Below are 114,537 nucleotides of genomic sequence, written 5' to 3' on the forward strand. Positions count from 1 at the left end.
CCGCGGTTGAACGTCGGGGAGGCTTCGGACGGCGGCATCGGCTTCAACTGCATGTCGATGCCGACCTCGGCGAGCTGTTGCTGCACGATCTGGGCCACCTGCACGTTCTCGGGCAGGTTGAGCAGGATCGCAGTGAAGGAGAACCCGTTCGGCAGTCCCGCCTGTGCCAGGAGCTCCCGCGCCCTGTCGGGGTCGTACGGGTAGGCTCCGGCCAGGTCGGGCTCGTAGGCGAAGTAGTCCTTCGGGAAGTTCTGCGTCGCGGCCTCGGCGTGGCCCTCCATCGCGGTGTCGGCGATGGACTGCCGGTCGATCGCGTACGCCAGCGCCTGCCGCACCTCCGGCTTGCCGAACTCCCCACGCGACCGGTTGAGGTTGATGGCCATGTGGTCGAGCCGCAGCGCCGTCTCGACCCGAAGGCCCTGCTGCTCGGCGGCATCGATGGTCAGTGGCGTGGTGATGGCGGCGTCCAGGTCTCCGGAGGACACGGCGTTGAGCCGGGCCTGCGGATCGGTCATCACGGTCCACACCACGCTGTCGGTGCGGACCGCGTCGGGATCCCAGTAGCCGGGCCGCGCGGCGAACTCGTACTCGGCGCCCGGCTGCGCGCGGGTGACCGTGTAGCGGCCGGCACCGGCCGGGGTGAGCGCCAGCGCGGCGTTCTTCTCCGGGGTTCCGAATGCGTCGGGGTCGACGATCATCCCGGCCAGGTCGGACAGCGCGAGGACGAGCTGGGCGCCGGGCCGGTCCAGCGCGAGCACGACGGTGCGATCGTCGGGGGTCGTGATGCCGGTGACCCCGGCGAGCATCGGTGCGGTCACCGAGTCCGGTTCGAGGGCGCGGTTCAGGTTGGCCCGGACGGCGGCCGCGTCCACGGGGGAACCGTCGGCGAAGCTCACCCCCTCGCGCAGATGCAGGGTGAGGGACTCGTCCGTCAGCTCCCACGATTCGGCCAGGCCGGGGACGGGTTGCGCGTCGACGTCGCGGTGCACGAGCCGGTCGTAGACCAGGTTGAGCATCGTGGCGTCACTGGTGATCTTGGTCTTGTGCGGGTCGAAGGAGGACGCGCCGAAGACCGTCGCGTAGCGCAGGGGGATCGTCGGGTCGGTGACACCCGAGTGCTCGGACACCTCGGAGCCGCACGCGGCCACCAGCACCGCGCACGTCCCGAGGGCGGCCGTCCACCGCCGGATGGAAAACCTGCCCGTTGCGACCGGCATCTCGCCCCTTCCTCGAAGCGCTCGCGCGCACAGTCGATTTCAGGACGGACGTCGATGCGCACGGCCTGTTACCGACCGAACGTAGGGGCTTGTGACATGCCGCACATCGCCGTTCCCACTGAACGAGACCGTGCGGGAACAGGTGGTCAGCCGAGCGCGCCGAGAAGGGTGGAATTCACCTCCGCGGCCGGGACCATGGGCATCGTGTGGTGCGTTGCTCCCTCGACGATCACCGGCCGCAGCCGCGAGCTCGTCGCCGCGACCGCGGCCGCCACCCGCGCGCTGTCGTGGATCTTGCTGCCGGCCGCGAGAATCACCGTCGTGTCGACCGCGAGCCCGGCGAGGGTGGGACGTGCGGGGCGTTTCGGGACGACCAGCTTCGCCGTCGGGAAGTGCTCGGCGCCCTGGGCGGCGAGGTTCAGCCAGTCCGCGTCGAGGGGCCGGCCGCCGGTCTCCCACGCGAGGAAGCTGCGCTGGCGGTGGTCGCTCGGCCGGAGCAGCAGGGGGATCGCGCGGGCGAGGTACTGTGCGCGCATCCCGGCGAAGCACGAATTCGGATCGAGCAACACCATGTTCGAGATCCGCTCGGGGCGTTCGAGCGCGTAGGCGAGCGCGATCATCGCCCCGTACGAGTGGCCGGCCAGCCGGAACGAGGACAGGCCGAGCGTCGCCGCGATGCCGTCGAGCCACGACAGCAGATCGTCCACGCTGCGCATCGGCTTTCCGTGCGCGACACTCCGTCCCACGTCACCGATCGGATCCACCGCCAGGACCCGGTACCGGGTGGCGAGCGCGGCGGCGTTGGCGAACCACACCGTCGACGTCGCTCCCCCTCCGGGCAGCAGGAGGACCGGCGGCGCGTCCTCGCGGCCGCAGACGTTGATATGCGTTGTGCCGAATTCCGATTCGACCGTCACTGCGCCGACGTCCGCCGGCCACTTCGCGAGCACGGCATCGTAGGCGCGGAGGAACTGCTTCCCCGCAGTGGAGGCTGCGAATTCTGTTGTCGACGCACGCGGCATCGCCTTCCCCCCCTTCGTCCGGATCAGCCGGTCGGTCCGGCCATCCCGTAGAACCGTTCGACCCGCATCGTCAGCACGAGCCGGCGGTCGGCGACCATCGCGTCCCGGAACTCGTCCCAGTCCGGGTGTTCGCCCTGCACCGCCCGATACAGGGCGACGAGTTCCTCGACGGTGTCGTCGTGCGGGTCCTTCGCGACGGGCGACAGTTCGGCGGTGCCCTCCGCGACCGCGTACGCCCAGCCGTCGGCGGCGCTGACATACAGGCTCACGCGCGGGTCGCGGCGCATGTTCGCGGTCTTGGCCCGCCCGTCGGTGATGGAGACCGAGAACGTCCGGGCGCCGGGGTCGTAGTGGTACACGATGTTGGAGAGCTGCGGCCGCCCGTCCCGCTTCAGCGTGACGAGGGCGCCGATCTTCGTTGCAGCGAAGAGTGATTCGATCCTGTCTGCGGGCGCCGTCATGGGATCACCATCTCTTTCCGTGGGAACGGTAGCGCTTGACGTACTCCACCCAGTTCCAGGTCGACAGGAACCCCTGCGCCGCCTCGTACCCCTTGGCGAACTGTGCCTCGATCTCGGACTTGTCGAGGTGGAAGTCGAGGACCCCCACCTCGGTCGAGTCGACCCGGATCGTGCGGGCGCTGACCCACGGCTGGTTGAGGTGGGCCTGGTCGCGGCCGACGAGCACGGTGGTGACGATGCCCTCGATCAGCTCCGGGGAGTCGCCGAGGGCCGAGAACGGACGCAGCAGCCGCAGCGGTGGGAGGACCTTGTCGTTGTCGGCGGGCAGGTTCGGCAGCACGGTGACGCCGAAGGTGGGCCAGCGGGGTTGCTCGGTGTCGATCCGGTCGAGCGAGTCGATCGGGAAGTTCGACAGCAGCCCGCCGTCGACCAGTGTCGACGTCAACCCGGACGTGGCGGTGAGCGTCGCGGGCCGGAAATAGAACGGGATCGACATGGACGCGCGCACCGCGTCGGCCACCGACTGCTCGTCGGGATCGAGGCCGTAGACCGACCGGTAGTCCCACGGCAGCCGGACCAGCAGGCCCCGCGTGATGTCCGTGACGGTGACCACCAGCCGGTACCGTCGCTCCTCCGGGATGTCGTCGTCCTCCATCCGCAGATCCCCGAAGGTGCTGACGCCCAGGTCCTTCAGCGTGTCCCGGATCCAGGCGTGCGCGTAGTCGCCCTGGTAGATCCCCGACCCCCGGAGCACCCCGAATGCGGGACCCAGCAGGGGAATCCGTTCGACGGGACCCGGGTCGAGGAACTTGCGGTACTTGATCCCGAAGACGGCGTCGCGCATCTGCTCGCCCGTCCATCCGGCCTTCGATCCGGCCGCGACGATGGCGCCGACCACCGCCCCCGCGGACGTGCCCGACACCCGGTTGAGCCGGTATCCGGCGTCGGCCAGAGCCACGACGGCACCGGCGAGGCCGATGCCCTTCACCCCGCCGCCGGCGAGGACGAGGTCGGCGACGTCCGGATGCGGGGCTGCGGTCATCGCACACCCCCGAGGCCGCGTCCGCCGCCCGGGACGATCCGTTCGCACCCGTACATGGCCGCCTCCTCCTGCACCGCAGTGCCGCATCGACGAACTGTTCGCGGGACGGACGCACCCGGCTCCCCTGTCCCGTTCACACTATGCCGGGCACCGTGCGAACGCTGGCAGGAAATCGCGGTCCGGACTGTGAAGTGGCGGCTGGACGGGAGGATCTCGTGTCGAGGGGGCGCCTGTTGCGGCGAACGCCGAGAGGCCGGCGCAGCAACCGCCCCTTCGACGCGACAACCGCCCGGTCAGCTCGGGCGGGCGTCGGGGTGTTCGCGCACGAAGTTGAGATACGCCTTCGACGGCGTCGGGCCGCGCTGGCCCTGGTACTTCGACCCGACGGCGGCGCTGCCGTAGGGGTGCTCGGCCGGGCTGGTCAGCCGGAACAGGCACAACTGCCCGATCTTCATCCCCGGCCACAGCGTGATCGGCAGGTTGGCGACGTTGGAGAGCTCGAGGGTGATGTGCCCGCTGAAGCCCGGGTCGATGAACCCCGCCGTGGAGTGGGTCAGCAGCCCGAGGCGGCCGAGCGACGACTTGCCCTCGAGCCGGCCGGCGAGGTCGTCGGGCAGGCTGCACGTCTCCATCGTCGAGCCGAGTACGAACTCGCCCGGGTGCAGCACGAACGGCTCCCCGGGCGGGGCCTGCACCAGCGAGGTGAGCTCGTCCTGGCGCTGCGCGGGGTCGATGTGCGTGTAGCGGGTGTTGTTGAAGACGCGGAACAGGCTGTCGAGCCGTACGTCCACGCTCGACGGCTGCACCATCGCCGCATCGAAGGGGTCGATGCCGAGACGCCCGGAGGCGACCTCGGCGCGGATGTCGCGATCGGAGAGCAGCACGAGGTAGAGGCTAACAACTCGCACAGGGCGACTCCGAGAGCGCTCGAGGTTGTCAGCCGCGCCGGATGTCCGTCGCCGCCGGTCGCGTCAGCGGGCCTGCGACGACATCGTGAGCAGAAAATCGGTGCAGGCCTCGATCACCTCGTCCTGGCTCAGCGGGCTGTCGCCCTCGAGCCACGCCGTGAGCACCTGTGCGAGGCCGCCGACGACGAAGTGCGCCGCGAGGTCGAGCCGGGGCGTCGAGCTCACCTCGAAGAAGTCCACCGCCTGCGCCGTCACCAGCCCGGCGAACATGCGCGACGACTCGAGTCGCCGGCTCACCAGCTGGGGGTTGGCCTGGCTGACGGAGAAGATCAGCCGGCCCATGCGCGGGTCCTCGGCGACCTCGCGGACGATGTTCTCCACGCCGGCCCGGACCACCGACCGTTCGTCGCGCGGTGCCTCCGTGACCGCGCGCAGGGTGCTCTCGGCGATCCGCTGGATCACGTGGTCGTACACGGCGACGGTGAGTTCGTCGCGGTCGGGGAAGTTTTCGTAGAAGTAGCGTGAGGCCAGGCCGGTGCGCTTGCACACGCCGCGGACGGACAGGGTGTGATCGCCGTCGGGTCCGCCGAGGATGTCGAGCCCGGCCTCGATGAGCTGCGCCCGCCGTTCCGCCTGCCGCTGTTCTCCCCCGCGTCCCCCGTAGAGCCGTCCTGTCACCATCCGTCCATCTTCTCAGGAGAGCTCTTTACCCCGATCATATATGTGACTACAGTCGTGTTCACATATAGGACGGACGAAGGGATCGACCTCGTGACCACCCTCGAGAAGCCTGCCGAGTTCGACGACGTCATGGACGGCCTCGGCCTCATGGCCGGCGCGGCGAACGTCATCATGCAGCTGTCCCACCCCGGCGTCGGCTACGGCGTCGTCGAGAGCCGTGTCGCCTCCGGCCGGCTGTTCGACCATCCGATCAAACGCACCCGCACCACCCTCACCTACCTGGCGGTCGCGGCCACCGGCACCGACGAGGAGAAGCAACTCTTCCGGCGCGCCGTCAACACCGCCCACCGCCACGTCCGCTCCACCGAGGCGAGCCCGGTCGAATACAACGCCTTCGACCCCGAACTGCAGCTGTGGGTGGCCGCGTGCATCTACCGCGGCTTCGAGGACGTGCACCACGCGCTCTACGGACCGATCCCGGCCGAGGCCGTCGAGTGGTACTACCGCAAGGGCGCCACCTTCGGCACCACCCTGCAGGTCGAGCCCGACATGTGGCCGATCGACCGCGAGGCGTTCGAGGAGTACTGGAACGAAGCGCTCGCCAAGGTCGACATCGACGACGTCGTGCGCGACCATCTCTACGCCATCGCCGCCATGCGGTTCCTGCCCCGCCCGATGTCGCTGCTGTTCGGCCGGCTCAACCTGTTCCTCACCGCCGGCTTCCTGCCGCCGATGTTCCGCGACCGGATGCGGCTGCCGTGGAGCCCGCGCGACCAGCGCCGCTTCGACCGGCTCATGCGCACCCTCGGGGCGGTCAACTCGCGGCTCCCGGTGGCGCTGCGCGAAGCCCCCTACCGGCTGCTCATGGCCGATCTGCGCCGGCGGATCCGGACGGGCCGTCCGCTGGTCTAGCCCCTCCGGGGCCGGTACGCAGCCACATCAGCAGCTGCCGGTAGACCTCGTCGTCGTTGAGCAGCGTCAGATGGTGCGCCGGCGCCCGGTGCATGCCGTCCTCCATGCGGAAGCCGATGCGCCGGGTCCGGCCGTGCCCCGACGCGCTCGGCACCAGGACGAGTCCGTCCCCGAGCAACCGCCCCAGCGGATGAGCCGGGCTGCGCGTCAGGGTCGCCGACACGAAGCAGTGCATCGCCCCGTCGAGCAGGGGCACCTCCCGGCACACGGCGCGGCGCAGGTCGTCGATGCCGCGACCGGACCAGTCCTCGTCCACCACGGCGCCCTGGTTCAGGTCGCGGATGCCGGCGCTGCGCCGTCGCAGCAGCGTCCCGAACGGCCGCAGCTCCGGGACTGCGACGAGCGCGGCGCTCGCGTAGTGCACCGCCTGCTCGAGCGGCGCCCCCAGATGCGGGGATCCGAGCGAAACGACATGGCGCACACGATGAGTCCACGCCGCATCGGTCTCGGTGCCGTAGAAGCAGGCGCTGCGCGCGACGAGCCCACCCATGGAATGGCCGATCAACGCGAGCTGCTCGACCTTGCGCGGCCACGCCCGCACGAGCGCGTCGAGCAGCGCCGACAGCTCCCGACCGTTCGCGGAGATGCGCCGGCCCGTGTTGTAGCGGACGAACACGGACGTGCAGCCGAGATCGTCGACGAGTCGTTCGCCGTAGGTGCGGCGGCCGCCGAACCGCCACGTCGTCTCGGTCTCCATCAGACCGTGGACGAACACCACCACGCGGCCCGTCGCGTGCGGGAACGCGCGGGCGAGGCCCTCGGTCGTGAGTGGCACGGCCCGGCTGTCCACCCGCACCGACATCGGCAGCGCCAGCGGTGAGCCCTCGGCCTCGAGGACGTCGCCGATGAGGCCCTCGACCGCGGCGATCGTCATCGCCCCGCGGACGCTCTCCGACGGCAACCGGTCGCCGGTGGACTCCGCGAGCCCGAGCGCGGCCAGCTTCCCCGTCGCCGCGGCGGCACCCCTGATCGCGGAATAGACCCCGTCGGCGATCGCGTCGTGCGCGGCCTTCACCGCGAGCGCCGGCGTCCCGACGCCCAGTGCGACCGCCCCGAACACCCGGTCGGAGATGCTGCGGTGCATCGCCTGCACGCCCCCGGTCGCCGCGCCCACCTCGTCCAGCAGCAGCCGAGCCAGCTCGGACGCCTCGGACCGCTCCCCCGTGGCCTTCATGCTCCCAGTGTGCGGGTGCGACGCGCCGCTGTCGCGGCGGGTGCGAGCGGGAGGTTCCGGCGACGAGGGGGTGGTTCCGGAGGCCTCCACTCGGCGTTTGCCGCAACAACCTCCCCCTCGAAACGGAACGCTCCGGGGTGGATGTGACGTCGTCCGTGCGGAGTCTGCTACAGTGTGCGACGAGCGTGGACGGAGCCGAGAAATCGGCAAAAGCCCAGCGTGCCGATGTAGTTCAATGGTAGAACATCAGCTTCCCAAGCTGAATACGCGGGTTCGATTCCCGTCATCGGCTCTCCCGAAGGCCCCGGCCCGCGCATCGCGCAGCCGGGGCCTTCGTCGTCGGCGGGTCGGCGCCCACATACCGGCTAGCCGACCAGCAGCACCCCGGTGAGCGCGGTCGCGGCGACGATGATCGTCGAGGCGGCGGCGAGAGCGAAGGGCCGCCACCCGACACCGCGCAACACGGACAGCCGGACCCCGGTGCCGAGCGCGAACATCGCGGCGGTGAGCAGCGCGGTCTGGGTCAGTCGCGCGGCGTCGAGCCACCCCGGTCCGAGAACACCGGTGGCCCGCAGCGCCACGCAGGCGAGGAATCCGACCAGGAACAGCGGCACCAAGGGCGGTCGCCGCGTCTGCGTGGGCGTGGCGGTGCGGCGTCGTGACGCCACCCCGATCCACGCGACCACCGGCGCCAGCAGCGCCACCCGGGCCAGCTTGACCGTCACTGCAATGGCCAGGGCACCGCCGCCCACCGCCGCGGCCGACGACCCCGCGTCGAGCGCGCCGCCGGCCGCGACCACCTGCGCCACCTCGTGAATCGCCGCGCCGGCCCACATTCCCGCCTGTGTCGAGTCCAGACCCAGGGCGGCCGCAGCCGCGGGAAGAGCCGGAATCATCACGGTGCCGAAGACGACGACCAGCGCGATGGTGGTCACCAGTTCCCGCTTACGTGCGTTCACCACGCCGTCGACCGCAGCCGCGGCCGCGGCACCGCAGATCGAGAAACTGCACGCGATCAGGAGCCGTTGCGTCCAGCCGATCCCGAGCAACTTTCCGAGCGCCATCGACCCGGCGATGCCCAGCCCGACCACGGCAGTGACCACCGCGAGCGTCCCCCACCCCAGTGCCAGCACGTTCGGCAGCAGCAGTTGCAGACCCAGCAGCGCGACTCCGATACGGAGCAGCCGCCGCGAGGCGACGGTCACACCCGGTTCGAAGACCGCCGGCAGCGTTCCCAGATTCGCGACCACCGCGCCGAGCAGGATCGCGATCAGCAGAGGGCTGATCCCACCCAGCACGCGTGCCGCGACAACTGCCACCGCCGCCGCGGCGGCAGACAACACCAATCCGGGCAGCGATGCACGCGCCCGTTCGAGCGCGACCTTCCCGTTGAGCCGGGTGCCGCGGCCGCCGCTGCGCCCGTCTCCGCCTCGGCCGCCCGACTCGGCCTGGCCGGTCCCCACCCCCGCAGCCGGCCGCGTATCCGCTCCGCCCGACGTGTCGTGGTCGGGATCCCTGCGGTCGGACTCCGCGGCCGCGGTAGCATCCAGCACGCTGCACACTCTCCTTCTTCGTCATGTCGGCCCGGCATCCCGGCCCGGTCGAGGTATTCGACGTGGGGTCGGGTCCGTCAGGCTCGGTGGGTGACCGAGATCTGTTCCACGTCGGTGCATTACGGACACTTCGCGGTGACCGGCTCGCCGGGATCAACGTCGCCGCGATCGAACGGGCCACGGTCACCGACCCGGCTGGGGACCTCCCCGCAGGGCCTGAATTGCGACGCACCTCACGGTATCCGGATTCGGCAGGGCATACTGTCCCTATCGGGACACGGTGTATTCGATATGGGACACCGCGTTCGCGCGGATGCCGGTGTCATACCAGCGCGTTCCCGGCCTGCACGGCGGTGTCCGTCCGGTGTTGGGCGCGCCATTGCCTTGGGCTGCAGTCGAATTCGTTGCTGAACCAGCGGGAGAAGTTGCTTGCCGAGGAGAAGCCGAGCAGATCGGCGACCTCGGTGAGCGAGTAGCGGCGGCCGGCGACGAGGTGTTCGGCCAGGTCCACGCGGGTGGCGGTGAGCACCGCGGTGTAGTTCTGCCCCGCCTCGGCGAGATGGCGGTGTACGGTGCGCCGGTCGACCCCGAGGCTGCGGGCGACCTGCTCGACCGAGCATCGCCCGGTGGGCAGCAGCAGTTCGATCAGCTCGCGGACCCGGGTGACGGGCGTCGCCTCGGGCCGGGTGTCGATGGTGTCGAGGAATTGGCGCGCATACGGGCCGATCGAGGGACCCGACATGGCGTTGGGAGCGTCGAGATCGCTTGTGTAGAGGACAATTCCGGAGAACTCCTGGTCGAACTTGACCATCGGGCCGAACGCCTCGAGGTGGGCGCTGGTGTCCTCGGGGGCGAAATGGGTGAAGCAGACCGCCAGGGGCTGCCAGCGGCCGCCGCGGAAATCGCGTAACAGCCCGTGCAGTACCCCCATCGCCAGTTCCGTGGCCTGCCGGGTGTCGGCGGGTTCGCCCAGCTCGAGCCCCACCCGGATCGTCGCCACGTCCTCTGCCTCGACCAACCGCAGCCGCAAAGCCTCGTTGTACATGTGCTGATAGCGCATCAGGAACTTCAGCGCACTGCGGACGTCGGGTTCCTCCCGGATGACCAGGCTCACCGGGCCGAGGCTGGCAAAGCGCCGACGCTCGACGAGCCGCAGCGCGAAGTCGGGGCAGCGGGTCGCGGCGGCCGAGCGTTCCAGCAGGCGAGCGATCGCGACGGCGGGGATCCACCGGTCCGGCAGCCCCAACCCGGCGGGATCGAGCCCGACGCTGCGCAGCAGTGGCGTCGGATCCGTGCCCAGCGACGCGCACAGGTCGGCGTACCCTGTGATCGCGGCGTAGCGGGCCAACGGCTTCATGTCCGGCCCCACCTCTCGCCCCGGAGAGAACACCTATGTCACCTCAAGATACGCTCGATCGGGCGGTGAGACACGCCCCGGATGGCGCCGATCGAAATCGCCGCCGGGGGACACCGATGATCACGTACGCCGTGTCGCACCGACGGCTGTTCGGCAGCGCGGGGACGGTCCCCCGCGCGGGCGGCGGCCGCGAGTGCGTGCGTCGGCGGTCGTGGGTGATCGTCATCGTCGTTGTTCGGGTTCGTGGAGGAAGGCGTCGATCACGGGGGCGAGTCTGCCGGCGTTGGTGATCGGTTCGATATGTCCGCCGTTGTGCAGGTACAGGGTGGCGTGGGGTAGGAGTCGGTGCAGGATGTGGGCGTTGACGATCGGAACGATGGGGTCGTCGGTGCCGGCGACGATCAGGGTGGGTTGGCGGATGAGGGGAAGCATCGGCAGGCTGGTCCACACGGCGCCGGCGAGCAGCTGGTGCAGGTAACCGATCGTCGATCCGGCGTGGGTCTGGGTGTCGAAGAGGGCGGCGATGTCGCTGCCCTGGTTTCTCGCGGTGCCGCCGTAGATCTGGCCGGCGATCGCTGCGGTGTGATCGGGGTCGGTGAACCGGCGACCGGTGAGCATCTTGGCGAGCACCCGGGGATGTCCGGGCACCATGAGCGCGCCGGTGGCGGTGGCGACGAGCACGAGTCGCCGGCACCGGCGCGGGTTCTGGAAGGCGAACTGCTGGGCCAGCGCGCCGCCCCACGACAGGCCGAGTACGTCCACCATGCCGATACCGAGCCGGTCGAGGACCCGTCCCAGCAGCCGCGCGAGGTAGCCGAACCCGTAGGGCGCGAACGAGGTCCGCGACCCGCCGGCGCCGGGGACGTCGAACCGGACGATCGTGGTGGCCGGGTCGAGGGCGGCGACGAACGGGTCGAGCACCTCGAGCCCGGCGCCGATCCCGTTGCACAGCACCAGCGGCACCCCCGACCCGCGCCGGATGTGGACCCGGATGCGTTGCCGGCCCACGGTGAGGGTGCGCTGCGTGGTGCGAGCGTCTCCGGTCATCGGTAGACGACGACGACCTCGGCGACGCACACCGGCCGCGTCCCGCCCCGGATCTCGTAGGTGAGGGTGAACACGGCCTCGATGCCGGCGGGTTTCTCCACTGCGGCGGTGAGGGTGACGGTGGCGCGCAGTTCGGCTCCGACCGGGACCGGCGCGGGGAATCGGACCTTGTTCACCCCGTAGTTCACTGCCATCCCGAGGTGGTCGATGGCGAGTACCTCGGCGAGCACGATCGGCGTCAGCGACAGGGTGAGGTAGCCGTGCGCGATGGTGGTGCCGAACGGTCCGGCCACCGCCCGGTCGGGGTCGGTGTGGATCCACTGGTGGTCGCCGGTGGCGTCGGCGAACCGGTTCACCTGCTCCTGGGTGATCTCGCGCCAGTCGGTGCGGCCGAGTTCGTGCCCGACCAGGTCGAGCAGTGCTTTCGGGTTGTCGAGTGTGGTGGTCATGATGTCGCTTCCTGAGGTCGTGGTGGGTCAGATGTGGTGTACGTAGGTGCCGGGTGCGGGGTCGAGCGGGGAGTGGCCGGCGCCGCCGAGCGTGGTGGGTGCGGCGACGGTGGCGCCGCTGCGCGCGGCGAGCCAGGTGGTGTAGTCCGGCCACCAGGAGTCGCGGGTGACCGTCGCGCGGTCGAACCATTGCTCCGGGGTGTCCTCGTCGACGGGCCCGACCCGGAAGGACGCCTTGGGGTTTCCGGGTGGGTTGACCAGCGCGGCGACGTGCCCGCTGGTGGAGAGCACGAACCGGGTGTCGGCGCCGCCGAGCAGGGCGGCGCTGCGGTGGCAGGACTGCCATGGCGAGATGTGGTCGGCGATGCCGCCGATCACGTACGCGTCGGCGGTGACCGCTCCGAGGTCGATCGGGGTGCCCAACAGGTCGATCGTGCCGGGGGTGGCCAGCGCGTTGGTAGCGCCGATACGGACCAGGTCGCGGTGCAGGCCGGCGGTCATGCGAGTGGTGTCGGCGTTCCAATGCAGCACGTCGAACGGCGCGGGCGGGCGGCCCTGCAGGTAGTTGTTGACCCAGTAGCGCCACACCAGGTCGGTCGGGCGCAGCCAGGCGAACACCTCGGCCAGCTCGTCCCCGTCCAGGAAGCCCCTGGACTGCGAGCGTTCGATCGCGGTCTCGGCGGTGCGTGCGTCGAGGGCGGCGGCGGCGAACCCGGCCTGGGCCTGGTCGAGCACGGTCACCGCCAGGGTGAGCCCGGCAACCCGGTCGCCGTGGCCGGTGGCAGCCAGGTACGCGGCGGTCGTCGCGGCCAGGATCCCGCCCGAGCAGCTGCCCTGCAGATGCGTGCGGTCGGTGCCGGTGATCCCCTGGACGGCGTCCATCGCCTCGAGGATCGCGCCGCCGTAGGTGTCGAGGTCCCAGTCCCGATGCTCGGCGTGGGGGTTTCGCCAGGAGATGGCGAACACCTGCTGGCCCTGGGCGACGAAGTACTCGATCATGCTGCGACCGGGGGCGATGTCGGTGATGTAGTACTTGTTGATCACCGGCGGCACCATCAGCAGCGGCACCTCGCGCACGGTCGCGGATTGCGGAGCGTACTGGATCAGCTCGAACACCGGGGTGCGCAACACCACTGCCCCGGGTGTGACCGCGACGGTCTCGCCGAGGGTGTAGGCGCCGTCTTCGATCATCGCCGGCACCCGCGGCTTGGTGGCCATGTCGCGGGCGAACGCGCGCGCCCCGCGCAGCACGGACAGGCCGCCGGTGTCGATGAGCGCCTTCCACCCGAGCGGGTTGAGCAGCGGATTGTTGCTCGGCGCGAGGCCCTCGACGAGGTTGTCGAGCACGAACCGCATCCGTTCGGTGTCGCGCCAGTCCAAGCCCGCGTCCGCGAGCAGGGCATAGGCGGTGTCGGCGGTGGCGAGGTAGGCCTGCATGCTGCGGTGCAACCAGGGGTTGTTCTGCCACGCCGGGTCGGCGAATCGTTTGTCGCCCTTGCCGGGTGCGCGGTCGGCGCGGCCGGCGGCGACCGCAGCGAGTTCCTTGGCCAGGTTTCCGCCGCGGTGCGCGAGCGTGCCCGGGCGGGTGGCCAGCCCGCCCGCGAGCCGGGCCCAGGATCGGTTGGGCAGCATCCGGCCGGCCACGCCGCGGGCCGAGCCGGCCAGCAGCAGGTCCAGCGGCGCGGCGAGCTCGTCGGGGCGGTGTGCCGGCTTGGTGGTGGTGGTGGTGGTCATGATCGGTTGCTGCTTTCGAAGGTCGGGATGGTGATGTCGCGGCGCAGGATCTTGCCGGTCGGCCCCTGCGGCAGGGTGTCGAGGATCCAGATGTGGCGCGGATACTTGTAGGCGGCGACCCGCTGTTTGACGAATGCGACGATCTCGGCGGGATCGGCGCTCGCGCCGGGCTTGAGCGTGACCGCGGCGCCGATCTCCTCGCCGAGGCTGGCGTGCGGGATGCCGACCACCGCGGCCTCCGCCACGGCAGGGTGCTCGTAGACGACCTCCTCGACCTCGCGGGGGTAGACGTTGAACCCGCCGCGGATGATCAGGTCCTTCTTGCGGTCCACGATGTAGAAGTAGCCGTCGGTGTCGATGCGGCCGATGTCGCCGGTGGCGAACCAGCCGGCCGCGTCGATCGCAGCCGCGGTCGACTCGGGCAGGTTCCAGTAGCCCTTCATCACGTTCGGTCCCGCGATCTGGATCTCGCCGGGCTGGTCGGCCGGAACCTCGGCACCGGTGCCGTCCACGACACGCATCCGCACGCCCTCGATCGGGGTGCCGATCGAGCCGGTCTTACGGACGCGGTTCGGGTGGTTGAACGAGGCGACCGGGGAGGTTTCCGACAGCCCGTAGCCTTCCAGGATCACCGCGTCGAAGGTCCGCTCGAAGTCGGTGAGCACTGCCACCGGCAGCGACGCGCCGCCCGAGACGCACACTCGCAGGCTCGCCGTCGCCGCCGCGTCGAGTTCCCCGGCGACACCGAGCATCGCGGCGTACATGGTCGGCACGCCCTCGAACACGGTGACCCGGTCGCGGGCGATCACCTCGAGCGCGACTCGCGGGTCGAACCGCGGCACCAGTGTCAGCGTGGCACCCACGAGGACCGAGGCGTTGAGCCCACAGGTGAGCCCGAAGACGTGGAACAGCGGCAGTGCGCCCATCACGACGTCGTCGGGTCCGATCTGGATCAGGGTGCGAGCGGTCACCTCTGCGTTGCCGGCCAGGCCGGCGTGGGTGAGTTCGGCGCCCTTGGGCTTGCCGGTGGTGCCCGAAGTGTGCAGGATCACCGCGGTGTCCTCACCCGCCCGCGCCACCGGCGCGGCCTGCGTCGGCAGGTCGGCGGTCAGCCGGGCGAGGTCGTCGTCGTCGACCAGCCACAACCGGGCGTCGGCCGCGTCGGACGCGGCGCGGGCCTGCTCGGCGAACACCGGGGTCGCGAACAGCGCCGACGCGGCGGTGTTGGTCAGGAAGAACTCGATCTCGCGGGCCTTCAGCAGCGGGTTCATCGGCACCGCGATCGCGCCGCGCCGCAGGATGCCGTAGAACACGATCGCGAACGCCGCGGTGTTGGGCAGCATCACCGCGACCCGGTCACCGGGTGCGATCCCGGCCCGCTCGAGCAGGGTTGCCACCCGCGCCGCGGCCGCGTCGAACTCGGCGAACGAGAGCGTGTCCTCGCCGCACCGCAACGCGGTCTTGCCGGGGTAGTTGCGCGCTGACACAACGAGATTGGTACTGAGATTGGTCATGCTGTGGTTCTCCGGTGTGGTTCGAGAAAGGGGTCGTGGTCGGTGGTCGTCTCCGAACCGGCGTGGGGCCGAAGGGGCACGCACAGCGCCGGAGCCCAGCGAATGGAGCCGAGCACCCCGGTCAGCCACGCGATGCGGGCGGCGGCGTCGGACCGGGTGCGCGTCAGCCGGGCGAGCCACTCGGTGGGTTCGCTCGCGTGGGTGGCCGGCGCGGTGATGCTCACAGTCCGAGGTCCCGTCCGATGATCTCCTTCATGATCTCGTTGGACCCGGCCCAGATCTTGGTCACCCGTGCGTCCTTCCACGCCCGCGCGACCCGGTATTCGTTCATGAACCCGTAGCCGCCGTGCAGCTGGACGCAACTGTCGAGGATCTGGTTCTGCACCTGCGAGCTCCACCACTTGGCCTTCGCGGCGTCCACCGCGGTGAGCCGCCCCTCGGTGTGTGCCTGCACGCACCGATCGACGAACGCCTGCGCCACCTCGAGCGTGGTGACCAGTTCGGCGAAGAGGAACTTGTTGTACTGGAACGAGCCGATCGCCTGGCCGAACGCCTTGCGCGCCCGGGCATAGTCGAGGGTCTCGGCCAGGATCGCCTCGGCGTGCGCGAGATTCGACACCGCCGCGCAGATCCGTTCCTGCGGCAGCATTCGCATCATGTGCGCGAACCCGCCGTCGACCTCGCCGATCACGTTCGCCGCCGGGACCCGGACGTCGGTGAAGAACAACTCGGCGGTGTCGGACTCGGGTTGGCCGACCTTGTCCAGCTTGCGGCCCCGTTCGAAGCCCGCCGTGCCGGTCTCGACCGCGAACAGGGTGATGCCCTTGGCCTTCTTCTCCGGACTGGTCTTCGCCGCCACGATCACCAGGTCGGCGTGGTAACCGTTGGTGATGAACGTCTTGGACCCGTTGAGGATCCAGTCCTCCCCGTCGCGTCGGGCGGTGGTCTTCAATCCGGCCAGGTCCGAGCCCGCGGCCGGTTCGGTCATCGCGATCGCGGCGACCAGTTCACCGGTGCAGAACCCCGGCAGCCACCGCTGCTTCTGCTCCTCGGTGGTCAGCTCCACCAGATACGGCGCCACGATGTCGTAGTGGATGCCGAAACTCGACGCGATCGCGGCACTCACCCGCGAGAGTTCCTCCCCCACAACCGCGTTGAACCGGTAGTCTCCCGCCGCGCTGCCACCGTACTGTTCGGGTACCTCCAGACCGAGCAGGCCGAGCTTGCCCGCCTCGATCCAGATCTCGCGGTCGATGAACCGCTGCTCGATGATCCGCTCGTGCTCCGGAATCAGGTGGCGCTGCGTGAAGTCACGCACCGTGTCACGAAAGGCGAGGTGGTCGGCGGTATAGATGGTCCTGGTCATCGATCTTCCTGAGGGGTGGCGACGGGTGTTTTCGAGCACGTCGGGCAGGTGGCCGCCTCGGCCGGCTGCATCGACGATCCCGGTGCTGGGGACGTGGCCCGCGGAGTGCGGGACTCGATCGAGAACCCATGCGGGTCTTCGGCTTGCCACTCCACGGTAGCCGAACCGCACCCACCGTACTTATCTCATCGGGTCAGCAGACTATTCGTATCGGGACAGGGTTGATGGCGCACAGACCACACCGCCTGCAGTCCACGCGAATCCGATGAGCACCGTTGTCGCACACCGACGCCGCCCCGGTCGGCTCGATCGACCGACACCGTCCCACACCATCACGCCCTCGCATCCGGGATGCAGCCGGCTCGAACCCGGCGGGATGCACCTCCCGGGCCGGCGAGACCGCTGGATCGCCGCAGCGTCCCGAAGCGAATATTTGGAGTCCCGCCAGGATAAGTATCCATGGGATGGTCCGACTAGAGTTGGGTTCATCACAGCACGGGCCACTCGGTGACCGCCCTCACAAGCCGAACCGGCGCACCCGAGTGAATCCAAAAGCTGTTCCACAGCACAACGTTTCGGATCTCCGAGTCGTCACGACGCGAGCACCCGGGACCGAGAAGGAGAATACCGTGGCGAAGGCCGTTCGTTTCTACGAGACCGGTGGACCGGAGGTCCTGCGGTGGGAGAACGCCGAGGTCGGGGAACCCGGCCCGGGCGAGGTCCGGATCCGCCACGGTGCGGTCGGCCTCAACTTCGCCGACACCTACTTCCGGACCGGGCTCTACCCGGCCGCGTTGCCCGCCGGCATGGGCGTCGAGGCGGCGGGTGTGGTCGAGGCCGTCGGCACCGGCGTGTCGCACGTGCGGGAGGGTGACCGCGTCACCTACACCGGCAGCCCGCTGGGCGCCTACAGCACCGAGCGGGTGATGCCGGCCGAGCACCTGATCACGCTCCCGGGCGGGATCGCGTTCGAGACCGCGGCGTCGATGACCATGCGCGGGCTCACCAGTGCGTATCTACTGCGGCGCATCGTCGCGCTGGACGCCGGGGACACGGTGCTGCTGCACGCCGCCGCAGGCGGGGTCGGCTCCATCGTCACTCAATGGGCGAATCTGCTGGGCATCAACGTGATCGGCACCGTGTCCAGCGACGCGAAGGCCGAGATCGCCCGCGCCAACGGCTGTGCACACGTGATCGTCTACACCCGCGAGAACGTCCCCGCCCGGGTCCGCGAGATCACCGACGGGGTCGGAGTGCCGGTGGTGTTCGACAGCATCGGCGCCTCCACCTTCGCGACCTCGCTCGACTCGCTGGCCCGCCGCGGCCTGCTGGTGTGCTTCGGCACCGCGTCCGGACCGATCCCGCCGATCGACGCGATGTCGCTGGCGGTGAAGGGCTCGCTGTTCGTGACCCGTCCCGCGCTGGCGGACTACATCGCCGACCCGGCCGAGCGGGCCGAACTGGCCGGCGAGGTGTTCGGCCACGTCGCCGCCGGCCGGATCCGCATCGACATCAACCAGCGCTACGAGCTGGCCGACGCGGTGACCGCACACCGCGATCTCGAGGCCGGCGCCAGCATCGGCACCTCGGTGTTCACCCTCTGAACCCGGCGAATACCCGACACCGTCACCGAACCCCAATTCTTCTAGGAGACAACGCAATGTCTGTCACGATCGAGATGCCCCGGCGGACACGGACGGTGACCCCGTTCCGGGTCGAGCCGTTGACCGCCACGATCGGTGCGGAGCTGTTCGACGTGGACCTGGGCGAGGTGTCGCGCGACGACGCCCTGTTCGCCGAGCTGCGTGCGCTGCTGCTGCGTCACAAGGTGCTGTTCCTGCGCGGGCAGGACTTCACCCGCGCCGAGCACGTCGCGCTGGCGGAACGGTTCGGCCCGCTCGAGGATCACCCGGTGGCCGGCAGCGACCCCGACCATCCCGGGCTGGTGCGGATCTACAAGGACCTCGACAGCGCGCCGGAGCACTACGAAAACGCCTACCACTGCGACGCCACGTGGCGGCAGAACCCTCCGATGGGTTCGGTGCTGCGCGCCGTGGAGATCCCACCGGTCGGCGGCGACACCGTCTGGGTGAACATGGCGCAGGCCTACACGCGGCTGCCGCAATCGGTGAAGGACCGGATCGACGGGCTGCGCGCCCGGCACAGCATCGAGGCCAGCTTCGGTGCGAACATGCCCCTCGAGGCCCGGCACGCGCTGCACGAGCGGTTCCCCGACGCCGAGCACCCGGTGGTGCGCACCCATCCGGAAACCGGGGAGAAGATCCTGTTCGTCAACGCCTTCGCCACCCATTTCGTCAACTACCACACCCCCGACAACGTCCGCTTCGGCATCGACTACGCCCCCGGCGCCGGGGATCTGCTGCGCTACCTGATCAGCCAGGCCGCGATCCCGGAATACCAGGTGCGGTGGCGCTGGACCCCCAACAGCGTCGCCATCTGGGACAACCGATCCACACAACACTATGCGGTGCAGGACTATTGGCCCGCAGTACGCAAGATGGAACGCGCCGGCATCGTCGGCGACGCCACCTTCTGACCCCTCCCCCGTCCCGTTCACCCTCACCAACCCCACCACAACTCTGATCGGAGCACCACCATGCACTTCCACGACGACGCCCTGTTCCCGGAGAACCAGGAGAAGCTGGTCATCACCGTCGCCCCCTACGGCCCGGAGTGGGACATCGACGACTTCGCCGAGGACCTGCCACTGACCATGGACGAGCACGTGCAGAAGGCGGTGGACTGCTACGAGGCCGGCGCGACCGTGCTGCACATCCACGTGCGGGAACTCGACGGCAAGGGCTCCAAGCGGCTCTCGAAGTTCAACGAGCTGCTGGCACGGCTGCGCGAGGCGGTACCCGAGATGATCCTGCAGGTCGGCGGCTCGATCTCGTTCGCACCCGAAGGCGAGGGCGCGGACGCGAAGTGGCTCTCCGACGACACCCGCCACATGCTTGCCGAACTCGACCCCAAGCCCGACCAGGTCACCATCGCGATCAACACCAATCAGATGAACATCGTCGAGCTGATGACCGCCGACGACATCGCCGGCACCTCCTTCGAGCGCCCCGAGGTCTACGACGCCTACCGCGAGATGACCGTCCCGGCCGGGCCGGGCTGGGTCGAGGAGCACCTGCGCCGGCTGCAGGCCAACGGTATCCAGCCGCACTTCCAGCTCGCCAACATCGCCCAGCTCGAGACCGTGGAGCGGTTGATCCGTCGCGGCGTCTACACCGGCCCGCTGATGGTGACCTGGGTCGGCATCGGCGGCGGCTTCGACGGTCCCAACCCGTACAACATGATGGAGTTCATCCGCCGCACCCCCGACGGGGCGGTGCTCACCCTGGAAACCCTGATGCGCAGCGTGCTGCCGGTCAACACCATGGCCATCGCGATGGGCCTGCACGCCCGCTGCGGCACCGAGGACACCCTGTGGGGCCGCAAGGGCGAGAAGATGACTTCCGTGGCGCAGGTCGAACAGCTCGTCCGCATCGCGAACGAACTCGGTCGCGAGGTCGCCACCGGCAAGGAGGCCCGCGAGATCTACAAGCTCGACGAGCACTACACCAGCGCCGAGGAGACCCTCGCCAAGATCGGCTTCGCGCCCAACCGCCGCCCCGGCCAGCGCGGCTTCACCCAGCACGCCTGACGCAGCATCCGCGTGACCCGCGGGGCGTGACACCACGCCCCGTGCCGCGCCCCCGGGGCACGCGGAACCCTTTCTCCCACCGGCCGTCAGCACCACAAACTTCACCCCCAGCCATCGCGCTCCTCCCCACCCCACCCGAGGTTTAGGAAGATCATGTCCTCTCTCACCCCCACCGCGCCGGAGCGGACCGCGACCGTGTCGGCGCCGTCTCGCCGCAGCGGGCGATCCCGGTTCTACCCGTGGCTCGTGTTCGCACTCACCTTCGGGCTGCTGCTGTCGGACTACATGTCCCGGCAGGTCCTCAGTGCGGTATTCCCGTTCCTGAAAGCCGAATGGTCGCTGTCGGATTCGCACCTCGCATCGCTGAACAGCGTGGTCGCGTTGATGGTCGGGTTGCTCACCCTGCCGCTGTCGATGCTCGCCGACCGGTGGGGCCGGGTGCGCAGCCTCGTCGTGATGGCCGCGTTGTGGAGCGTGGCGACCCTGCTGTGCGCGGTGGCGGGCTCCTACGAGCAGATGCTCGGCGCCCGGTTCCTGGTCGGGGTCGGTGAGGCCGCCTACGGCAGCGTCGGTATCGCGGTCGTGCTCAGCGTGTTCGCGCCGCGGCTGCGGGCCTCGCTCTCGGGTGCGTTCATGGCCGGCGGCTCGTTCGGGTCGGTGATCGGCGTCGCATTCGGCGGGGTCATCGCCGTGCAGCTGTCCTGGCGCTGGTCCTTCGCGTCGATGGCGATCTTCGGGCTGATCCTGGTCGCGCTGTTCTGGGCCCTGGTCAGCGAGCGCAAGCTCGCCCGCCACGCCATCGACGACGACACGAACACCACCCACACCGAGGCGCCGGGCCCGGTTGCACGTGCCCCGATCTCGAGCCTGTTCACCAACCCCGCGGTGCTGTGCGCCTACATCGGCGGCGGGCTGCAGATGTTCACCGCCGCCGCGCTGATGGCGTGGCTGCCCAGCTTCTTCGGCCGCTCCTACGGGCTGGCCGCGGACAAGGCCGCCGCGATGGCCGCGGTCTTCGTGCTGCTCATCGGCGCCGGCATGATCGTGTGCGGCATCGTCGCCGACCGGGCCGCCCGCATCGACCCGGCCCGCAAGTGGACGGTCGCGATCGCGATCAGCCTCGCCGCCGGGGTACTGCTGATCGTCGGGTTCCGGCTGCCGGTCGGCACCGCCCAGCTGGTGCTGCTCGGACTGGGCGCGTTCTTCTCCGCCGGCTCCACCGGCGCGGTCACCGCGATGGTCGCCAACCTGACCCACCCCACCGTGCGGGCGTCGGCGTTCGGCACCACCACCCTGGCCAACAGCCTGCTCGGGCTGGCCGCGGGCCCGTTCGTCGTCGGTGTCCTCGCGGACAGGATCAGCCTCGCCAATGCTCTGCAACTTGCGCCGCTCGTCTACCTGGGCGCGGTCGCGGTGCTGCTGGCCGGCAAGCGCGTCTACCCCGCCGGCGTCCGCAAGCTCGCCACCCTGTCCGCCACCCCCGCGCAGCAGACCGGAGCCGACAAGTGAGCACCCTCGATACCACGACCGTGGTGATCGTGCCGGGCCTGCGCGGCCACGTCGCCGAGCACTGGCAGACCCTGCTCGCCGCGCGGCTGCCGAAGGTGACCACGGTCGAGCCGCTGCAGCGCGACAAGTTCGGTCTCGCCGCCCGCGTCGCCGCCCTCGACGAGGTCGTCGCCGGCACGACCGGCCCGGTGCTGCTGGTCGCGCACAGCGCCGGTGTGATGATCACCGTGGCGTGGGCCCAGCGCCACGACCACCCCGTCGTGGGCGCGTTGTTGGCCACCCCACCCGACCTCACCGTCGCGCTGCCCGCCGGCTACCCCACCCCCGAGCAGCTACGCGACAACGGCTGGTATCCCACCCCGCGCACACCGCTGCGGTTTCCCAGCATCGTCGCCGCCAGCAGCAACGACCCGCTCTGTGGGTTCGACCGGGCCGCCGCTCTCGCGCGGCACTGGGGCAGCAGACTCGTCGACGCCGGACCGGTCGGGCACCTCAACCCCGCCGCCGGCTACGGCCACTGGCCCGCCGCCGAGGACCTCGTCCGTGAACTTGCCGAGGCACCGCCGCCCCGACCGGTCCCCGTCCGGGCCTGAGCCCCGGACCGTGGCGGCGAACCCTGCGATACCGACGTCGAGGTTCGCCGCCACGCTCCACAGTCTCTCGTCGATCCTGCTGACACGGGTGAGGACCTCCGTGCGTCCGGATACCGTGGATCCGACACGGACAGGTCAGGAGAGCGCCGAATGATCACACGGACCAGGTTCTTCTCCGTTCACCACTCACGGTCGGCGCGATCGGGGCCTCCCCCGGACCCGCCGCCCCCGCCGGCGCCGTCCTCGGGCCTGTGGTGGCAGCTGGTCGCGGTCGCCGTCCTGCTCGGCGGCCTGGTGGTCGCCCTGGCCCTGCAGACCCCGACCTCGAGCACCCTGACCTACAGCGACTTCGTGGACCGGGTCGATGCGGGCACCGTGGAAGAGGTGACGATCGACGACAAGGGATCGGTCTACGGAACACTTTCCGATGGAACCGAATTCGTCACCCAGCTACCCACCGCGCTGGACCTCGCCGGGCTCGACAACAAGCTGCAGGCGAAGCAGGTCCGGGTCAGCGCGGAACAGACCGACGACAGCCCGTGGGGGGCGATTCTGTTCAGCATGCTGCCCTTCGTGGTGTTCGCGGGACTGCTGCTGTGGCTCGGCCGCCGGGCGCAGCGCGCATTCAGCGGCGGCGCCGGCGGTATCGGGGGCATCGGAACGTTCGGCCGCTCGAAGGCCCGGGTGATCGAGGCGAACCGGCCGACCACCCGCTTCGCCGACGTCGCCGGATACGACGGCGTCAAGCAGGAGATCAGCGAGGTCGTCGACTTCCTGCGGGATCCGGAGAAGTACGCGGCCGCCGGCGCGAAGGGTCCCCGCGGCGTGCTGATGATCGGCCCGCCGGGCACCGGCAAGACGCTGCTGGCCCGCGCGGTGGCGGGTGAAGCAGAGGTGCGCTTCCTGTCCGTCACGGGCTCGGAGTTCGTGGAGATGTTCGTCGGCGTCGGCGCCTCCCGCGTGCGGGACCTGTTCGAGCAGGCCCGCAAGAGCCCCCCGTCGATCATCTTCATCGACGAGATCGACGCCATCGGCAGCAAACGCGGCGTCGGGACCTACGCCGGAAACGACGAGCGGGAGCAGACGCTCAACCAGTTGCTGGCCGAGATGGACGGCTTCGATCAGAGCGTCGGCATCGTGGTGCTGGCAGCGACGAACCGCCCGGAGGCGCTCGATCCGGCACTGCTGCGGCCGGGCCGGTTCGACCGCACGGTGGTCATCCCCCTGCCTACCCAGTCGGAACGGGCCGCGATCCTCTCGGTGCACCTACAGGGCAAACACCTCGGGCCCGACGTCGATCTGAGTGTGCTCGCGCGGGCCACCCCGGGGTTCTCGGGTGCGGATCTGGCGAACCTGGTCAACGAGGCCGCGATCAACGCCGTCCGCGACGACCGCACCGTCATCTGCGCCGACGACTTGTCGTCCGCGCGCGACCGCCTGCTGCTCGGCCGCCGCGAGAGCGCCAACGCCCTGCTCCCCGAGGAACGGACCTCGGTGGCGGTGCACGAATCGGGTCACGCGCTGCTCGCGGCCCTGTGCCCGCACGCCGACCCGGTGGCGAAGGTGACGATCCTGCCCGCGGGCATGGCGCTGGGATCGACCCAGCAGCTCCCCGAGGTCGAACGCCACCTCTACAGCGAGGGATATCTCAACGATCTGCTCACCGTGCGGGTGGGTGGGCGGGCCGCGGAGATCGTCGTGTTCGGGGAGGGCTCGACCGGCGCCGCCGACGATCTGAGCGGCGCGACCCGGATCGCCGTGCGCATGGTGCGGGAATTCGGGCTGTCCGAAGCGTTCGGCCCGGTGGGGTACGGCTCCGGCGATCCCAACTACCTCCATGCCGACACCAGCGACCGGAGCCTCGTGCGGCCCTACTCGGAACACACCCAGCAGCTCGTGGACCGCGAGGTCGCCCGGCTGCTGCGGGCCGCCGAGGAACGGGCGGTCGCGCTCCTGACGCAGCATCGGACGGCGCTGGACCGGCTGGCCGCGATCCTCGTCGAGGAGGAGACCGTCGACGGCGACGTCGTCCTCGATGTGCTTCGGGCGGAAGCGGACACGGCCCGGCCGCAGCGCCTCGGCAGCACCTGAGGAATGCGCCCGACATGATTCGCCGCGCCGCGGGGAACCCGGTCCCCATGGCACCTCTCCCCGACCCCACGACGGCACGGCACTACCGCATCCACGAGACTCCCGACGGTCACCGTTGGGTGATCTGCACCCACGACCCGTCGCTGGGCATCGATTTCGGCCCGGGACCGGAGGCCGAGTCCTGGGCGCGGGAAGCCTGGGCCGACCTGGAATCCCCGCCGCCGCAGAACCAGTACAACTGGCGGCCGGCGCCGCCGGGCCTCGCGGGCTCGCGGTTCGGCCCCGACAGGCGGATCCCCGGACCGAGAAGGTGACGGCCGGCGGGCGCCTACCGTGGGGGTGTGGACGCACGCGCTCTCGTCACCGCCGCCCGCGTCGCACGGCTCGCCACCGCCGGGCCCGACGGGCGCCCGCACCTCGTCCCGATCGTGTTCGCGCTCGCCGGCGACGTCCTCTACACCTGCGTCGACGACAAACCGAAGACGACGCGCCGGCTGCGGCGCCTGCGCAACATCGAGGGCAACCCGCACGTCACCGTGCTCGTCGACCACTACGAGGAGGACTGGACACACCTGTGGTGGGTACGCCTCGACGGCACCGCCACCGTCCACGACCCGCGCTCCGCGGTCGGCACGGCCGGTCTCGATGCGCTCGCCGTCAAGTACGCGCAGTACCGGGCCGCCCGCCCGACCGGGCCGGTGCTCCGGATCGCCGATCTGCGCTGGCGGTCCTGGTCCGCCTGACACGCACGGCCCGCGGCGCCGCGCGGGCCGTGCGATCAGTTGATCGGACGACGCCACGGCCCGGTGATGGCAAGGACCAGCCCGGGCGACTGGATGTTGACGAACAGGGTCTTGCCGTCGGCACTGAACGCCGGTCCGCAGAACTCGCTGTCGTTGAGTTCGTTGCGGGCGATGGCGAACGGCTGTCCCTCGGCGGTGACGCCGATGAGGTGGCTGATGCCGTCGCCGTCCTCGGCGAGGATCACGCCGCCGTACGGCGAGACGGTGATGTTGTCGGGACCGTCGTAGTTGCCGGTGTCGACGGACGGGTCGGGGTTGACCCCGAACAGCGTCTTCAGCGTGACCGTCTGCGAGGCCGGATCGTAGAACCACACCTGGCCGTCGTGCTCGGCGACGCTGCCGTCGCCGGTGCGGGCGTAGCTGGCGACGAAGTAGGCGCCGCCGTCGCCCCACCACTGGCCCTCGAGCTTGCGACTGCGGGTGACCTCGTCGGCGGCGAACTGTGCGCGCACCGGCGTGGTGGCGGCGTCGCGGTCGGGGACGTCGACCCACTCCACCGCGTAGCGCACGCCCGGCTCGGTGGCCTGCGACAGGTCGGGCACGTGCGTGCCGCCGTCGAGGCATTTCATCGCCTGCAGGCTGCCCGCCGTGTCGCCGCCCGGCGACACGGCGAGTTCACGCAGGGCGCCCGGCCCGCCGCGGAAACCCTGCGGCGGCGTCCACCGGAAGAACAGGCCGTTGGGCTCGTCGGCGTCCTCGGTGAGGTAGATCGCGCTCGATGCCGGGTCCACGGCGACGGCCTCGTGCGCGTACCGGCCGAGGAACTTCAGCGGCACCGGGCTCTTGCCGCGGTTGGCTTCCTGGCTCGCGGGGTCGACCTCGAAGACATATCCGTGGTCGAGCGTGAATCCCTTGGAGCCGGCGCGTGCCTCGGTTTCCTCGCACGTCAGCCACGTGCCCCACGGGGTGATTCCGCCGGCGCAGTTGTTCACGGTGCCGGCCAGGCTGACGTACTGGCCCGTGCGCTGCCCGTTCGGCCCCACCGTGACGGTGGTGGTGCCGCCTCGGGCGCCGGGGTCGTAGGTCAGGCCGTCGACGACGGGCACGCCGAACGGCTCGTCCTTGCCGATCTCGTGGTTGGTCACGATCGTGGAACCGTTGCCGTGCGCGAACACGCCGTTGGCGTCGGGATCGCTGGGGACGGGCGTGCCGTCGTCGAGGGTCGTCTCCCCGGAGCGCGACACCACGGTGTACGAAAAGCCCACGGGCAGGGCGAGAATGCGGTTGGGATCCGGAACGAGCGGGCCGTAGCCGATCGCCGTGCCGGGCACGGCGGACGCAAGTCCGGGGCGGACGATCGCCTCGACGCTGCCGGCGAGGGCCACGCCGAGTCCGGCCAGCGCGGTGCGTCCGAGGAACCCGCGGCGATTCAGTGGTGCCGTTGTCACTGTTTCGATACCTCCATCGATCCGGTCGAGTCCTTCGGACCGTAGGTTCCGGAAAGCCCGGTTCGGTGGCCGGCGCGTGACCCGGAACTGAACCGGACGCGAACGTCGCGGAGGCGGTCAGGCGACGTCGGAGTCGACGGGCAGGCCGGCGAGTCGCCACTCGAGCACACCGTCGGCGGCTCGCCGGGCGGGCACGCCGTGGGTGCGCAGCAGCCGGACGGCGTCGTGGGCGAGCACGCAGTACCGGCCGCGGCAGTAGGCGACGATCTCGCGGCCCGCCGGCAGGTCCGCGAGCCGCTCGGTCAGCTCGTCGAGTGGCACGTGCAGCGCGCCGGGCAGGTGCCCGGCGGCGTATTCGGCCTCGGGGCGCACGTCGAGCAGGACCACCTCGCCGGTCTCGAGGCGGTGCAGGAGTTCCTCGGTGCCGACGGCCGTGGTGTCGTCCGGGCCGAGATACGCGCGACGGGCGAGCTCGGTGTGCGGGCGGTGCCGCTGGGCGACGCGGCGCAGGGTGTCCCACAGGACGGCCACGTCGTCCCCGGCGAGCGAGTAGAAGATCCGCTTGCCGTCGCGGCGGGACTGCACCAGCCCGGCCGCGCGCAGCGTCTGCAGGTGCGCCGAGCAGGTGCTCACCCCGAGCCCGGCGGCGGCGGCGAGCTCGTCCACGCTGCGCGGGCCCTGCGCGAGCAGGTCGAGCAGTTCCAGGCGCGCGGGGTTGCCGAGCACCTTGCCGACGGCGGCGAACTCCCCGAAGAGGGCATCCTTGGCGGCTCGGTCAGCCATGGGCGGGGTCCTCCTGTGCGACGCGGGCAGGTCGGGGGTGGGTCTCGTACATGCGCACCGCGACGATCAGCCCGGACAGGGCGGTCAGCGCGGCCACGACCCACACGGCGGCGTGGACGCCGAACGCGTCGGCGACGATACCGGCCAGCAGGGCGCCGGCGGCGAATCCGCCGTCGCGCCAGAGCCGGTACACGCCCACGGACCGTGCCCGCCAGGCGGGGTGGGCGACGTCGCCGATCGAGGCGAGCAGGGTCGGGTAGACCAGCGCGGTGCCGGCGCCGAGCGCCACCGCGGCGATCGCCCACGGCAGGAACGCATCCGAGACGGCGATCACGGCCAGGGCGAGGGCCTGCAGCCACATGCCGGCGACGATCATCCACTTGCGGCCCCACCGGTCCGACAGCGCGCCGGTGACCAGCTGGCCCACTCCCCACACGGCCGGGTACAGCGCGGCGAGGACGCCGATCCGGCCGACCGAGAGGCCGGCCGCGGCGAACAGGATCGGGAACAGGCCCCAGGCGAGGCCGTCGTTGAGGTTGTTGGTCAGGCCGGCCTGGCTGGCGGACGACAGTGCCGGTTCCTTGAAGCTGGTCTGGACGAACACCTGCCGGTCGGTGAGCTTGTCGTGCAGGTGGTCGTGGCGTCCGTCGGCGCGGGCCACGTGGCCGACGGCTTCGAGGCGCGCGTGTTCGCGGGTCTCCTTCACTGCGAGGGTGGACAGTCCCAGGCCGAGCGCCGCGAAGGCGATGCCGAGCAGGAACGGCGCCGGCCGCAGACCGTAGGACTCGGCCAGGTAGCCGGTGGCGAGCGCGGTCGCGGCGACGGCGGCATACCCCGCGGCCTCGTTCAGTCCCATCGCGAGCCCCCGGCGGGCCGGGCCGACCAGGTCGATCTTCATCACCACCGTGGTGGACCAGGTCAGTCCCTGGCTGATGCCGAGCAGCACGTTGGCGAAGATCACCCAGCCCCACGACGGAGCCCAGATGAGCAGCAGCGGTACCGGGACCGCGACCAGCCAGCCGGCCACGAGCACCGGTTTGCGCCCGTACCGGTCGGAGAAGGTGCCCGCGAAGTAGTTGGTGATCGCCTTCGACAGGCCGAAGACGAGGATGAACGACAGGCCGGCGGTGTAGGCGCGGATGCCGAATTCCTCCTCGGCGAGCAGCGGCAGCACGGTGCGTTCCTGGCCGAGCATGCCGCCGACGAGGGCGTTGACCACCACCAGCAGCGTGAACTGGGCGGCGTTGCGGCGCAGGCCGAGTCCGATCCGTTCGCCGGACGGGGTGGTGGGGCGCGTGGGGCTGTTCATGAGCCGCCCTCCGGGGACGTGTGGGATCAGGGTCGCCGCGCGCCGGGCCTTCCCGGCGGGAGACGCGGCAACGTCACTACGACATTCTATGGAATTATGGAATGAACTGCCACCGACGTCGGAGCGGGTGTGCCCTCGCGGCGATCAGTGCAGGTTCTCGGCGTGCCGGACCGCCGTCTCCAGATGTTTGTCGACGCTGCGCAGATCCAGGCGCGCGTCGGCGAGGAGGTCGAGGATCTCGAGGAGCGCGGCCTCGGCGGAGTCTCCGTGGGAATGGCGATCGATCCGCCCGAACTCTTCGCTCAGTTCCTTGATACGTCGATCGAACACGTGCAGATCGGCCCGCAACCGCGAGGCGTGCCGGGCCAGCTCGGGGGTGCTCATTGCGGGACCGTCCTTCGATTCGACGTGCGGGGTGTGAAGTCATCGTGGCCGACGGGGTGCTCCGGCGCCACGCCCGGCACCCGGCCGGTCCGCTCGGCGGATACGCCGCAACCGGCCTTCTCGTCCGGCCGCACAGGTGGAAGAATCACCGGAGAGCTCCCGCACCGGACTCGACGCCCGAAGCGAAGGGTCCGGGGATGTGCCGCGGGGAGGCGGTGACGCGATGGATCCTGTTCGGCTGAACAGCGGTGTGCACCGGTGGTCCACCGAGCATCTCGTGCGGCTCGTGGACCAGAGCACGACGCACGATGCCGCCGTGGGGTGCGGGCCTGTCGAGGCGGCCCGGATCGAATTGGCCCGCAGACGCGCCGGTGGAACGTTCGATTGGATGTGCCTGGTCGAGGATCCCGCCGACCCGGACCACCGCACGGAGAGCTTGATCCTGTCCCTGCCCACGGGAGTGACCGAGGAGCAGGTGCGGTCGGAGGCACTGGCCCGTGCGCGCGCACGGTACGGTCCGCGGGTGGTCGTCCGCCACGTCCGCGCGTACGACTGACGAGGTGCCAGCGGACGATCACGGTCCGGCGTCTCCGCTGAATCCCACCTCGGACAGCGACGTCCGGAAGCGGCCGGGCCCGACCGACGCCAGCTCCGTGATCCAGACGAGCACCTCCGACATCGGTGCCGCCGTCGCCGCCACCGGTATGCGGGTCACGCCGGAGACGAGGACAGCGCCGCCGATCGTCTGCGCCGCGGGGTGCGGGCCGCCACCGCGGGGCGCGGTTCGGATCTCGACACGCGAACCGGCACTGAGGCTGTCGATCCGGACCTCGCCGAGCCGGACCGGCCGCGGGAAGGCGATCGTCAGGCCCACGCCGCTCCGGCCGGCCGGGACCGGCCGGGGATACAGGTCGGTGCTCCAGGCCGTGTTCGGGTTGGCGTCCGCCGCAAGGTCCGCCGTCACCGCATTGTCGGTAGTCCCGTCCCGCGACTGGGCGCGCACGGACAGCGGAACGAGGGGGGCGCTGATCGGCGCCGCCCCGGCACCGATCGTCGGCGCCACGACGGCGACTGCGGGCAGCGTCGGTGCCGTCACCACGGAATCGCCACCCGGGCCACTCAGGGCGGTGCCGGCGACCCAGCCGACCGCGGCGAGGCACGCCACCAGAACCATTGCAGCCGAGGCAGGCACGACCGCGATGCGCCGGGGAGGGGTCGCGGGCGGCCGATGCGCCGGGAACCGTTCCGGTGCCGGCGAAGGGGTTTGGCGGCGTACGGCTTCGGCCGTGCGTTCCGCGCCCCGGAACCGCACGTCGCCACGCGGGAGCATCCGATCCAGCCGGTCGACGAAATCGGTTGCGGTACAAACATGTCCGCCCAAAGCCTCGTCGACGAGCTGCCGCATCGGCTCTGCGCCGGGGCGCGCCTCGCCGGCGCCGAGCAGGCAGCGCAGCACCGCGCCGAGCCCGGCGACGTCGGTCGTCTCGTCCGCACCGGACAGGATCGCGGGGAAGGCGAGGACGGCGGTACCGCACTCGCCGACCCGGACGCGGACCGGATCGTCCAGGCACAGGACCGTGGACTGCCGGTGCGCGGCGCGCACCGTCTCGGCCAGGCGAAGCGTCATCCGTGCGGCCGCGGCCGGGTCCGGACGGTCGGCGGCGACGTCGCGCAGCGACCGGCCCCGCGTCCACTCGGCCACCACCACGCAGTGGTCGGTGTCGCCGACCACGTCGAAGACCCGGGCCGCGGCCCCTACCCGCTCGAAGGCCGCCGAGGCGGTCCGCACGCACAGGCCCGGGAAGAAGCCGGCATCCGGGGCGGGGCGAGGCACAAGGGTCAGCGCGACGGTCCGGTTCATGGCCGTGTCGCGCCCCCGCCAGCACTGCAGGCCGCCCACGGTGCCGTGCCGCTCCACCAGCCGGTAGCGGCCGCCGCCGACGTGCGCTCCGGCCTCCGGAAGCACCCGTCGATACGTCCCGTCCGGAGCCGAGCCGTCGTTCCCGGTCATCGACGTCGCCTCCCCCTGAGCCGGATCCTCGCGCCTCATTGTCCGCCGGAGCGCAGGCGGCCGGGCCCGGATCCGCACTCCGAAAATCCACCTGCGTGATTGACGCGGGCCATTTCGGGTTACCCCCGGGTAGCGGACAACCCCGCACAGACAGTCCCTACCACCGAGGAGCAGGACGTCATGGACGAAGAGGGCACGTCCGCGGAAGCCCGCGAGGGCTTGCTGGATTCCATCAAGGGCAAGGCGAAGGAAGTCGCGGGCGCGGTGACCGGCAACGACTCGCTCACCGCCGAGGGCCAGCTCCAGCAGGCCGAGGCCCACGCACGCAAGGAGGCGAACACCGCCGAAGCCGTCGCGCGGGCGGAGACCGAGGAGGCTGCGGACGAACTCGGGTCGATCCACGAGCGGGGCGCGCAGGAACGAGCGACGGTCCGGCAGGAGGCCGCGGCCGCGGAGCAGGACGTGCGCCGCCGGCAGCAGAGCGAGCATCTGGTCGCCGAGCAGCAGGCGCAGCACCGGGCCGCGGCCGGGCGGCTCGAAGCCGAACGCGACGCCCGCGTCGAGACGGCGCGCGCGCAGTCCGCCGAGCGCGCCCGGGTGGCCGAGGCCACCGCCGACGCGATCGATGCCACCGAGGAACACCGGGAGGCGATGGACGAGGCCGCCGAGGCGCGCGCCGAGGCCGCGCGGGCCCGGCAGAAGGCCGAGAGTCTCGGCGACGACGCCGAAACGCCCTGACCTCTCATACCCGACGAAGCGGAGACGACATGAACATCACCACCGTGCCCCTGGCCGTGTTGCGCCTTCAGTACCAGATCTTCCGATTCCCGCTGCAGATGATCGAGCAGCAGGTGTTCTCGCGGTTCCCGCCCGACGCACCCCCACGACTGATGTACGAGCGGGGCCTCGGCCTGCTCGACGGGACCGTGGGAACCGTGCTCGGCGCCCGCGACGTGCAGCAGCGCGGCGCCGCGATGACCGAGCGCACCGACGCGTTCGCCCGGGCGAGCGCCCTCGAGGAGGAGGCCGCCCGCAAGGAGCAGGAGGCCGACGCCGCGCTGCGCGCCGAGCGCGAGCAGGCGCGGGCGCAGCAGTCGGAGGCCCACGAGGCGCGGCAGCGTGAGGTGGCGCAGGCCCGGGCCCGTGAGGAGGAGCGCAAGCGCACCGCCGCACGGGAGGCCGAGCAACGCGCCGAGGCGGCGAAACGGCAGGCCGACGCCGAGGCGGCACAGCGCACGCAGGCGGTCGAATCGGCCCGGCGGAAGGAACAGGAGCAGATCAGGGCCGCCGAGCAGGCCGCCGCCGCCCCGGCCGAGGCGCAGCTGAAGGACGCCGCCGACAAACAGGGCGAGGCAGCCGACAAGCGTGCCCGCGCCGAGCGGTTGGAGGATCTGTCCGAGGCGGAGAAGGTCGGGCGTCGTGCCGAGCGCAACGGCGAGGCCGCAGGCGGACCGGCCTGACGAGGCGACCCGTCGGGCGCCGCGGTCCTCACCGCACCGGCCGCACCGGGATCGCCCGGATGCGGTCGAGCAGGGCCGCGAATTCGTCGTCGTCGGCCGGGTCCTCGGGCGGGTCGATCGACAACCCGTCGCACGTGCCGCCGTACCAGGATTCGAGGACGGCCGGCAGCTGGGCGTAGGTGCCGTGCGGGACGAGGATGCGCAGGACGTCGTCGCTCACCGTCTCCGTCATCTCGTTCCAACGCTGTTCCCGCGCCAGCCTGGTCAGCCGCTCACCGAATTCGGTGAGACCGAGCGCCGCCAGCGTTCCGCGGTAGGCGGGTGTCGAGTACAGGAACGCGAATTCGGAGCGGGCCGCCTCGCGCGCGGCCGCGACGACGCGGTCGTCGCGGCCGGTGATCGCCTTGGGAACCACCACGACGCGGGGGCCGCCGTCGCGCCGGCCACGGCGTTCGGCGCCCTCGCGCAGTGCGGGCAGGATGTGTTCGCGCAGGAACGTGGGGTGCGAGTTCGTCGGGTGCGTGACGAATCCGTCGGAGCACTCACCGGCGAGCACACACATCCGCCGGTTGACGCCACCGGTCCACAGTTGCGGCGCCGGGACATGGACGGGGCCGGGTCGGAAGTACGGCTGCAACCGGTCGAATGTGTAGTGCGTGCCGCTGTGGGACAGAGGCTCTCCGGTGGCGAACGAGCCGAAGATCGCCCGCAGGGAGTCGAGGTAGTCGCGCAGCTGGGCGGCGGGATTGCTCCACGGCATCGAGAACCGGCCGACGATGTTGCCGCGGACCTGCGTCGCGAGACCGAGCTGGAAGCGGCCCCCGGAGAAGCGGGCGAGCTCCCACGCGGAATACGCGGTCACCATCGGGCTCCGGGCGAAGGCCACGACCATGCTGGTGCGCACCGTCAGCCGCGACGTGTGTTCCAGCGCCAGCGCGCACACGGTGAACGGGTCCCGCACCGTTTCCGACACGTGCACCGTGTCGTACCCGAGCGCCTCGATCCGGCGTACCCGCTCGGCCACCCGGCCCAGTTGCGTGTCCGCCGGCAACGACGCCACCCTCTCCATGGCGAGACCTCTCGTCGCGGTCAGAAGACGACGATTCCGCGCGGGTTCCTGCCCTCGTGCCTGCCGGTGAAGCCCTGGGCGGTGGCGCCGAGCCGGTCGTACGGGGAGAACACCGAGCGTTCCTCGGGTCGCATCCACTCCTCGAGGTGGTCACGCGAGTACTGCTGCCGGCGTTCGAGCAGCGCGTGCACGTCGGAGGCGGCGACGGTGGTTGCGGTCATGACGCGGATGCTAGGAGCGCACCTGCGACGCCCTCGCCGGAGTCCCGCTCAGCGAGACTCGAACGCGCGGCCTCTCCCCCGGATCACCCGGTCACGACGTAGCCGCCCTCCTCCCCCGATGTCGTGCCCGTCGCGCGACGGTCGCGGCGGGACCACAGCACGCCGCCGCCGGGAGTCGGGCCCTGTTGCACCAGTTCGCGTTTGAGGATCTTGTTCGTAGCGGTACCGGGCAGGTCGGCAGCGATGCGCACGTAGCGGGGCCACGCCTTCGGCGACAGGTCCGGCTGGGCGGCGAGGAACTCCTCGAACATCTCGGGGGTCAGTTCGGCAGCGTCCTGCAGAACCATCGCGGCCATCACCTGGTCGCCGACGTGATCGTCCGGCACCGCGTAGACGGCAACGCGGTTCAGGGCGGGCAGGCGCTGCAGGATCCGTTCGATGGGAGCGGTGGCGAGGTTCTCGCCGTCGACGCGCATCCAGTCCGCGGTGCGGCCCGCCAGGTAGATCCACCCGTCGGCGTCCTTGTACGCGAGGTCGCCGGACCAGAACATGCCGTGGCGGAGTCGCTCGTCGGTGGCCTCCTGGTCGTTGTAGTACCCGGAGAAGAACCCGGCGCCGTGGGTGTTGACCAGTTCGCCGATCGCCTCGTCCGCGTTGATCAGGGCACCGGCGGCGTCGAACTCCGCGGCGGGGCACTCGGTGACGGTGGCGGAGTTGTAGACGGCGACGCCGTCGAGGCCCTTGCCGATCGATCCGCGCGGCGTGCCGGGCTCGCGGGTGACGATGACGGCGTTCTCGGTGGAGCCGAAGCCGTCCCAGACCGTGCAGTCGAACCGGCGTGCGAACTCCTCGATGTCGCGATCGGTGGCCTCGTTGCCGAATGCCACGCGCAGCGGGTTGTCCCGGTCGTCGGGCCGCTCGGGGGTCGCGAGCACGTAGGCGAGGGGCTTGCCGACGTAGTTCATGTAGGTCGCGCCGCAGCGGCGGATGTCGTCGAGGAACCGGGACGCCGAGAAGGCGGCCGGGGCCATGGCGGCGCCGCTGCCGATGCCCACGCTCCAGCCGGCGAGGACGGCGTTGGAATGGAACAGCGGCATCGACAAGTAGCAGACGTCGGTGTCGGCGATACCGAACCGACCGATGAGGTTCTGACCCGCGAACAGCACCATCAGGTGGGCGACGCGGACCGGTTTGGGATCGCCGCTCGTGCCCGACGTGAAGATCATCATGAAGGTGTCCATGGCCTCGACCTCGCGGTGCGGGTGCAGGACACCGGCCCCGGCGAGCAGGTCGGCCCACTCCCGCGACGACGTGTCGAGGATCCGCACCCCCGGCAGGTCGAGCCCGGCCAGCAGGGGCCGGTGTTCCGGGTCGGTGACGACGATCTGGCAGTCGGCGCGCCGGATGTCGCGGGCCAGGCCGTCGCCGCGGCGGGTGGTGTTGATGCCGCACAGGACGTAGCCGCCGAGTCCGGCCGCCGCCATGGCCTCGAGCATGTCGGGAGTGTTGCCGAGCAGGGTGCCCACGTGCATCGGGCGGTCCGGGTCCGCCACGCCCAGCAGGGCCGCGGCCTGGGCGGATGCGCGGCCGAGGTGCTCGCGCCACGTCCATGTCCTGTCGCCGTACACGACTGCGGTGGTGTCCTGGTCGCATCGCTCACGGAGGGCTTGCTGGACGGTCTCTGCCATCGGTCTACCTCGTCGTCGTGGGGGCGGCGTCGTCGTGCCGGGGACTCCCGGCGGTGTCGTCGTGCCGGGGACTCCCGGCGGTGTCGTCGTGCCGGGGACTCCCGGCGGTGTCGTCGTGCCGGGGACTCCCGGCGGTGTCGTCGTGCCGGGGACTCCCGGCGGTGCCGTCGTGCCGGGGACTCCCGGCGGTGCCGTCGTGCCGGGGACTCCCGGCGGTGCCGTCGTGCCGGGGACTCCCGGCGGGCGGGCTCCCGGCACCGAGGTGCCGGGACAGGAACGAGATCTGATGGGCGACCGCGGCATCGAACCAGTCGCGCCCCGGCCAGACGTCGAAGTGGTCGCACGGGTAGTGGCGGACCTCGGCCCGTCCCCGGGCGGCGGCGACCGCGGCGGCGTGCGGGGGTGCACTGCGGTCGAAGTCGGCGATCTGGACGAGCAGCGGGCACCGCAGTCCGGCGGCGTCCTTGCCCGGCCGGTAGGTACCGAGTTCGAGCGCGACGCCTGCGTCGATCTCGTTGCGCCACGTCGGGCCGGCGAGTGCCGTGTAGTCCTCGAAATATCCGTCCAGGGTCAGTGCCGCGGTCTCGCCGGGGCGGCCCACGATCGGAATCGTTACGGGCGGAAGGTCTCTCAGCGCCGCGACTCGGCTGCGGGTCCCGATCGCGGTGGACCGCAGCATCGACGGCATCGAATGGTGCCGCGCCGCCAGCAGACCTGCGGCGGGGCCGTCGACCAGCGGTGTGAGGGCGACGACGGCCGCGACGTCCCGGCGGTGTGCCCCCACCGAGAGCACATGTCCACCCGCCAGCGACACACCCCACAGGATCAGGCGATTCGGGTCGGCCCCGTCGAGGCGGGCGGCGGCGCACAGGGCGGCCCGATAGTCGTCCGCCTGGCCGCGCAGGTCGACCCGTTGACGCGGCGCACCACCGGACGCGCCGAATCCCCGGTAGTCGAAGGCGAGGACGTCGAGACCTGCCGCGGCGAGCCGCTCCGCGAACGCCTGGAGGCCGGAATCCTTGGTGCCGCCGAGCCCGTGCGCCATCACGACGACCGGGCGGCCGCCGTCACCGGCGAACGCCTCGCCCTGCCCGGGGAAGTGCCAGGCGTCGCAGAGCGCGTCACCGGATCGGAAGGTCTTGTGTCGGTGTGTCATTCGGATACCTTCTCGGGGAGGTCGGTCGGGTGGACGCGACTACCGGTGCGCAAGCGCCCGTTTCCTGCCGGCGGGTAGTTCGTGTACCCGCAAGTCGTGTTCGTAGAGGAAGTAGTCGACCTGCTGGGTGTGCCGGGGCCGGTCGAGCATGTGCCCGGTGTACTTGCGCTGATCTGCTTCGATCACCCGCTCCATCTCGTCCACCGACGGCAGCCGGTACCGCCCGATCACGTGGGCCGCGACGAGCCGGGCCTGGCATTCGACGAACGGAAACAGGGTAGGCGTGGCCTGTGCGAACCCGACGAAGGCGAGGTTGTCGATGCCGGGCTTGAAGATCCGCTTGTAGAGCGGGATGTGGTTACCGGGCGCGCTGACGAAATCCTCGTCGAAGAACGGGAAGGTGATGTTGTAGCCGGTGGCGTAGACGACGACGTCGAAGTCCGACGAGGTGCCGTCCTCGAAGTGCACGGTCGCGCCGTCGGGTAGGCGGATGTTCGGCTTGGCGACGACGTCGCCGGAACCGAGGCGCAGCGGCAGTTCCACCGATTGGGTGGGGTGGGCCTCGAAGAACTTGTGGTTGGGCGTGGGCAGGCCGTACCGCTCGGGACGCCCGGCGATGACGGGCTGCCCGAGCTGGGCGAGCTTGCGCTGCCAGGAGAGCGGAAGGTGGGGGCTGGTCCGGTAGTACTTGTCGGCCGGACGGCCCGCGATGTACTTCGGCACGATCCAGGCGCTCGAGCGGGTGGACAGGGTGACCTCGTTGCCGAGCGCCTTCGACGACAGTTCCACCGCGATGTCGGCGGCACTGTTGCCGATCCCGACGACGAGAATGTGCTTGTCCGAGAAGTCGATCGGCGTGCGCGGATCGACGTACCGGTGCGAGTGGAGGGACATGCCCGTGAACTCGCCCGGAAAGTCCGGGATCCGTGGATCCCAGTGGTGACCGTTCGCCACGACGAGGAAGTCGAAGTACCGGGTACGCCCGTCCTCGGTGTCGAGTTCCCACCGGCCGTCCGCGTTCCGGCGGGCATGCACGACACCGTTGCGGAACTCGATCCGCGACTCGAGGTCGAACGCCGCGGCGTATCCGTCGAGGTACTGCTTGATCTGGGTGTGATGCGGGAAGTCGGGGAAGGACTCCGGCATCGGGAAGTCCTTGAACGAGAGCTGATGCTTGGACGTGTCGATGTGCAGCGAGCGGTAGGCGCTGCTGTGCCCGTTGGGATTGCCGAACGCCCAGTTGCCGCCGATCCGGTCCGACGACTCGAAGCACGTGTAGGGCACTCCGTAGTCCCCGAGCATCTTGCCCGCGGTCAGACCGCTGATTCCCGCGCCGATGACGGCGGTGGTCGGTGCCGGCATGTCGCAGCTCCTCGTGTGCAGGTTCCGGCCATCCGGTGGGCCGGTCCGATCTCCGGCGCGAGCGCGTCCGGTGACGACGACCACAATGTAGAACATGTTCATGGCGGGTGTACACACATTCCGGAAAGTGTCTACTGCGCGTAGGGTCGGCTCGCGGGCCGCGCGGTCCGCCGGCCGAGAGGAACAGCGCGTGCCCATCGAGACGAAACCCGGAAGCGTCCGCGAGCGACTGCTCGCCGCGACGGAGGACTCGCTGCGCGCCAAGGGAATCCGGGCGACCACGATGGCCGAGGTGGCCGAGGCGGCCGGCGTGTCCCGGGCCTGGCTGTACCGGCACTTCCCGGACAAGGCGAGCCTGGTCGGCAGCGTGATCGTCCGGCTCGACGAGGCGTACTGGGCCGACGCCCGAGCGGCGCTCGCCGGGTACGGCTCCTTCGACGAACAGCTCGCGGCCGGCGTCCGGATCGGCCGGGCCACCTACGACGACCCGGGCGCGCTGCCGCTCCGGCTGCGCGCCACCGAGCCGGAGGAGTTCGAGGCGTGCGCCGGCGCGGGGGTGCGCGAACTGGTTCCCGATCTCGCGGCGTTCTGGCTCGAGTTCGTCGTCGCGGCGATCGAACGCGGGGAGGTCCGTGACGACGCCGATCCCGTCGAGGCCGCCGAGTGGGTGGCGCGCTCGCTCATCAGCCTCGCCACCGTGCCGGGCAACACCCTCGACCCCGACGACGCCGCCGCCGTGCTGCGCTACGTGCGGCGGTACGTACTCGCCGGCCTGTCGCCCGCCGCGCCGCGCTGATCGGCGACCGTCAGGATCCGGCCCCGGGCGGCGGTCCGTCGAAGCCGTTCGCCCAGTACCGGCCGCGCAGGGACAGTTCCAGCAGCATTTCCGTGACGTCCTCGAGGGGAAGCACGGGCGGGTCCGACTCGATCCACCAGCGCAGCACGGAGATCTGCTCGCCGACCCAGGCCCGGGCGAGAACGTCGACGTCGATGCGCGGGGTCACCCCGTGGGCGTCCGCGCGCTTGCGGAAGATCCGGGCGACGACCTCGCTGCGGTCGTCCATGAACTCCCGCAGCGCACGGCCGTCGCCCTCCCCGCGCAGGATCACCCGGTACACGTCGCGTTCCTCGGCGGCGTGGCGGAACATCTCCAGGACCGGCTTGCCGGTGAACCCGGCCGACGAGTCCGTGACGAGCGGGCGCAGGCGTTCGTTCAACTCCGCGATCAGATCCGCGACGATCCGCCCGAACAGGTCGTCCTTGTCGGTGTAGTGCCCGTAGAAGGTGGCGCGGCTGAGGTCGGCCCGTTCGGCGATGTCCTCGACGGTGACGGCGCCGTAGCCGCGCTCGAGCACGAGCGTCACGAGCGCATCGCGCAGCAGTCGCTTGGTGCGACGCACCCGGCGGTCTTCCGTTGCCATTGCCGGCTCCCTTCCCGGTACCAGGACGCCCATGCTAGCGCAAGTCTTGACACGGACACCAGTTCAATACATCGTGTCCAATAACAGTCACTCTGTCCGCGAAGGAGCGGAAATGAACCTCGGCATCTATCTGAGCCGCAGCAGTACGTACTGGCCCGACCACGAAGCCGTGGTGTGCGGCGACGAGCGCTGGACGTACCGCCGCCTGGAGGACTCCACCAACCGGCTCGCCTCGGCACTGCTCGGGCGCGGACTCGAACCGGCGCAGGCGGTCGCCACCTTCGCCGGTAACCGCCCGCAGCTGGTGGAGACCGAGATGGCCCTGTGCAAGGCCGGACTGCTCCGCGTGCCGATCAACGCGCGACTCGGCGCCGCCGAGGTCGCCCACGTCCTACGGGACGCGGCCGTGCGCATGCTGTTCGTCGACGCCGAGCACGCCGAGGCCGCGCTGAAGATCGTCGCCGACACGGGGGCGGACTGCACGGTCGTCGACTACGACGACAGCTGCGACGGCGCGGTGCGCTACAGCGACCTGCTGGCCGAGGGCGACGATCGCCCGGTGGCGATCGAGGTCGACCCCGAGGTTCCCGCGGTCCTGAACTTCACCTCCGGCTCGACCGGAAAACTCAAGGCCGCGGTGCAGACTCACGGCAACCGCCTGGCCAACATGCGCAAGCGCCTGATGACTCCGGACAGCTCGCTCGGTGTCGGCGAGCGCTACCTCGCACCCGGCCCGATCACCCACGCCTCGGGCATGGGCCTGCTCGCCTCCCTCTCCCGCGGATCGACCGTCGTGATCCTGCCGCACTGGGACACCGGGCGGTTCCTGCGCACCCTCGAGTCCGAGCGCATCACCTCGACGTTCATGGTGCCCACCATGCTCAACCTGGTGCTCGACCACCCGGAGGCCACCACCACCGACTACTCGAGCCTCAGATGCGTGCGGATCGGTGGCGCGCCCGTCTCCCCGCAACGCCTGCGTGACGCCGTCGACCTGTTCGGACCGGTCGTCGCCCAGGGTTACGGACAGGCTGAAACCACAAGTGGGGTAACAGTTCTCACTCCGGATGACGTGGAGCGAGGAATCGACTCCGACCCCGAGCTCCTGCTGTCGTGCGGACGCGCGGTGTTCGACACCGAAGTCCGGGTGGTCGACGACGAAGGCCGGCCCGTGCCGGCAGGCGAACTCGGCGAGATCGTCGTGCGCGGGCCGGACTGCGTGCGCGAGTACTGGCACGAACCGGAATTGTCGGCGGAGACCTTCCGCGACGGGTGGGTCCACACGGGCGACATCGGGCGCCTGCGGGAGGACGGGTATCTGTTCATCGTCGACCGCAAGAAGGACATGATCATCTCCGGCGGGTTCAACATCTACTGCAGCGAGGTCGAGGCTGCCCTGTACGAGCACCCCGACGTGTCCGAGGTCTGCGTCGTCGGCGTCCCCGACGAGCGGTGGGGCGAGGCCGTGAAGGCCGTCGTCGTGCCGCGCCCCGGCACCGGGCCGACGGAAGCCGCACTGATCGACCACTGCGCCCAGCGGCTCGCCGGGATGAAGAAGCCGCGCTCGGTGGACTTCGTCGAGTCCCTTCCGATCAACCGCAACGGCAAGGTCGACCGCCGCGCCGTGCGCGACTCCTACTGGTCCGGCGCCGAGCGCCGCGTTCACTGACAAGGACCCCCATGTCGTTCACCCTCACCCCGTCCTACGACGACCACCCGCGGCTCGCGACGCTGGTTCCGCGCCTGCGGGACTACCTCGACGGCGAACTCGCCGAGTACGAACAACGACTCGGCCTGGGACCGGAAACCCGCTATACCCGAGAGCAACTCGAACCGGTGTGGCGGCGCAGCCGTGAACTCGGGTTCTACGGAATCCATCTGCCGCCGGCCCTCGGCGGTCAGGGCCTGTCCTACACCGAACTCGCCGTCCTCAAGGAGGAAGTGGGGGCCAGCGGCCGGATCCTCGCCCACTCGGTCCTCGGTGACATGGGCGGGCCGCTCCGCGTCGGGTCGATCTTCGGCGTGGCCACGGACCACCAGCTCGAGAAGTACCTGATGCCGGTGCTGCGCGGCGAGCGGGCGTGCTGCTTCTCGCTCACCGAGGAGGACGCGGGATCCGACGTACGACGGATGCGCACCATCGCCACCCCCGACGGGGACGGCTGGCGGCTGACCGGCCGCAAGGTGTTCTCCTCGGCCGGCCCGTTCGCCGACTTCTCCGTGCTCGTCGCGCGAATGGCCCCCGCCGGTGACACCGACCCGGAGGTCTATTCGGCCTTCCTCGTCGATCTCGACTCCCCCGGCTGCACCGTCGTCGACGGTGACCTGCCGATGTCGGGCCAGCACGTGGAGAGCGACATCATCCTCGACGACTGCTACGTCGGGCCCGAGCAGCTGCTCGGCTCCGTCGGCGACGGTCTGCGAATCGGGCTGGGGCGCGTGACCGTCAACCGGCTGCTGCACTGCCCGACGGTGCTGGGCAGCGCGCGACGCGCGCTGCACCTGACCGTCGACTTCGCGAAGACGCGGCACGTGCAGGGCGCACCCCTGGCGGCGTTGCAGTCGATCCAGCACAAGATCGCCGACATGGCCACCGACTACTACGCGGCCCGGAGCATGACCTACGACGCCCTCGCCGCGCTCGACGCCGGCACACCGCCGCGGGTCGAGGCGTTCATGTGCAAGCTGTTCGTCGCCGAGCACGCCTTCCGCATCGCCGACGAGGCCGTGCAGATCCACGGCAAGGCGGGCATGGTCCGCGGCGCCGAGGTCGAATGGCTGTTCCGGCGGCTGCGCATGTTCCGCGTCCTCACCGGGTCGTCCGAGATCCAGAAGAACGGGATCGCCAAGCAGTTGCTCGCACAGCCGGCGCGCGGAAAGGAAGCGGCATGACCAGCCCACTGTCGAGGCCGAAGGCGGCCACCCCCGCCACCGCGGCGGCCAACCGGGCCGTGCTGAGCACACTGGACTTCGCCGACCGGCGTTCCTTCGACGACGCCCGCCGCGGATTCGTCGCCACGATCGACCCGCCGGTGATCCGCGCCGAGAACGGCCGGGTGGTGTGGGATCTGACCCGGTACGACTTCCTCGGCGGCGACTGCCCCGACACCGTCAACCCCAGCCTGTGGCGGCAGGCGCAACTCACCGTGCGGCACGGCCTGTTCCGGGTCACCGATCGCATCCACCAGATCCGGGGTTTCGACATCGCGAACATGACGATCGTCGAGGGAGACACCGGATACCTGGTGATCGATCCGCTGCTCACCCCGGAGACCGCCGCCGCCGGTATGCGACTCGTGCGAGAACACCTCGGGGACAAGCCGATCCGCGCGATCGTCTACACCCACAGCCACACCGACCATTTCGGTGGCGTCAAGGGCGTCGTGTCCGGCCACGAGGTGGCGCGCGGTGCGGTGCGGATCGTCGCGCCGTCGGGCTTCATGGAACACACCGTCAGCGAGAACGTCCACGCCGGCAACGCGATGAAGCGGCGCGCACAGTACATGTACGGCTCGCTCCTGCCGGCGGACGACCGGGGTGTCGTCTCGGTCGGGCTCGGAGCCGCACTCGCCAACGGCGCACCGACGCTGCTCGCTCCCACCGACCTGGTCGCCGAGACCGGTACCGAGATGGTGCTCGACGGGGTGCGGATCGTCTTCCAGTACACCCCGGACAGCGAGGCTCCGGCGGAGATGAACTTCTTCCTTCCCGACCTGCGGGCGTTGTGCATGGCAGAGAACGTCTCGCACAACATGCACAACCTCTACACCCTGCGCGGCGCTCAGGTGCGCGACGCCGCAGCGTGGAGCAACTACATCCGGGACGCCCTCGACCTCTTCGGCGACCGGGCCGATGTGCTGTTCATCAGCCATCACTGGCCGGTATGGGGGCGCGAGGCGATCCGCGAATTCATGGAGAAGCAGCGCGACCTGTACCGCTTCATCCACGACGAGACGCTGCGGTGGGCGGCGCGCGGGCTGAACGCGGCCGAGATCGCGGAGAGACTCGAGCTTCCGCCCGCCCTGGCGACCTACTGGTCCAACCGCGGCTACTACGGAACCCTCGAACACAACGTCAAGGCGGTCTACCAGAAGTATCTGGGCTGGTTCGACGCCAACCCGGCGAACCTGCACCCCCACCCGCCCGCCGCGGCGGCGGCGCGGTACGTGGAGTTCATGGGCGGTGCGGACGAGGTCCTCCGCAAGGCACGGGCGTCGTTCGACGCCGGCGACTACCGGTGGGTCGCCGAGGTGGTCGGCCGGGTCGTCTTCACCGACCCGGGGAACGAGGACGCGCGGGCCCTGCAGGCCGACGCCTTCGAGCAGCTCGGATATCAGGCGGAGGCGGCCTCGTGGCGGAACTTCTACCTGACGGGCGCCCAGGAACTGCGCTCGGGCGTCACCTACGCCGGGGGCGGTGGGGCGCGGGGCGACATGCTCAACGGCGATGACCACCGAGATGCTGCTCGATCACCTGGCGGTCCGGCTCGACGGAGCCGCGGCCGCCGGATGCGACGCCCATGTGGCGCTCGATGTGGACGGCGACGGGCGGATCTTCGTCCTGGTCCGCCACGGTGTGCTCGTCCACAGCCGTCGTCCGCAGCGCGGCGACGTGGATGCCACCGTCGCACTGTCGCGGCCGGTGCTGGCGCGACTGGTGCTCGGGGCACTCACCGCGGCCGACGCCGAGGCCGCCGGGCACGTCACGATCTCGGGTGACGCTGCCGCGTGGCGGGTGCCGTTCGACCTGCGCGGCAGGTTCGACCCGGCATTTCCGATCGTCACCCCGCGAGCTACAGCGCAGTCGAATTATGTTGTCCTCTAACATATTTCACTGACACAGCCCTTGCGTTATGGCGTCCGTCACAGTAGGCTGAGTGCAACACGGGACGGGGTACGACTTCGACTTCTCGTGACGATCGACCGGAATGCGCCGCCCTTCCGTCGGGCCACCGACGACGAACGCGGGCCCGGTGCCGATCGGATTCCCAGACGACGTGGCCACCGATCGAGGATCGGGACGAGCCGAGGAGGATGCATGGCGACAATTCGAACCCCCAGCCCGGCGACCACGGCGCCGGAGGTGAACCCACCCGGGTACAGCCGTCGACGTGCCCTCGCCGTCCTCGTGATGATCGTCTTCTTCATGATCATCAACTTCGGCGACAAGGCCGTGCTCGGTCTCGCGGCGGTACCGATCATGAACGAGTTCCGGATCGACCGCAGCATGTTCGGACTGATCGCCAGCTCGTTCTACCTGCTCTACAGCATCGCGGGCATCGTCGTCGGCTTCGTCTCCGCCCGGGTCTCCAGCCGGCTCCTGCTGTTCTCGATGGCCATGATGTGGACGGTCGCGCAGATTCCGGTGCTGCTGGTCGCCACGGTCCCGGCCCTGGTGGCGGGACGCGTGCTCCTCGGCGCCGCCGAGGGCCCGGCCACGCCGATGTCGATGCACGCCCTGTACAAGTGGTTCCCGGCGCACAAGCGCGGGTTGCCGTCGGCCCTGCAGATCAGCGGTGCCGCCCTGGGAGTCCTCATCGCCGCCCCCGTCCTGACGTGGCTCATCAGCGATCACGGATGGCGGGCCGCGTTCATCGCACTGGCCGTCGTGAGCGGGCTGTGGGGCATCGCCTGGCTCGCGATCGGCAAAGACGGCCCGTTCGACCGCGACACCCGGCACGGGCACGGCGCCGCGGCCGGCCCGTCGGGCGCGGCCGGCAATCCGAAGATCTGGAAGATCCTGGTGAGCGGCACGTTCCTCGGCAGCGCAGCGAGCGCATTCGGCGGCCACTGGGCGATGGCGGTCAACTCGGCATGGCTCCCCGAATACCTGCACTCCACAATGCAATTCGGTCCTGCGGACGTCGCCGGCGTGATCAGCGCGATCTCCGGCACGAGCCTCGTCCTGCTGCTCACCATCTCCCCGCTGTCCGACCTGCTCCTGCGCAGGGGACTGTCGGTGCGCTGGGCGCACGGGGCCTTGCAGGGCGTCGCCGTGACGATCGCGGGCCTCGCGATGGTGCTCGTCCCGCTCGCGGACGCGTCCGCAATCCGCCTCGTGCTCATCGTGATCGCGTTCAGCGGCTCGGCCGTCGCGTTCCCGCTCCACTACATGACGGCGGCTGCGGTCGTGCCGCCGGCCAAGCGCGGCGCCGTCTTCGGCATCCTCGCCGCCACCGGCACCCTGCCCGGGCTCGTCGCCCCGTACCTGACCGGCCGGATAGTCGACGGCGGCGCCACGGTCGTGGCCGGATACGGCACCGCGTTCACCCTCGCCGCCGTCGTCATGATCGCGTGCGGCGTGTATGCCATCGCAGCCATCCGTCCCGCCCACGATGCGCGTCGTCTGACCCGGGTCGGGACGACCGGCACCACGGACGACGCCACGGCCGGTGCGGTGTGACCGCGCACCGCGGAATGGAAGCGGCCCCGTCGATGCGCACCGGTCCGGATCTCACGTGGGCTCGTGGCCTGACCGATCCCGCCGACGTGCGCCGGTACCTGACGTCCCGCCGCGAGACGATGCCCACCCGGCGCGTGTGGCGCGGCCGCGACGGCGTGTGGGAGCTGCCCGCCGCACCGACCGACCTGTCCGGCCTTCCCATCGAACGGCTCCGAGGACGGCCGGAGACCTTCAAGCGGATGCTGGAGACGTCCGACACCGACGGCATCGCGGTGGTGCATCGAGGCCACGTCGTCCACGAGTACCACCGGCCGGGCTTCGCGGCACACGATCCGCACCTGACCACCTCGATGACGAAGTCCGTCGTCGGCCTGGCAGCCGCGATTCTCGTGCACGACGGCGTCGTCGATCGGCGGCACCCGGCGTCACGCTACGTACCCGAAGCGGCAGGCACCGCGTTCGGTGACGCACGCGTCGACGACCTGCTGCACATGAGCACCCGGGTGTCGTACAGCGGCCGGATCTACCACCGTCGCGCCGAGGCGCAGCGCCTGCTCGCCGCGGTGAGCCCGTCCGCGCGCCCCTTCGGATACACGGGGCCGGGCTCGATCCGCGAGCACCTGGCGACGGCCCGGGCGACCGGTCCGGCCGGCGCGGAATTCCGTTACGAGAACGGGAATGTCGAAATGGTCGCGGAGGTGCTCCGCCGGGCCACCGGAACCACGCTCGCCGACCTCGTCGGCGAGCTGGTGTGGTCCCGCATCGGCGCCGAGGAGGACGGCTACTTCGTCCTCGATTCCGACGGCACCGAGATGGCGAGCGGCGGGTTCTGCGCCACGTTGCGCGACGTCGCCCGGCTCGGCGAGGTGCTGCGTTGCGGCGGTGCGCTGGGTGGCCGGCAGGCGCTGCCGGCCGCGGTGGTCACAGGCCTCGGGGCCCGCGTACCCACCGGTCCCGGCGCGCGTGTGCGGCCACCGAATGCGTCACCGGACTCACGGTCGACGCTGTCGTACCGCGACTACTGGTGGGTGCTCGACGACCCGTTCGGCTCCTACACGGCCACCGGAATCCACGGCCAGATGCTGTTCGTTTCACCGGGACTCGAGCTGGTGGTCGCCCTCTACGGGTCGCGCGTCGAATCCCCGTCCGTTCCCGCACCCGCCTTCGTCCTGGCGTGCTATCAGATCGGAGCGCACCTCGGAGCGTTCGAACCCGTGCCCCCGCCGTGACTGTTCCCCCACGGCCCACCTCGGATCGCTTCGTGCCGTGCGTTCGCCGCTGTCTTCACAGGGGGATAGTGCGCCTCGGAGTTCAACCGTTGCGCGTCGTCTCGGACAGCTCGTCGAGGGGGACGGAGTGCGGGGAGGCGAACGCGGCGTACTGGGCTCGTCGGCGGAGCCGAGCCGCCTCGTAACGATCTCGCGTGATGTCCGTATTCGGTGTGAAGGGGGGCACGGCAACGGGTTCACCGGTGTCGTCCACGGCGACCATGGTGAAGTACGAGCTGTTGGTGTGGCGACGCGTTCCGCTTCGGATGTTCTCGGTGTCGACCCGGATCCCGATTTCCATCGAGGTCCGTCCGGTGTAGTTGACCGACGCCGAGAAGGTGACCAGTTCTCCGACGTGAATTGCGTCGCGGAAGAGAACCCGGTCGACGGAGAGGGTGACGACGTAGGTACCGGCGTAGCGGCTGGCGCAGGCGTAGGCGACCTGGTCGAGTCGTTCGAGGAGACTGCCGCCGTGGACGTTGCCGGAGAAGTTGGCCATGTCGGGGGTCATGAGCACCGTCATGCGCAGTGATGCGTTGCCGGAAGTCACAGCGATCCTCCAGGGTGGCCGGGCGAGCCGGAGGCCGAGCGCCGTTGCGCCCATCGCGGGGGACGGCCGACGGTACTCGGGTCGACATGCCAGCCGGCCGGGATGCGGCACCAGACGAAAGCCCGGCACTGCGGGACCGGATGCAGAATCCAACGCCGATGCATGCTCACCCCCCACCCGAGGATGTCCTCGGATGGGGGCGAGGCGGCTCCGGATGGGGGCGGGGTCGACGCGAGCAGGGCGCGTGGGTGGAGGGGGAGCGGCACGGACCTGTCGGTGACGACGGCGGCTGCGCCCACTGCGACTGCGAGGTCTCCGATGCCGGGCCGGTCGGGTGCGACGAGCGGGACGAGGACTGCGTGCCCGGCCGAGTTGGCGTTGTCGATGACCGCCTCGCGGGTCCGGCGGTCCCCGATACAGACGAGAACGGCATCTCCGCAACCGACACCGGCCGCGGCGAGATGGTCGACGATGTGGTGCGGCGCGATGCCGTGCCGGGTGGATTCGGTCATGACCAGCTCCTGATCGGGCGTCGAGTGGGGGATGCGACGAGACACCGAGCGGCGTAGGAGGAGGGTCCACTACGCCGCTCGGCGGTCCGGTCCCGTGGCCGGCGCGCGGTCTATGCGGTGGTGGCAGCGACCGGCGCAGGTGTGGCCGGGTGGGTGTGCAGGTAGTCGAACAGCTGGCGCAGCCCGAAGGACCATGCGGGCAGGGATTCTGTGGCCCCCACCTCGTTGATCAGCGCACCGAGATGTGCGCTACGGATGGTGACGACATCGCCGATCTTGTGGGTGAAGCCCTGCCCGGGCTCCTCGCGATCGGCGACAGGGGCGAAGAGCGTTCCGGTGAAGAGGGCGAAGCCGTCGGGGTACTGGTGGTGATCGCCCATTGTTGCGGCGACCAGTTCCTCGAACGGCCGGCTGATGCGGGCGAGGTTGTTGACGCCCTCCATCCTGAATCCGTCGGGACCGTCCACGCGAAGCCGGATCTCCTCGTTGCGGACCGTCTCGAGACCGAAGTCCCCGTCGAACAACCGGATGAAGGGACCGAGCGCACTCGAGGCGTTGTTGTCCTTCGCCTTTCCGAGCAGCAGGGCGCTGCGGCCCTCGACGTCGCGCAGGTTCACATCGTTGCCGAGCGTGGCGCCGGCCACGGTGCCGACCGAGTTCACGATCAGCACCAGTTCGGGCTCGGGATTGTTCCACGACGAGAACGACGGGATGCCGATCTTCGCTCCGACCCCGACCGAGGACAGCACCGGAGCCTTCGTGAAGACCTCGGGATCGGGACCGATCCCCACCTCCAGATACTGGGACCACAAACCCTCGTCGAGCAGGATCCGCTTGGTCGCGGCGGCCTCGGGTGAGCCCGGCGGCAAGGCGGCGATGCCGCCGCCGAGGGTTCGTCCGATCGAGGCCCGCACCTCGGCGGCGCGATCCGGGTTCCCGGCCGTGCGTTCTTCGATGATGCGCTCGATCATGCTCTCGACGAAGGTCACCCCACAGGCCTTCACGACCTGCAGGTCGATCGGGGCCAGGAGGTGCGGACGGGCCGGATCCTGCACGAGGGAGGCATCAACGAGATCGGAGACCTGCCAGCGGGGTGGCGACTGCGCCGTCACGCTGTCGACGTCGGCGAGGACGGTGGACGACTCGAGCAGTTCGGACACGGTTCCGGCGACTGCATGGAGATCGAAGACACCCCCGTCCCGCACGGCGACGACGCGGGGGCCGCCCGTCTCGACGTCCCACACGCGCCCGATCAGCCGCGCCCGGTCGGCGTCCTCGGGCAGGACGTGAGCGTGTGTCATCGCTGCGCTCCCGGCCTTGCCGGACGGTGCCACTCGCCGTCGATCCGCTGTGCGATCCCCCACGGGTTCTCGTCCTGCAACGCCTCGGGCAGACGCGATGTGGGAAAGGACTGGTACGCGACCGGTCGGAGGAACCGGGAGATGGCGGCGGTGCCCACGGAGGTGGTCGTCGATGTCGTCGCGGGGTACGGTCCGCCGTGGTGCTGGGCGTAGCTGACGGTCACGCCTGTGGGCCAGCCGTTCCAGAGCACCCGACCGCTGATGTCGACGAGCACGGCGGCCAGTTCGGTGACGTCGTCGGCGGCTTCGGCCTGCACAGTCGTCGTGAGCTGGCCTTCCAGGAGGCGTGCCAGACCGACCAGTTCCGATTCACCGGCGTACTCGACGATCAGGCTCGCCGGCCCGAACATCTCCTGTCGCAGGAGTTCCGGATGTGCGCGTACGTTCGCGGCCGTGGTGCGCAGCACCATCGGCGACGGCATCGCCGCGAAGTCGCCTTCGACGAGTACCTCGACGCCGGCGGCGGCCCGGACCCGCGTCACCGCCTCGCGGTATCCGTCGTGGAGGCGATCGTTGAGGAGCACGGTCGGCTCGAAGCGGTCGAGGGCGTGCGCCAGCACAGCCGCAACGGATCCGGTGTCACCCGCCGGCACGAACAGCAGTCCCGGCTTGGTGCAGAACTGCCCCATGCCGAGAGTGAAGGACTGCGCGTAGCCGGTGAGAATGTCTTCGCGGCGGCTGTTCCACGCGTTCTCGGTGACGAACACCGCGTTGATTCCACCGAGTTCGCCGTAGAAGGGGATGGGCTCGGGGCGTGCCGCCGCGCGGTCGAACAGGGCGCGGCCGCCACCGGTCGAACCCGTGAAGCCGACAGCCTTGACCAGCGGGTGATCCACCAGCGCCTCTGCTGCGGGTCTGCCGGTCACGAGCCCGAAGAGACCGGCAGGGGCTCCGGCGGCTTCGAGTGCGGCGACCACGACGTCCGCGGTGCGTGCGGCGAGCTCGAGGTGCCCGTCGTGGGCCTTGTGGACGACAGCGCATCCGGCGGCCAGCGCCGAGGCGCTGTCGCCGCCCATCACGCTGAACGCGAAGGGGAAGTTCGACGCACCGAAGACACCGACGACGCCCAGCGGCACGTTGACACGGCGGATGTCCGGCCGCGGCCCCATCCCCCACGAGTCGTCGGCATGGTCGATGACGGCGTCGAGATGCTCGCCGCGGCGGACCTCGTCGGCGAACAACCGGAGCTGGAAAGTACTGCGCCGTAGTTCGCCCTGAAGCCGGTCGAGCCCCAGACCGGTTTCCCGCGCAGCGATGTCGACCAGGGCCGGAGCGTCGCCCTCCAGCCCCTCGGCGACGGCCTCGAGCCAGCCGGCGCGGGTGTCCGGGGGGACCGTCCGGGCCTTCTGAAATGCCGCGTGGGCCGCTTCGACCTTCCGGTTCAGTTCCTCGACGGTCGTGTTCACGGCGCCACCTCCACTCCGGTCTTCGTGGTCGCCGCGCGTCCGTTCACCTCTCGCCAGCCGGGGCCGGTGGGAAAGACCCAGCGTTCGCGCGACGCGGCCAGCATCTCCGCGCCGATACCCGGCAGGGCCGGCGCGGCGTAACGTCCCCCGACAATCCGGACGGGTTCCGCGAAGTGCTCGTGCAGGTGGTCGACGTACTCGATCATGCGTCCCTCCTGGGAGCCACTGAGGGCTGCGTAGTCGAAGAACGAGAAGTGCTGAACGAGTTCGCAGAGCCCGACTCCGCCGGCGTGCGGGCACACCGGCACCCCGAAGCGGGCGGCCAGCAACATGACGGCGATGTTCTCGTTCACTCCGGCAACGCGGGTGGAGTCCAGTTGGAGCACGTCGATGGCCTGGGCCTGCAGCAGCTGCTTGAAGACGATACGGTTCGCGACAGCCTCGCCGGTCGCGACCCGCGTCGGGGCGACACCCTTACGGATCTCGGCGTGGCCGAGGATGTCGTCGGTGCTGGTCGGCTCCTCGATCCAGTACGGGTCGAACTGCGCGAGCTCGTTCACCCGATCGATGGCCTCGGAGACCTCCCACCGTTGGTTGGCGTCGATCGCGATCGGCAGGTCACCGACGGCCTCGCGGGCGAGGGCCAGGCGACGAAGGTCGTCCTCGACGCTCCCGCCGACCTTGAGCTTGATCATGGAGAAGCCGTCGGCGGCTGCCTCCTTGCTGAGACGCACGAGCTTCTCGTCGCTGTATCCCAGCCACCCCGGTGACGTCGTGTAAGCGGGGTAGCCGCCGGCCTGGAGTGCGGCGATGCGGTCCGCCTTGCCGATGCTGCCGCGCTGGAGGAGGTCGAGGGCCCGAGCCGGATCGAGGGAGTCGCGGATGTGCGTGAAGTCGACGACGTCGACGATCTCCTCCGGGGACATGGTGCTCAGCAGCAACCAGAGCGGCTTGCCTTCGCGACGGGCCCGAATATCCCACAGCGCGTTGATCAGAGCGCCGCAGGCCATCTGGCTGACGCCCTTCTCCGGGCCCAGCCACCGCAGTTGCGAGTCGTGGACGAGACGTTTGGATGCGGCGCCGAGATCGAAGATCAGTTCCTCGGTGTTCCGGCCGATCAGCAGCTGGGCGTAGGTGTCGATGGCATGGGTGACGACATCGTTGCCCCGACCACAGGTGAAGACGAAGCCGTGCCCTTCGTCGCCGGCATCCGTGCGGATCGTGACATAGGCAGCCGAATAGTCCGGGTCGACGTTGACCGCATCCGAACCGTCCAGTTCCAGCGACGTCGGGAACCGGACATCGTCGGTCGTGATGGAGACGAGGTGAGACATGGCACTCACTTCCGTGAATCGTATAGGAATCGCCGCAATCATATAGGCAGTGTGGCCCGCGTCAAGCCGCCGGAGATGGATCGGTCACCCCGCCGGGGCCCGAGAGGGGCCCCGAGGCTGGTCGACGGCGAAGAGGACCGGGGCGTATACAGTCGGCATGTCCGAGCGCCCGCCACCTGCCGCACCGCCACAGCGGGCCGAGAAGTGGAGAGAGATGGTCATGGCCCGGCGCGATACGTCCGACGCCCCGAGAGTTCAGCCGAAAGTAGCTGCCGGCGAGGTCTATTCGAAGCTGCGGGACTCCATCGTGGCCAGCGAGATTCCGCCGGGCACCCGAATGAACATCGATGCCATCGCGCGCGACCTGGGCGTCTCACAGACGCCGGTCCGAGAAGCGTTGCAGCGGCTCGAGGGGGACAACCTGGTCGTTTACAGCCCCGGCCGCGGGTACAGCACCACCCCCCTGCTCGACCTTCCCGAACTCCGATCCCTCTTCGAGTTCCGACTGCTCGTCGAGCCCTGGGCAGCACGATCCGCGGCGGTGGATCGGCTCACGAACCCGAGCAGGGCCCTGGACCGGGAGCTCGAATCCTTCGAGCGCCGCGTCGAAGAGGGCGGCGACCTGCGTCAGGACCTCGTCGCCCACGACACCCGCTTCCACGACACCATCCTCGGTGCGGCCGGCAACCCAGTGGTCCAGCACGCATTCGTCCAGACCCACTGCCACCTGCACATCTTCCGGCTCTATCCCGCGGACGTCGACGGGTCGGTCACCGTCGCCGAACACCGGCAGATCTGGGATGCCATCCGTGCCTGCGAGCCGCAGGCCGCCGAGCAGGCCATGGCCGACCACATTCGCAACTCCTTCACGCGATTCGCGCAGGCCTTCGACGGCAACATGCCACCCCTGGATGCCTCCGAGACCGCACGGACGCAGAAGGCGCACATCGTCGGTTAGCGCGACGTCCCAGGGGAGACGAGGTCGGACGCCGACGATCGAGGCGTTTCCTCGACGCTTCGATTCCGCCGGCGCCCTTTCGCGACCGGAACGGGAAGCTCCGAGGTGCCGGGTTGCCCCTCCCTGGCCCGCTTGACAGTGACGGCAGTCACCTGATTCCATGTGGCCTATACGATCGCCGGTGTTCCTATACGATCCCGTGCCGCGATCGACCTCACCCCACCTGCCTCATGTTCGAGGATTCGAGGAAACAATGGTCATGTCAGGGAGAACCCCCATGAGTACTGCAGTAGGAAGTGACTCCGAAGTGAAAGCACCTCGGACCATGACTCGAATGCGATGGGCCATCATCTGGCTCGCATTCGTCGGCCTCAGTATCAACTACCTCGACCGGTCGAGCCTGAGCGTCGCGCTGCCGTTCATGGGCGAGGATTTCCATCTCACCGCCACCCAGCAGGGCATGATCTTCGCGGCTTTCTTCTGGGCCTACGATGTGTGCCAGCTCGCCGCCGGCTGGTATGTCGACAAGGTCGGCCCCCGGCGATCGTTCACCATCGCCGCCCTCTGGTGGTCGGTCTGCACCATGGCCACGTCCTTCGCGCGGGGATTCGGTTCGCTCTTCGCGGTCCGTTTCCTGCTCGGAGTGGGTGAGAGCCCGGCACCGAGTACGTCCGCCAAGGTGGTCGCCACCTGGTTCCCGAAGAGCGAGCGCGCCTTCGCTACGAGCATCTGGGACTCCGGCTCGCGCGTCGGCGCGGTGATCGCCCTTCCGATCGTCACGCTCATCATCTCCTTCACCACCTGGCACGGCGTCTTCATCATCATCGGCGCTCTGGGTGTCGTATGGGCCTTCGCCTGGTGGAAGATCTATCGGGCCCCTCAGGATCACCCGCGGGTCGGTACCGCCGAACTCGCGCATATCGAGAGCGGCGGCGCACGCGGTGCCGGCAGTGACGACGCGGACGCCGCGAAGCTACCCTGGCGGTCGCTGTTCCGGTACCGCACCATCCTGAGCATGATGTTCGGCTTCTTCTGCCTGAACAGCGCGATCTACTTCTTCATCACCTTCTTCCCCAGCTACCTCGTCAGCGAGAGGGGATTCGATCTCCTGAAGCTCGGAATGTTCGGCGCGCTGCCGGGTGTGTGCGCGGTGGCGTGCGGATGGCTCGGTGGATTCGCCGCCGACCGCGCGGTACGTCGGGGACACTCGGTCACCCGGGTTCGCAAGACCCAGATCGCCGGAGGCCTGGTCGGCGGATCGGTCATCATGTTCGCCGCAGTCGTCCCCGAGGCGTGGATGGCGTTGGCGCTCTTGTCTCTTGCGTACTCCAGCCTGACCGTCGCCGCTACCGGAATCTGGTCGCTTCCGGCGGACGTCGCACCCAGTTCGAAGCATGTCGGGTCGATCGGCGGAATCCAGAACTTCGCGTCGAATCTCGCGGGTATCTTCACGCCGCTCGTCATCGGTGTCCTCGTCGACAGCACCGGATCCTACGTCGCCCCGCTCGCGGTGATCGGCGCAGTGGCACTGCTGGGGGCAGCAAACTACTTGTTCGTCATGGGGAGGGTGGAACCACTGAAGGTCAAGGAGCCCCTGGCGCTTCAGCACTGATCGGAGATCTGCACCGGGCAGCTCCCACACGTCGGCTCCGATGAAAGCGAGATCCCACGACCGTCGGTCGTGGGGTCTCGCTTTCGCGTGGCGAAACCTGCAAGAAGCCGAGAGCCGGGACGTCGTCGGCACAGGGGACGCGGGGAGGCGCGGCCACGACAGTGTCCCCGATGCCGCGTTGTTCGAGTCGCGGCGACGGACGAGTCGGGCCAACCGCGCCCGTCAGCCCTCGCGTTCGAAGGTGACGAGCAGCCCCTCGACCCCGCCCGGGCCGACGCGGCCCTTGATCTCGGCGGAGGTGATGGCCTTCAGGCGCCACCCCTGCCGGGCGTGCTCGTTGAGCAGATCCTCGAGCTTGTCACCGGACATCTTCCCGCCGAGCATCTTCTCGCGGACCTCGACAACCTTGTACGAGTACATCGCATTCCTCATGTCGTGGCGATCGGGAATCAGCGGGAGCGCCGACCTTTCGTATCCTACCCGCGCCCGCGCGGCGCGAGCCGGGCTCGACGACCGAAGGACGGATCCACCCGAGCCCGGCTGCCAGCAAGTTCCCAGCATCCGTCCGGTGTTTCCCGAGCTTCCCTTCGTAGCGTGAACCCCACCGAACCGAGCCGAGAGGACACCGCAATGAGTTCACGCCGGGCGCGTCGCGTTCCGACCGACCCCGAACTCCACGAGCACGACCTGGGCCTGGCCCACGACATCAGGACGATGCTGTCGCGCCGGCGGATGCTGGCCGTCTTCGGCGCGGCCGGCACCGCGGCCCTCGCTGCGTGCTCGACGGGCGGGTCGACGTCCACCTCGGCATCCGCGTCGGCCACCACCACCGCCGCTTCGACGACCTCCGCGACCGCCGCGGGCGAGTGCGTCGCCGCCGCACCACAGGAGACGGCCGGCCCGTACCCCGGCGACGGATCGAACGGGCCCAACGTCCTGATCGAGTCGGGAATCGTCCGCAAGGACATCACCACCAGCTTCGGTGACTACACCGGTACCGCCGAGGGCGTGCCGACCACCATCACCCTGCACCTGCAGGATCTCGCCGCCGGCTGCAGCCCCGGCCAGGGCATGGCCGTCTACCTGTGGCACTGCGACCGCGACGGGCAGTACTCCCTCTACAGCGACGGACTGACGGACCAGAACTACCTGCGCGGCGTGCAGGTCGCCGACGCCGACGGCACCGTCTCGTTCACCTCGATCTTCCCGGCCTGCTACTCGGGGCGCTGGCCGCACATCCACTTCGAGGTGCACGACTCCCTCGAGGTCGCCGTCGCCGGCGACAACGCGCGGCTGACCTCGCAGATCGCCCTCCCCCAGGACGTGTGCGAGACGGTGTACGCCGGCGCCGACGGATACGCGCAGAGCACCCGCAACCTGGCGCAGATCAGCCTCGACTCCGACAACGTCTTCGGCGACGGCTGGGACGCCGAACTCGCGACCGTCACCGGCAGCATCGACACCGGCTACGCCGTCGATATCACGGTCGGTGTCGCCGAGAAGTCGGCGAACGTCCAGTCCGATGCGCCGCCGCAGGGCGGGATGGGAGGCGGCCCCGCCGGTGGCCGCCCGGCAGGTCCGCCGCCCGGGCAGTGACGGTCGCTCACTCCACCTTCGTCAGCGACCGCACTGCACCCTCGGACGCACGGCAGTCTTGCCGTCGACGCGCCCGGTTACTTTTTTCCCCCGGGGTTTCTCACGAGCTTCTTGTTGGCAAACTCGTTGAAGCCGAACCGGGCCAGCGATGCCGGACTCCCTCGTCGTCGCGCTGCCCGACACCCACCCGCTGGCCGGCGCGCGCCGGTTGTCGATTGCCCAGCTTGCCGCGGAAAGCTTCGTCTCCCTCCCGCCGCACGAGGGTGCGGTGCTTCCCGACCGGTTGCGGCGGCTCGCGCACGCGGGCGGGTTCGTTGCCGACGTCGTCCAGGTCGCCCCCGATACGCAGACCGCCCTGGCGCTGGTGAGCGCCGAGGTCGGGTGCCACCTGACGTTGGCATCCGTGGCGAGCAACGTCACCGATCCCCATGTCGTCTTCGTTCCGCTCGACGAGTCGACCCCCGACGTCGACCTACGCGTGGCGTGGCGACGTGACGACACCAATCCCGCGCTGCACGTGGTGCTGAAGGTGGTGCTCGGGTTCGCCGATGCGGCGAACGGCTGAGGACCGGAAGACCCCGAGCGGCCGCACCGGGCTCGGCGCGATCAACAATGTCGGTGAGGGTGAGTCGATGAAGGCCATGGCCGAGGGCATCACCCTCGGTCGCGTCTCCACCGGTGAGGACGTGGCGGCCTCCGTCTTCTACCCGGCCGACCCCCGACTCGAACTACATGACGGGCCAAGCCGTGCTCATCGACGGCGGCATGCTGTTCGTCCGAGATCCCGACGACGACCCGCTCACCGCCTCGCGGTGCGCGGCGCCGCCGGACCGGTTGCGCCGTCGAACAACCCACAACCGGTCCGACGAAGGGCGCGAGAGAACCGCAGCGCGCATGATGCAACGGCCGCTACTCGCCGGCCAGATCGGCGGAGAGGTCGGAGACATGGACGCCGTCCGGGATCCGGACCTCCTCGACCGGTTCGGGTCTGTCGTCGAACTCGAGCTTCAGCGCGCGGCAGATCGTAGCGTGCATGTCGTACATGCACGTGATGTAGGTGAGTTCCATGATCTCCTGGTCGGACAGGTGAGCCCGGAGCAGGGCGAACACCTCGTCGGGCACCCGGCCGCCACCGAGGACGAGCCCGTCTGTGTAGGCGAGCACGGCGCGCTCGAGCTCCGAGAACCGGTCGCTGATCTGCCAGTGCGGGAGGGCAGCGATCTTCTCTTCGGACATCCCGAGAGAACGCATCTGCTTGCAGTGCTGGGAGAACACGAACTGGCTCCCGCGCGCGTACCCGGCCCTGCCCTGACCGAGCTCGCGCAGCAGCGGGTCGAGACCTGCGTTGCGGTACAACGCGAAGCCCCGTACGGCATGCCGGAACACGGCCGGAGACTGTGCGAACACCGTCCACCAGTCGCCCGGCGTGGCATGAATGGTGCCGTGGTCGACGGCGGGGTCCTTGTCGGCGCCGAACAGCCGGTCGTAGAAGAAGAGGATCTTTTCGTCGGTCACCTCGGCACGAGGGACTTCACGGAGGCGGGGCATGTCGATTGTCCTTTCGGCCGTCGGTCAGGAGGCGCCGGTCGTGCGGCGGTCGGCCGCGGTCTTCGGCTCGTGCACGACGTCTTCCGGAGTGAACTCGCGCGTCCAGCAGGCAAATTCGAGGAGGACGCCGTCCGGATCCTGGAAGTAGAACGATCGGACGAAGGTGCCGTCGTGCACCTCCTTGGCTACGCCGGACGGGCTGTCGTCGTGGTTGAGGACGCGGCTGACCTCGACACCGTCCGCTTGCAGCCGGGCGCGGTACTCGCCGAACAGTTCCGGTGGGACAGCGAAGGCCACGTGGTTCATCGATCCGACCGCACTGGCGAGTTCCCCCTCGTCGGGGCGGCCCTTCGGCGCCGCAACGCCGGGGGCGGCATCGGGTGCGTCCTCGAGCCAGAAGAACGCGAGGGTGTTGCCTCCCCCGCAGTCGAAGAAGAAGTGCTGGCCGAGTCCCCCGGGCAGCTCGACCGTCTTCACCAGGGGCATGCCGAGGGTTCCCGAGTAGAAGTCGATCGTCCGCTTCATGTCGGAGCAGACGAGGGCGAGGTGATTGATCCCGCGGAGTTCGAACTTCGAATTCGATGTGGTCACTGCAATCCTTTCGGGCACTGATTCGGAGAAATCCGGGCAGGAAACGGAGAGAATCGGAGAACAAGGGGTACGAGATGACTTGACAGTCATGTCACCTTCGGGGATAGTCTGACCGTGGCCAAGTCATCTGTCAACACCCCGTCCGTACCCGCGCCGGTCGAGACCCTCACGGCGCGGGGGCGGAAGACTCGTGACGCCCTGCTCGACGCGGCGCGCACCGTATTCGAGACCGTCGGATTCCCCGACACCCGGGTCGAGCAGATCACCCAGGAGGCCAACGTCGCTTATGGCACCTTCTATCGGTATTTCGAGTCGAAGGAACACATCTTCCGCGAACTGAGCACCCGCCTGTTCGAGGATGTACACCGCCGCGAACCGACCGATCCCGACCTGTCCCCCGCGGCACGGCTCGTCGCGGCGAATCGCTCGTACTACAAGGCCTATCGGCGCAATGCACGGCTGATGGCGATCGTCGAGCAGGTCGCGACCATCAACGACGAGTTCCGGGAATTGCGCCACGAGCACCGCTCCCAGCTCATCGAACGGACTTCCCGGGCGATCGCCCGCTGGCAACAGGAGGGACTCGTCCGGCAGTCGCTCGACCCGGTACTCGCCGCCCGCGCGATGTCCGCGATGGTCGATCACACCCTCTACCTCTGGCTGATCCAGGGGGAGGCGGCGGACGAAGAGGCACTGCTGAGCACCCTCGACCAGATGTGCCTGGGCGCCCTGGGACTGGAATCCGATTCCCCCTGACATCCCATCCGCAGCACCGAGGAGAACCACCTTCGCATGTTGGATCTCGCAGACCGATTCTTCGCCGCCGTCCGAGCCGGTGACGTGGACACACTGACAAACCTGTATGCGCCGGACGCGCGCATCTGGCACAACGACGACGGCCGCGAGCAGACCGTCGAGGAGAACCTGCGCGTGTTGCGCTGGCTCACCCGCACGCTCGAGGACTTCCGTTACGAGGACGTCCGCCGCGACGCGGTTCCGGACGGCTTCGTACAGCAGCACGTGGTGCGCGGGGCCCTGCCGGGACACGGTCCGCTCGAAGTGCCTGCCGCACTGTTCGTCCGGGTCGTGGACGGACGGATCACCCGCATCGACGAGTACGTCGACTCCGCCGCCATCCGACCGCTGCACGAGACGACCGACACGACAACGAAGGGAAACGGGGCATGACCACCAATCATCCCGAGGGCCACATCGCAGACCTGTGCGCCCGCATGCGCTCGTTCATCGACAACCAGGTGATTCCTGCCGAGCCGGTCCTCGCGCGCGAGGACGACGACGCCCGCAAGGCACTCGATCAGCTGCGCACGCAGGCAAAAGAGCTCGGTCTGTGGGCCTTGGGTCACCCGGCGGATGTCGGGGGTGGTGGTGTGCGGTTCCTCGATTTCGTATACCTCAACGAAATCATCGGCCGGTCCGAGTTCGGGCAGCTCGCCGTCGGGTCCGTGTCCATGCAGGACACCTTGATGCTGCGCAAGCACGGCACCGAGGAACAGCGGGAACGATGGATCCCGCCGCTCGTCGCCGGCGAGTTCCTGCCCTCGGTGGGACTCACGGAGCCGGAGGTCGCCGGCTCCGATCCGACCCTGATCACCACCCGCGCGGAGCTCGACGGGGACACCTGGGTCATCAACGGGCACAAGTGGTTCACGACGGGAGTCAAAGACGCGGGCTACTGCACCGTCTTCGCGCGCACCGAGCCCGAGGACGTGCCCCGCCACTCCCGGATCAGCGCGATCATCGTTCCGACCGACACCCCCGGTTTCGAGATCCTCCGCTCGATCCCGACGATGGGCCACGATCCCAGCGACCACTACGAGGTCCGGCTCTCCGACGTGCGGGTGCCTGCCGACAACCTGCTCGGCGAGCGCGGCAAGGGGTTCGCCGTCGCACAGGACCGCCTCGGACCCGGGCGCATCTTCCACGGCATGCGCTGGCTCGGTCAGGCGCAGCGGGCCTACGAGCTCATGTGCGAGCGGGCCAACACCCGCTACGTGCACGGTTCTCTCCTGGCAGAGAAGGGCGAGGTCCACCGGTACATAGCGGAATCCGCCGCGCAGATCCACGCTGCCCGGCTGATGACACTCGATGCCGCCCGCGCGATGGACTCCGGCGACGATGCACGCATCCGGATCGGGCTCGTCAAGTTCTGGTGTGCACGGATGCTGCACGACGTCGTCGACCGCGCCATCCAGGTGCACGGAGCGCTCGGGCTGACCGCCGACACGCCGTTGGAGCGGATGTATCGGCAGGCCCGGTACGCCCGCATCTACGACGGCCCCGACGAGGTCCACCGCATGTCCACAGCTCGCAAACTGTTGCGCGACCCGGGCGCGGCGCCGTGGCTGTGACCGAGGCTTCCTCGTCACTGGGTGACGGGATCCGAGCAATCCTCATCGAGGTGCGCGGCGAGAACGTCTCGGTCGGCGAACCCCGACAGCTGACCGGCGGCGCGAGCCGCGAGGTGTGGTCGGCGCAGGCAACCGATGCCGCGGGCAACCCCCTGCCCGTAGTCCTCAGGCGTGATCCCCCCGGGCACGGCGACGCACAGCGGATGCGCGCGGAGACGGCATGCCTGCGCGCCGCCGCCGCCGCCGGTGTGCCGGTACCCGCTGTCCTTGCCAGCGGTGACACCGCCCCCGGCATCGATGCCCCCTTCCTGCTGATGGAAAGAGTGGCCGGCGAGTCGATTCCCCGGAAGATCCAACGGGATCCGGCGCTCGCCGAAATGCGGGAGCGGCTGGCCGAGAAGATGGGATTCGTGCTGGGACAGATCCACAGCAGCGCTGTCGGAGCCCTCACGATGCTCGACACCAGAGACCCGATCGACGTGCTCGAGTCCGTCTATCGGGCTCTCGACGACCCGCGCCCGGCGGTCGAAATCGGGCTGCGGTGGCTTCGGGACCATCGGCCTTCGCGCCGACCGGCCACTCTCGTGCACGGCGACTTCCGCCTCGGCAACCTTCTGGTCGACGACACCGGAATCCGGGGCGTCCTCGACTGGGAGCTCGCCCATCTGGGCGATCCGATCGAGGACCTCGGATGGCTTTGCGTCCGGGCATGGCGGTTCGGTGCCGAACTCCCGGTCGCCGGTGTGGGGACCCGCGAGCAGTTGCTCGACGGCTACGAGAAGGCGACGGGTGAGCGGCCTTCGACGGCAGAGCTGCACTGGTGGGAGACCTACGGCACCCTGCGGTGGCTGGTGCTCAGCCGGTTCCAGGCGCAGCGTCATTTCGGCGGCGCCGAGCGCTCGCTCGAACTCGCCGCGATCGGCCGCCGGGTCTGCGAATCCGAATACGACCTGCTCCTGATCCTCGATCTGCTCGACGACGAGCCACCGGCGGCACCTGCTCCGCCGGCCGAGTCGCTGCACGACCGCCCGAGCCTGGCCGAGATTCTCGAGCTCGTCTCCTGGACGCTCACCGACGAAATCGGTCCGGCACTCGACCGGACGCAGGACCGGGAGCGCTACCTGCTGCGGATCTGCGTCAACCTCCTGGGCACGGCGCGTCGGGAACTCGACTCCGGCGACAGCACCGTGCTCGGGGACCTGTTGACCGAAGTCGGCTGCGCCACCGAGGCCGAGCTCGCAACCGCGCTTCACCGGGGAACGCTCTCGTACACCGACCCCCATGTGCGTCGAGCCGTCTCGACAGCGGTCATGGCCCGTCTGCGCGTCGCCAATCCACGCCACCTCACCACGTGATCGAAAGCGATTCCATGTCAGATTTTCTCGGATCACCGACCCCTACCAGACCACGGCTGCGCCAACTGCTGGACAGCGCGGCACCGGTCCTGGCGCCGGGGGCCTACGACAGCCTGTCCGCGCGCCTGGTCGAGGCCGCCGGGTTCGATGCGGCGTACATGACCGGCTTCGGCACCTCTGCGAGTCTGCTCGGTCGCCCCGACGTCGGATTGCTCACCGCTACGGAGATGACCGACAACGCCCGCCGCATGGCTGCTGCCGTCGACGTCCCGTTGATCGCCGATGCCGATACCGGGTACGGCAACCCTCTCAACGTCATTCGCACCGTCCGCGACTACGAGAGGGCCGGCGTCGCGGCCATCCAGCTCGAGGATCAGGTCGCTCCCAAGCGATGCGGCCACATGGAGGGCAAGGCGGTCGTCCCGGTCACCGACATGGTGGCCAAGCTGGAGGCGGCCGTCGCGGCCCGCACCGATCCGGACCTCCTGATCATCGCTCGGACCGACGCCGCGGCCGTCGACGGGCTGGACGCGGCAATCGATCGCGCCCTGCACTACGCGGACGCCGGCGCCGACCTGTTGTTCGTGGAGGCTCCGGCCAGCATCGACGAGGTGCGTGCGGTGGCGACCCGGTTGAAGGGACATCGCCTGGTGTTCAACTGGGTAGAAGGCGGGCGCACTCCGCCGGTGCCGCTGGATGTGCTGGGCGAGCTGGGATTCGCTCTTGTGCTGTTCCCGATCGGCGCGCTGCTGGCCGCTACGAGGTCGATCCAGGACTTCCTGGCCACGATCGTGCGCGACGGGACCCCGGCGGCGGCGTTGTCGCGCCTGCCCTCCTTCGACGAGTTCACCGGGTTCATCGGACTGTCCGAGGTGAACGAACTCGGTTCCCGTTTCGCCGATCGCTGAGCCGGAAGGGTCCGCCTGGCCACATGGCCAGGCGGGCTTTTTCGGTACCGATCGCACCGGGCGACAGCCGGAGACCACTAACACCGCAGCGACGGACGGGCACCCTAGATCCTGATCGAGGGTGCCCGTCCGTCGCCGGTCGTGGTCCGGGCAGTTCAGCCGGTGGCCACCGGTTCCAATTCCAGTCCCGGGTCCTTTGTGCCCTCGGACCGTCCCCCGTCGCTGCGACGACCCGGGATGCATGCCACGAGCGGCGCGAGCCCCCACCGCACCAGACTGATCAAGCCGTAGGGCAGTACGAAGATGAACAGGATCAACGCCGCGCCGTAGGTGATGCCGGCCGCCGACTGGTTGAGTTCAGCAGTCCACTGCGGGACGTAGACGACGAAGAAGGCGCCGAACACGACACCGGGCACGGTACCGAGACCTCCGACCACGATCATGGTGATGAACGCGATCGCCAGCGGCAGCCCGAAGGCCTCCGGGCCGACGTACTGGACGACGAAGCTGTAGAGCACCCCGCCGACGCCGGCGAGTGCGGCACTGAGGGCGAACACGGTGGTCTTCGTCCGGGTGGCCGGCATACCGAGGGTCGTCGCCACGGCCTCGTAGTCACGGATCGCGATCAGCGATCGCCCGATGCGGCCGGTGGAGAGCCGGCGCACCACGAGATAGGTCAGCGCGGCGACGAGCAGGCACAGGTAGTACACCCACTGGTCGCGATCGAGACCGGAGGATACGGGTGCCTCGGCCGCGGTGACGTTGATGCCCGCCTGACCGTCGGTCACGTGCTCGAAGCGTTTGATCACGGCGGGGGTCACCAGTGCGAGACCCAGTGTGGCGAGCGCCAACTGGAGGCCGTGGAGCCGCAGCGCCGGCAGCCCGAACAGGTACCCGCCCACATAGCAGACCGCGAAGGCGAGCGGGAGCACCACCGGATAGGCGACACCATGGTTCTCGATCAGCACCGCACTGAGATACGCGCCCACGGCGAAGAAGAAGCCATGGCCCAGGGAGATCTGACCGGTGTTGCCTGTCAGCAGATTCAGGCCGAGTCCGACCACGACGTACACGAGGACCATGGAACGGTCGAAGTTGACGTACGGCGCCGAGACGAGCGGTGCGACCGCGGCGAGGACGAGCACCACCGCAACGGTGGTACGGCGGAGCCACACCGGTGCGTCGAGTTCGGCGCGGGGGCGGCGGAGCATATCGAGGACTTTCATACCCGCGCCACCTTCCGCGCACCGAAGAGACCTTCCGGCCTGAAGAGCAACACCCCCAGGATGAGGACCAGTGCCACGGCTTGCTTGAAGTCGTGGCCGATCCACTCGATGTACGTACCGGCGAGGTTCTCCGCGACACCGACGCACAATCCGCCGACGAGGGCGCCGACCGGACTGTCCAATCCGCCGAGAACGGCGGCAGCGAATGCGTAGATCAGCGACGCGACGAGCATGTTCGGCTGGAGGAACAATTGCGGGGCCGCGAGCGACGCCGCGAGCGCGCCGATCGCCGCCGCCAATCCCCAGCCGATCATCAGCATGCGACCTACCGGAATACCCACCAGCTCAGCGGAATCCGGATTTCCGGCGGCCGCCCGCATCGCGAGGCCGACACGGGTACGCTGGAACAGGAGGAACAGCAGCGCCGCGACAACCACGACCGCGCCGACGATCACGAGGGACTGCCGCGAGACTGCCACCGTCCCCAGCGTCACCACCGGTCCGGACACCGTCGACGGAAATTCCCTGCTCTGCACACCCCAGATCCAGCCGGCCGCGCTGTTGAGGACCAGCATCAGTCCGAGAGTGATGATGACGAGCGGCATGTGGTTCGGCGAGCCCGCCAGCGGCCGGATCAGCACCCGCTCGGTGACGGCGCCCATGAGGAACGCTACCGCCATCGCCCCGAGGATCGCGACATACAGCGGCGCACCCCACTGGTGGAACTGCCACGCGAAGAACGCCGCGAACATCGCCATCTCCCCCTGCGCGAAGTTCACGATCCCGGAGGCCCGGTAGACGAGGACGATGCTCAATGCGAACGCACCGTACAGTGCGCCCCACGTGAGCCCGTCCACCAATTGTTGAAGAAAGACGTGCATGACTCACTCCTGTGCTCAGTAGCCGAGGTAGGCGCGTCGCACCGACTCGTCGTGTGCGAGACCGGCGGCGGGACGCTGGGCGACGACGCGACCGGCGTCGACGAGCACCGCGGACGACCCGATGTCGAGGGCCAGGTGCGCGTTCTGCTCGACGACGAGAATTGTCGTCCCCGTCTCCGCATTGATGCGGCTCAGCGCACGGAACACCTCCTGGGTGATGCGGGGGGCCAGGCCGAGGGACGGCTCGTCGAGCAGCAGCAGCCGTGGTGCGGCGACGAGGGCCCGGGCGATGGCGAGCATCTGCTGCTCGCCGCCACTGAGTCCGCCGGCCTGCTGCCGACGCCGCTCCCGCAGCCGGGGGAAGAAGTCGTACCACTGCTCGATCGCCCGGTCGGTGTCGGCGACGGCGGCCGCGTACCCTCCGATGCGGAGGTTCTCCTCGACCGTCAGGTCGCCGAAGGTGCCGCGGCCCTGCGGAACGTGCGCGATCCCGAGACGCGCGATCCTGTCGGTGCGCATGCCTGCGATGTCCCGGCCGTCGAATTCGATCCGGCCACGAGTGCGGACCATGCCGCACAGCGCCCGCAGGATGGTGGTCTTGCCGGCACCGTTCGCGCCGAGCACCACCGTCACCGCGCCCTTCTCGGCTTGAAATTCGATGCCGTGCAGAACTTCTGCACTTCCGTACCAGGCGAAAAGCCCCTCGACGCTCAGCAGGCTCACGCCGCACCCCCCAGGTACGCCTCGACGACCTCGGGGTGCGCGGCCACGTCGGCCGGAAGCCCCTCCGTGATCTTCTGCCCGAAGTTCAGCACGACGACGCGGTCCGAGATCGACATCACCATCGCCATGTGGTGCTCGACCAGCAGCACCGAGAATCCTCGTTCGTCACGCAGTTGCCGGACGGTCTCGGCGAGTTCGAGCACCTCCTCGTGGATGAGCCCGTTCGCGGGTTCGTCCAGCATCAGCAACTTCGGACGCTGCATCAGCGCCCGCGCGAGTTCGATCCGTTTCAGCGTCCCGTACGGAAGGGTGCCCGCCGGTTCGCGACCGACCCGGGCGAGGTTCATCGACTCGAGCAGTGCCCATGCCTCGTCGCGCTCGCGTCGCTCTTCACGTCCGGTCATCGGCAGACCCAGCGCGGCCCCGAGAAACCCGGTCCGGGTACGCGAGTACGCACCGGTCAGCACGTTGTCCACAACCGACATCGTGGGGAACAACCCGATGTTCTGGAACGTTCGGGCGATACCGACATCCGCGACCCCGTCCGCCGACAGCGACAGCAGATCCTTGTCCCCGAAGGCGATTCGTCCCGATTCCGGCTGGTACAGCCTGCTGATGCAGTTGAACAGTGTCGTCTTTCCCGCCCCGTTCGGACCGATCAACCCGACGATGTGACCGGGCTCGATCGTGAACGAGGGACCGTCGAGCGCGACGACGCCGCCGAACCGGAGCCGGACCTCCTCCACGACCAGGGCGGGAACCGCGCCGTCGTCGCCGGCGTCCGGTACGGACGTCATCGCTCGGTGCTGCGGGTGACCGCAGCGTCGTAGTGCCACCTGCCGTCGCGGAATGTCATCGGCGCCATCGAGGTGATCGCGTAGGGATAGTCCGGCGTGGTGTCGAAGGTGATTCCCTCGATCGCGAGGTCGGTGGTCACACCCCGCATGTTCTGCACCGCGTCGAGCAGGTCGGCCCGCGTGCAGCCGTCCATCTGCTTCAGGGCGGTCACCAGCAGCTGGGCGGTGTTGTAGCCGGTCGCCGCGATGGTGTCGGTGGTCTTGATCTTCCCGGGGTTGCGTTCGGCGAATTCCCGCCATTTCTGCACACCGGGCTTGGCGTCGTGATCGGTGCTGCTGACGTCGTAGATCCAGTAGAAGGAGTGGACGCCCTCGGCGGCGTCCGGACCGGCGGGGGCGAGGACGAAGTTGGTGTCGGTGGCGCCCGAGTAGATGTAGGTGTCGGGTTTCCATCCGAGTTCGTGCGCCTTCTTCAGCGACTGGGTCACGAAGCTCGCCGTCGCAAAGTTGACGAAGACGTCGGCGCCGGAGTTCGCGAGGTTGACCACCTGCGAGTCGACGGACGGCGTCGTCTGCTCGTAGGCCTGCTGTGCGACGACCGCGGTACCGCTGCCGTCGAGTGCGGACTTCAGGGCGTCGAGGCTTCCGTTGCCGAGGCTGTCGTTCGGGTACAGCACCGCGATCTTCGCCTGTGGATGGTCGCGCAGGATGATCTCGGCACGCTCCGAGACCTCCCATCGTGTCTGCGGGTTCACCGCTCCGGCCACGACAGGGCGCTGCTCGTGCGTGGCCAGCAGTTCGTCGGTGCCGGTCATCGGGAACACGAGCGGCACGTTCTTCTGCGTCAGGTAGTCCACGACGGCGAGCGTCGAGGCGGTGCCGATCAGATTCTGGATCGCGAAGACCTGTTCCTGTTCGACCAGTGAGCGGACGTTGCCGACGGTGCGTGCAGGGTCGTATCCGTCGTCCATCGCGATGTACTCGATCTTGCGGGTCTTCCCGTCACCCATGGTGACCCCGCCCGCGGCGTTGATCTCGTCGAACAGCGCGGTTGCGGCGACCGCTTGAGGTCCCGCGACGGACTGCATGAGGCTTGTTCCGAAGCGGATCTCGGTGTCGGTGATTCCGGGATCGCAGTCACCCGCCGAAGTGGCGGTGTCCCGGCCGGAACAGGCTGCCAGGGCGGCGGTGGTGCACAGGGCAGTAAGGCCCACGGCAAGAGTACGTTTCATGGTCGCTCCGTGTGTCGAGAGGTGGGCAGGGCAGGACAGAAGTGTGGCTCGGGGCGGCGGGCCGGACTGGGAGGCTTGTGCTAGACGAGTGTTCGGGTGGCGAAGCGCTCGCGAAGATCGCGCTTGAGGATCTTGCCGCTGACGTTCTTCGGGAGGGCGTCGACGAATTCGACGCGCCTCGGCACCTGGAATCCGCCGAGGTGCTCTCGGCACGTCGCGATGATCTCGTCCGCGGTAGCGGTGGAGCCGGAGCGCAGAGCAACAATGGCGCAGACGATTTCGCCCCACGTCTCGTCCTTGACGCCGATCGCGGCCGCCTCGGCCACCGCCGGATGACTGTACAGGGCCTGTTCCACCGTGAGAGAAGCGATGTTCTCGCCACCACTGATGATCAGGTCCTTCTTGCGGTCCACGATGTAGACGAATCCTTCGGCGTCCCGTCGCACCAGATCACCGGTGTGGAACCAGCCGTCGGTGAACGCGGCGTCCGTCGTGTCGGTGTCGTTCCAGTAGCCGGCCATCACCTGGTCGCCACGGACGACCATTTCGCCGATCTCTCCGACCGGAACGTCCCGAAGCTCGTCGTCCACGATTCGAATATCCGCCAAACGCATCGGCTTTCCGGCTGCCGCAAGGAGGTTGGACTCCCCGTTCGCGGCGCGCCGATGCGCCTGCTGGTCGAGGTGCAGCACATTTCCGGCCAGCTCGGTCATGCCCATACCCTGATAGAAGTCACAACCGAGGCGGTCGAGTCCCTCCCGCAGTACGGGAGCGGGAATCGCCGACGAACCGTACCCGATCGCCTCCAGCGTGCCGAGGTCGTGCGCGTCGAGCGCCGGATCCTGCAGCAGGAAGTTGATCATCGTGGGCGCCAGGCCGGTCTGGGTGACCTTCCACTGCTGGACCAGCCGGAGGAAGGTGGCATTGTCGTAGGCGCGGATGATCCCGACCGTGGCACCCATCAGGTGGTTCAGGAGCGTCACGTAACCGCCGACGTGGCAGAGCGGGAAGCAGAACAGGAAGACGGTGTCCTCCGGCAACGCCCACTGGAGGGCCGAGGAGGTTATGCCGGTGAGGAGGTTGCGGTGGCTGAGCATCACACCCTTCGGCACCCCGGTCGTGCCGCTGGTGTAGACGATCCATGCGATGTCGTCAGGACGCGGACGTACCTTCGGTTCCGTCGCGGGCGCGCCGGCGACGAACGCGTCCCATGACAAGAACGCCGCATCGGCGTCGGCGTCGCCGATCACGACGACGGTATGCACCGACGTGATCCGGTCGCGGATACTCGCGACCATCTCGGCGAAGTCCTCGGAGACTACGAGGACCGCGGCGCCCGAGTGCTCGACGAGCGCCGCGATCTGCTCGGGATGCAGCCGGAAGTTCAGGATCGTCAACGCCATGCCCGCCATGGGCACGCCGTAGTAGCAGTCGAAGTACTCGGTGCGGTTCGTGGAGAGGATCGCGACGCGGTCGCCGGGGTCCGCGACGCCGAGGAGTGCGTTCGCGAGGCGGCGGCTGCGGTCGCGCAGCTGGCCGTAGCCGACCGTCTCGTCTTCGAAGCGCAGGGCGATTCGATCGGGATGCTTGCGTGCGCTGTACTCGACGATGTCGCTGAGCAGCATTCGGTTCTCCTTGGCGTGATGAAATGGGCGGTATCGGGTCGGTTCGGCCGAGCGGGAGGAATCCGGCTGCCGGTCGTGTCAACGGATGGCGAGAGGGTTGATCGGGGAACCGACTGCCCGGGTGAACTGCAACGGCGGCCCCGTGTAGAAGAAGTCGTAGATGCCGTCGGCGGCGCATGCCTTCGAGAGTTCTTCGAAGTCGAGCATCTCGGCGAGCGTCATGCCCATGTCTCGGATCAGCACCATGTGCAGTTCGAAGAGGGCGCCCGGGTTCTCCCCGGGTATCACCTCGACGGCCCAGTTGTCGGCACCTACGACCGCCACGTCCCGGTCGCGCAGCCACTGTGCGCACGACAGGCTCAGCCCCGGCTCTCCCGCCATGTACGCGGCCGAATCAGACTCCGCGAGAAACTTGGCGTGCCAACCGGTTCGGATCAGGAGGATGTCGCCCGGCCCGACCTCGACGCCCTGCGCTTCCACGACGGCATCGAGTTCCTCGGGTGTGATCGCGGTTCCCGACTCGAGCCATGGGAGACCCCGATGCCGGGCGACGTCGAGGAGCATGCCGCGGCCCGCGATGCCCTTGGCCTGGGTGTGGATGCCGCACTTGTCGGCGCCCTTGACGGTGACGCCGTCGCCGGGATGCCCGTTGTACAGCTGCTCGTCGTAGTGGACGTGCGCGAGGGAGTCGTACTGCGACCCGGCTTGCAGCGGCATGAAGACGTAGTCGTCGGCCCACTTGAAACCGCCCGGCAACACCTGCTCCTGCCCGTTTTCGGACATCAGACGGATCGGGTTGATCCGGCTTCCGCCCGGCTGCGGACCGTTGCCGTCGAGCGGGATGCCCAGTTCGAAGATCTGTCCGGTTCGGATCAGCCGTGCCGCGTCCCTGACCCGCTCGGGGGTGATGAGGTTGGTCGTGCCGCGCTCGTCGTCGGCGCCCCACCGCCCCCAATTCCGTACCTTTCGTCCGAGTTCACGCATGTCAGGAACGGCGGCGGTCATCGATATCTCCTCTGGACAGTGAAACGCGTCGGACATGCAGTATGACGTGACAGTCATGTCAACTGCGCTCAGATTGTGTTCCACAACACTCGGAGTGTCAACACCCGGCCGGACATCATCGGACGATGGCGACCACTGGTGGTCGGATGCAGCGTCGGCTCGATGAGCGGATACCGACGCGCCGCCGAACTTCGTCGCACCCCAGGTGAGTACGTCGCGGTCCTCATCGTCCGCCCTGGAACGGAGGTCCTGGAACAGTGCAGTCGGGGCGCCGAAAACGCTTCCGGCACCGCTGCCCTGTGGGACGGCGTAGGCCCCGCCGAGTGCCTCAGTGCCGGGACCTGGATCAAGAACACTCCTCTCCGTTCCACGCCACCTGTTGACCGACGCAGTGCCCGACCTCGACTCGGCTCTCATGCGGACACTTCCGGACTCTCCGAATCCGAAACTGTTGACCGCATGGCCGGACGTGTCGATGCGGCACCTCGACGCCGACGGAGCGCACACCGCCGGCGCATGGCGCTCGATCTCCTCCGCTCGGCGATTGCACGAACCCGCGGCGACGCCGGCGACTCCCGCCAAGTAATCCTGAAAGAGGTCAGCTGATGAGCCCGCCGACAGAGCTGCCCGGCGGCGACGCGGGACGGGGAAACCATTATCTGTACGCCCGAACGCCCTGGGGTAGCACCATCGAACTCGTCACCTGTCCCACGTCACAGGCCTACGAGTCCGGCACCGGGCTACGCCGATGGCGTCCGTCGGCCACGAAGCCGAACGACTCGCGTCACCAGGAGCCCTGACCCTCGTGAGGCCGCGTACGACGGCAAACCGGTCCAATCCATGAACCGGTGAGAAAGGCCCCGGGCCGAGAAGCTCCCCGCAGAGATCTTCTCGGCCCGGCCCTCGCCCACCGGCGCGGCGTACAGTTCGCCGACGCCGACGGATATACACAGGTCACCCGCAGCCTCGAGCGGATCAGCCTCCACTCCGAATCGGCGATTCGCGGCGCTCCGACCGCTCCACTTCGGCCCTGCCTTACCGGAGGCAGAGGCGGCAGACTCGCCCCATCGCCGCAGCCCCGGAAAGGACCCCACGTGAGCGCCCCCTCCCTGTCCCAGCACACGACGACGCTACGTTTCCTCGACTCCGCCGACGGCAGTCCGCTCGGCTGCCTCGCCTCGTGGCCGAACCACCGGTTCACCCTCACCGACGTCGTCGACGTCCTGCGGCGCTTCGGTCTTCACGTGAGCGACCACCGGCCGCTGGACGAGCCGGGGGCGCACCACTTCATGATTGCGCCGTCCGGAACCGCCGCTCCGGATGCCGGGGTGCTCGACCTGATCGCGGAGGCGTTCGTCGCGGGCGCCGAGGGTCGCACCGACATCGACGACTTCTCGATACTCGTTCTGCAGGAGGGTATTTCGTGGAGGTGGGTCGACCTGATCCGGGCAGCCGTCCGGTTCCTGGCGCAGGCCGGCATCGGCCTGTCGCCGACGTACATGCTCGGCTGCCTGACGGCCACCTCCGGCTACGCCGCGGCCCTCGCCGCACTGTTCGACGCCCGGTTCCGGCCCGGGCTGCCCGACCGGGAAGCCGCCGTCGCCGCCGCGGCCTCGGCGGTGGCCGGCCACATCGATCGCGCCGCGACCTTCGACCTCGACCGGACCCTGCGAGGGCTGCGCTCGTTCGTCGACGCGACCCTGCGTACCAACTGGTTCCAGAGCAGGGGCACCAAACCGTACGCGTCGTTCAAGCTCGATCCGTCCGCACTGACCGTCGGCGGGGCGATCGTGCCGCTGCGGGAGATCTACGTCCACTCCCGCGACGTCGAGGGCGTGCACGTGCGGGCCGAGCTCGTCGCGCGGGGCGGGCTGCGGTTCTCCGAACGCCCGGAGGACTACCGCACGGAGGTCCTCGGACTGATGGCGACCCAGGCCGTCAAGAACGCACCCATCGTCCCGGGCGGCGCCAAGGGCGCCTTCGTGATCCGCCCCGGATCCACCGCGGACCTCACCACCGCATACACCACTTTCATCCGCGGCCTGCTCGACGTCGTCGACAACGTCGTCGACGGAGCGCCGACCACCCCGACCGACACCGTCGCCTACGACGGCGCGGACGCCTACCTGGTGGTCGCCGCCGACAAGGGCACCGCCCGCATGTCCGACACGGCGAACGCCGTTGCCGCCGAATACGGTTACTGGCTCGGCGACGCCTTCGCCTCGGGCGGCTCGGCCGGCTACGACCACAAGGCGATGGGCATCACCGCCCGCGGCGCGTGGGTGGCCGTGCGGCACCGCTTCGCCGAACTCGGTCACGACGTCGACACGCAGACCTTCACCGTCGCGGGCATCGGCGACATGTCGGGTGACGTCTTCGGCAACGGCATGCTGCTCAGCGACCGCATCCGCCTCGTCGCGGCCTTCGACCACCGGCACATCTTCCTCGACCCCGACCCGGATCCCGACGCCTCCCACCGCGAGCGCGCGCGTCTGTTCGCGCTGCCGCGCTCGTCCTGGGCCGACTACGACCCCGCGGCGATCTCCGCGGGTGGCGGCGTGTGGCCGCGCACCGCCAAGGCCGTGCCGCTGTCCGCGGCCGCCCGCGCGGCCCTCGGGATCGACGCCGAGACCCTGACGCCCGACGAACTGATCAAGGCCGTGCTCCGCGCGCCCGTGGAGCTGCTGTGGAACGGCGGTGTCGGCACGTACGTGAAGGCCTCCGACGAGACGCACGGCGACGCCGCCGATCCCGCCAACGACCGGGTCCGGGTCGACGCCTGCGAGGTGCGTGCGCGCATCGTCGGCGAAGGCGGCAATCTCGGCTTCACCCGCGCCGCACGTGTCGAGTACGCGCGCCACGGCGGCCGCTGCGACGGCGACTTCATCGACAACGCCGCCGGCGTCGCCACCTCCGACCGGGAGGTCAACATCAAGATCGCAGTCGATCGCGCGGTCGCGGCCGGAACGCTGGCGCCCGGACAGCGGGAGACGCTGCTCGCCGCGGTGACCGACGACGTGGCCGAGGCCGTGCTCACGGCGTCCCGGGATCAGGTGCTCGCCCTGGGTTGCAGCGAGCACGACGCCCCGGCGCTGCTCACCCAGCACGAGCGGCTGATCGAGGATCTGGTGCGGGCCGGCCGGATCGCCCGCGACGGCGACGGCCTGCCCCCGACGGCGGAGATCCGGGAGCGGAGCCGGGCGGGAACGGGCCTGCTGCGACCGGAACTCGCTGTGCTGCTGGCGCAGTCGAAGAACGTCGTCGCGAGCGAGCTGGCCGCGTCGTCGCTGCCGGACTCCCCGGCCTGCACCCCGTGGGCCGAGAACTACTTCCCCGCCGAGATCCTGGCCCGCGCCGGAAGCGGCGTGGCCGAGCATCCGCTGCGCCGGGAGATCGTCGTCGCGTCGCTCGCGGACGAGCTCGTCAACCGTCTCGGCCCGGGAGCGCTGTACCGGTTCGAGGAACGGTTCGGCGCCGCCACCGCGGACTCGGCGCGCGCTTACGTGGTGGTCAGCCGCGTGCTGCACACCGAGGACATCCGAACCCGGATCCTCGCGGCGGGCTCCGATGCCCGCAGCACGCTGGCGGAGCTGAGCGCGCTCGCGCGCGTCGTCGAGGCCGAGATGGCGTGGTTGCTGCGCCACACCGCCCGCCGGACGCTCCGCGACGTGCTCGCGGGTGCGTGCGACGACGCGGACACACCGGAGGCTCTCGTGGCGCTCTTCGCCGCGCCCGTCGCCGCCGCACTCGGCGACCGGCCGTCGGCCGAGGCCTGCCGCGGCGCGTTCGCGAACGCCGCGGTGGCGCTGCGCCTGGGCACCGACCCCGCCCGTGTCGCCGCGGCCCGGGACGCACTGATCGACAGCCTTCACCTCCGTTGGCTGCTCGAAGGTTTCGCCACCCGCGTCCGCGGCTCCTACTGGGAGGCCATGGGCGCGGCGGCACTGCGCGACGAGATCTCCGACCGCCTCGACGCGCTCGTCGTCACCGCGCTCGACGGGAGTGCCGCGGACCCGACCGGTCGCACGCACCGTCTCGTGCGACTCCTCGACCGGCTCCGCGGCGAGGACGCGGTGGACACCGCACGGCTGGCCGTTATCGCCGGGGAACTGCGCCTGCTCGACCGTTGAGCGCGTGCCTCGCAGGGACGGGACCCTGTGTGCGGCATGGTGCTATGGCGTGGTCGATGCATTGTCTTCGCGCTCGGTCACCTGCGGCGAAGGCCGGTGCTCGGAGGGTGCCCTCGACCGCCGTGCCGACGGTCGAGGGCACCGACGAGATGCTTACGCGTCATCCTGCCGCTTGGCTGCTTCCCGTCCCGCGAGGTAACCGAACACCAGCCCGAGCGAGATCGTCCCCCCGGCACCTCCGTAGAAGCCCTTCGTGGGTGCGCCTCCTGCGTTGCCGGCGGCGTACAGGCCTGGAATGACCTTGCCTTCGGTGTTCAGCGCGCGTCCGAGTGCGTCGGTCTTCGGGCCGCCCACGGTGCCGAGCGCGCTGGCCTGGACCTCGAGCGCGTAGTACGGCGCGGTGTCGACCGGTCCCAGCACGCTCGACTTCGGGCTCTTCAGCATGGGTCGGATGATCTTCGCCAGGGGTCCGACCACGAGGGAACGCACGCGTTCGGGGTCGTTCCTCTTCGCCACCCGTCCGGCGAGCTTGCTCACGATCGGACCGATCGCCGCGGCGATGCGCATCCGCGCCTTTGCGGTGGCGGCGGGGAACCGCGCGTCGGGCGAGTTCTTGCCCAGCCGGGGATAGTAGGCGCCGAAGTAGCGGTCGAACAAGGTGTCCCCGCGGTGGAACTGCGGGTCGCGAGCTCGGGCGGCCTCGGGGTTGAACCGGTCGACTGTGCGGAGCAGCCCCACCTCGTCGACCCCGATCTTGTTCGCCAGCTCCGACAGGGTGTCGGCGCGGTGGAGGTAGTCGGGCACCTCTGCGCCCGGCGTGACGCCGAAGATCCCGAACTTCGTCCAGTAGTTGTGGTCGAAGATCAGCCAGGCCGTGGCATTGGGCATGGTGCCCGTCTCCGGGTCGACCTCGCGCATGATCTGCCCGAACTGGTCGTAGGCCAGGGCCTCGTTCGCGAAGCGCTCACCCTTGCTGTTGACCATGATGCTGTGCGGCAGCGCTCGCTCGCCCAGGAACACACGACTGAGCGGGCGGCCCTCCAGCTCTTCACCGGGCAGCTGCACGCCGGGCATCCACCAGGCGTCCTCCATGCCGGTCAGATCAGCGCCCACCTCCTGCGCCAGCTGCACCGCGATGCCGTCGTGGCCCTGGGGGGAGACCTGCACGCCGAAGGGCGCGTCGAGGTAGGTCGTGGTGATCTCGGTCGAGCTCTCGAACCCGCCGCTGGCCAGCAGGACCCCCCGGGTGGCACGCACCGTGTGCTCGGCGCCGTCGGCCCGCACGACGATCCCCCGCACCCCCGATTCGTCGGTGACAAGCCGGGTCGCGGGCGTCTCGACGCGAACGTCGACGCCGTTGCGCAGCCCCGCCTCGAGCAGTGCTCCGATCAAGGCCGGTCCGGCGAGCCAGACGTCATCGATGCCGATCCCGCCCAGCAACCAGAACGGGAGCGGGTTCTTGGCCATGCCCGTAGTCAGGGCCGGTCGCACGTACTTCGCGTTCTCCCCGAGTCCCTCCGGGGAGTACGGGCCGGGGAACAGTGCCCGACCGACGGACGCGCCGTCGATGTCGGAGCGGTAGTCCGGCCAGATCGTCGGGATCCACCCGAAGGAGGTGTGCTCTTCGATGAACCGGGCGACGTGCGGTCCGGTCTCCAGGAACTTCTCCACCAGGTCGTGGTCGAGGATCCGGTCGCGACCTTGGCCGTAGATGTACCGTCGCGCCTGGTCCAGGTCGTCGTGCACTTTCAGATCCTTGGTCGAGAAGCCGTGATTGGGGATCCAGGCGGCACCCGCCGAGATCCCGGTGGCGCCCCCGACGATCTCCCGGGACTCGACCACGAGGACTCGTGCCCCCTCCTTGGCGGCGGTGAGCGCCGCCATCAGGCCTGCGCCGCCGGACCCGACGATCGCCACGTCCACCTCGTCGGGGATGCCCTTCTGGGACACGGTCCCGATGGAGCCGCTGTGCTCGGTCGAACTGCTAGCCATGATCCTCCGTACGGTCGGTTTCGGTCACGCCCCTCCCAGCGGAAGGGCGCGACGCTCGTCATATAGTTGATTACTCAATCATATAGTTGAACACTCAACCATACTTTCCTGTTCCCGGCCGAAGTCGCCCCGCGAAGACCACTCGGGCTCTCCCCGGGAAGGGTGCCGCGCCGGTTCCGACGGCATTCCGGCCGGCTGGACGAACTCGCCCGCAGCGTGAAGGGCCGACTACGACTGCAGCACTACGCCGTTTCCAGCTACCTAGGGCGCCGGTTCCCCGATCAGCAGGGCGAGCAGCAGCTCGGCCCGGACGCGGGCGTCGCCGAGGTCGACGCCGAGCACCTGCTCCGCCTTGGTGATCCGGCTGCGCAGGGTGTGCCGGTGCACCTCCAGAGCCGCGGCCGCCGCCTCCCACTGCCCGTTCGCCTCGAGGAACGCCCGCAACGACGCGACGAGCCTGGTCCCCCGGCCGCGGTCGTAGTCGGCGAGAGCGGAAACAGTGGACGCAGCCACGGATTCGAGTACGGCCCGCACCGCCGGGGAGGCGAGCAGGGCGGTTCCGTGCGTGGCGTCGAACTCGACGAGGCGGTGGGCCGCGTCCGCCGCGGCCACGGCGTGTTCGGCCTGCTCGACGGCGCGGCGGGTGTCGGCGAGCCGGTGCGCGGCGCTGAGCCCGGCGCGGAGGGTGCGCGCCTGCGACGGGGCGAGGTCCGCCAGTAGCGCCGCCACGTCGGACAGCGTGTCCTCACCGCGCAGCAGCACGGTGAGCGCCTCGTCGCCGCTGCGCGCGTACAGCGGGCGCTGCCGGGCGCCGAGACCGGTGTCCAGCACGCGCCGCACGTCGGCCGCGGCCGGGGTGTGCAGACGCAGGATCCGGATGCGGTTGCGGGCGCCGACCGCGTCGGCGAGATACTCCAAGGCGTCGCCGGAGTCGAGGACGTCGTCGACGAGCAGGCCGAATGCCTTCGCGCCCAGCGCATTCCGCTCCGCGCGCAGCCGCCGCGGCTTGTCCAGCTCGAGGGTGACGAGGGAGACGGCGTGGCCGATCAGGACGAGCTCGACGTTCTCGAGCGGGCGGTCGGCCTGCACGGCCAGGTGTCCGCTGACGAGGCCGGCGTGCGTGACCGGTTGCACCGTCAGCGTCCGGCCGGGCCGGCTCGTGGTGACCGAGCCGGCACCGTCCCGGCGCAGCTCCGAGATCTGCTCTGCCAGCTCCGCCGCGGCCTCGGGGTGGGCGACCACCTCCCCGCTGCGCTCGTCGAGGTAGGCGACGGCGGCGCTGGTGGCGACGGCCAGTTCCCGCACGATCGCGGCCACGCCGCCGCGCAGCGCGGCGCGGGTGATGCGCACCTGGGTGTCGGCGGCGCGCCGCACCAGCTCGTACTGCTGTTCGGCGAGCCGGGCGGTGACGGCACGGCTGACGGCGGCGAACGGCGTCGTGTACGGCACCTCGAGCAGCGCCAGCCCCACCGCGTCGGCCGCCTCGAGCACCGACTGCGGGATCCGCTCGTGCGACAGCCCGGTGCCGAACCCCAGGGCGGCGACGCCTGCCTCCGCGAGGCGGCGCACGTAGTCACCGCCCTCCTCCGGCTGCAGTCCCAGGCCGGTGGTGAGGACGAGTTCCCCGCCGGAGAGCCAGGGCCGCGGGTCCAGCAGTTCGGTGGGCTGGACGAAGCCGATCGGCCGCTCCTTCCCGGTCCGGCCGCCGCGCAGAGTCAATCCCAGTCCCGGTTGCCGCAGCAGCCAGGCGATGCCGACGCTCATGGGGCCATCGTAAGGCCGCTCGACGAAATGGCGCGGTGCGATTCACCGGGTTGTACGAATCGGCCCTGTCTCGGGTCCGCGGACGCTCCCATACTCGAATCGTCTCTACGCCGCCGAGCCCGAGGAAGTCCCCCATGACGAGCATCGAATACCGCCTTCCGCAGCAGCGTCGCCTGGTCACCGCGCTGCCCGGCCCGCGCTCGGCGGCACTGACCGAGCGTCGCCGCACGGCCGTCGGGGCGGGTGTGGCCTCCTCCGTGCCGGTCTACGCCGCCGACGTCGACGGCGGCATCGTCGTCGACGTCGACGGCAACGCCCTGATCGACCTCGGTTCCGGCATCGCGGTCACCAGTGTCGGCGCCTCGGACCCGGCGGTCGTGGCGGCGGTGCAGGAGCAGGTCGCGCACTTCACGCACACCTGCTTCATGGTCACTCCCTACGAGGGCTACATCGCCGTCGCCGAGAAGCTCGCGGCCCTGACCCCCGGCGACCACGCCAAGCGCACGGTGCTGTTCAACAGCGGCGCGGAGGCGGTGGAGAACGCGGTCAAGATCGCCCGGGTCGCGACCGGTCGCAGCGCCGTGGTGGTCTTCGACCACGCCTACCACGGCCGCACCAACCTGACGATGGCGCTGACCGCGAAGAACCAGCCCTACAAGGAGGGCTTCGGCCCGTTCGCCCCGGACATCCACCGCGTGCCGGCGTCGTACCCGTTCCGCGAGGGCCGCAACTACGACGGCACCGAGGTCACCGGTGAGCAGGCCGCCCATCGCGCGATCGCGCAGATCGACAAGCAGATCGGTGCGCACAACGTCGCCGCGATCGTGCTCGAGCCCATCCAGGGCGAGGGCGGATTCATCGTGCCGGCCAAGGGTTTCCTGCCGACCCTCGTCGACTGGGCGAAGGCCAACGGCATCGTCTTCGTCGCCGACGAGGTGCAGACCGGCTTCGCGCGCACGGGCGACTGGTTCGCCAGCAACGACGAGAACGTCGTGCCGGACCTGATGACCCTCGCCAAGGGCATCGCCGGCGGCATGCCGCTCGCCGCCGTGACCGGCCGCGCCGAGCTGATCGACGCCGTCCACGGCGGCGGCCTCGGCGGCACCTACGGCGGCAACCCCGTCGCGTGCGCCGCGGCGCTGGCCACGCTGGACCGGATCGAGCAGCTGGACCTGTGCGGCCGCGCCCGGCGCATCGAGCAGATCGCCACCGAGCGGCTGCGGGCGCTCGCCGCGGACGTCGACATCGTCGGCGAGGTCCGCGGCCGCGGCGCGATGCTCGCCGTCGAGTTCGTGCAGCCCGGCACGCGCGAGCCGAATCCGGAGGCCACCAAGGCGATCGCCGCGAAGGCGCTCGAGCAGGGCGTCATCGTGCTCACCTGCGGCACCTACGGCAACGTCGTCCGCCTGCTGCCACCGCTGGTGATCTCCGACGAGCTGCTCACCGACGGCCTCGACGTCCTCGCTGCCGCCGTCCGCGATGTCGCGGGCGTGCGCCCGACCCTGGCAGGAGCCACCCGATGACCCACACCCTCCCCGCGGGCGTCCCGACCCGGCTCTGGCTGGGCGGCAAGCTCACCGACTCGTCCACCGGCGCGACGTTCCCCGTCGAGGACCCCGCCACCGGCGCGGTGCTCGCCGACGTCGCCGACGCCTCCGCCGACGACGGGCTGCGCGCCCTCGACCTCGCCGTCGCCGCGCAGGCCGAGTGGGCCGCGACCGCGCCCCGGGTGCGCGGCGAGATCCTGCGCACCGCCTTCGACCTCGTCCACGCCCGCGCCGACGACTTCGCCCGCGTCATCACCCTCGAGATGGGCAAGACCGTCGCCGAGGCGCGCGGCGAGGTGAACTACGGCGCCGAGTTCCTGCGCTGGTTCGCCGAGGAGGCCGTGCGCATCGGCGGCCGCACCGCCACCGCCCCGGCCGGCAGCGGGCGCATCCTCGTCACCAAGGAACCGGTCGGGCCGGTCCTGGCGATCACCCCGTGGAACTTCCCGCTGGCGATGGCCACCCGCAAGATCGGCCCGGCCCTGGCCGCGGGCTGCCCGATCCTGGTCAAGCCGGCCGCCGAGACCCCGCTGACGATGCTGCTGCTCGGGCAGGTCTTCGCCGACGCCGGCCTGCCGGCCGGGGTGCTGTCGATCCTGCCCGCCACCGACGCCGCGGCGCTGACCGGGCCGCTGCTCACCGACGCGCGGCTGCGCAAGATCACCTTCACCGGCTCCACCGGCGTCGGCAAGCTGCTGGTCCGCCAGTCCGCCGACCGGCTGCTGCGCACCTCGATGGAACTCGGCGGCAACGCCCCGTTCCTGGTGTTCGCCGACGCCGAGGTCGACGCCGCCGTGGACGGCGCGATGGCCGCGAAGATGCGCAACGGCGGCGAGGCCTGCACCGCCGCCAACCGCTTCCACGTCGCCCGCAGCGTCGCCGGCGAGTTCACCGACAAGCTCACCGCCCGCATCGCGGCGCTGCGCACCGGCCACGGTCTCGACGACGGCACCGACCTCGGCCCGCTGATCACCGCCCGGCAGCGCGCCGCGGTCGAGGCACTGGTGCGCGACGCCGTCGAGCGCGGTGCCCGGGTCCGCACCGGCGGGCAGATCCCCGCCGGACCCGGCACGTTCTACCCGCCGACGGTGCTCGACGAGGTCCCGGCCGACGCGCGGCTGCTGCGGGAGGAGATCTTCGGTCCGGTCGCGGCGATCACCGTCTTCGACACCGAGGACGAGGCGATCGCCGCCGCCAACGCCACCGAATACGGCCTGGCCGCGTACTTCTACACCCGCGACCTCGACCGCGCGATGCGCGTGGCGTCCGCGCTGAAGACCGGCATGGTCGGTGTCAACCGCGGCATCATCTCCGACGTCGCCGCCCCGTTCGGTGGCGTCAAGGAGTCCGGATTCGGCCGCGAAGGCGCAGCCGAGGGCATCGAGGAGTACCTCGACACCAAGTACATCGCGCTGTAGGACCCGGGGCGGGACGCCCGCCCCGGCAATCGAATACCGGCTCGGTCCGGGATCACGGCACACCGCCGGTCCCGGACCGAGCCGTATCCTCTTGCGGCTCAGTCCTTCCGGAGCAGCTCCAGGCGCGCCTCGAGTCCGGCGATCATCGCGTCGAGTCCGGCGTCGAAACCGGCGTCCGGGGTGTAGTGGCCGCCCGATCCGGCGAACGCGTCGATCGCCGCGGTGAACGCCGGGCTGTCGCCGGCGAGGTCGGCGGTGTCGAAAATGTCGGCCGGTGCGTTGGCGTCGAGCGCGGAGCCGAAGATGAACGACTCCAGCGCGACGACGACCGGCACGATCGTGTCGATCGGCCACCCGGCCTCCGCGAAGCCCGCCGCCACCGCCTCGTACACCGCCAGGGTGCGGGGCGCGCCCGCGACGGGCATCACGGCGATCACCGGGACCAGCGGCGCGTGCCGGGCGAACACGTCCCGGTAGGACAGGGCCCACCGCCGCGTCGCCACCGCCCACGGCTCGGCGCCGAAGCCGCTCACGTCGACCTTCGTCATGAGGTCCTCCTGCACCCACAGCAGGACGTCCTGCTTCGAGCTCACGTGGTTGTACAGGGCGGACGGGGCCACACCGAGGGCACGGGCGAGCTTGGCGACGGTGAAGGCGTCGTAGCCGCCCTGCTCGATCACGTCGAGCGCCGCGTCGGTGATCGCCTGCCGAGACAGCACTTTCGTCGACGGCCGGCCGGCGCGTCGATGCGTCCCCTCTCCCACGCCGCTCCCCTTCGCCTCACGATTCCGGCCACGAATTGCCGCGAAGGTCTTCTCCTCGCGCCCCGATGAGGTTACAGTGTGATGCGACACATATGAATGTCGTTCATTTTCTCGAAGGGGAATCCCATGAAATCCATCGAGCGTGACGTCGTCGTCGTCGGGGCGGGCCCGTCCGGCCTGACCGCCGCCTACCGCCTCCGGCAGGCGGGCCTGCGGGTCGCCGTCCTCGAAGCCCGCGACCGCGTCGGCGGCCGCACCTGGACCGACACGATCGACGGAGCGATGCTCGAGATCGGCGGTCAGTGGGTGTCCCCCGACCAGACCGCCCTGATCGCGCTGCTCGACGAACTGGGCCTGCGCACGTTCTCCCGCTACCGCGAGGGCGAGAACATCTACCTCGACGCCGAGGGCCGGCCCGTCCGGTACCGCGGCGAGATGTTCCCCACGTCCGAGCACACCCGCGCCGAGATGGACAAGCTGATCGCGCTGCTCGACGAACTCGCCGCCGAGATCGGCCCCCGGGAGCCGTGGGCGCATCCGCGGGCGCGGGAACTCGACACCGTCTCCTTCCACCACTGGTTGCGGGCCAACTCCGACGACGAGGAGGCGTGCAACAACATCGGGCTGTTCATCGCGGGGGGGATGCTCACCAAGCCGGCCCACGCGTTCTCCGCACTGCAGGCGATCCTCATGGCGGCCTCCGCGGGCTCGTTCAGCAACCTCGTGGACGAGGACTTCATCCTCGACCAGCGCGTCGTGGGCGGCATGCAGCAGGTGTCGCAGCGGCTCGCCGAAAAGCTCGGCGACGACGTCCTTCTCGGCAACCCGGTCCGGACCCTGCACTGGTACGAGGGCGAAGAACCGGGCGCGCCCGGGCACGTGCGGGCGGTGGCCGACGGCGTCACCGTCGATGCCCGGTTCGCCGTGCTGGCCGTGCCGCCGAACCTGTACTCCCGGATCTCCTACGTCCCGCCGCTGCCGCGCCGCCAGCACCAGATGCACCAGCACCAGTCCCTCGGTCTCGTCATCAAGGTGCATGCCGTGTACGACACGCCGTTCTGGCGCGAGGACGGCCTGTCCGGCACGTGCTTCGGCGCCGGGGCACTCGTCCAGGAGATCTACGACAACACCAACTTCGAGGATCCGCGCGGCACCCTGGTGGCCTTCGTGGCGGACGAGAAGGCCGACGCCGTCTTCGAACTCCCCGCCGAGGAGCGCAAGGCCGCCATCCTCTCGTCCATGGCCGGCTACCTCGGCGAGAAGGCGCTGAGCCCGGTCGTCTACTACGAATCCGACTGGGGCTCGGAGGAGTGGACCCGCGGAGCCTACGCGGCGAGCTACGACCTCGGCGGCCTGCACCGCTACGGCAAGGACCAGCTCACCCCCGTCGGTCCGATCCTCTTCTCGTCGTCCGACCTCGCCGCGGAGGGCTACCAGCACGTCGACGGAGCCGTGCGCATGGGCGAGGACACGGCCCGGCGCATCCTCGACGCCCTCGGCTCCCGCTCTGCCGCGGCCGCGGTGGCCGGCGCCCCGGCACACTGACCGACCCTCGCGGCCCGGCCGCCTCGACACCGAAGACCCTGTTCTACACCATTTTTCACGACTCCTTCGGCGCGCCCGTGGCGGCGCCCGACGCGCTCACGACGACGTGAGCGTTCCGGTCGCGGCGGCGCCGCCCCTCCGGCGGCGCCGCCGGCTTCCGAGCTTGCGCTCCCACCCCGCCGCCGGACCCCTGGCCGGGCACCCGCGGCGCGGCCCACACTGATCACCAGAGATCCCTGCCCCTCCCACCCGGCCGGGCAGGCTTCCGAGAGGACCCCCCATGACCGACATCCGCGAGAACTACATCGACGGCGCGTTCGTGCCCTCGACGGCCACGGAATCCCTGCCGCTGATCGACCCGGTCGACGAGTCCCTCGTGGGCTCGATCCCGGTGTCGACCGCCGCCGACGTCGACGCCGCGGTGGCGGCCGCGCAGCGCGCGTTCCGGAGCTGGGGCAGGACCACCCCCAAGGAACGCCAGGCGGCGCTGCTGAAGCTCGCCGACGCCCTCGAGGAGCACTGCGACGAACTCGTCGAGGCCGAGTGCCGCAACACCGGCCAGCCGAAGTCCATGATCGCGGACGAGGAGGTCAAGGTCGGCGCGGATCAGCTGCGCTTCTTCGCCGGCGCGGCCCGCCTGCTCGAGGGCAAGGCGGCCGGTGAGTACATGGAGGGCCACACCTCCTACGTGCGGCGCGAGCCGATCGGTGTGGTCGGCCAGGTCACGCCGTGGAACTACCCGCTGATGATGGCGCTGTGGAAGATCGGTCCCGCGCTCGCCGCCGGCAACACGATCGTGCTCAAGCCCAGCGACACCACCCCGGACAGCACGCTGGTGCTGGCCCGCCTGACCCAGGGCATCCTGCCCGACGGTGTCTTCAACGTCGTGCTCGGCAACGCCGCCACCGGGGCCGCCCTCGTCGAACATCCCGCACTCGGCCTGGTGTCGATCACCGGCTCGGTCCGCGCCGGCATCGAGGTGGCGGTCTCCGCGGCCCGGCAGCTCAAGCGCGCCCACCTCGAACTCGGCGGCAAGGCCCCCGTCCTGGTGTTCGACGACGCCGACGTGGCCAAGACCGCCGAGGCCGTCGCGGCGGCCGCCTTCTTCAACGGTGGCCAGGACTGCACGGCCGCCACCCGGGTACTGGTCCACGAGTCCGTCCACGACGATCTCGTCGACGCGCTGGCGCGGCAGGCCGAGCAGCTGCGACCGGGCCGGCCCGACGACCCCGACGCCTTCTACGGCCCGCTCAACAACGCCCAGCACTTCCAGCGCGTCACCGACAAGATCGCCGCCCTGCCCGCCTCGGCGACGATCGTCACCGGCGGCACGCGCGCCGGCGAGAAGGGCTTCTTCTTCGAGCCGACGATCGTCACCGGCGTGGACCAGCACGACCCCATCGTGCAGGACGAGACGTTCGGCCCGATTCTGACGGTGCAGTCCTTCGCCACCGAGGACGAGGCCGTCGCCCTGGCCAACGACGTCCGCTATGGGCTCGCCGCGAGCGTGTGGACCCGCGACCACGGGCGCACCCAGCGCCTGTCCGCCGCGCTGGACTTCGGGGCGGTGTGGATCAACTGCCACATCCCGCTCGTCGCGGAGATGCCGCACGGCGGGTTCAAGCACTCCGGCTACGGCAAGGACCTCTCCGCCTACAGCGTCGAGGACTACACCCGCATCAAGCACGTGATGAGCACCCACGACTGACCTTCCGCGGCCCCACCGCGCCGTCGCCGGAGCCGGCACCACCCCGGCTCCGGCTTCCCTACCGGATCGGATTCCCATGAGACTGGTTGTCGGATACCTCGCCACCCCCAGCGGCGCGGACGGGCTGGCGCTCGGCGTCCAGCTGGCCCGCAGCCTGGGCGCCGAACTCGACATCTGTATGGTCCTGCCCCCGGATCGCCCGGTGCCCTCCCGGGCACCCACCGAGCCCGGGTACGAGGACGTCCTCGCCGGAACGGGCGAAGCGTGGCTCGCCCAGGCGGCGGCCACGGTGCCCGACGACGTGCGGGCACATACCCACCTGAGCTTCCACGAGTCCTTCGGGCAGGGCCTGCTCGACGAGGTGGCGCGGCTCGGCGCCCGCGCCGTCGTCGTCGGTGCCGCGGGCGACGGGCTCCTCGGCCGGCACTCCATCGGCACGGTGTCGTCCGAGCTGTTGCATTCCGCGCCCGTGCCGCTGGCCCTGGCACCGCGGGGATTCCGGCACTCCGCCGCCCCCCGGATCCGCGAGGTCACGTGCGCACTGGGCACCCGCACCGGAGCGGACGTCCTGCTCCGGACCGCGGTGCGCGCCTGCGAGCACATGCGCACGCCGCTGCGGCTCGTCTCGCTCGTCGCGTTCGATCCGCACGGGGTCGGGCGCGGCGCACATCCGTCCCACGAGCACGTGCTCGAATCGGCGCGGGCACATGCCCGGTGCGTCCTGGACACCGCACGCGCCCAGCTCCCCGACGACTTCCCGGTCGCCTCCCTCGTCGCGGACGGTGCGACCGTCGAATCGGCGGTGGCCACGCTGGAGTGGCGCGACGGCGACGTGGTGATGGTCGGCTCGAGCCGGCTCGCCCAGCCGCACCGGCTCTTCCTGGGTTCGACCGCAGCGAAGATGCTGCGGGTCGTTCCGGTGCCCATGGTCGTCGTTCCCGCCCACGACCCCGAGAACAGTGAGTAGGCCCGCCATGACGAATTCGCTTCCTCCCACCCGGGTTCGAGAGGCCGACCCGGTGATCACCCCCGGCGACGGCGTCGTGCCGAAGGGCCTGGCCGCCGGCAGGATCGGCACGTTCGCCGGCGCCGTCCTGGGCATCTCGTCCGTCGCGCCGGGCTACACGCTGACGGCGAGCATCGGCCTGATCGTCGCGGCCGTCGGGCTGAAGATGCCGGCGATCTTCATCGCCGGGTTCATCCCGATGTTCCTCACGGCGTACGCCTATCGCGAACTCAATTCCGAATCACCGGACTGCGGGGCGTCGTTCACGTGGTCGACGAAGGCCTTCGGCCCGTACGTCGGGTGGATGTGCGGCTGGGGCATGGTGATCGCGACGATCATCGTGCTGTCCAACCTGGCCGCGATCGCCGTCCAGTTCTTCTACCTGTTCCTCGCCCGCATCACCGGAGACTCCGCGATCGCAGATCTTCCCGGGAACAAGTTCGTCAACGTGGGCACCACCCTGGTGTTCATCGCGATCGCGACATGGATCGCGAGCCGCGGCATCACCACGAGCGAACGCGTCCAGTACGCGCTCGTCGGGTTCCAGATGGTGCTCCTGCTCGCGTTCGCGGTCGCGGCACTCGTGCACGTCGGCGCGGGCGACGCGCCCGCCGGGCTGTCGCTCGACGCCTCCTGGTTCGACCCGTTCCACGGGCTTGCGATCGGCGCCTTCGTGATCGGCGTGACCGGTTCGATCTTCGCGTTCTGGGGGTGGGACACGTGCCTCACCCTCGGGGAGGAGTCCCGGGACCCCAAGAAGACCCCGGGCCGGGCCGGCCTGTTGTGCGTGGCGACGATCCTGCTGACCTACCTGCTGGTGTCGGTCGCGGCGATGATGTATGCCGGTGTCGGTACGACGGGTCTCGGGCTGGGCAATCCCGACAACTCCGAGAACATCTTCGGCGCCCTCGCCGATCCGGTCCTGGGCCAGTGGGGTGGTCTGCTGCTCTTCCTCGCCATCTTCGTCTCGTCGGTGGCGAGCCTGCAGACCACCTTCCTCCCGGCGGCCCGGACGATGCTCGCGATGGGTGCCTACGGCGCGTTCCCGCGCCGGCTGGCCGCGGTGCATCCCCGCTTTCTTGTGCCCTCGTACGCGACGGTCGTCGCGGGGGTCGTCACCGCGGTGTTCTACGCCGGCGTGACGTTCCTGTCCGAACGCACCCTCCTGGACACCATCGCCGCGCTGGGCATCATGATCTGCTGGTACTACGGGATCACCGCGTTCGCGTGCGTGTGGTACTTCCGCGGACGTCTGTTCACCAGTGCCCGCAACGCCGTGTTCCGGTTCGTCTTCCCCCTGTCGGGCGGGATCATGCTCGCCGCTGTCTTCGCGATCTCGGTGGGCGAGAGCATGAATCCCGACAACGGCAGCGGCGCCGAGATCGGCGGCGTCGGGCTGGTGTTCTTCCTCGGCTTCGGCATCCTGCTGCTCGGCGCGGTCCTGATGCTGGTGATGCGGGTGCGCAATCCGCAGTTCTTCCGCGGGGAGACCCTCACGCGCAGCACCGCCGCGCTCACCGGGGAGACGGACGTGTTCACCACCGACCGCGGTTGAACCCGGACCGCACCGACCACCGCGCCGACGCCGGCCGGGCCGTTCAGGCCCCGGCCGGCGTCTGGGCGACCAGGCCGGCCACCAGTGCGCGCAGGCCGAATTCGAAGGCGGCGTCGGCCCGTTGCGGATTCGGGCAGGCGGTCTGCAGCGCGGCGCGCATCGCGTCGCCGGTTTCGGGGACGTTCGCCCACACCACCTCGGGCGCGGCGAGGTCGAGCGCCGAGCCGAGGACGAAGCTGTCCACGGTGGTGATGGCATGCAGCACGTGCGCGGGCGTGAATCCGGCATCCGTGAAGGCCTGCGCGAGAGCGTTGTAGAGCCCGAACGCGACCGGCGACTGCACGGTCTGCGCGGTGAACAACGGGATCAGCCGCGGATGCGCGGCGTAGGCGCGACGGTACTCGCGGGCGAGGCCGGCGACCGTCTCGGACCAGTCGCCGGCCGGTTCGCCCACGACGATGGTGGACATGATGCGCGCCCGCATGGCCTCGACGATCTCGGCGCGTCCCGACACGTGGTTGTACAGCGACGACGGCCGCACCTTCAGCCGCTCGGCCAATCCCGGCATGGTGAAGTCGCCCGCCGTGTCCACCATGTGAATCGCTGCGTCCGTGATGATTTCGGGCGACAGCAGCCGCTTCGGCGGTCGTGGCATACGAAAACTCCTCGAAATCGTCGTGGGCTCTTGCCCGGGACGCGCTCGTCCACCATACTTAACGAATCAAATTCGTTTTATCCCCCCGGATCGAGCCGAGGACTTCCCATGCTCACCATCACCGCCACCACGCCGCCCGACTCGCTGTGCCGGGTCGACGCCCCCGATCGGCCGCCGCTGCGCGTCGGACTGGTTCAGCACCGCTGGCACGACGACGAGCGGGCGTTGCACGCCGAACTCACCGAGGGCATCGCCCGCGCCGCCGGACTCGGCGCGCGCGTCGTGTTCCTGCCCGAACTCACGTTGAGCCGCTACCCGGCCGACACGCCCGGCGGCGCCGACGCCGCCCGGACCGCCGAGGACCTGCGGACCGGACCGACCGTCGCCTTCGCCGCGGCCGCCGCGTCCGCCCACGGTGTGTTCGTACACGCGTCCCTCTACGAACGCGCCGACGCACCCGACGGCCTCGGCTACAACACCGCCGTCCTCGTCTCCCCCGCCGGCGAACCGGTGGCCCGGACCCGGAAACTGCACATCCCCGTGACCGCCGGATACTACGAGGACACCTACTTCCGGGGCGGTCCGGCCGGTGACCCGTATCCCGTCCACACCCCCGACGGCCTCGACGGCGCCCGCATCGGCATGCCGACCTGCTGGGACGAGTGGTTCCCGGAGGTGGCGCGGGCGTACTCGCTCGCCGGGGCCGAGATCCTCGTCTACCCGACGGCGATCGGCTCCGAGCCCGACCACCCCGAGTTCGACACCCGCCCGCTGTGGCAGCAGGTGATCGTCGGAAACGGCATCGCCAACGGCACGTTCATGATCGTGCCGAACCGGCACGGCTGCGAGGGAGCCATCACCTTCTACGGCTCCTCGTTCGTCTCCGATCCCTACGGGCGCATCCTGGTGCAGGCTCCGCGCGACGAATCCGCCGTGCTGGTGGCCGATCTCGACCTCGCGCAGCGCCGGGACTGGTTGTCGCTGTTCCCGTTCCTGAGCACCCGCCGCCCGGACACCTACGGCTCGCTGACCGCACCGGTGGACGCGCACGCACCCTTCGGAGCCACGCGATGACCTGGCGCATGCCCGCGGAGAGCGAACCGCACGAGCGCACGTGGATGGCCTTCCCCACCGAGGGATATTCGCTGGGCGACACCGCGGAGGAGCACCACGAGGCCCGCGCCACGTGGGCCGCGGTCGCGCACGCCGTCGCCGAGTTCGAACCGGTCACCGTGGTGGCCGATCCCGGCCAGGTCGACGCGGCCCGCCGGTACCTGTCCCGCGACGTGGAACTCGTCGAGGCCCCGCTGAACGACGCCTGGATGCGCGACATCGGGCCGACCTTCGTCCTCGACGACGACGGCCGGTGCGGCGGGGTCGACTGGGTGTTCAACGGCTGGGGCGCGCAGGACTGGGCCCGGTGGGACCACGACGCCCGGATCGCGTCGTTCGTCCTCGAGCGGGCCGGCGTGGAACGGGTCGCGTCGACACTCGTCAACGAGGGCGGTGGCATGCAGGTGGACGGTCTCGGCACCGTCCTGCTCACCGAGACCGTCCAGCTCGACCCCGGGCGCAACCCGCACCTCGACAAGGCCGCGGTCGAAGCGGAACTGCGGCGCACCATCGGCGCGACCTGCGCGATCTGGCTCCCGCGCGGGCTGACGCGGGACCAGGAGCGCTACGGCACCCGCGGTCACGTCGACATCGTCGCCGCGATCGCGTCCCCGGGCGTGGTCCTCGTCCACGACCAGCGCAACCGGGACCACCCGGATTTCGACGTCACCGCGCTGATCGTCGAGCGGCTGCAGCACACGGCGGACGTGCGCGGTGAGCCGTGGCGCATCGTCCGGGTGCCGGCCCCGGCGACGGTCCGCGACGACGAGGGCTGGGTGGACTACAGCTACATCAACCACTACGTCGTCAACGGCGGGGTGATCGCCTGCCGCTTCGGCGACCCCGCCGACGACGAGGCCGCGGAGATCCTGGCGGCCGCGTATCCCGGCCGTCGCGTCGTGGGAGTGGACGCCCGGCCGCTCTTCCGCCGCGGCGGCGGCATCCACTGCATCACCCAGCATCAGCCGCGGTGAGGACGCCCGTCTTCGCCGACACAGTCCTGTGTCGGCGAAGACGGTCCCCGTGACCCGACCTCGCCTCTACTGTGTCCTTGTGCCCGGCGTCCTCGTGCCCGGCGATGCCGCCGGTGGCCGACGGCGCGGGCGGGAGGTCCCTGTGACGGAGGAACGCTTCGACCCCGTGACGGGCGAACGCGCCCGCGAGGAGCGCATCGTCGGCTCGGTCGTCGATTCGACCGGCATCTCGCGGGCGAAGGTGTTTCCCGGACACAGGCTTACGTCGTTCGTCGAGTCGGGCGCGGGCGCGTCGCCGAGCTGGGCGGTCTTCTGCGTCGACGACCACCTGGCGTTCACGCCGTCACTGTCGGTGACGGGCGATCTCCGGCTGCGGATCGACCGCGACCGGCTCCGGCCCGTCGGGGACGGCGTCCGGTGGGCGCCGGCCGGCCTGTACGAGCAGGACGGGACGCGGTCACCGTTGTGCACGCGCGCAGCGCTCGAACGCGTCGTCGAGGAGCTCGCCGCGGCCGGCGTGCAGGCCCGGGCAGGGCACGAGATCGAGTTCACGCTCTTCGACGGCGGGCGCAGCGAATGGTCCGCATACGGTCTCGGTGCCGTCCTCGGGCGGGACCCGTTCGTCGCGGATCTGTTGCACGCTGCCGCGCAGGCGGGTCTGGGCATCGACCAGATTCACGCCGAGGCGGGCGCGCAGCAGTTCGAACTCTCCCTGTCTCCGGCAGCCCCCGTGGAGTCGGTCGACAACCTGGTGCTCGCACGCATCCTGATCAGCCGCACCGCCCGGCGGCACGGTCTGCGGGCGTCGTTCTCCCCCGTCCCCGTCGTCGGCGGGGCGGGCAACGGGGCCCACGTCCACGTGTCCTTCACCCGCGAGGGGCGGCCGCTCCTGTCCGGCGGCGACGGCCCGCACGGGGTGACTGCAGCGGGCGGCAGCGTCGTCGCCGGCATCCTGCGCGCGCTGCCCGAGTTCGGGGCGGTCCTCACCGGGTCCGTGCTCTCGCATCTGCGGCTGCAGCCGGGCATGTGGTCCGGCGCGTGGTGCTGCTGGGGGCTCGAGAACCGTGAGGCCGCGCTGCGGCTGTGCGCGCTCACGCCCGGGAGCCCCTACGGCGCCCACCTCGAGGTCAAGCCCGTGGACCCGTCGGCCAACCCCTACCTTGCCGGCGCGGCGATCCTCGGGGCGGCCCACGCCGGTCTCACCGACGCACTCCCGGTTCCGCCGGAGATCCCGGTCGATCCGGGCCGGATGACCGATGCCGAACGCGCCGAACTCGGGGTCCGCGTCCTGCCGACGGACCCCGACGGCGTGCTCGCCGCGCTCGGGTCCTCCGGCCTCGCGCAGCGCCTGTTCGGACCGTCGATCATGGAGGCCCTGCTCGCCGTGAAACGCTACGAGTTCGGGGAGTACCGCTCGCGGCCGCCCGCCGAACTCGCGGAACGGTTCCGCTTCGCGTGGACCGACTGACCGTGTCGCGAGGATCACGGTAACGGACGTCTCCGAATCGGCGATTCACGGCCGTCGGCAATGGAGAGAACGGACGGCCATGCACAACCTCGAGTCGGTGGACCCCCAGGCGATCACACAGCCCATCGCACAGGTGCTCACGCCGGGCGATTCCGCGGCGGAGCCGGTCCGCCCGCCGGCGTCCCGGCACGCGGCGGCCGCCCACTCCGCCCCGCCCGCCGCCGAGGTCCGGCGCGTCAAGCGGCTCACCTACGGCGACGAACCCCGCCGACGGTCGTTGCGGCCGGATTTCTGGTCGATCGTCGGCGCGCTCGCGCTCGTGCTGGCGATCGCGTTCGTCGTCGTCGCGCTGCTCGTCGCGGGGAACCGGCCCCAGCCGTCGTACCGGCCGAACTACGCGCCGTCCGGCCTGGGCGCCGCGCTGGTGCCCGCCGCAGCGGTGGTGTGACGGCCCGCGGCCTGCCCTTTTCCCGCTGAGCGGGATCGCCGCACCCCTGCGGGCCCGCCGGGGCTGGAGCATCGACCTGCTGACCGAGGAGGACAGGAGTGGATTCGATGAGTGAGTTCGAAGGCCGGGTCGCGCTGATCACGGGCGGGGCGCGGGGCCAGGGCCGCAGCCACGCGGTGGCGCTGGCCGAGCGCGGCGCCGACATCGTGCTGTGCGACCGGTGCGCCGACAGCCCGGTGGTGCCGTACCCGCTGGCCACGGAGGCGGATCTGGAGGAGACCGCGGCGGCGGTGCGCGCCACCGGGCGCCGGTGCCTGACCGCGAAGCTGGACACCGCGGACCGCCCGGCAATGGACGAACTCGTGGCGCAGGCGCACGCCGAGTTCGGGCGGATCGACATCGCGGTGGCGAACGCGGGCGTGTCGGTGGCCGCCCCGATCCAGGCGATGACCGAGGCGCAGTGGGCGGAGGCGATCGGCTCGAATCTGACCGGTGTCTTCAACACCGTCGGTGCGGTGGCGCCCGGCATGGTCGCGCGCGGCTACGGGCGGATCGTGACGATCTCGTCGATGCTCGGCCGCGCGGGCAACACCAACATGGCGGCGTACAGCGCATCGAAGTGGGGCGTGATCGGCCTGACCAAGAGCGCCGCGCTGGATCTGGCGCCGCACGGTGTCACGGTGAATGCGATTGCCCCCGGGAATATCTCGACACCGATGATCCACAACGACTTCCTCTACGGCCTGATGCGCCCGGATCTCGAGCATCCCGGCGCCGACGACGTGGCCCCGATCTTCCAGAGCCTGCACGCGCAGCCGGTGCCGTGGCTCGAACCGGCGGAGATCACCCGCGTGGTGCTGTTCTTCGCCGCCGAGGCGAGCGCCCACATCAGCGGCACCGTGCTGCCGGTCGACGCCGGCAACGCCGGGCGGGTCACCGGATAGGCGCCTGCGGCGCCGGTGCGTCCTTTGGGCCGCCAGGGCAGCCCAAAGGACGCACCGGGGGCGTCAGCCCCAGCGCGACTGGCCGCCGTCGAGGGGGATCGTCGCGCCGGTGAGATACCCCGCGTCCTCGCCGACGAGGAAGACCACCGCCCGCCCGATGTCGGTCTCGGGGTCGCCGATGCGGCGCAACGGGATTCCCGCGCGGAACTCCTCCGCCTCCTCCGGGTTGCGCGCCATCCAGGCCTCGAGTCCCGGCGACATCGCGTGTGGTGCAATGGCGTTGACGCGGATCCCGTCGACTCCCCACTCGCAGGCCGCGGCGCGGGTCAGCGACCGCATGCCCTCCTTGATCGACCCGTAGACGCCGTAGTTGCTCGCGTCCCAGCGGACCGCCGCCGACGTGACGAGGTTGACGATCGAGCCGCCCCCGCGCTCCTTCATCACCGGGTAGCAGGCCCGCATCAGCCGCAGCGTCGCGAGCGGGCCGGTAGCGAAGGACCGCTCGTACTCGGCGTCGGTGAACGACAGCAGCGGGCCGGGCCGGCAGTCGTTGGCGTTGTTGACCAGGATGTCCACGCCGCCGAAATGCGTCACGGTGCGCTGCACCGCCGCGTCGACGTCGTCGGCGCTGCTCACGTCGCAGCGCAACGCCAGCGCCTTGCCGCCGAGTTCCTCGATCGCCTCGGCCGTCGCGACCACCTTGGATTCGGTGCGGCCGGCGGCCGCGATGTGCACCCCCTCCTTGGCGAGCGCGAGGGCGATGCCCCGTCCGATCCCCTGTCCCGCGCCCGTGATGAGCGCGACCTTGCCGTCCAGCTTGCCCATGTGTCCCTGCTCCCGGTTCTCTCGCCACTACGGAAATCCTGGTGCCCCAGGCGTCCCGTCCACTATCCTTGACCAAGCACTTGCTTGTCCACGTCGGTTCCCGCTCGCGGCCACGAAAGGCGCGCGACGGCAAGCAGTCTCGAACCGACCCGAGTTCCAGAAAGGTAGCCACGTGCACCTTCCCAATCCCGTCGACCACACCGGACGCGCCGTGATCGTCACCGGCGGCACCAAGGGCATCGGCTTCGTCGTCGCCGAACACTTCCTCGCCGCGGGCGCCGACGTCCTGGTATGCGCCCGCAACGAGCCCGGGTCCCTGCCCTCGGCCGGCGGGCGGAGCGCGGCGTTCCGGGCCGTCGACGTGCGCGACCCCGCCGACGTGGCCGCCCTGGTCGACGACGCCGTCACCCGGTTCGGCCGGCTCGACGTGCTGGTCAACAATGCCGGCGGGTCACCGGACTCCGACGCCGCCACCGTCTCCCCGCGCTTCGTGGAGAAGATCGTCGCGCTGAACCTGCTCGCCCCGTTCTACGCGGCGCAGGCGGCCAACCGGGTGATGCAGGAGCGGCCCGGGGGCGGCTCGATCATCAACATCGGCAGCGTCTCGGCACACGATCCGCAGCCCGGCACCGCCGCGTACACCGCCGCGAAGGCCGGCCTGCTGGGCCTGACCAAGGCCCTCGCCCTCGAATGGGCGCCGAAGGTGCGGGTCAACCACATCACCACCGGCCTGATCCGCACCGAGGCCGCGGCCTCGGTCTACGGCGACGACGGCGGCGCCGCGGTGACCCGCACCCTGCCGATGGAGCGGATGGCCGTCCCGTCGGACATCGCGCGCGCCTGCCTGTTCCTCGGCAGCGACCTCGCGTCCTACGTCAACGGCGCCGACCTGGCGGTCCACGGCGGCGGCGAGTACCCGGCCCGCTACATGGCCCTGCACGGCAAGTGACGCGTGGACCGGTGCCCGGCTGCCGGGCACCGGTCCACGACCTCACGCGAACGACGCGCGCGCCCCCGAGATCACGGCCTGCCCGTCCGCGGCCACCTCGAACACGGCGTCGTCGCGTCCGCCCCACACCCGCAGCCCGGCGACGTCGCCGGGGAACACCGGCGCCGCGAAGCGGCCCTGCAGTTCGGTCAGGTCCGCCGGATGCGCCCCGAGGAGCCGGGCCAGGGGCAGGGTCGCCGCCGCCAGGGTGCACAGCCCGTGCATGATCGGGCGCGGCTGACCGATCCGCGCGGCCGCCTCCGGATCGATGTGGATGTGGTGCCGGTCGCCGGTGAGCCGGTACAGCGCGGCCTGGTTCGCGGCCGTGGCCAGTTCCCCGGTCAGCTCCGGCTCGCCCTGTGGCGCCGCCGGCTTCGACGGGCCGCGCTCGCCCCCGAAACCACCCGCGCCGGGCGCGAAGATCGACCACGTCGCGACGAAGTACTCGCACTCGACGCGGACCTCGAACACGGCCGCGGCCCCCTTGTCCCACACCTCGCCCACCGACGCCCGCAGCTCCACCTCACCGCGACGCGGCAGCGGGGCCAGCACGGTCAGCTCCTGCGAGCCGTGCAGCGCCGTCGTCGTGTCGAACGCGCCGCGCGAGCCCAGCTCGTCCGGTGCCCACTGGGCCAGGGTCAGCGCGAACGTCGGCAGTACCCGCAGCCGGTCCTCGAGCACCAGGTCCAGGTCGGTGGCGGGCTGGGCGCCGACGGCGAGCGCGTAGAGGATCGCGTCGCGCTCGTCGTAGGCCACCGTGCGGGTGCCCAGGTCGGCTCCGCGCCACGCGCCGGCCTTCTGCTCCACTGCCGTCATTGTCGAATCCTTCCGGGATCAGGCGGCACCGAGGATCAGTCCGGACGTGGGAACCGCGGTTCCCGCCGTGACGATCACGTTCTCGACGCCGTCGGGTTGATTGGTGGAGGTGCCGCGCACCAGGCGGACCGCCTCGGCGATGCCGTTGACACCGTGCAGATACGCCTCGCCGACCTGGCCGCCGTGGGTGTTGCTCGGCAGCCGGCCCCCGATCTCGAGGTTGCCCTCGCGGACGAAGTCCCTGGCCTCGCCGACGCCACAGAAGCCGAGTTCCTCGAGCTGCGGCAGCACAAGCGGGGTGAAGTGGTCGTAGAGGATCGCCGCGTCGATGTGGTCCGGACTCAGTCCGCTCTGGCCGTAGAGCTGGCGGCCCACCAGTCCCATCTCGGGGATGCCGGTGATGTCCGGACGGTAGTAGCTGGTCATCATGTGCTGGTCCTTGCCGGAGCCCTGCGCGGCGCCCTTGACGAGCACGGGCCGGTGCCGCAGGTCCCGGGCGCGTTCCGCCGAGACGACGACGAGGGCCTGACCGCCGTCGGTCTCCTGGCAGCAGTCGAGCAGGTGCAGCGGCTCGGCGATCCACCGCGAGTTCTGATGGTCCGCGAGCGTGATGGGCTTGCCGTGGAACCACGCGGCCGGATTGTTCGCGGCGTGCTTGCGGGCGACGACGGCAACCCGACCGAAATCCTCACTCGTGGCACCGTACTGGTGCATGTAGCGGCGGGCGAACATCGCGACCCACTGAGCGGGCGTCGCCAGCCCCTGCGGGGTCAGCCACGCGTAGGCGGCGCGGTCGGCGGTCGAATCCATCGGCCGGTCGTGCTGGCCGAGACCGAACCGGATACCGGAACGTTCGTTGAACGCGCGGTAGACCACGACGACCTCGGCGACGCCCGTCGCGACGGCCATCGCGGCCTGCTGCACCGTCGCGCACGCCGCCCCGCCGCCGTAGCCGATGCGGGAGAAGAACTTCAGCTCCCCGAGCCCGCAGTTGCGGGCGACGAGGATCTCGCCGTTGGTCTCCATCGTGTAGGTGGCCAGTCCGTCGACCTCGGACGGGTCGATGCCGGCGTCGGCCAGTGCGGCGACGACGGCCTCGCACGCGAGCTGCAGCTCCGAGCGGCCGGACTTCTTGGAGAACTCGGTGGCGCCGATGCCGACGATCGCGGCGGCACCGGAGAGCGGGCTGGTCATCGGGTTCCTCCCGGCCGGTCGGTGAAGGCGATCGTGACAGTGCCGGTGGCGTGGTCGCCGAGGCTGTTGGCGCCGCGGACGCGGACCTCGACGAGGCCGTCGGACTTGCCGACCACCTCGCCGGTCATCGTCATGGTGTCCCCGGGGTAGTTCGGTGCGCCCAGACGGATCTTCACCCGCCGCACGACGGCGCACGGACCGGACCAGTCCGTGACGAACCGGCCCACCAGGCCGTTGCTGGTGAGGATGTTCATGAACACGTCCTTCGAGCCGCGCTCGCGCGCCAGCTCGGGGTCGTGGTGGACATCCTGGAAGTCGCGGGTCGCGAGGGCGGTCGCGACGATCAGTGTGCGGGTGAGCGGGATCGCGAGTTCGGGCAGTGCCTCGCCGATCTCGATGTCGTCGTAGCTGCGGCCCGTGGACACGGTGGCGGTCACGCGACCACCTCGACGCCGGCGGCGAGCTGGGCGCCCAGGCGCGCCAGATCCGACGCGGAGCCACCGAGGGTGGCGCCGATCTGCTTGCCCCACAACAGGTGCCGATGCACCGGATAGTCGGTGTCGACGCCCATGCCGCCGTGCACGTGCGTGGTGCGGTGCACGACGCGCTGGCCGCCGTCGGTGGCCCACCACTTCGCGACGAGCACCGAGGTGCCGGGGTCCTGTCCCTCGGCGAGCAGCCACGCGGCCTGCCACAGCGTCACGCGCATCGCCTCGAGGTCGATGTAGCAGTCGGCCAGCTGGTGGCCCACGGCCTGGAACGTCGCGAGCGGACGTCCGAACTGCATGCGCCCGTTGAGGTAGGTGACGGCCTGCTGGACGGCACCCGAGCCGACACCGAGCTGGATCGCGGCGAGCGCGAGCTCGACGCGGTCGAGCAGCCACTGCGCTGCGGTGCCGTCGGTGGGCCCGAGCAGCTCGGCGGGAGCCGAGTCGAACGTGACGTTGCCGCAGATCTCCCAGGTGGTCGAGTGCGTCTGCTCGACGGAGACGCCCGCGCCGGCGAGATCGACGACGAACAGCGCGGCACCGGCCGGCGTGGTCGCCGAGACGATCGCGCGGGACGCGACGTGGGTGACCGGGACGACGGCCTTCGCGCCGGTCAGGGTCCACCGGCCACCGGCCTCCGTGGCGGTGGTCTGCGGGTCACCGGGGACGTAGGGGCCGAACTCCTCGAGACCGATCGTCAGGAACCGGCTGCCGTCGGCGACACCCGGCACCAGCGCGGTGCGCTGGTCGTCGGTGCCGAACTCGGCGACGGCGAGCGCGGCGAGCACCGACTGCCAGATCGGCACCGGCGCCACGTGCCGGCCCTGCTGCTCGAGCAGGACGTACAGCTCCGCCAGGCCGAGCCCACCGCCGCCGAGGTCTTCGGGCAGCGCGACGCCGAGCAGACCCGTGGTGGCCAGCTCCCGCCACAGCTCCCGGTCGAGGCGCTCGTCGCTCAGCTCGACCTGCTTGACCCGATCGATGCCGGACTTGCCGGTGAAGACCTCGTGCGCGAGGCCGCGAATCGCTTCCTGCTCTTCGCTGAAGTTGAAATCCATCTACGAATCCTTCCGTGCGGCCGGCCGGAACGCGGGCAGCGTCAACTCGGGGTCGGCGTCGATCCAGTCCAGTTCCACCGCCATGCCGATCTCGACCGCGTGCGGTTCGACACCGGTCATGTTCGCGATCAGCCGGGTGCCCTCCTCGAGTTCGATCGTCGCGACGACGAGCGGGTACTCGAACCCGGGGATCCGCGGGTGGTGGTTGACGACGAAGCTGTAGACGGTGCCGCGGCCCGACGCGTCGACGGTGTCCCACTCGAGGGAACGGCACCGCCCGCACATCGGCCCGGTCGGATGCCGCAGCGTGCCGCACGCCGCGCAACGCTGGATCACCAGGCGGTGCTCCCTGGCCGCCTCGAACCAGAAGGCGTTGTCGGCGTTGATCGCCGGACGCGGGCGCAGACCCTTCGGAGCGGCGGATTCCGAGCCGGGCGAGCTCTCGCGCTTCGGCTCCGGCTGCGCCGTGTCCTTCGGCCGGAAGCGCAGGGTGCGCCAGCGCTGGGTGGCGACGACCGCGCCGTCCCCGTTGCGGTACGTCTTGAGGGTGGTCACGAAGTGACCCGCGCCGAGCCCGGTCCTCTTCTCCTCGGAGATCGATTCGATCACCTCGGTGAGCGAAACCCGTTCGCCGGGGCGCAGTTCGACGAAGAACTCGAAGTCCGAGTCCGTCGCGACGACGGACGTGAAGCCGGCGTCGTCGAGCGTGGCGATCAGGTCGGTCCACACCGGCGACGGGTCGTTGTTCGCCATCTTGTCGGTGAAGGTGCGCATCGTCCACACCTGCGTCATGAGCGCGGGCGCGACGGCACCGTCGCGGCCGGTGGCGCGGGCGGCGGCGTCGTCGAGGTAGATCGGGCTGGTGTCACCCATCGTCTCGACCCAGTGCCGGATCATCGGGGTGTTGACCGCGTCCGGGCCCCACGTCGTCGGCGTCAGGGTCTGCCCCTCGAACGCCCTCAGCCTGGTCAGCAGTTCGCTCACTTGACCCTCTTCTCCCGCACCAGGCCCAGGCCCATCGTGCCGACCATGTCGCGCAGGACCTCGTTGACACCGCCGCCGAACGTGTTGACCATGCCCTGACGGGAGATCTGCTCGATCTGTCCGGCGAGCACGGCTCCCGGCGACTCGGGGCGGATCCGGCCGGCGGCCCCGAGAATGCCCAGCAGCGTCCGGTACACGTCGACGTGCGTCTCCGTGCCGTACACCTTGGTCGCGCCCGCGTCGGCACCGGAGAGGGTGTCGGCCGCGACGGCGGCGGTCATCTTCCAGTTCAGCAGCCGCATCGCCTCGAGCTTGGCGTGGGTGCGAGCGAACTCCTGCTGCACCCAGGGAATCTCGACGGCGCCGTTCTCCTTCGCCCAGTCCAGCACCTGCTGCCACAGCCCGTAGGTGCGGCCGCCGATCGCGGCGAGGCCGATGCGTTCGTGGTTGAGCTGCGCGGTGATCAGCGGCCAGCCGCCGCCGACCTCGCCGACGACGTCCCGGTCCGGGATTCGGATACCGCTGTAGTAGGTGGCGGTGACCGAGAGACCCCCGACGGTGTGGATCGGCGACCACGAGAACCCGGGCGCGTCGGTCGGCACGATGAGGATCGAGATGCCCTTGTGCTTCGGGACGTCCGGGTCGGTGCGGCACGCGAGCCACACGTAGTCGGCCGTGTTCGCGCCCGAGGTGAAGATCTTGTTGCCGTCGACCACCCACTCGTCGCCGTCGCGCACCGCGCGGGTCTTCAGCGACGCCAGGTCGGTGCCGGCCTCCGGTTCGGTGTAGCCGATCGCGAAGACGATATCGCCGGAGAGGATGCCGGGCAGGAAGCGGCCCTTCTGTTCCTGCGTGCCGTATTTCATCAGGGTCGGCCCGACGGTGTTCACCGTGACGAACGGGAAGGGCAGGCCCGCCCGCTGCACCTCGTCGAAGAACACGAACTGTTCCTCGATGGAGCGGCCCTGCCCGCCGTACTCCGTGGGCCAGCCGATCCCCAGCCAGCCGTCCTTGCCGAGCAGCGTGACGACCTCGCGGAAGTGCTCGCCGCCCACCCCCTGCTCACCGGCACGGCGGCGCTTGTCCTCCGGCAGCAGCGACGCGAAGTAGGCGCGCAGCTCCTTCCTGAGCGCGACCTGCTCCGGGGATTCCTTCAGATCCATCGCGATTCTCCTAGCGACCGAATGTCGTTGTGACCTCGGACGCTAGTCAGCGTTGCCGGCGGCCGGGCGGCGCATCTCGGCCAGCGGGAACCGGCCCGGCGTCAGACCCGGCCGAGGCGTTCGGCGCAGGCGGCCATCTCGTCGACGACCTGGCTCAGCGATCCCGCGTTCGGCGAGGCCGACAGCACCATCCGCCCCGCCCCCAGCTTCCGGGCCCGGTCCATCCGCGCCTCGTCCAGCCGCGGCAGGGTCGCCCCCAAGACCAGCTCGACGGTGCCGGGATCGCGGCCCGCCGCCTCGGCGGCGCGGCGCATCCGCCCGATCGCGCGGTCGAGGTCCTCCCCCGCCAGGCCGAGCGGCTGGAACCCGTCGCCGAGCCGGCCGGCCCGCCGCGCGGCGGCCGCGCTGTGCCCACCGATGTACAGCGGCACCCCGGTCTCGCGGTGCGGTTTCGGCCAGCTGTGGGCGCCGCGGAACGTGAAGAACTCGCCGTCGAAGTCCACCCCGGCCGGACCGGTGCCGGCCCACAGGGCCCGCATCACCGCGATCGCCTCGTCGGCGATCTTCCCGCGACGGTCGAAGTCGCCGCCGCACGCCTCGATCTCCTCCCGCATCCAGCCCAGTCCCAGGCAGATCCGGACCCGGCCGCGGGCGAGCCGGTCGAGGGTGGCCAGGCGTTTGGCCAGGACCACGGGATGGTGGTTGGGCAGCACCAGCACCCCGGTCGCGAGCCCGAGGTCGGTGGTGGCGCCGGCGACGAACGACAGCAGCTCGAGCGGGTCGGGCAGGTCGCAGTCGTCGGGCAGGTGCGACTTGCCGGTCGGCGCATACGGGTACGCGCTGCCCGTGTTCGCGACGACGACGGAATGCTCGACGGCGGAGATCTCGTCGAAACCCAGTTTCTCGGCGGCGCGGGCGAATTCGAGGATCCACTCGGGTTCCCCGCTCTGCTCCAGCTCGACCGGCACCACCACACCCAGCTTCACGTGACGTCCGTCCTCTCGTTCCGCCGCTCCACCGCGGAAGCGGACATCCTCTCGATCAGAGTCGGCGCCCATACGACCTTGCCCAGCAACCGGTCCGCGTCGGGCACCGTCGCCAGCCACACCGCGGCGTCGGCGGGCACCGTCGCCGGCACCGCGTCGAACCCGGCGTCCTCCACCGCGCGGGTGCCGCCCCGGGCCCGCCCCGACTCGGTAACGACGAAACCCGGACTGAGGTTGAACGCCCGGACGCCGCGGGCGCGGTACTCGGCGTTGATCATCCCGGCGACCCGCGCGAACGCGGCCTTCGACGCCGCGTACGACAGACCCCAACCGCCCTCCCCCGGCGGCGCGGGCGGATCGATCGCGGCCGACCCGGACACGAGGTCGATCACGACGCCGCCGCCGCGGGCGAGCATGGCCGGCAGCACCGTCTGGATCAGCGCCAGCTGGTGCAGGTAGTTGCCCTCCACCATGGCGGCGGCGTCGGCGAGATCGATGTCGAGGAGCCGGTCCATGTTGCCGCTCGTCTGTGCGTAGGCGTTGTTGACGAGCACGTCGATCCGGCCCCACACGTCCAGCACACGGCGGCCCGCGGCCCGCACGGTGTCGACGTCGAGCAGGTCCATCGGGACGGACAGTGCCCGCACCCCGAGCGATTCGATCGCCGCCGCGGTGGTCTCGAGACTGCCGGGGACGGCGATCGGCTCGTCGCCGTCGCGGCGGGTGCGCGGAGGCACCGTGCCCCGGCCCTCGCGGACCGTGCGGGCGGTGACCGCGACGTCGAAGCCGGCCCGGGCGAACGCGAGGGCGGTCTCGCGCCCGATGCCGCGGCTGGCACCGGTGACGAGGGCGACGCGGGTGTCCGGCATCGCCTACACGCTCAGCAGCCGTTGCCGGCCGTGCGCGGCGAACTCCCGGTCGAGCGCGGCCTTGTCGTCCGCGCTCATCGCGGTGTACTCCGGCGCGCCGCGTCCCACCCACCGGTACACGGGCTCGGTGGTGTGCCAGCGCTGCGCCTGCAGCTCGCGCTTGAGGACCTTGTTCGAGCCCGTCACCGGCAGGTTCGTCGACACGCGCACGAACCGCGGCGCGGCCTTCGAACCGAGATCGGCCTGCCCGGTGAGGAATTCGGCGAACTCGACCGGATCGAAGCCGGCGAGGGACTCGACCTCGATCGCCGCCATCACCTGATCGCCCGACCGGGGATCCGGCACCGCGTAGACGCCGGTGCTCACGACCTTCGGATGCCGGCGCAGGACCCGCTCGATCATCAGGGCCGAGGTGTTCTCGCCGTCGACCCGGATCCAGTCGCCCTTGCGGCCGGCGAAGTAGATGAAGCCGGCCTCGTCGACGTAGCCGAGATCGCCGGTCCAGTACCAGCCGTTGCGGATCCGCTCCGCGTCGGCGACGTCGTTCTTGTAGTAGCCCTCGAAGGCGCGGGCGCCCTCCTTGTTGATCATCTCCCCGATCGCCTCGTCCGGGTTGAGGACGCGGCCGTGCTCGTCGAGCACCGCGCGGGCGCACTCCTCGAGGGTGTCGGGGTTCACCACCGCGATACCCGCGTGGGCGGGCCGGCCGAGGGCGCCCTCCGGGGCCTGCGGATCGAGCCGGACCGAACCGGCGCCCTCGCTCGAGCCGTACCCCTCGTACAGCACCGCACCGAACCGGCGCACGAACTCGGCCTTGTCCTCGGGCGAGGCCTCGGTGCCGAAACCCCGTTCGAGCCGGTTGTCGGCGTCGTCGGGCTGCTCGGGGGTGGCCATCAGGTACGCCAGGGCCTTGCCGACGTAGGTGAAGAACGTCGCCCCGAAGAACTTCACGTCGGGCAGGAACCCGGACGCGGAGAACTTGCGGGTCAGGCACACCGTCGCGCCGTTGGCCAGCGCCGGCGCCCACAGCGCCATCAGCGCGTTGCCGTGGAACAGCGGCATGCAGCAGTAGTCGACGTCGTCGCGGTGGTGCCCGTACTTGGCGGTGTTGGCGTACGCGAGCCGCGACAACCGGCCCTGGGAGCACTTGACGGCCTTCGAACGGCCGGTGGTGCCGGAGGTGAACAGCAGCAGGAACAGGCTGTCCTCGCCGACGCCGTCGGCGATCGCCGGTTCCACCCGCTCGAGCCGCGCCGCGTAGTCGGGATCGTCGATCAGCAGGAAGCGGTCCTCGTCGAGGCCCAGGTCGAGGCCGCGCAGCTTCGCCATCCCGGCGGTGTCGGTGACGATGAGCTGGCAGTCCACGTACCGGATCTCGGCCTCGAGCTCCGCCGCGCCGCGCGTGGGATTGATGCCGACGACCGTCGCGCCCGCCAGGGCCGCCCCGCCGAGCCAGAACAGGAAGTCCGGGACGTTGTCGAGAAGAATGCCGATGTGGAACGGGCCGTCGACGCGCAGCGCGCGGGCCAGCTCGCCGCGGGCCGCGCTCTCGCGCACCACGGCGTCCCAGGTCCAGTCCTGCTCCCGGGTCCGCAGGCCGAGCCGGTCGTCGCCGACGCGGTCGAGCAGCATCTCGGCGATGGTGGCGCGCTGCACCCCCGTCTCCGTTGCGGCGGCGCGGGGGTTCACGGTGCTCGTCATCGTCGCGGCTCCCTTCACGCCGTCCGGAGCACGCAGTGGGTGCCCCCGTAGATGGCGGTCATGCACTTGTTGCAGTGGTTGCACAGCGACGCGGCGGCCGCGTCCTCCTGCATGCGGTTGACGAGATCCGGCTCGCGCAGCAGCGCCCGCGCGGCGGCGACGAACTGGAAGCCCTCGGCCATCGCCTCGTCGATGATCGCCCGGTTGGTGATGCCGCCGAGCAGCACCAGCGGCATCTTCAGCTGCGACCGGAACTGCTTGGCGTCCTCGAGCAGGTAGCCGTCGCGGTAGGGGTACTCGCGCAGGAAGTGCTTGCCCACCAGCTGGATCCCGAGCTTCGTGGGCTGCGGCATCACGGCGGCGAAGTCGCGCAGCGGCGCGTCGCCCTTGAACAGGTACATCGGGTTGAGCAGGGAGCTGCCGGCGGTGAGCTCGAGGGCGTCGAGCGAGCCGTCGGCCTCGAGCCACTTGGCCACCTGGATCGACTCGTCGAGCCAGAAGCCGCCGGGCACACCGTCGTCCATGTTGAGCTTGGCGAGGATCGCGATCCTGTCTCCCACGGCGTCGCGGACGGCGCGGGCGGCTTCCCGCGCGAAGCGCGCGCGGTTCTCGAGCGAGCCGCCGTACTCGTCCTTGCGCTTGTTGATCTTCGGGCTCAGGAACGAGCTGATCAGGTAGTTGTGCCCGAAGTGGATCTCCACGGCGTCGAACCCGGCCTCGACGGCGCGGCGCGCGGCCTCGGCGTGGCCCTCGGTGATGCGGGCGATGTCCGCCTTGGTCGCGGGCTTGCTGAAGTTCTGGGTCGTCATGCGGAAGGCGCGGCTCGGACCGAGCGCGGGGGTGCCCAGGTACTTGGCGGCGGCGACCGGTCCGGCGTGCCCGATCTGCGCCGACACCGCGGCGCCCTCGGCGTGGATCGCGTCGGTGAGCCTGCGCATGCCGGGCCGGGTCTCGTCGGTCCACTGCAGCTGGCCGGGCGCGGTGCGGCCGTCCGGCGCGACGGCGCAGTACGCGACCGTCGTCATGCCGACGCCGCCGGCGGCGGGCCGGCGGTGGAACTCGATGAGCTCGTCGGTGACGAGCCCCTTCGGGGTGAGCCCCTCGAACGTGGCCGCCTTGATGACCCGGTTGCGCAGGGTCAGCGGACCGAGCTTCGCGGGGGCGAAGGGATCGATCCTCGTCGTCGGGTTGTCGAGAAATGTGGACATGCGGTTGCTCCTCCGGCAGCGATTCTGCGCCGAACGTAGCCCCGGCTGTCGGGTGGATCACGGGAAGTCCCGCTCAGTGGTAACCACTTCCGCGGCCGCGATCCGGCATGAGAAATTGCAGTGGCACGCCTCACACGCGGCCGCGGCCGGGGTGGGGTTCCAGGTCCATCGCAGCAGGTGACACGGTATTCACGTGACACGAAGGAAAGGTCCCCGCATGACTGCGTCCGCAGATCCCCGGCTGTACCTCGACGAGGTCGTCTCCCGCCTCACCGGCCCGGGTGGCCGGTTCGAGATCGTCGAGGAAGAGGTGCTCGGCGCCTCGATGCCGGTGATGAAGAACCGCGGCAAGGCCGTGGGCGACCTGCTCGCCGACTCCCTGCGCTGGGGCGACCGGGACTACCTCGTCACCGCCGACCGCCGGCTGTCGTTCACCGAGCACGCCGCCGCGGCGTACTCCCTCGCCCACGCGTTGCGCGAGCGGTACGGCGTGGAGAAGGGTGACCGGGTCGCGATCCTGGGAGCGAACACCCCCGAATGGGTGATCGCGTTCTGGGCGAGCCAGGTGCTCGGCGCCATCACCGTCGGCCTCAACGGATGGTGGGTGCCGCGAGAGATCGAGTACGGCCTGAAGCACAGCCGGCCGAAGATCCTCGTCGTCGATGCCAAGCGCGCCGCGGCCCTGGCCGACGTCGACACCGGTGGGATCACGGTCCTGACGATGGAGGAGGACCTGCCCCGGCTGATCGCGCAGTTCCCCGACGCCGTGCCGCCGCGCGTCGACATCGACGAGGACGACCCGTCCGTCATCCTGTACACCAGCGGCACCAGCGGCCGGCCCAAAGGCGCGCTGCACTCGCACCGCAACCTGCTCGCCGTCGTGGACTACCACCGGTTCAGCGACGCCCTGCTCGCCGCGTTCACCGGGCGGACCGCCGGCGACGACGTCCCCAGCGACCTGCGCTACCTGCTCACCTCGCCGCTGTTCCACATCGCGAGCCTGCACAACCTGGTCGTCCCGCGCCTGGCGACGGGCAGCGCCGTGATCATGCACCAGGGCTCGTTCGACGTCGACAAGGTGCTCGGCCTCATCGAGCGCGAACGCGTCACCAACTGGGGTGCGGTCCCCACCATGGCGTCGCGGCTGCTCGAGCACGACGACCTCGGCAAGTACGACCTGTCGTCACTGACGGCGTTCGCGCTCGCGTCGGCGCCGTCGTCGATCGCGTTCAAGGACCGGCTGCGCGAGAAGGTGCCGTTCGCCCGCAACGCCCTCGTCGACAGCTACGGCCTCACCGAGTGCAGCACCGCCATCGCGGTGGCCAACTCCCAGGACCTCGAGGCGTTCCCCGGCACCCTGGGCCGGCCGATCATCACCGTGAGCCTCGAGATCCGCGACCCGTTCGGCGAATGGCTGCCGGACGGCGTGGAGGGCGAGGTGTGCGTGCGCAGCCCGTTCGTCATGCTCGGCTACTGGGAGGACGAGGAGGCCACGGCCGCGGCCATCACCCCGGACCGGTGGCTGCGCACCGGCGACTACGGCGTCATCGAGAACGGCCGGCTGCGACTGACGGGCCGTCGCTCCGACCTGATCCTGCGCGGCGGCGAGAACGTCTATCCCACCGAGATCGAGCAGACCCTCGACGAGCACCCGGCCGTGCGCGAGTGCGCCGTGATCGGCGTTCCGCACCCCGACCTCGGCCAGGAGGTCGCGGCCGTGGTCGTCGTCGCCGAGGGGGCTCACGTCACCGAGGAGGAACTGCGCGAGTTCGCGGCCGAGCGGCTGTCGTACTTCAAGGTGCCCACGCGCTGGCGGATCACTTCCGACCTGCTGCCCCGCAACGCGACGGGCAAGACGCTGCGCCGCGAGGTCGGCATCTAGCGGCCGTCGTCGAATGCTCCTGCGCGGCAAGGTGTTTCTTGCGCGCGTCCGTACGTGCGCAAGAAACACCGCTGCGCGCAACCGCCAGGTCCGTCGCGGCGTGTCCGGCTACTGCGACCGGGACACGAACCCCGGATCCTCCACGGCCAGGCGCTGCCGCACCGGCTCGGGCATCGACGAGCACGAGTCGTCGCTCGGACGGTCGTCGGCGTGGTCGGCGGCCGAGTCGTCGATCCCGACCGACGCGACGAGGTTCTCCCAGCCGCCCCAGCCGGCGAACCGGGCGGGCAGGTCGACGTTCGCGGCGCCGTTGATGTGGAACGCCGCGCTCGGGTACTGCGCGTCGGCGGGAGTCGCGACACCGCCCCCGGGCAGGCGCACCACGTCCTCCGGGTTGGGCAGCATGCCGGCCAGCTGCATCGCGTGGTACTGGTACATCTCCCACGGCGGGGTGTCGAAGTAGTACCAGCTGGCCGCGCACACCCCGTACAGGTCCGGGCCGAACTGCGCGTAGTTCAGGTACAGCTCCATGATGCGGGCGTCCGGCAGGGTCGCACTCAGCACCACCGAGGGCACCGTCTCGACGGCCTTGCGGACCGCGCTCTGGTCGGGGGTGAAGAACATGTTCTTCGCCAGCTGCTGCGGGATCGTCGAATACGTCTGTTGTTCCTCGCCCGTCAGATGGGCACGGGCGCGGTCGGCGAAGTCACCCCAGTGGAACGCCTGTGCCCGCAGGCCCATCTGGTCGTCCTCGTGCGCGATCACCGACGCGACGACGTACCGGCTGACATGGTCGAGCGAGACGTACTGGTAGGCGATCGGACCGTCGTCGATCCGCATGAACCGCGACGACGACGGCGTCCACACGCGCAGCGACGAGGCCGCGACGACGGTGACGAACGCGACCACCGTGAGCGCCGCGGCCGCGCGTTTCGCCCGGCGCAGCCAGGGATTCGGCGGCGGGACCGGGACGCGCGGCGGCGGTGCGGGGGCGGGACGACGCCAGTGCAGTCGGGAGCGCCGAAGCCTCTGCAGCAGGGACCCGGGGCCGGGCTCGGGGCGCGGCGGCTCACCGGACGGCGGCCAGGGCGTGGGTCCGGCGTCGCGCTGCGGTGCCGCCCAGCGCGGTGCCGACGAGCGCGGTGCCGCCCAGCGCGGTGCCGACGAGCGCGGTGCCGGGCCCGCGCACCGCGCGCACCGATCGTGGATCCGCTCCTCGAACGGGCCCATTACCCGGCCGCACCGCACGCACCTGCTCGGCCTCATCGCCGCCCACGCCTCCCGCCACTCACCGACTCGTGTCCGCTCCATCCTCGTCGGCGTCGGTCACGGTTCGGTCGCGGGGGGAGGTCGACGCTGTGGTCGCGCCCGGATTCGAGGCCCGCGTCCCGTCGAACAGGTGCGGTGGACGGAACCGGACACCGACACACGTCGCGACAGTTGTCGATGTCCGGGACCGTTGTCGGCGAGGGGCTCAGTCCACCTGCGGCGCCCACTGGACACCGTTGATGTGGGCGCCGCCGTCGACGAACAGCGTGTTGCCCGTCACGTAGCGGGAGGCGTCGCCGGCGAGGAACACCGCGACGGACCCGATGTCCTCGACCGGATCGCCGATCCGGCCCATCGGGTTGGCCGCCGCCGACGCGGCCGCCATCTGCGGGTTGGCCTCGGCCACCCGCCGGAACGCCTCGCTCTGCGCGCCCGGGCAGATCACGTTGCAGCAGATCTGCTTCGGCGCCCATTCCCGCGCGGCGGTGCGGGTGAGGGTGCGCAGCGCCTCCTTGGCGGCGTTGTACTGCACGGAGTACATGTGCGCGTTGACGCCGTTGAGGGAGCACAGGTTGATCACCCGGCCGGTGCCGCGACGCTCGAGTTCGGGCAGGGCGCGCCGCATCGCCCAGAACGCGGCCATCACCGCCATGTCGAAGCCGCCGCGCAGCTGCTCGTCGGTCATGTTCTCGAACCGGGCGTAACCGGAGCTGCGCCACGCGTTGTTGACGAGGATGTCGAGGCGGCCGAACCGCTCGACCGCGGCGTCGACCATCGCGTGGACCTGGCCCTTGTCGGTGATGTCGGTGCGCTGGAAGTGGGCGCGCACGCCCCACTCGTCCCGCAGCCACCGGGCCGTGCCGGCGCCGGCCGTCTCGTCGATCTCGGCGACGACGACGTCCGCGCCCTCCCGCGCGAACGCCGCGGCGATGCCCCGGCCGATGCCCATGCCGGCGCCGGTGACCAGCGCGACCCGGCCTTCGAGTGCTCCCATCGGTGTTCTCCTCCTAGCGGGGCCGCGGCACCGTCCTGTCGACGAACAGCCCCTCCACCGAGACACACAGCTGCCCGTCGGCCGTCGCGATGCTGCCGACGGTGCGGATCTTGCGGCCGTCGACGGAGACGAGCCGGCCGGTGACGACGAGCGGCTCGAACAGCGGCGTCGGCCGGTGGTAGTTCGTGACGAGGTTCGCCGTCATGCCGGACTTGCCGCCCCAGGCGTTGGCGACGCCGAGCACGTGGTCGAGGATCAGCGCGGACACGCCGCCGTGCACGCACCCGGGCGGGCCCTGGTACGGCAGCGTGAGCGTGACGGTGCCCTGTACCGAGCCGTCCTCGAGGCCCTCGAGGACCAGGGGCGGCGCGATCGCGTTTTCGGGGCCGGTGACCGGGTCGTGCCGGGTGACACCCTCGCCGTTCCACATGTCGATCAGCCGCTCGGCGACGGCGGGTGCGTGCTCCTCGAGGTGGTCGGCGATGCTGTCGAGTTCCTCGGCGACGCGGTCGAGGTTGGCGTTGCCCCGGTCGGTGCGCAGCATGGCGTCGACCACGCGCCGCGCAGCGGCGGTGGCCCGGTCGACGGGTGCGTCCTGCGGCGCCGACGTCAGCACCGTGCGGTGCGCGTGGGTGGCGGCGGTGGGATGGGTGCCGGTCTTCACGAGCCGACCTCCATCGTGGCGTGGGTGAGGACGGGGGCGCCGTCGCGCTCCGGGCAGGTGGCGAGCAGCGTCAGCCGGTCGCCGTCGCGCCAGACGGCGGTCTCGAGGGTCTCGCCCGGGAACAGGGAGCCGGCGAACCGCACCGAGAAGTCCCGCACCGGGGTGGGATCGCCGTCGAGGATGCCGTCGACGACGGCCTTGCACACGATGCCGTACGACGCGAGGCCGTGCAGGATCGGCCGGTCGAAGCCGGCGGCCCGCGCGAACGCCGGATCGGCGTGCAGCGGGTTCATGTCGCCGCTGAGCCGGTACAGCAGCGCCTGCCGCGGGCTCGTCGGGGAGACGAGGACCGCGTCCGCCTCCCGATCCGGAATCGACTGGGCCGCTTCCGGTCCGGGCTCACCGCCGAAGCCGCCCTCGCCCCGGGCCCAGATCTGCATGCCGGTGGTCCACAGCGGGGCACCCTCGGGGGTGGCGGCGGACTGCTCCAGCACGATGACCGCGGCCTTGCCCTTGTCCCACACGTGCGCCACCCGCGACGAGATGTGCGCCGTGCCGGAGATGGGGATCGGTGCGTGCACCTGCAGCGACTGCCCGCCGTGCAGGATCCGGCGCAGGTCGATGTCGATGCCGGGCAGGTTCATTCCGGCCGGCTTCAGCGCGCCGGCCGAGATCCCCTGACCGGCGACCATTGCGAACGTCGGGAGCACGCGCAGGTTCTTCTCGTACACCCAGCTCAGCTCGGCCGGGTCGAGTCCGTCGCCCCCGGCGCCGAGACCGAGGTGGTAGAGCATGACGTCGCGGTCGGTCCAGATCGCTTCGCGCACCGCCGGTTCGGCGGACAGGGCGACGTTCGGGTCGATGGGCACGGTCAGTTCTCCTCTTCGTCCGTGGAACCGGCGCCTCGTTGCGTCGATGTCATCGCCGTGCTCACTTTCCGGGTTCGGGGTCGCGGGGCAGGCCGAGCAGCCGCTCGCCGATGATGTTGAGCTGAACGTTGGTGGTGCCGCCGGCGATCGACATGCACTGCGAGTTGAGGAACATCTGCGTCGCCGACCGGCGGTGCTGCCCGCCGAGCAGGGCGCGCGGCCCGGCCCAGTCCATCGCGACCTCCCACACCTGCTGGATGTGCTCGACGCCGAGCAGCTTCGCGACCGAGGACTCGGCTCCCGGCTGGGCCCCGGCGAGGGACCGCAGCGTGGTGCGCAGGCCCATCAGACCGCCGGTCTGGGCGTCGCACAGCACCTTTCCGAGCGTGGTGGCCTGCTCGTCGTCGAGGCCGCCGGGCAGTCCGGCCGCCAGCTCGAGGAGGGCCTCACCCCCGGAGCCGAGGGACGAGTCGTGCGAGAGGGAGACGCGTTCGTTGGCGAGGGTGGTGCGGGCGAGCTTCCAGCCGTCGCCGGGCTCGCCGACGAGGCAGTCGTCGGGAACGAACACGTTGTCGATGAAGATCTCGTTGAACAGGGCCTCGCCGGTGATCTCGCGCAGCGGGCGGATGTCGAGCCCCTCGCTGCTGCGCATGTCGACGAGGAAGTACGACAGGCCCTTGTGCTTGGGCACCGAGGCGTCTGTGCGGGCGAGGCAGATGCCCCAGTGGGCATCGCGCGCCATCGAGGTCCACACCTTCTGTCCCTGCAGCACCCATCCGCCGTCGACCTTGGTGGCTTTGGTGGTGAGCGACGCGAGGTCGGAGCCGGCGCCGGGCTCGGAGAACAGCTGGCACCAGACGATCTCGCCCCGAAGGGACGGCGGCACGAACCGTCGCTGCTGCTCGGGGCTGCCGTGCGCGATGAGGGTCGGCACCACCCAGTTGCCGATGATCATGTCGTGCGGCGTCAGGTTCGCCGCGCGCAGCTCCTCGGCGATCACCAGCTGGGCGACGGCGTCGGCGCCCTTGCCCCAGGGTGCGGGCAGATGCGGTGCGGTGTATCCCTTCTCCGCGAGATACCGCGTGCGTTCGCCGCCGCCGAGGTCGACGGCCGGGGCGAGTTCGTCACGCACCCCGGTGCGGATCTGCTCCGCCTCCGGCGGCAGGTCGATGCCGAGGACGCGGCGGGCGCCGCGGCGGGTGAGATCGGTGACGCGCCGGCGCCAGGACGCGGTGGAGCCCAGCAGGATTCGCAGCGACTGTGCGCGACGCAGATACAGGTGCGCGTCGTGCTCCCACGTGTAGCCGATGCCGCCGAGGATCTGGATGCAGTCCTTGGCCACGGCGAAGGCGGCCTCGGGGGCGGTGGCGCCGGCGACGGCGGCCGCGAGGGACGCCTCGTCGGCGTCGGCAGCGCCGGGCGTCAGCGCGCGGGCGGCGTCCCACGCGCACACGCGGGCCTGCTCCGCGAGCGTGAGCATGCGCGCCGCCCGGTGCTTGACACCCTGGAACTGGCCGATCGGGCGGCCGAACTGGCGGCGCACGGCGGCGTAGTCGGCCGCGGTGCGCACGCACCAGTCCGCGATTCCGGACGCCTCGGCCGCGAACAGAGTGGCGGCGAGGTCGGTGACCCGCTGCGGCTCGATCCGCAGCACGTCCGCCGCGGCGAGCGCGAAACCGTCCACCACGATCTGCGAATTGCCGCGCACCACATCGTGGCTGGGCAGGTCCTCGAGCTCGAGTCCGTCCCGGCGCAGCAGCACCCAGGCCCGGTTGCCGGCGTCCTCGGCGGCGACGAGCAGCAGGTCGGCGGTGTGGCCGCCGAGCACGTACCCGGACCGGCCGGACAGCGTGGTGCCCGAGGCGCCGCGCTCCACCCGCAGCGTGCCCGGGTCGAGAGCGATGCCGGCGAGCGTGGATCCGTCCGCGAGGCCGGCGAGCTCGCCGGTCCGGCCGGCGTCGCGCAGCACGGCCGCGGTCAGCACGGTCGGCAGGAACGGGCCCGGCACCATCGACCGGCCGAGTTCCTCGGTGACGACGGCGAGTTCGACGAGGCCGCATCCGGCACCGCCGACCTCCTCGGGAAGGTGCAGGCCGAGCACCCCGAGCTCGGCGAGCGAGCCCCAGAACGCCGGGCGGGTGTCGGCCTTGGCCTCGACGGCCTCACGCAGCACCTCGGGGGTGACGTGCCGGGCGGCCCAGCTCCGCACCGAGTCGCGCAGGTCGCGATCCTCGTCTGTCAGTCCAATGGTCATGTCGGCCTCGTGGATTCGATGGTGTGGTCAGATGCGTTCGATGACGGTGGCGGTGGACAGTGCGCCGCCCGCGCACATGGTGACCAGTGCCGTGGACCGGTCGGATCGTTCGAGTTCGTGCAGTGCGGTGGTGAGGAGCCGGGCGCCGGTCGAGCCGACCGGGTGGCCGAGGGCGATGGCGCCGCCGTTGACGTTGACCTTGGACAGGTCGGCGCCGAGCACCTGCGCCCACGACAGCACGACCGACGCGAACGCCTCGTTGATCTCGACGAGATCGATGTCGCCCAGCGTCATGCCGGCCTTGTCCAGGACGTTCCGCGTGGCGTCGATCGGGCCGTCGAGGTGGTAGTAGGGGTCCGACCCGACCATTCCCGAGGCGACGATGCGTGCGCGGGGCCGCAGGCCCAGTTCCTGTGCGCGCTGCGCGCTGGTCAGCAGGACGGCGGCGGCGCCGTCGCTGATCTGCGACGCCGACCCGGCCGTATGGATGCCGCCCTCCACGACGGGCTTCAGGGCGGCCAGCCCCTCGGCGGTGGTCTCGCGCAGGCCGCCGTCGCGGGTGACGACGGTGGTCTCCCCGGTGGGCACGCCGTCGGCGAGGACGGGCGCCTCGGTGGGCA

General features: G+C 70.4%; 103 protein-coding genes, 1 tRNA gene and 2 pseudogenes (2 of these 106 cut by a window edge). 43 read left to right on the plus strand and 63 right to left on the minus strand.

Features of this window, described 5'->3' with window-relative positions:
• From KZJ41_RS23040 to KZJ41_RS23065, 6 genes are all read right to left on the minus strand, one after another.
• Positions 1-1,217 carry the 5' portion of an ABC transporter substrate-binding protein gene (locus tag KZJ41_RS23040; protein WP_006947590.1) on the minus strand. 328 nt of this gene lie to the left of the window's left edge, so 1,217 of the gene's 1,545 nt are visible here — the first part of the coding sequence; the start codon lies at positions 1,215-1,217; the stop codon falls past the left edge of the window.
• A gap of 146 nt (positions 1,218-1,363) precedes the next feature.
• On the minus strand, positions 1,364-2,239 hold the full coding sequence (locus KZJ41_RS23045) for an alpha/beta fold hydrolase (protein WP_044476609.1): 876 nt from the start codon (positions 2,237-2,239) through the stop codon (positions 1,364-1,366).
• A 23-nt stretch (positions 2,240-2,262) separates the two neighbouring features.
• The gene (locus KZJ41_RS23050) at positions 2,263-2,700 is read right to left on the minus strand and encodes a PPOX class F420-dependent oxidoreductase (protein WP_006947587.1); all 438 of its coding nucleotides are present in this window, start codon (positions 2,698-2,700) and stop codon (positions 2,263-2,265) included.
• 4 nt (positions 2,701-2,704) lie between these two features.
• On the minus strand, positions 2,705-3,742 hold the full coding sequence (locus KZJ41_RS23055) for a patatin-like phospholipase family protein (protein ID WP_006947586.1): 1,038 nt from the start codon (positions 3,740-3,742) through the stop codon (positions 2,705-2,707).
• Between the two features lie 293 nt (positions 3,743-4,035).
• On the minus strand, positions 4,036-4,626 hold the full coding sequence (gene dcd / locus KZJ41_RS23060; RefSeq protein WP_006947585.1) for a dCTP deaminase: 591 nt from the start codon (positions 4,624-4,626) through the stop codon (positions 4,036-4,038).
• An 87-nt stretch (positions 4,627-4,713) separates the two neighbouring features.
• Positions 4,714-5,331 carry a TetR/AcrR family transcriptional regulator gene (locus tag KZJ41_RS23065; RefSeq protein WP_006947584.1) on the minus strand — a complete coding sequence of 206 codons (618 nt, stop codon included), beginning with the start codon at positions 5,329-5,331 and terminating at the stop codon, positions 4,714-4,716.
• A 90-nt stretch (positions 5,332-5,421) separates the two neighbouring features.
• On the opposite strand from KZJ41_RS23065, the gene KZJ41_RS23070 reads away from it, so the two are divergent.
• A complete protein-coding gene (locus KZJ41_RS23070; RefSeq protein WP_006947582.1) occupies positions 5,422-6,243 on the plus strand; it encodes an oxygenase MpaB family protein in 822 nt (273 codons plus the stop codon).
• Here the strand turns inward: KZJ41_RS23070 and KZJ41_RS23075 are convergent.
• Positions 6,194-7,477, minus strand: a complete 1,284-nt coding sequence (locus KZJ41_RS23075) for a triacylglycerol lipase (RefSeq protein ID WP_006947581.1) — start codon at positions 7,475-7,477, stop codon at positions 6,194-6,196. The genes KZJ41_RS23070 and KZJ41_RS23075 overlap by 50 nt on opposite strands.
• Before the next feature lie 221 nt (positions 7,478-7,698).
• On the opposite strand from KZJ41_RS23075, the gene KZJ41_RS23080 reads away from it, so the two are divergent.
• Positions 7,699-7,769 (plus strand) — tRNA-Gly (locus KZJ41_RS23080).
• Between the two features lie 73 nt (positions 7,770-7,842).
• Here the strand turns inward: KZJ41_RS23080 and KZJ41_RS23085 are convergent.
• The 8 genes from KZJ41_RS23085 to KZJ41_RS23120 form a co-directional block, all read right to left on the minus strand.
• Positions 7,843-9,039: a YeiH family protein gene (locus KZJ41_RS23085; protein WP_373566449.1), complete on the minus strand. Its 1,197-nt coding sequence runs from the start codon at positions 9,037-9,039 to the stop codon at positions 7,843-7,845.
• A gap of 313 nt (positions 9,040-9,352) precedes the next feature.
• On the minus strand, positions 9,353-10,387 hold the full coding sequence (locus tag KZJ41_RS23090) for an AraC family transcriptional regulator (protein WP_006947579.1): 1,035 nt from the start codon (positions 10,385-10,387) through the stop codon (positions 9,353-9,355).
• Positions 10,388-10,609: 222 nt separating this feature from the next.
• Positions 10,610-11,434 (minus strand): poly(3-hydroxyalkanoate) depolymerase, encoded by an 825-nt coding sequence (gene phaZ / locus KZJ41_RS23095; protein ID WP_251549672.1) that lies wholly within the window; start codon positions 11,432-11,434, stop codon positions 10,610-10,612.
• The gene (locus KZJ41_RS23100) at positions 11,431-11,883 is read right to left on the minus strand and encodes a MaoC family dehydratase (RefSeq protein ID WP_006937051.1); all 453 of its coding nucleotides are present in this window, start codon (positions 11,881-11,883) and stop codon (positions 11,431-11,433) included. The genes phaZ and KZJ41_RS23100 overlap by 4 nt, the downstream gene beginning before the upstream one ends.
• Before the next feature lie 27 nt (positions 11,884-11,910).
• Positions 11,911-13,617, minus strand: coding sequence for an alpha/beta hydrolase (locus tag KZJ41_RS23105; protein WP_251549674.1), 1,707 nt, complete (start codon positions 13,615-13,617; stop codon positions 11,911-11,913).
• Positions 13,614-15,131, minus strand: a complete 1,518-nt coding sequence (locus KZJ41_RS23110) for a long-chain fatty acid--CoA ligase (protein WP_006937054.1) — start codon at positions 15,129-15,131, stop codon at positions 13,614-13,616. The genes KZJ41_RS23105 and KZJ41_RS23110 overlap by 4 nt, the downstream gene beginning before the upstream one ends.
• Positions 15,128-15,355 (minus strand): hypothetical protein, encoded by a 228-nt coding sequence (locus KZJ41_RS23115; protein ID WP_006937055.1) that lies wholly within the window; start codon positions 15,353-15,355, stop codon positions 15,128-15,130. Before KZJ41_RS23115 ends, KZJ41_RS23110 begins: the two co-directional genes overlap by 4 nt.
• Entirely contained in the window at positions 15,352-16,497 is a 1,146-nt protein-coding gene (locus KZJ41_RS23120) for an acyl-CoA dehydrogenase family protein (RefSeq protein ID WP_006937057.1), read from the minus strand. Before KZJ41_RS23120 ends, KZJ41_RS23115 begins: the two co-directional genes overlap by 4 nt.
• 629 nt (positions 16,498-17,126) lie before the next feature.
• Here KZJ41_RS23120 and KZJ41_RS23125 point away from each other — a divergent pair.
• The 8 genes from KZJ41_RS23125 to KZJ41_RS23160 all read left to right on the plus strand — a co-directional run bounded on the left by KZJ41_RS23125 (position 17,127) and on the right by KZJ41_RS23160 (position 25,103).
• A complete protein-coding gene (locus KZJ41_RS23125) occupies positions 17,127-18,101 on the plus strand; it encodes a quinone oxidoreductase (RefSeq protein ID WP_006937059.1) in 975 nt (324 codons plus the stop codon).
• 56 nt (positions 18,102-18,157) lie between these two features.
• Entirely contained in the window at positions 18,158-19,054 is an 897-nt protein-coding gene (locus tag KZJ41_RS23130; RefSeq protein WP_006937061.1) for a TauD/TfdA family dioxygenase, read from the plus strand.
• 60 nt (positions 19,055-19,114) lie between these two features.
• The gene (locus tag KZJ41_RS23135; protein ID WP_006937062.1) at positions 19,115-20,167 is read left to right on the plus strand and encodes a 3-keto-5-aminohexanoate cleavage protein; all 1,053 of its coding nucleotides are present in this window, start codon (positions 19,115-19,117) and stop codon (positions 20,165-20,167) included.
• Between the two features lie 153 nt (positions 20,168-20,320).
• Positions 20,321-21,676 carry an MFS transporter gene (locus tag KZJ41_RS23140; RefSeq protein ID WP_006937064.1) on the plus strand — a complete coding sequence of 452 codons (1,356 nt, stop codon included), beginning with the start codon at positions 20,321-20,323 and terminating at the stop codon, positions 21,674-21,676.
• The gene (locus tag KZJ41_RS23145; protein WP_006937065.1) at positions 21,673-22,269 is read left to right on the plus strand and encodes an alpha/beta hydrolase; all 597 of its coding nucleotides are present in this window, start codon (positions 21,673-21,675) and stop codon (positions 22,267-22,269) included. Before KZJ41_RS23140 ends, KZJ41_RS23145 begins: the two co-directional genes overlap by 4 nt.
• 150 nt (positions 22,270-22,419) lie before the next feature.
• Positions 22,420-24,360, plus strand: a complete 1,941-nt coding sequence (gene ftsH, locus KZJ41_RS23150; RefSeq protein WP_251549676.1) for an ATP-dependent zinc metalloprotease FtsH — start codon at positions 22,420-22,422, stop codon at positions 24,358-24,360.
• A 47-nt stretch (positions 24,361-24,407) separates the two neighbouring features.
• On the plus strand, positions 24,408-24,674 hold the full coding sequence (locus KZJ41_RS23155; RefSeq protein ID WP_029545826.1) for a hypothetical protein: 267 nt from the start codon (positions 24,408-24,410) through the stop codon (positions 24,672-24,674).
• 27 nt (positions 24,675-24,701) lie between these two features.
• Entirely contained in the window at positions 24,702-25,103 is a 402-nt protein-coding gene (locus KZJ41_RS23160) for a TIGR03668 family PPOX class F420-dependent oxidoreductase (protein ID WP_251549679.1), read from the plus strand.
• 35 nt (positions 25,104-25,138) lie between these two features.
• Here KZJ41_RS23160 and KZJ41_RS23165 read toward each other — a convergent pair whose 3' ends face one another.
• The 4 genes from KZJ41_RS23165 to KZJ41_RS23180 form a co-directional block, all read right to left on the minus strand.
• On the minus strand, positions 25,139-26,551 hold the full coding sequence (locus KZJ41_RS23165) for an alkaline phosphatase PhoX (protein ID WP_251549680.1): 1,413 nt from the start codon (positions 26,549-26,551) through the stop codon (positions 25,139-25,141).
• A 117-nt stretch (positions 26,552-26,668) separates the two neighbouring features.
• The gene (locus tag KZJ41_RS23170) at positions 26,669-27,334 is read right to left on the minus strand and encodes a metalloregulator ArsR/SmtB family transcription factor (RefSeq protein ID WP_006939758.1); all 666 of its coding nucleotides are present in this window, start codon (positions 27,332-27,334) and stop codon (positions 26,669-26,671) included.
• Entirely contained in the window at positions 27,327-28,643 is a 1,317-nt protein-coding gene (locus KZJ41_RS23175; protein WP_251549682.1) for an MFS transporter, read from the minus strand. The genes KZJ41_RS23170 and KZJ41_RS23175 overlap by 8 nt, the downstream gene beginning before the upstream one ends.
• A 144-nt stretch (positions 28,644-28,787) precedes the next feature.
• Positions 28,788-29,027, minus strand: a complete 240-nt coding sequence (locus KZJ41_RS23180; RefSeq protein ID WP_006939756.1) for a hypothetical protein — start codon at positions 29,025-29,027, stop codon at positions 28,788-28,790.
• Positions 29,028-29,250: 223 nt separating this feature from the next.
• Between KZJ41_RS23180 and KZJ41_RS23185 the strand changes: the two genes are divergently transcribed.
• The gene (locus tag KZJ41_RS23185) at positions 29,251-29,583 is read left to right on the plus strand and encodes a hypothetical protein (protein WP_029545834.1); all 333 of its coding nucleotides are present in this window, start codon (positions 29,251-29,253) and stop codon (positions 29,581-29,583) included.
• 18 nt (positions 29,584-29,601) lie between these two features.
• Here KZJ41_RS23185 and KZJ41_RS23190 read toward each other — a convergent pair whose 3' ends face one another.
• Positions 29,602-31,038 (minus strand): hypothetical protein, encoded by a 1,437-nt coding sequence (locus KZJ41_RS23190; protein WP_251549684.1) that lies wholly within the window; start codon positions 31,036-31,038, stop codon positions 29,602-29,604.
• Between the two features lie 180 nt (positions 31,039-31,218).
• Here KZJ41_RS23190 and KZJ41_RS23195 point away from each other — a divergent pair, with 180 nt between their 5' ends.
• Both KZJ41_RS23195 and KZJ41_RS23200 read left to right on the plus strand, forming a co-directional pair.
• Positions 31,219-31,776 carry a CsbD family protein gene (locus KZJ41_RS23195; protein ID WP_006939749.1) on the plus strand — a complete coding sequence of 186 codons (558 nt, stop codon included), beginning with the start codon at positions 31,219-31,221 and terminating at the stop codon, positions 31,774-31,776.
• Positions 31,777-31,805: 29 nt separating this feature from the next.
• Positions 31,806-32,498: an IF2 family translation initiation factor gene (locus tag KZJ41_RS23200; protein ID WP_050035839.1), complete on the plus strand. Its 693-nt coding sequence runs from the start codon at positions 31,806-31,808 to the stop codon at positions 32,496-32,498.
• A gap of 28 nt (positions 32,499-32,526) precedes the next feature.
• On the opposite strand, the gene KZJ41_RS23205 is transcribed toward KZJ41_RS23200, so the two are convergent.
• From KZJ41_RS23205 to KZJ41_RS23225, 5 genes and pseudogenes are all read right to left on the minus strand, one after another.
• Positions 32,527-33,567: a TIGR03617 family F420-dependent LLM class oxidoreductase gene (locus KZJ41_RS23205; protein WP_251549687.1), complete on the minus strand. Its 1,041-nt coding sequence runs from the start codon at positions 33,565-33,567 to the stop codon at positions 32,527-32,529.
• A gap of 20 nt (positions 33,568-33,587) precedes the next feature.
• Positions 33,588-33,788, minus strand: coding sequence for a hypothetical protein (locus KZJ41_RS23210; protein ID WP_006939743.1), 201 nt, complete (start codon positions 33,786-33,788; stop codon positions 33,588-33,590).
• An 83-nt stretch (positions 33,789-33,871) separates the two neighbouring features.
• On the minus strand, positions 33,872-35,476 hold the full coding sequence (gene fadD1 / locus KZJ41_RS23215) for a fatty-acid--CoA ligase FadD1 (RefSeq protein ID WP_050035841.1): 1,605 nt from the start codon (positions 35,474-35,476) through the stop codon (positions 33,872-33,874).
• A gap of 259 nt (positions 35,477-35,735) precedes the next feature.
• Positions 35,736-36,632, minus strand: a pseudogene (locus tag KZJ41_RS23220) (alpha/beta hydrolase); the annotation flags it as partial.
• Positions 36,633-36,671: 39 nt separating this feature from the next.
• Positions 36,672-37,994 (minus strand): NAD(P)/FAD-dependent oxidoreductase, encoded by a 1,323-nt coding sequence (locus KZJ41_RS23225; RefSeq protein WP_251549689.1) that lies wholly within the window; start codon positions 37,992-37,994, stop codon positions 36,672-36,674.
• A gap of 190 nt (positions 37,995-38,184) precedes the next feature.
• On the opposite strand from KZJ41_RS23225, the gene KZJ41_RS23230 reads away from it, so the two are divergent.
• Positions 38,185-38,790, plus strand: coding sequence for a TetR/AcrR family transcriptional regulator (locus KZJ41_RS23230; protein WP_006935252.1), 606 nt, complete (start codon positions 38,185-38,187; stop codon positions 38,788-38,790).
• A gap of 10 nt (positions 38,791-38,800) precedes the next feature.
• Here KZJ41_RS23230 and KZJ41_RS23235 read toward each other — a convergent pair whose 3' ends face one another.
• Positions 38,801-39,415: a TetR/AcrR family transcriptional regulator gene (locus KZJ41_RS23235; protein ID WP_029545845.1), complete on the minus strand. Its 615-nt coding sequence runs from the start codon at positions 39,413-39,415 to the stop codon at positions 38,801-38,803.
• A 112-nt stretch (positions 39,416-39,527) separates the two neighbouring features.
• On the opposite strand from KZJ41_RS23235, the gene KZJ41_RS23240 reads away from it, so the two are divergent.
• From KZJ41_RS23240 to KZJ41_RS23265, 6 genes and pseudogenes are all read left to right on the plus strand, one after another.
• Entirely contained in the window at positions 39,528-41,084 is a 1,557-nt protein-coding gene (locus tag KZJ41_RS23240) for a long-chain fatty acid--CoA ligase (protein WP_006935248.1), read from the plus strand.
• 11 nt (positions 41,085-41,095) lie between these two features.
• Positions 41,096-42,307: an acyl-CoA dehydrogenase family protein gene (locus KZJ41_RS23245; protein WP_006935246.1), complete on the plus strand. Its 1,212-nt coding sequence runs from the start codon at positions 41,096-41,098 to the stop codon at positions 42,305-42,307.
• Positions 42,308-42,627: 320 nt separating this feature from the next.
• Positions 42,628-43,752, plus strand: a pseudogene (locus KZJ41_RS23250) (alkyl/aryl-sulfatase); the annotation flags it as partial.
• 121 nt (positions 43,753-43,873) lie between these two features.
• Positions 43,874-44,239 (plus strand): alkyl sulfatase C-terminal domain-containing protein, encoded by a 366-nt coding sequence (locus KZJ41_RS23255; RefSeq protein WP_251551013.1) that lies wholly within the window; start codon positions 43,874-43,876, stop codon positions 44,237-44,239.
• Positions 44,240-44,452: 213 nt separating this feature from the next.
• Positions 44,453-45,817 (plus strand): MFS transporter, encoded by a 1,365-nt coding sequence (locus KZJ41_RS23260; RefSeq protein ID WP_006935244.1) that lies wholly within the window; start codon positions 44,453-44,455, stop codon positions 45,815-45,817.
• A gap of 32 nt (positions 45,818-45,849) precedes the next feature.
• Entirely contained in the window at positions 45,850-47,046 is a 1,197-nt protein-coding gene (locus tag KZJ41_RS23265; protein WP_044475864.1) for a serine hydrolase, read from the plus strand.
• 82 nt (positions 47,047-47,128) lie between these two features.
• Here the strand turns inward: KZJ41_RS23265 and KZJ41_RS23270 are convergent, their stop codons facing one another.
• From KZJ41_RS23270 to KZJ41_RS23290, 5 genes are all read right to left on the minus strand, one after another.
• Positions 47,129-47,635 (minus strand): acyl-CoA thioesterase, encoded by a 507-nt coding sequence (locus KZJ41_RS23270; RefSeq protein WP_006935242.1) that lies wholly within the window; start codon positions 47,633-47,635, stop codon positions 47,129-47,131.
• Entirely contained in the window at positions 47,632-48,147 is a 516-nt protein-coding gene (locus tag KZJ41_RS23275; RefSeq protein ID WP_006935240.1) for a hypothetical protein, read from the minus strand. The genes KZJ41_RS23270 and KZJ41_RS23275 overlap by 4 nt, the downstream gene beginning before the upstream one ends.
• Positions 48,148-48,257: 110 nt before the next feature.
• Positions 48,258-49,448, minus strand: a complete 1,191-nt coding sequence (locus tag KZJ41_RS23280) for a fumarylacetoacetate hydrolase family protein (protein WP_044475863.1) — start codon at positions 49,446-49,448, stop codon at positions 48,258-48,260.
• The gene (locus KZJ41_RS23285; protein ID WP_006935231.1) at positions 49,445-50,914 is read right to left on the minus strand and encodes an aldehyde dehydrogenase (NADP(+)); all 1,470 of its coding nucleotides are present in this window, start codon (positions 50,912-50,914) and stop codon (positions 49,445-49,447) included. The genes KZJ41_RS23280 and KZJ41_RS23285 overlap by 4 nt, the downstream gene beginning before the upstream one ends.
• On the minus strand, positions 50,911-52,248 hold the full coding sequence (locus KZJ41_RS23290; RefSeq protein WP_006935230.1) for an enolase C-terminal domain-like protein: 1,338 nt from the start codon (positions 52,246-52,248) through the stop codon (positions 50,911-50,913). Before KZJ41_RS23290 ends, KZJ41_RS23285 begins: the two co-directional genes overlap by 4 nt.
• Before the next feature lie 157 nt (positions 52,249-52,405).
• On the opposite strand from KZJ41_RS23290, the gene KZJ41_RS23295 reads away from it, so the two are divergent.
• A complete protein-coding gene (locus tag KZJ41_RS23295) occupies positions 52,406-53,206 on the plus strand; it encodes a GntR family transcriptional regulator (RefSeq protein ID WP_251549690.1) in 801 nt (266 codons plus the stop codon).
• A 199-nt stretch (positions 53,207-53,405) separates the two neighbouring features.
• Positions 53,406-54,818 carry an MFS transporter gene (locus tag KZJ41_RS23300; RefSeq protein WP_231385950.1) on the plus strand — a complete coding sequence of 471 codons (1,413 nt, stop codon included), beginning with the start codon at positions 53,406-53,408 and terminating at the stop codon, positions 54,816-54,818.
• Positions 54,819-55,040: 222 nt separating this feature from the next.
• Here KZJ41_RS23300 and KZJ41_RS23305 read toward each other — a convergent pair whose 3' ends face one another.
• On the minus strand, positions 55,041-55,238 hold the full coding sequence (locus tag KZJ41_RS23305) for a DUF4177 domain-containing protein (protein ID WP_006935226.1): 198 nt from the start codon (positions 55,236-55,238) through the stop codon (positions 55,041-55,043).
• Between the two features lie 210 nt (positions 55,239-55,448).
• On the opposite strand from KZJ41_RS23305, the gene KZJ41_RS23310 reads away from it, so the two are divergent.
• Together KZJ41_RS23310 and KZJ41_RS23315 are read left to right on the plus strand one after the other, a co-directional pair.
• A complete protein-coding gene (locus tag KZJ41_RS23310) occupies positions 55,449-56,414 on the plus strand; it encodes an intradiol ring-cleavage dioxygenase (RefSeq protein ID WP_006935225.1) in 966 nt (321 codons plus the stop codon).
• 148 nt (positions 56,415-56,562) lie between these two features.
• Positions 56,563-56,979, plus strand: coding sequence for a LysR family substrate-binding domain-containing protein (locus tag KZJ41_RS23315; protein WP_006935224.1), 417 nt, complete (start codon positions 56,563-56,565; stop codon positions 56,977-56,979).
• Between the two features lie 344 nt (positions 56,980-57,323).
• Here KZJ41_RS23315 and KZJ41_RS23320 read toward each other — a convergent pair whose 3' ends face one another.
• A complete protein-coding gene (locus KZJ41_RS23320; RefSeq protein WP_006935223.1) occupies positions 57,324-57,962 on the minus strand; it encodes a carboxymuconolactone decarboxylase family protein in 639 nt (212 codons plus the stop codon).
• A gap of 24 nt (positions 57,963-57,986) precedes the next feature.
• Positions 57,987-58,553: a VOC family protein gene (locus KZJ41_RS23325; RefSeq protein ID WP_006935222.1), complete on the minus strand. Its 567-nt coding sequence runs from the start codon at positions 58,551-58,553 to the stop codon at positions 57,987-57,989.
• Between the two features lie 114 nt (positions 58,554-58,667).
• Between KZJ41_RS23325 and KZJ41_RS23330 the strand changes: the two genes are divergently transcribed.
• Genes KZJ41_RS23330 through KZJ41_RS23350 form a run of 5 tightly spaced genes read left to right on the plus strand, consistent with a single transcriptional unit; the run spans position 58,668 to position 63,185 of the window.
• Complete coding sequence (locus tag KZJ41_RS23330; protein ID WP_006935221.1) at positions 58,668-59,309, plus strand: TetR/AcrR family transcriptional regulator; 642 nt, start codon at positions 58,668-58,670, stop codon at positions 59,307-59,309.
• 36 nt (positions 59,310-59,345) lie between these two features.
• Positions 59,346-59,741, plus strand: coding sequence for a nuclear transport factor 2 family protein (locus tag KZJ41_RS23335; RefSeq protein WP_006935219.1), 396 nt, complete (start codon positions 59,346-59,348; stop codon positions 59,739-59,741).
• On the plus strand, positions 59,738-60,922 hold the full coding sequence (locus KZJ41_RS23340) for an acyl-CoA dehydrogenase family protein (RefSeq protein ID WP_006935218.1): 1,185 nt from the start codon (positions 59,738-59,740) through the stop codon (positions 60,920-60,922). Before KZJ41_RS23335 ends, KZJ41_RS23340 begins: the two co-directional genes overlap by 4 nt.
• Positions 60,919-62,277 (plus strand): phosphotransferase family protein, encoded by a 1,359-nt coding sequence (locus KZJ41_RS23345; RefSeq protein WP_251549692.1) that lies wholly within the window; start codon positions 60,919-60,921, stop codon positions 62,275-62,277. Before KZJ41_RS23340 ends, KZJ41_RS23345 begins: the two co-directional genes overlap by 4 nt.
• A 14-nt stretch (positions 62,278-62,291) precedes the next feature.
• Positions 62,292-63,185 carry an oxaloacetate decarboxylase gene (locus KZJ41_RS23350; RefSeq protein WP_006935216.1) on the plus strand — a complete coding sequence of 298 codons (894 nt, stop codon included), beginning with the start codon at positions 62,292-62,294 and terminating at the stop codon, positions 63,183-63,185.
• A 155-nt stretch (positions 63,186-63,340) separates the two neighbouring features.
• On the opposite strand, the gene KZJ41_RS23355 is transcribed toward KZJ41_RS23350, so the two are convergent.
• The 7 genes from KZJ41_RS23355 to KZJ41_RS23385 form a co-directional block, all read right to left on the minus strand.
• On the minus strand, positions 63,341-64,411 hold the full coding sequence (locus KZJ41_RS23355) for a branched-chain amino acid ABC transporter permease (RefSeq protein ID WP_006935215.1): 1,071 nt from the start codon (positions 64,409-64,411) through the stop codon (positions 63,341-63,343).
• Positions 64,408-65,292 (minus strand): branched-chain amino acid ABC transporter permease, encoded by an 885-nt coding sequence (locus KZJ41_RS23360; RefSeq protein ID WP_006935206.1) that lies wholly within the window; start codon positions 65,290-65,292, stop codon positions 64,408-64,410. The genes KZJ41_RS23355 and KZJ41_RS23360 overlap by 4 nt, the downstream gene beginning before the upstream one ends.
• A 15-nt stretch (positions 65,293-65,307) precedes the next feature.
• Positions 65,308-66,015 carry an ABC transporter ATP-binding protein gene (locus tag KZJ41_RS23365; protein WP_251549694.1) on the minus strand — a complete coding sequence of 236 codons (708 nt, stop codon included), beginning with the start codon at positions 66,013-66,015 and terminating at the stop codon, positions 65,308-65,310.
• Entirely contained in the window at positions 66,012-66,812 is an 801-nt protein-coding gene (locus KZJ41_RS23370; RefSeq protein WP_006935204.1) for an ABC transporter ATP-binding protein, read from the minus strand. The genes KZJ41_RS23365 and KZJ41_RS23370 overlap by 4 nt, the downstream gene beginning before the upstream one ends.
• Complete coding sequence (locus KZJ41_RS23375) at positions 66,809-68,044, minus strand: ABC transporter substrate-binding protein (protein ID WP_050035855.1); 1,236 nt, start codon at positions 68,042-68,044, stop codon at positions 66,809-66,811. The genes KZJ41_RS23370 and KZJ41_RS23375 overlap by 4 nt, the downstream gene beginning before the upstream one ends.
• A gap of 80 nt (positions 68,045-68,124) precedes the next feature.
• A complete protein-coding gene (locus tag KZJ41_RS23380; RefSeq protein ID WP_006935202.1) occupies positions 68,125-69,669 on the minus strand; it encodes a long-chain-fatty-acid--CoA ligase in 1,545 nt (514 codons plus the stop codon).
• 78 nt (positions 69,670-69,747) lie between these two features.
• Complete coding sequence (locus KZJ41_RS23385; protein WP_251549696.1) at positions 69,748-70,674, minus strand: cyclase family protein; 927 nt, start codon at positions 70,672-70,674, stop codon at positions 69,748-69,750.
• Between the two features lie 1,094 nt (positions 70,675-71,768).
• On the opposite strand from KZJ41_RS23385, the gene KZJ41_RS23390 reads away from it, so the two are divergent.
• The gene (locus KZJ41_RS23390) at positions 71,769-74,804 is read left to right on the plus strand and encodes an NAD-glutamate dehydrogenase domain-containing protein (protein WP_251549697.1); all 3,036 of its coding nucleotides are present in this window, start codon (positions 71,769-71,771) and stop codon (positions 74,802-74,804) included.
• 153 nt (positions 74,805-74,957) lie between these two features.
• Here the strand turns inward: KZJ41_RS23390 and KZJ41_RS23395 are convergent, their stop codons facing one another.
• Complete coding sequence (locus tag KZJ41_RS23395) at positions 74,958-76,796, minus strand: FAD-dependent oxidoreductase (RefSeq protein ID WP_029545878.1); 1,839 nt, start codon at positions 76,794-76,796, stop codon at positions 74,958-74,960.
• Positions 76,797-77,057: 261 nt separating this feature from the next.
• Positions 77,058-78,560 carry a PucR family transcriptional regulator gene (locus KZJ41_RS23400; protein WP_251549699.1) on the minus strand — a complete coding sequence of 501 codons (1,503 nt, stop codon included), beginning with the start codon at positions 78,558-78,560 and terminating at the stop codon, positions 77,058-77,060.
• 134 nt (positions 78,561-78,694) lie between these two features.
• Here KZJ41_RS23400 and gabT point away from each other — a divergent pair, with 134 nt between their 5' ends.
• Both gabT and KZJ41_RS23410 read left to right on the plus strand, forming a co-directional pair.
• Positions 78,695-80,083: a 4-aminobutyrate--2-oxoglutarate transaminase gene (gene gabT / locus KZJ41_RS23405; protein ID WP_050035862.1), complete on the plus strand. Its 1,389-nt coding sequence runs from the start codon at positions 78,695-78,697 to the stop codon at positions 80,081-80,083.
• On the plus strand, positions 80,080-81,525 hold the full coding sequence (locus KZJ41_RS23410) for an NAD-dependent succinate-semialdehyde dehydrogenase (protein WP_251549701.1): 1,446 nt from the start codon (positions 80,080-80,082) through the stop codon (positions 81,523-81,525). Before gabT ends, KZJ41_RS23410 begins: the two co-directional genes overlap by 4 nt.
• Positions 81,526-81,623: 98 nt before the next feature.
• Here the strand turns inward: KZJ41_RS23410 and KZJ41_RS23415 are convergent, their stop codons facing one another.
• Positions 81,624-82,289 (minus strand): TetR/AcrR family transcriptional regulator, encoded by a 666-nt coding sequence (locus KZJ41_RS23415; protein WP_251549703.1) that lies wholly within the window; start codon positions 82,287-82,289, stop codon positions 81,624-81,626.
• Positions 82,290-82,415: 126 nt separating this feature from the next.
• Between KZJ41_RS23415 and KZJ41_RS23420 the strand changes: the two genes are divergently transcribed.
• From KZJ41_RS23420 to KZJ41_RS23435, 4 genes are all read left to right on the plus strand, one after another.
• Positions 82,416-83,834 (plus strand): NAD(P)/FAD-dependent oxidoreductase, encoded by a 1,419-nt coding sequence (locus KZJ41_RS23420; protein WP_006935191.1) that lies wholly within the window; start codon positions 82,416-82,418, stop codon positions 83,832-83,834.
• Positions 83,835-84,114: 280 nt separating this feature from the next.
• Positions 84,115-85,542, plus strand: coding sequence for a gamma-aminobutyraldehyde dehydrogenase (locus KZJ41_RS23425; protein WP_006935190.1), 1,428 nt, complete (start codon positions 84,115-84,117; stop codon positions 85,540-85,542).
• Between the two features lie 76 nt (positions 85,543-85,618).
• The gene (locus KZJ41_RS23430; RefSeq protein ID WP_102800485.1) at positions 85,619-86,509 is read left to right on the plus strand and encodes a universal stress protein; all 891 of its coding nucleotides are present in this window, start codon (positions 85,619-85,621) and stop codon (positions 86,507-86,509) included.
• A gap of 7 nt (positions 86,510-86,516) precedes the next feature.
• A complete protein-coding gene (locus tag KZJ41_RS23435; protein ID WP_006935188.1) occupies positions 86,517-88,103 on the plus strand; it encodes an APC family permease in 1,587 nt (528 codons plus the stop codon).
• Positions 88,104-88,146: 43 nt separating this feature from the next.
• On the opposite strand, the gene KZJ41_RS23440 is transcribed toward KZJ41_RS23435, so the two are convergent.
• Positions 88,147-88,758, minus strand: coding sequence for a TetR/AcrR family transcriptional regulator C-terminal domain-containing protein (locus KZJ41_RS23440; protein ID WP_006935187.1), 612 nt, complete (start codon positions 88,756-88,758; stop codon positions 88,147-88,149).
• Between the two features lie 108 nt (positions 88,759-88,866).
• On the opposite strand from KZJ41_RS23440, the gene KZJ41_RS23445 reads away from it, so the two are divergent.
• From KZJ41_RS23445 to KZJ41_RS23465, 5 genes are all read left to right on the plus strand, one after another.
• Positions 88,867-89,832, plus strand: coding sequence for a nitrilase-related carbon-nitrogen hydrolase (locus KZJ41_RS23445; protein WP_006935186.1), 966 nt, complete (start codon positions 88,867-88,869; stop codon positions 89,830-89,832).
• Positions 89,829-90,845 (plus strand): agmatine/peptidylarginine deiminase, encoded by a 1,017-nt coding sequence (locus KZJ41_RS23450; protein ID WP_006935184.1) that lies wholly within the window; start codon positions 89,829-89,831, stop codon positions 90,843-90,845. Before KZJ41_RS23445 ends, KZJ41_RS23450 begins: the two co-directional genes overlap by 4 nt.
• Positions 90,846-90,987: 142 nt before the next feature.
• Positions 90,988-92,313: a glutamine synthetase family protein gene (locus KZJ41_RS23455; RefSeq protein ID WP_102800488.1), complete on the plus strand. Its 1,326-nt coding sequence runs from the start codon at positions 90,988-90,990 to the stop codon at positions 92,311-92,313.
• A 79-nt stretch (positions 92,314-92,392) separates the two neighbouring features.
• Positions 92,393-92,761: a hypothetical protein gene (locus KZJ41_RS23460; protein WP_006935181.1), complete on the plus strand. Its 369-nt coding sequence runs from the start codon at positions 92,393-92,395 to the stop codon at positions 92,759-92,761.
• Positions 92,762-92,868: 107 nt separating this feature from the next.
• Positions 92,869-93,705, plus strand: coding sequence for a mycofactocin-coupled SDR family oxidoreductase (locus tag KZJ41_RS23465; RefSeq protein ID WP_043798722.1), 837 nt, complete (start codon positions 92,869-92,871; stop codon positions 93,703-93,705).
• A 63-nt stretch (positions 93,706-93,768) separates the two neighbouring features.
• Here KZJ41_RS23465 and KZJ41_RS23470 read toward each other — a convergent pair whose 3' ends face one another.
• Positions 93,769-94,530 carry an SDR family NAD(P)-dependent oxidoreductase gene (locus KZJ41_RS23470; RefSeq protein WP_006935179.1) on the minus strand — a complete coding sequence of 254 codons (762 nt, stop codon included), beginning with the start codon at positions 94,528-94,530 and terminating at the stop codon, positions 93,769-93,771.
• A gap of 172 nt (positions 94,531-94,702) precedes the next feature.
• On the opposite strand from KZJ41_RS23470, the gene KZJ41_RS23475 reads away from it, so the two are divergent.
• Positions 94,703-95,479: an SDR family oxidoreductase gene (locus tag KZJ41_RS23475; protein WP_251549705.1), complete on the plus strand. Its 777-nt coding sequence runs from the start codon at positions 94,703-94,705 to the stop codon at positions 95,477-95,479.
• Between the two features lie 42 nt (positions 95,480-95,521).
• On the opposite strand, the gene KZJ41_RS23480 is transcribed toward KZJ41_RS23475, so the two are convergent.
• From KZJ41_RS23480 to KZJ41_RS23525, 10 genes are all read right to left on the minus strand, one after another.
• Complete coding sequence (locus KZJ41_RS23480; protein ID WP_231772468.1) at positions 95,522-96,334, minus strand: MaoC/PaaZ C-terminal domain-containing protein; 813 nt, start codon at positions 96,332-96,334, stop codon at positions 95,522-95,524.
• A gap of 18 nt (positions 96,335-96,352) precedes the next feature.
• A complete protein-coding gene (locus KZJ41_RS23485) occupies positions 96,353-97,528 on the minus strand; it encodes a lipid-transfer protein (protein ID WP_006935170.1) in 1,176 nt (391 codons plus the stop codon).
• Positions 97,525-97,965 (minus strand): MaoC family dehydratase, encoded by a 441-nt coding sequence (locus KZJ41_RS23490; protein ID WP_102800491.1) that lies wholly within the window; start codon positions 97,963-97,965, stop codon positions 97,525-97,527. Before KZJ41_RS23490 ends, KZJ41_RS23485 begins: the two co-directional genes overlap by 4 nt.
• The gene (locus KZJ41_RS23495) at positions 97,962-99,074 is read right to left on the minus strand and encodes an acyl-CoA dehydrogenase family protein (protein ID WP_102800492.1); all 1,113 of its coding nucleotides are present in this window, start codon (positions 99,072-99,074) and stop codon (positions 97,962-97,964) included. Before KZJ41_RS23495 ends, KZJ41_RS23490 begins: the two co-directional genes overlap by 4 nt.
• Complete coding sequence (locus KZJ41_RS23500; RefSeq protein ID WP_006935165.1) at positions 99,075-100,058, minus strand: bifunctional MaoC family dehydratase N-terminal/OB-fold nucleic acid binding domain-containing protein; 984 nt, start codon at positions 100,056-100,058, stop codon at positions 99,075-99,077.
• Positions 100,055-101,221, minus strand: a complete 1,167-nt coding sequence (locus KZJ41_RS23505) for an acyl-CoA dehydrogenase family protein (RefSeq protein ID WP_102800493.1) — start codon at positions 101,219-101,221, stop codon at positions 100,055-100,057. The genes KZJ41_RS23500 and KZJ41_RS23505 overlap by 4 nt, the downstream gene beginning before the upstream one ends.
• Positions 101,222-101,322: 101 nt before the next feature.
• Entirely contained in the window at positions 101,323-102,207 is an 885-nt protein-coding gene (locus KZJ41_RS23510; protein WP_072636126.1) for an LLM class F420-dependent oxidoreductase, read from the minus strand.
• Entirely contained in the window at positions 102,204-103,076 is an 873-nt protein-coding gene (locus KZJ41_RS23515) for an SDR family NAD(P)-dependent oxidoreductase (RefSeq protein ID WP_102800494.1), read from the minus strand. The genes KZJ41_RS23510 and KZJ41_RS23515 overlap by 4 nt, the downstream gene beginning before the upstream one ends.
• Positions 103,077-103,079: 3 nt before the next feature.
• Complete coding sequence (locus KZJ41_RS23520; protein ID WP_102800499.1) at positions 103,080-104,777, minus strand: AMP-binding protein; 1,698 nt, start codon at positions 104,775-104,777, stop codon at positions 103,080-103,082.
• Positions 104,778-104,791: 14 nt separating this feature from the next.
• Positions 104,792-105,985, minus strand: coding sequence for an NADH:flavin oxidoreductase (locus KZJ41_RS23525; protein WP_006935158.1), 1,194 nt, complete (start codon positions 105,983-105,985; stop codon positions 104,792-104,794).
• 217 nt (positions 105,986-106,202) lie between these two features.
• On the opposite strand from KZJ41_RS23525, the gene KZJ41_RS23530 reads away from it, so the two are divergent.
• Positions 106,203-107,867, plus strand: coding sequence for a class I adenylate-forming enzyme family protein (locus KZJ41_RS23530; RefSeq protein ID WP_029545915.1), 1,665 nt, complete (start codon positions 106,203-106,205; stop codon positions 107,865-107,867).
• A 108-nt stretch (positions 107,868-107,975) separates the two neighbouring features.
• On the opposite strand, the gene KZJ41_RS23535 is transcribed toward KZJ41_RS23530, so the two are convergent.
• The 7 genes from KZJ41_RS23535 to KZJ41_RS23560 form a co-directional block, all read right to left on the minus strand.
• Entirely contained in the window at positions 107,976-108,776 is an 801-nt protein-coding gene (locus tag KZJ41_RS23535; RefSeq protein WP_231772463.1) for a biosynthetic peptidoglycan transglycosylase, read from the minus strand.
• 160 nt (positions 108,777-108,936) lie between these two features.
• Complete coding sequence (locus KZJ41_RS28475) at positions 108,937-109,065, minus strand: hypothetical protein (RefSeq protein WP_255326706.1); 129 nt, start codon at positions 109,063-109,065, stop codon at positions 108,937-108,939.
• A 276-nt stretch (positions 109,066-109,341) separates the two neighbouring features.
• Positions 109,342-110,130, minus strand: a complete 789-nt coding sequence (locus tag KZJ41_RS23540) for an SDR family NAD(P)-dependent oxidoreductase (protein ID WP_072636130.1) — start codon at positions 110,128-110,130, stop codon at positions 109,342-109,344.
• A gap of 13 nt (positions 110,131-110,143) precedes the next feature.
• Positions 110,144-110,794 carry a PaaI family thioesterase gene (locus tag KZJ41_RS23545; protein ID WP_006935148.1) on the minus strand — a complete coding sequence of 217 codons (651 nt, stop codon included), beginning with the start codon at positions 110,792-110,794 and terminating at the stop codon, positions 110,144-110,146.
• The gene (locus KZJ41_RS23550; protein ID WP_251549708.1) at positions 110,791-111,663 is read right to left on the minus strand and encodes a MaoC/PaaZ C-terminal domain-containing protein; all 873 of its coding nucleotides are present in this window, start codon (positions 111,661-111,663) and stop codon (positions 110,791-110,793) included. The genes KZJ41_RS23545 and KZJ41_RS23550 overlap by 4 nt, the downstream gene beginning before the upstream one ends.
• Positions 111,664-111,724: 61 nt before the next feature.
• Positions 111,725-113,917, minus strand: coding sequence for an acyl-CoA dehydrogenase (locus tag KZJ41_RS23555; RefSeq protein ID WP_043798578.1), 2,193 nt, complete (start codon positions 113,915-113,917; stop codon positions 111,725-111,727).
• Between the two features lie 27 nt (positions 113,918-113,944).
• Positions 113,945-114,537: the 3' portion of a steroid 3-ketoacyl-CoA thiolase gene (locus KZJ41_RS23560; RefSeq protein WP_029545923.1), read on the minus strand. The gene runs 568 nt beyond the window's last position; only the last 593 of its 1,161 coding nucleotides appear in the window; its start codon lies beyond the right edge, outside the window; the stop codon is at positions 113,945-113,947.

This window comes from Rhodococcus sp. 11-3 (assembly GCF_023704055.1).
In the GTDB taxonomy this organism is placed as follows: domain Bacteria; phylum Actinomycetota; class Actinomycetes; order Mycobacteriales; family Mycobacteriaceae; genus Rhodococcus; species Rhodococcus aetherivorans.

Coding starts and splice junctions, on each gene's coding strand:
- KZJ41_RS23110 (WP_006937054.1), bottom strand. CDS start 15,131: ATGACCAATCTCAGTACCAATCTCGTTGTGTCAGCGCGCAACTACCCC.
- KZJ41_RS23290 (WP_006935230.1), bottom strand. CDS start 52,248: ATGTCTCACCTCGTCTCCATCACGACCGACGATGTCCGGTTCCCGACG.
- KZJ41_RS23450 (WP_006935184.1), top strand. CDS start 89,829: ATGACCTGGCGCATGCCCGCGGAGAGCGAACCGCACGAGCGCACGTGG.
- KZJ41_RS23185 (WP_029545834.1), top strand. CDS start 29,251: ATGGATCCTGTTCGGCTGAACAGCGGTGTGCACCGGTGGTCCACCGAG.
- KZJ41_RS23135 (WP_006937062.1), top strand. CDS start 19,115: ATGCACTTCCACGACGACGCCCTGTTCCCGGAGAACCAGGAGAAGCTG.
- ftsH (WP_251549676.1), top strand. CDS start 22,420: ATGATCACACGGACCAGGTTCTTCTCCGTTCACCACTCACGGTCGGCG.
- KZJ41_RS23200 (WP_050035839.1), top strand. CDS start 31,806: ATGAACATCACCACCGTGCCCCTGGCCGTGTTGCGCCTTCAGTACCAG.
- KZJ41_RS23210 (WP_006939743.1), bottom strand. CDS start 33,788: ATGACCGCAACCACCGTCGCCGCCTCCGACGTGCACGCGCTGCTCGAA.
- KZJ41_RS23410 (WP_251549701.1), top strand. CDS start 80,080: ATGACCCACACCCTCCCCGCGGGCGTCCCGACCCGGCTCTGGCTGGGC.
- KZJ41_RS23175 (WP_251549682.1), bottom strand. CDS start 28,643: ATGAACAGCCCCACGCGCCCCACCACCCCGTCCGGCGAACGGATCGGA.
- KZJ41_RS23305 (WP_006935226.1), bottom strand. CDS start 55,238: ATGTACTCGTACAAGGTTGTCGAGGTCCGCGAGAAGATGCTCGGCGGG.
- KZJ41_RS23240 (WP_006935248.1), top strand. CDS start 39,528: ATGAACCTCGGCATCTATCTGAGCCGCAGCAGTACGTACTGGCCCGAC.
- KZJ41_RS23120 (WP_006937057.1), bottom strand. CDS start 16,497: ATGACCAGGACCATCTATACCGCCGACCACCTCGCCTTTCGTGACACG.
- KZJ41_RS23460 (WP_006935181.1), top strand. CDS start 92,393: ATGCACAACCTCGAGTCGGTGGACCCCCAGGCGATCACACAGCCCATC.
- KZJ41_RS23370 (WP_006935204.1), bottom strand. CDS start 66,812: ATGACGTCCGTACCGGACGCCGGCGACGACGGCGCGGTTCCCGCCCTG.
- KZJ41_RS23430 (WP_102800485.1), top strand. CDS start 85,619: ATGAGACTGGTTGTCGGATACCTCGCCACCCCCAGCGGCGCGGACGGG.
- KZJ41_RS23420 (WP_006935191.1), top strand. CDS start 82,416: ATGAAATCCATCGAGCGTGACGTCGTCGTCGTCGGGGCGGGCCCGTCC.
- KZJ41_RS23495 (WP_102800492.1), bottom strand. CDS start 99,074: ATGGATTTCAACTTCAGCGAAGAGCAGGAAGCGATTCGCGGCCTCGCG.
- KZJ41_RS23180 (WP_006939756.1), bottom strand. CDS start 29,027: ATGAGCACCCCCGAGCTGGCCCGGCACGCCTCGCGGTTGCGGGCCGAT.
- KZJ41_RS23395 (WP_029545878.1), bottom strand. CDS start 76,796: ATGGCTAGCAGTTCGACCGAGCACAGCGGCTCCATCGGGACCGTGTCC.
- KZJ41_RS23355 (WP_006935215.1), bottom strand. CDS start 64,411: ATGAAAGTCCTCGATATGCTCCGCCGCCCCCGCGCCGAACTCGACGCA.
- KZJ41_RS23375 (WP_050035855.1), bottom strand. CDS start 68,044: ATGAAACGTACTCTTGCCGTGGGCCTTACTGCCCTGTGCACCACCGCC.
- KZJ41_RS23130 (WP_006937061.1), top strand. CDS start 18,158: ATGTCTGTCACGATCGAGATGCCCCGGCGGACACGGACGGTGACCCCG.
- KZJ41_RS23340 (WP_006935218.1), top strand. CDS start 59,738: ATGACCACCAATCATCCCGAGGGCCACATCGCAGACCTGTGCGCCCGC.
- KZJ41_RS23520 (WP_102800499.1), bottom strand. CDS start 104,777: ATGACGAGCACCGTGAACCCCCGCGCCGCCGCAACGGAGACGGGGGTG.
- KZJ41_RS23100 (WP_006937051.1), bottom strand. CDS start 11,883: ATGACCACCACACTCGACAACCCGAAAGCACTGCTCGACCTGGTCGGG.
- KZJ41_RS23515 (WP_102800494.1), bottom strand. CDS start 103,076: ATGCCGGACACCCGCGTCGCCCTCGTCACCGGTGCCAGCCGCGGCATC.
- fadD1 (WP_050035841.1), bottom strand. CDS start 35,476: ATGGCAGAGACCGTCCAGCAAGCCCTCCGTGAGCGATGCGACCAGGAC.
- KZJ41_RS23260 (WP_006935244.1), top strand. CDS start 44,453: ATGGCGACAATTCGAACCCCCAGCCCGGCGACCACGGCGCCGGAGGTG.
- KZJ41_RS23105 (WP_251549674.1), bottom strand. CDS start 13,617: ATGACCACCACCACCACCACCAAGCCGGCACACCGCCCCGACGAGCTC.
- KZJ41_RS23155 (WP_029545826.1), top strand. CDS start 24,408: ATGGCACCTCTCCCCGACCCCACGACGGCACGGCACTACCGCATCCAC.
- phaZ (WP_251549672.1), bottom strand. CDS start 11,434: ATGACCGGAGACGCTCGCACCACGCAGCGCACCCTCACCGTGGGCCGG.
- KZJ41_RS23255 (WP_251551013.1), top strand. CDS start 43,874: ATGCTGCTCGATCACCTGGCGGTCCGGCTCGACGGAGCCGCGGCCGCC.
- KZJ41_RS23360 (WP_006935206.1), bottom strand. CDS start 65,292: ATGCACGTCTTTCTTCAACAATTGGTGGACGGGCTCACGTGGGGCGCA.
- KZJ41_RS23440 (WP_006935187.1), bottom strand. CDS start 88,758: ATGCCACGACCGCCGAAGCGGCTGCTGTCGCCCGAAATCATCACGGAC.
- KZJ41_RS23050 (WP_006947587.1), bottom strand. CDS start 2,700: ATGACGGCGCCCGCAGACAGGATCGAATCACTCTTCGCTGCAACGAAG.
- KZJ41_RS23435 (WP_006935188.1), top strand. CDS start 86,517: ATGACGAATTCGCTTCCTCCCACCCGGGTTCGAGAGGCCGACCCGGTG.
- KZJ41_RS23505 (WP_102800493.1), bottom strand. CDS start 101,221: ATGGATCTGAAGGAATCCCCGGAGCAGGTCGCGCTCAGGAAGGAGCTG.
- KZJ41_RS23425 (WP_006935190.1), top strand. CDS start 84,115: ATGACCGACATCCGCGAGAACTACATCGACGGCGCGTTCGTGCCCTCG.
- KZJ41_RS23295 (WP_251549690.1), top strand. CDS start 52,406: ATGTCCGAGCGCCCGCCACCTGCCGCACCGCCACAGCGGGCCGAGAAG.
- KZJ41_RS23465 (WP_043798722.1), top strand. CDS start 92,869: ATGAGTGAGTTCGAAGGCCGGGTCGCGCTGATCACGGGCGGGGCGCGG.
- KZJ41_RS23400 (WP_251549699.1), bottom strand. CDS start 78,560: ATGAGCGTCGGCATCGCCTGGCTGCTGCGGCAACCGGGACTGGGATTG.
- KZJ41_RS23170 (WP_006939758.1), bottom strand. CDS start 27,334: ATGGCTGACCGAGCCGCCAAGGATGCCCTCTTCGGGGAGTTCGCCGCC.
- KZJ41_RS23540 (WP_072636130.1), bottom strand. CDS start 110,130: ATGGGAGCACTCGAAGGCCGGGTCGCGCTGGTCACCGGCGCCGGCATG.
- KZJ41_RS23470 (WP_006935179.1), bottom strand. CDS start 94,530: ATGGGCAAGCTGGACGGCAAGGTCGCGCTCATCACGGGCGCGGGACAG.
- KZJ41_RS23530 (WP_029545915.1), top strand. CDS start 106,203: ATGACTGCGTCCGCAGATCCCCGGCTGTACCTCGACGAGGTCGTCTCC.
- KZJ41_RS23075 (WP_006947581.1), bottom strand. CDS start 7,477: ATGAAGGCCACGGGGGAGCGGTCCGAGGCGTCCGAGCTGGCTCGGCTG.
- KZJ41_RS23275 (WP_006935240.1), bottom strand. CDS start 48,147: ATGACCGAATCCACCCGGCACGGCATCGCGCCGCACCACATCGTCGAC.
- KZJ41_RS23065 (WP_006947584.1), bottom strand. CDS start 5,331: ATGGTGACAGGACGGCTCTACGGGGGACGCGGGGGAGAACAGCGGCAG.
- KZJ41_RS23310 (WP_006935225.1), top strand. CDS start 55,449: ATGAGTTCACGCCGGGCGCGTCGCGTTCCGACCGACCCCGAACTCCAC.
- KZJ41_RS23265 (WP_044475864.1), top strand. CDS start 45,850: ATGCGCACCGGTCCGGATCTCACGTGGGCTCGTGGCCTGACCGATCCC.
- KZJ41_RS23205 (WP_251549687.1), bottom strand. CDS start 33,567: ATGGAGAGGGTGGCGTCGTTGCCGGCGGACACGCAACTGGGCCGGGTG.
- KZJ41_RS23555 (WP_043798578.1), bottom strand. CDS start 113,917: ATGACCATTGGACTGACAGACGAGGATCGCGACCTGCGCGACTCGGTG.
- KZJ41_RS23320 (WP_006935223.1), bottom strand. CDS start 57,962: ATGCCCCGCCTCCGTGAAGTCCCTCGTGCCGAGGTGACCGACGAAAAG.
- KZJ41_RS23090 (WP_006947579.1), bottom strand. CDS start 10,387: ATGAAGCCGTTGGCCCGCTACGCCGCGATCACAGGGTACGCCGACCTG.
- KZJ41_RS23045 (WP_044476609.1), bottom strand. CDS start 2,239: ATGCCGCGTGCGTCGACAACAGAATTCGCAGCCTCCACTGCGGGGAAG.
- KZJ41_RS23385 (WP_251549696.1), bottom strand. CDS start 70,674: ATGACCGCCGCCGTTCCTGACATGCGTGAACTCGGACGAAAGGTACGG.
- KZJ41_RS23235 (WP_029545845.1), bottom strand. CDS start 39,415: ATGGCAACGGAAGACCGCCGGGTGCGTCGCACCAAGCGACTGCTGCGC.
- KZJ41_RS23195 (WP_006939749.1), top strand. CDS start 31,219: ATGGACGAAGAGGGCACGTCCGCGGAAGCCCGCGAGGGCTTGCTGGAT.
- KZJ41_RS23445 (WP_006935186.1), top strand. CDS start 88,867: ATGCTCACCATCACCGCCACCACGCCGCCCGACTCGCTGTGCCGGGTC.
- KZJ41_RS23335 (WP_006935219.1), top strand. CDS start 59,346: ATGTTGGATCTCGCAGACCGATTCTTCGCCGCCGTCCGAGCCGGTGAC.
- KZJ41_RS23480 (WP_231772468.1), bottom strand. CDS start 96,334: ATGACGGCAGTGGAGCAGAAGGCCGGCGCGTGGCGCGGAGCCGACCTG.
- KZJ41_RS23350 (WP_006935216.1), top strand. CDS start 62,292: ATGTCAGATTTTCTCGGATCACCGACCCCTACCAGACCACGGCTGCGC.
- KZJ41_RS23055 (WP_006947586.1), bottom strand. CDS start 3,742: ATGACCGCAGCCCCGCATCCGGACGTCGCCGACCTCGTCCTCGCCGGC.
- KZJ41_RS23245 (WP_006935246.1), top strand. CDS start 41,096: ATGTCGTTCACCCTCACCCCGTCCTACGACGACCACCCGCGGCTCGCG.
- KZJ41_RS23525 (WP_006935158.1), bottom strand. CDS start 105,985: ATGTCCACATTTCTCGACAACCCGACGACGAGGATCGATCCCTTCGCC.
- gabT (WP_050035862.1), top strand. CDS start 78,695: ATGACGAGCATCGAATACCGCCTTCCGCAGCAGCGTCGCCTGGTCACC.
- KZJ41_RS23225 (WP_251549689.1), bottom strand. CDS start 37,994: ATGCCGGCACCGACCACCGCCGTCATCGGCGCGGGAATCAGCGGTCTG.
- KZJ41_RS23280 (WP_044475863.1), bottom strand. CDS start 49,448: ATGACACACGCTCACGTCCTGCCCGAGGACGCCGACCGGGCGCGGCTG.
- KZJ41_RS23380 (WP_006935202.1), bottom strand. CDS start 69,669: ATGCTGCTCAGCGACATCGTCGAGTACAGCGCACGCAAGCATCCCGAT.
- KZJ41_RS23485 (WP_006935170.1), bottom strand. CDS start 97,528: ATGACCAGCCCGCTCTCCGGTGCCGCCGCGATCGTCGGCATCGGCGCC.
- KZJ41_RS23190 (WP_251549684.1), bottom strand. CDS start 31,038: ATGACCGGGAACGACGGCTCGGCTCCGGACGGGACGTATCGACGGGTG.
- KZJ41_RS23315 (WP_006935224.1), top strand. CDS start 56,563: ATGCCGGACTCCCTCGTCGTCGCGCTGCCCGACACCCACCCGCTGGCC.
- KZJ41_RS23140 (WP_006937064.1), top strand. CDS start 20,321: ATGTCCTCTCTCACCCCCACCGCGCCGGAGCGGACCGCGACCGTGTCG.